The 115343-nt window shown below is 69.1% G+C and carries 100 protein-coding genes, 1 tRNA gene and 8 pseudogenes (1 of these 109 running past the window's edge); 59 read left to right on the top strand and 50 right to left on the bottom strand.

The features are described from left to right. The 11 genes from QMK30_RS07825 to QMK30_RS07775 form a co-directional block, all read left to right on the top strand. Nucleotides 1–167: the 3' end of a hypothetical protein gene (locus QMK30_RS07825; protein ID WP_283516451.1), read on the top strand. It extends 355 nt beyond the left edge of the window; the window shows 167 of its 522 coding nt (coding positions 356–522); its start codon lies beyond the left edge, outside the window; the stop codon is at nucleotides 165–167. Nucleotides 168–175: 8 nt separating this feature from the next. Beyond that, the gene (locus tag QMK30_RS07820) at nucleotides 176–697 is read left to right on the top strand and encodes a hypothetical protein (RefSeq protein WP_283516450.1); all 522 of its coding nucleotides are present in this window, start codon (nucleotides 176–178) and stop codon (nucleotides 695–697) included. A 115-nt stretch (nucleotides 698–812) separates the two neighbouring features. Then, entirely contained in the window at nucleotides 813–4538 is a 3726-nt protein-coding gene (locus tag QMK30_RS07815) for a hypothetical protein (RefSeq protein ID WP_283516573.1), read from the top strand. A 4-nt stretch (nucleotides 4539–4542) separates the two neighbouring features. Beyond that, nucleotides 4543–6981: a LamG-like jellyroll fold domain-containing protein gene (locus QMK30_RS07810; protein ID WP_283516449.1), complete on the top strand. Its 2439-nt coding sequence runs from the start codon at nucleotides 4543–4545 to the stop codon at nucleotides 6979–6981. A gap of 9 nt (nucleotides 6982–6990) precedes the next feature. Beyond that, the gene (locus tag QMK30_RS07805) at nucleotides 6991–7401 is read left to right on the top strand and encodes a hypothetical protein (protein WP_283516448.1); all 411 of its coding nucleotides are present in this window, start codon (nucleotides 6991–6993) and stop codon (nucleotides 7399–7401) included. Next, nucleotides 7398–7910 (top strand): hypothetical protein, encoded by a 513-nt coding sequence (locus QMK30_RS07800; protein ID WP_283516447.1) that lies wholly within the window; start codon nucleotides 7398–7400, stop codon nucleotides 7908–7910. Before QMK30_RS07805 ends, QMK30_RS07800 begins: the two co-directional genes overlap by 4 nt. A gap of 60 nt (nucleotides 7911–7970) precedes the next feature. After that, a complete protein-coding gene (locus QMK30_RS07795; RefSeq protein ID WP_283516446.1) occupies nucleotides 7971–8180 on the top strand; it encodes a hypothetical protein in 210 nt (69 codons plus the stop codon). Nucleotides 8181–8183: 3 nt separating this feature from the next. Then, on the top strand, nucleotides 8184–9044 hold the full coding sequence (locus QMK30_RS07790) for a peptidoglycan recognition protein family protein (RefSeq protein WP_283516445.1): 861 nt from the start codon (nucleotides 8184–8186) through the stop codon (nucleotides 9042–9044). A 17-nt stretch (nucleotides 9045–9061) separates the two neighbouring features. After that, nucleotides 9062–9286 (top strand): holin, encoded by a 225-nt coding sequence (locus QMK30_RS07785; protein WP_283516444.1) that lies wholly within the window; start codon nucleotides 9062–9064, stop codon nucleotides 9284–9286. Nucleotides 9287–9302: 16 nt separating this feature from the next. Continuing rightward, nucleotides 9303–9602, top strand: a complete 300-nt coding sequence (locus tag QMK30_RS07780; protein ID WP_283516443.1) for a hypothetical protein — start codon at nucleotides 9303–9305, stop codon at nucleotides 9600–9602. Further along, complete coding sequence (locus QMK30_RS07775) at nucleotides 9599–10252, top strand: collagen-like domain-containing protein (protein ID WP_283516442.1); 654 nt, start codon at nucleotides 9599–9601, stop codon at nucleotides 10250–10252. The genes QMK30_RS07780 and QMK30_RS07775 overlap by 4 nt, the downstream gene beginning before the upstream one ends. 56 nt (nucleotides 10253–10308) lie before the next feature. Here the strand turns inward: QMK30_RS07775 and QMK30_RS07770 are convergent, their stop codons facing one another. Then, the gene (locus tag QMK30_RS07770; protein ID WP_283516441.1) at nucleotides 10309–11064 is read right to left on the bottom strand and encodes a GntR family transcriptional regulator; all 756 of its coding nucleotides are present in this window, start codon (nucleotides 11062–11064) and stop codon (nucleotides 10309–10311) included. Nucleotides 11065–11209: 145 nt separating this feature from the next. On the opposite strand from QMK30_RS07770, the gene QMK30_RS07765 reads away from it, so the two are divergent. From QMK30_RS07765 to QMK30_RS07750, 4 genes are all read left to right on the top strand, one after another. Further along, a complete protein-coding gene (locus QMK30_RS07765; RefSeq protein WP_283516440.1) occupies nucleotides 11210–11560 on the top strand; it encodes a hypothetical protein in 351 nt (116 codons plus the stop codon). Then, nucleotides 11553–11765, top strand: a complete 213-nt coding sequence (locus QMK30_RS07760; RefSeq protein WP_283516439.1) for a hypothetical protein — start codon at nucleotides 11553–11555, stop codon at nucleotides 11763–11765. Before QMK30_RS07765 ends, QMK30_RS07760 begins: the two co-directional genes overlap by 8 nt. Nucleotides 11766–11898: 133 nt before the next feature. Next, a complete protein-coding gene (locus tag QMK30_RS07755) occupies nucleotides 11899–12396 on the top strand; it encodes a glycine-rich domain-containing protein (protein WP_283516438.1) in 498 nt (165 codons plus the stop codon). Nucleotides 12397–12464: 68 nt separating this feature from the next. Further along, nucleotides 12465–12641, top strand: coding sequence for a hypothetical protein (locus QMK30_RS07750; RefSeq protein ID WP_283516437.1), 177 nt, complete (start codon nucleotides 12465–12467; stop codon nucleotides 12639–12641). Nucleotides 12642–12842: 201 nt separating this feature from the next. On the opposite strand, the pseudogene QMK30_RS07745 reads toward QMK30_RS07750, so the two are convergent. Together QMK30_RS07745 and ssd are read right to left on the bottom strand one after the other, a co-directional pair. Beyond that, a pseudogene (locus QMK30_RS07745) lies at nucleotides 12843–13421 on the bottom strand (ATPase, T2SS/T4P/T4SS family); the annotation flags it as partial. Further along, complete coding sequence (gene ssd, locus QMK30_RS07740; RefSeq protein ID WP_283516436.1) at nucleotides 13418–14539, bottom strand: septum site-determining protein Ssd; 1122 nt, start codon at nucleotides 14537–14539, stop codon at nucleotides 13418–13420. The pseudogene QMK30_RS07745 and the gene ssd, both read right to left, overlap by 4 nt. 431 nt (nucleotides 14540–14970) lie before the next feature. Between ssd and QMK30_RS07735 the strand changes: the two genes are divergently transcribed. After that, a complete protein-coding gene (locus tag QMK30_RS07735; RefSeq protein ID WP_283516435.1) occupies nucleotides 14971–15846 on the top strand; it encodes an HAD family hydrolase in 876 nt (291 codons plus the stop codon). A 372-nt stretch (nucleotides 15847–16218) separates the two neighbouring features. On the opposite strand, the gene QMK30_RS07730 is transcribed toward QMK30_RS07735, so the two are convergent. Beyond that, nucleotides 16219–17043: a Fic family protein gene (locus QMK30_RS07730; protein ID WP_283516434.1), complete on the bottom strand. Its 825-nt coding sequence runs from the start codon at nucleotides 17041–17043 to the stop codon at nucleotides 16219–16221. A 102-nt stretch (nucleotides 17044–17145) separates the two neighbouring features. On the opposite strand from QMK30_RS07730, the gene QMK30_RS07725 reads away from it, so the two are divergent. Beyond that, nucleotides 17146–18141: an ATP-binding protein gene (locus QMK30_RS07725; protein WP_283516433.1), complete on the top strand. Its 996-nt coding sequence runs from the start codon at nucleotides 17146–17148 to the stop codon at nucleotides 18139–18141. A 135-nt stretch (nucleotides 18142–18276) separates the two neighbouring features. On the opposite strand, the gene QMK30_RS07720 is transcribed toward QMK30_RS07725, so the two are convergent. Beyond that, nucleotides 18277–19593, bottom strand: coding sequence for a polysaccharide deacetylase family protein (locus tag QMK30_RS07720; protein ID WP_283516432.1), 1317 nt, complete (start codon nucleotides 19591–19593; stop codon nucleotides 18277–18279). A gap of 308 nt (nucleotides 19594–19901) precedes the next feature. Between QMK30_RS07720 and QMK30_RS07715 the strand changes: the two genes are divergently transcribed. From QMK30_RS07715 to QMK30_RS07690, 6 genes are all read left to right on the top strand, one after another. Beyond that, nucleotides 19902–22457, top strand: a complete 2556-nt coding sequence (locus QMK30_RS07715; protein WP_283516431.1) for a bifunctional SulP family inorganic anion transporter/carbonic anhydrase — start codon at nucleotides 19902–19904, stop codon at nucleotides 22455–22457. A gap of 383 nt (nucleotides 22458–22840) precedes the next feature. After that, nucleotides 22841–24796, top strand: a complete 1956-nt coding sequence (gene acs / locus QMK30_RS07710; protein ID WP_283516430.1) for an acetate--CoA ligase — start codon at nucleotides 22841–22843, stop codon at nucleotides 24794–24796. A 171-nt stretch (nucleotides 24797–24967) separates the two neighbouring features. After that, nucleotides 24968–26401, top strand: coding sequence for a Na+/H+ antiporter NhaA (gene nhaA, locus QMK30_RS07705; protein WP_283516572.1), 1434 nt, complete (start codon nucleotides 24968–24970; stop codon nucleotides 26399–26401). 97 nt (nucleotides 26402–26498) lie between these two features. Further along, entirely contained in the window at nucleotides 26499–26957 is a 459-nt protein-coding gene (locus QMK30_RS07700; protein WP_283516429.1) for a phage holin family protein, read from the top strand. Next, nucleotides 26954–27892, top strand: a complete 939-nt coding sequence (locus QMK30_RS07695; protein ID WP_283516428.1) for an alpha/beta fold hydrolase — start codon at nucleotides 26954–26956, stop codon at nucleotides 27890–27892. Before QMK30_RS07700 ends, QMK30_RS07695 begins: the two co-directional genes overlap by 4 nt. Nucleotides 27893–28068: 176 nt before the next feature. Then, nucleotides 28069–28254: a hypothetical protein gene (locus QMK30_RS07690; RefSeq protein ID WP_283516427.1), complete on the top strand. Its 186-nt coding sequence runs from the start codon at nucleotides 28069–28071 to the stop codon at nucleotides 28252–28254. Between the two features lie 39 nt (nucleotides 28255–28293). On the opposite strand, the gene QMK30_RS07685 is transcribed toward QMK30_RS07690, so the two are convergent. The 4 genes from QMK30_RS07685 to nth form a co-directional block, all read right to left on the bottom strand. Beyond that, nucleotides 28294–29643 (bottom strand): 6-phospho-beta-glucosidase, encoded by a 1350-nt coding sequence (locus QMK30_RS07685; RefSeq protein WP_283516426.1) that lies wholly within the window; start codon nucleotides 29641–29643, stop codon nucleotides 28294–28296. Nucleotides 29644–29659: 16 nt separating this feature from the next. Next, a complete protein-coding gene (locus tag QMK30_RS07680; protein ID WP_283516425.1) occupies nucleotides 29660–30865 on the bottom strand; it encodes a MarP family serine protease in 1206 nt (401 codons plus the stop codon). A 13-nt stretch (nucleotides 30866–30878) separates the two neighbouring features. Beyond that, the gene (locus QMK30_RS07675; RefSeq protein ID WP_283516424.1) at nucleotides 30879–31604 is read right to left on the bottom strand and encodes an NUDIX hydrolase; all 726 of its coding nucleotides are present in this window, start codon (nucleotides 31602–31604) and stop codon (nucleotides 30879–30881) included. A gap of 130 nt (nucleotides 31605–31734) precedes the next feature. Then, a complete protein-coding gene (nth, locus tag QMK30_RS07670; RefSeq protein ID WP_502963086.1) occupies nucleotides 31735–32649 on the bottom strand; it encodes an endonuclease III in 915 nt (304 codons plus the stop codon). A 182-nt stretch (nucleotides 32650–32831) separates the two neighbouring features. On the opposite strand from nth, the gene QMK30_RS07665 reads away from it, so the two are divergent. After that, on the top strand, nucleotides 32832–33506 hold the full coding sequence (locus tag QMK30_RS07665; protein ID WP_031090867.1) for a Crp/Fnr family transcriptional regulator: 675 nt from the start codon (nucleotides 32832–32834) through the stop codon (nucleotides 33504–33506). Between the two features lie 87 nt (nucleotides 33507–33593). On the opposite strand, the gene QMK30_RS07660 is transcribed toward QMK30_RS07665, so the two are convergent. From QMK30_RS07660 to sp36, 4 genes are all read right to left on the bottom strand, one after another. Continuing rightward, entirely contained in the window at nucleotides 33594–34424 is an 831-nt protein-coding gene (locus tag QMK30_RS07660; RefSeq protein WP_283516422.1) for an MBL fold metallo-hydrolase, read from the bottom strand. Then, the gene (locus tag QMK30_RS07655; RefSeq protein WP_283516421.1) at nucleotides 34421–35287 is read right to left on the bottom strand and encodes an NUDIX hydrolase; all 867 of its coding nucleotides are present in this window, start codon (nucleotides 35285–35287) and stop codon (nucleotides 34421–34423) included. The genes QMK30_RS07660 and QMK30_RS07655 overlap by 4 nt, the downstream gene beginning before the upstream one ends. A gap of 128 nt (nucleotides 35288–35415) precedes the next feature. Next, a complete protein-coding gene (locus QMK30_RS07650; protein WP_283516420.1) occupies nucleotides 35416–35898 on the bottom strand; it encodes a RidA family protein in 483 nt (160 codons plus the stop codon). Further along, the gene (gene sp36, locus QMK30_RS07645) at nucleotides 35895–36056 is read right to left on the bottom strand and encodes a Sp36 family protein (protein ID WP_283516419.1); all 162 of its coding nucleotides are present in this window, start codon (nucleotides 36054–36056) and stop codon (nucleotides 35895–35897) included. The genes QMK30_RS07650 and sp36 overlap by 4 nt, the downstream gene beginning before the upstream one ends. 71 nt (nucleotides 36057–36127) lie before the next feature. On the opposite strand from sp36, the gene bagA reads away from it, so the two are divergent. Beyond that, a complete protein-coding gene (bagA, locus tag QMK30_RS07640; RefSeq protein WP_283516418.1) occupies nucleotides 36128–37204 on the top strand; it encodes an ATPase BagA in 1077 nt (358 codons plus the stop codon). After that, nucleotides 37201–38655: an ATPase BagB gene (bagB, locus tag QMK30_RS07635; RefSeq protein WP_283516417.1), complete on the top strand. Its 1455-nt coding sequence runs from the start codon at nucleotides 37201–37203 to the stop codon at nucleotides 38653–38655. The genes bagA and bagB overlap by 4 nt, the downstream gene beginning before the upstream one ends. Before the next feature lie 58 nt (nucleotides 38656–38713). Here bagB and QMK30_RS07630 read toward each other — a convergent pair whose 3' ends face one another. Further along, entirely contained in the window at nucleotides 38714–39055 is a 342-nt protein-coding gene (locus QMK30_RS07630; protein WP_283516416.1) for a WhiB family transcriptional regulator, read from the bottom strand. Nucleotides 39056–39450: 395 nt separating this feature from the next. Between QMK30_RS07630 and QMK30_RS07625 the strand changes: the two genes are divergently transcribed. After that, a complete protein-coding gene (locus tag QMK30_RS07625) occupies nucleotides 39451–41733 on the top strand; it encodes a transglycosylase domain-containing protein (RefSeq protein ID WP_283516415.1) in 2283 nt (760 codons plus the stop codon). A 124-nt stretch (nucleotides 41734–41857) separates the two neighbouring features. Here QMK30_RS07625 and QMK30_RS07620 read toward each other — a convergent pair whose 3' ends face one another. Next, the gene (locus QMK30_RS07620; protein ID WP_283516414.1) at nucleotides 41858–42319 is read right to left on the bottom strand and encodes a GatB/YqeY domain-containing protein; all 462 of its coding nucleotides are present in this window, start codon (nucleotides 42317–42319) and stop codon (nucleotides 41858–41860) included. Between the two features lie 77 nt (nucleotides 42320–42396). Here QMK30_RS07620 and QMK30_RS07615 point away from each other — a divergent pair, with 77 nt between their 5' ends. The 3 genes from QMK30_RS07615 (at nucleotide 42397) to QMK30_RS07605 (ending at nucleotide 48242) form a co-directional block, all read left to right on the top strand. Beyond that, nucleotides 42397–43344 carry a metallophosphoesterase gene (locus QMK30_RS07615; protein WP_283516413.1) on the top strand — a complete coding sequence of 316 codons (948 nt, stop codon included), beginning with the start codon at nucleotides 42397–42399 and terminating at the stop codon, nucleotides 43342–43344. Between the two features lie 98 nt (nucleotides 43345–43442). Further along, nucleotides 43443–43516: transfer RNA gene (locus tag QMK30_RS07610), tRNA-Pro, on the top strand. A 709-nt stretch (nucleotides 43517–44225) separates the two neighbouring features. Then, nucleotides 44226–48242, top strand: a complete 4017-nt coding sequence (locus QMK30_RS07605) for an nSTAND1 domain-containing NTPase (RefSeq protein WP_283516412.1) — start codon at nucleotides 44226–44228, stop codon at nucleotides 48240–48242. A gap of 577 nt (nucleotides 48243–48819) precedes the next feature. Here QMK30_RS07605 and QMK30_RS07600 read toward each other — a convergent pair. Together QMK30_RS07600 and QMK30_RS07595 are read right to left on the bottom strand one after the other, a co-directional pair. Beyond that, nucleotides 48820–49218 (bottom strand): annotated as a pseudogene (locus QMK30_RS07600) (tyrosine-type recombinase/integrase); the annotation flags it as partial. A 54-nt stretch (nucleotides 49219–49272) separates the two neighbouring features. Next, nucleotides 49273–49389: pseudogene (locus QMK30_RS07595) on the bottom strand (bifunctional DNA primase/polymerase); the annotation flags it as partial. A gap of 116 nt (nucleotides 49390–49505) precedes the next feature. On the opposite strand from QMK30_RS07595, the gene QMK30_RS07590 reads away from it, so the two are divergent. After that, nucleotides 49506–49877, top strand: a complete 372-nt coding sequence (locus QMK30_RS07590) for a hypothetical protein (protein WP_283516411.1) — start codon at nucleotides 49506–49508, stop codon at nucleotides 49875–49877. A 2-nt stretch (nucleotides 49878–49879) separates the two neighbouring features. On the opposite strand, the gene QMK30_RS07585 is transcribed toward QMK30_RS07590, so the two are convergent. The 11 genes from QMK30_RS07585 to QMK30_RS07535 all read right to left on the bottom strand — a co-directional run bounded on the left by QMK30_RS07585 (nucleotide 49880) and on the right by QMK30_RS07535 (nucleotide 59229). Continuing rightward, nucleotides 49880–50305: a DUF6262 family protein gene (locus tag QMK30_RS07585; protein ID WP_283516410.1), complete on the bottom strand. Its 426-nt coding sequence runs from the start codon at nucleotides 50303–50305 to the stop codon at nucleotides 49880–49882. Beyond that, entirely contained in the window at nucleotides 50302–52446 is a 2145-nt protein-coding gene (locus QMK30_RS07580) for a tyrosine-type recombinase/integrase (RefSeq protein ID WP_283516409.1), read from the bottom strand. The genes QMK30_RS07585 and QMK30_RS07580 overlap by 4 nt, the downstream gene beginning before the upstream one ends. Then, a complete protein-coding gene (locus QMK30_RS07575) occupies nucleotides 52439–53575 on the bottom strand; it encodes a tyrosine-type recombinase/integrase (protein WP_283516408.1) in 1137 nt (378 codons plus the stop codon). Before QMK30_RS07575 ends, QMK30_RS07580 begins: the two co-directional genes overlap by 8 nt. Before the next feature lie 152 nt (nucleotides 53576–53727). Continuing rightward, nucleotides 53728–54546 carry a DUF6303 family protein gene (locus QMK30_RS38720; protein WP_502963093.1) on the bottom strand — a complete coding sequence of 273 codons (819 nt, stop codon included), beginning with the start codon at nucleotides 54544–54546 and terminating at the stop codon, nucleotides 53728–53730. Between the two features lie 40 nt (nucleotides 54547–54586). Beyond that, a complete protein-coding gene (locus tag QMK30_RS07565; protein ID WP_283516406.1) occupies nucleotides 54587–54781 on the bottom strand; it encodes a hypothetical protein in 195 nt (64 codons plus the stop codon). A gap of 43 nt (nucleotides 54782–54824) precedes the next feature. Next, on the bottom strand, nucleotides 54825–55076 hold the full coding sequence (locus QMK30_RS07560; RefSeq protein ID WP_283516405.1) for a hypothetical protein: 252 nt from the start codon (nucleotides 55074–55076) through the stop codon (nucleotides 54825–54827). A gap of 139 nt (nucleotides 55077–55215) precedes the next feature. Continuing rightward, nucleotides 55216–55947, bottom strand: coding sequence for a hypothetical protein (locus QMK30_RS07555; RefSeq protein WP_283516404.1), 732 nt, complete (start codon nucleotides 55945–55947; stop codon nucleotides 55216–55218). A 1-nt stretch (nucleotide 55948) separates the two neighbouring features. After that, entirely contained in the window at nucleotides 55949–57112 is a 1164-nt protein-coding gene (locus tag QMK30_RS07550; RefSeq protein ID WP_283516403.1) for a hypothetical protein, read from the bottom strand. Between the two features lie 92 nt (nucleotides 57113–57204). Then, nucleotides 57205–58455 (bottom strand): hypothetical protein, encoded by a 1251-nt coding sequence (locus QMK30_RS07545; protein ID WP_502963085.1) that lies wholly within the window; start codon nucleotides 58453–58455, stop codon nucleotides 57205–57207. Then, nucleotides 58452–58760, bottom strand: a complete 309-nt coding sequence (locus QMK30_RS07540; RefSeq protein WP_283516402.1) for a hypothetical protein — start codon at nucleotides 58758–58760, stop codon at nucleotides 58452–58454. Before QMK30_RS07540 ends, QMK30_RS07545 begins: the two co-directional genes overlap by 4 nt. Nucleotides 58761–58851: 91 nt before the next feature. Then, a complete protein-coding gene (locus QMK30_RS07535) occupies nucleotides 58852–59229 on the bottom strand; it encodes a hypothetical protein (protein WP_283516401.1) in 378 nt (125 codons plus the stop codon). 190 nt (nucleotides 59230–59419) lie between these two features. On the opposite strand from QMK30_RS07535, the gene QMK30_RS07530 reads away from it, so the two are divergent. Beyond that, nucleotides 59420–60208, top strand: coding sequence for a GntR family transcriptional regulator (locus QMK30_RS07530; protein ID WP_283516400.1), 789 nt, complete (start codon nucleotides 59420–59422; stop codon nucleotides 60206–60208). Between the two features lie 5 nt (nucleotides 60209–60213). After that, nucleotides 60214–60972: a glycosyltransferase family 2 protein gene (locus QMK30_RS07525; protein ID WP_283516399.1), complete on the top strand. Its 759-nt coding sequence runs from the start codon at nucleotides 60214–60216 to the stop codon at nucleotides 60970–60972. Here the strand turns inward: QMK30_RS07525 and QMK30_RS07520 are convergent. After that, entirely contained in the window at nucleotides 60962–61717 is a 756-nt protein-coding gene (locus QMK30_RS07520; protein ID WP_283516398.1) for a GntR family transcriptional regulator, read from the bottom strand. The two genes, QMK30_RS07525 and QMK30_RS07520, sit on opposite strands and share 11 nt — an antisense overlap. 48 nt (nucleotides 61718–61765) lie before the next feature. Here QMK30_RS07520 and QMK30_RS07515 point away from each other — a divergent pair, with 48 nt between their 5' ends. The 4 genes from QMK30_RS07515 (at nucleotide 61766) to QMK30_RS38715 (ending at nucleotide 63534) form a co-directional block, all read left to right on the top strand. Continuing rightward, nucleotides 61766–62080: a hypothetical protein gene (locus tag QMK30_RS07515; RefSeq protein WP_283516397.1), complete on the top strand. Its 315-nt coding sequence runs from the start codon at nucleotides 61766–61768 to the stop codon at nucleotides 62078–62080. A 91-nt stretch (nucleotides 62081–62171) separates the two neighbouring features. Beyond that, nucleotides 62172–62909 (top strand): GntR family transcriptional regulator, encoded by a 738-nt coding sequence (locus tag QMK30_RS07510; protein WP_283516396.1) that lies wholly within the window; start codon nucleotides 62172–62174, stop codon nucleotides 62907–62909. Between the two features lie 128 nt (nucleotides 62910–63037). Continuing rightward, nucleotides 63038–63301 (top strand): hypothetical protein, encoded by a 264-nt coding sequence (locus QMK30_RS07505; protein WP_283516395.1) that lies wholly within the window; start codon nucleotides 63038–63040, stop codon nucleotides 63299–63301. Continuing rightward, nucleotides 63298–63534 (top strand): DUF7848 domain-containing protein, encoded by a 237-nt coding sequence (locus tag QMK30_RS38715; protein WP_502963084.1) that lies wholly within the window; start codon nucleotides 63298–63300, stop codon nucleotides 63532–63534. The genes QMK30_RS07505 and QMK30_RS38715 overlap by 4 nt, the downstream gene beginning before the upstream one ends. Before the next feature lie 119 nt (nucleotides 63535–63653). Here QMK30_RS38715 and QMK30_RS07500 read toward each other — a convergent pair whose 3' ends face one another. Further along, nucleotides 63654–64577 (bottom strand): FkbM family methyltransferase, encoded by a 924-nt coding sequence (locus tag QMK30_RS07500; RefSeq protein WP_283516394.1) that lies wholly within the window; start codon nucleotides 64575–64577, stop codon nucleotides 63654–63656. Nucleotides 64578–64666: 89 nt separating this feature from the next. After that, nucleotides 64667–65905 (bottom strand): amidohydrolase family protein, encoded by a 1239-nt coding sequence (locus tag QMK30_RS07495; protein WP_283516393.1) that lies wholly within the window; start codon nucleotides 65903–65905, stop codon nucleotides 64667–64669. Nucleotides 65906–66086: 181 nt separating this feature from the next. On the opposite strand from QMK30_RS07495, the gene QMK30_RS07490 reads away from it, so the two are divergent. Further along, nucleotides 66087–66536 (top strand): DoxX family protein, encoded by a 450-nt coding sequence (locus QMK30_RS07490; RefSeq protein ID WP_283516392.1) that lies wholly within the window; start codon nucleotides 66087–66089, stop codon nucleotides 66534–66536. A gap of 289 nt (nucleotides 66537–66825) precedes the next feature. Continuing rightward, nucleotides 66826–67386 (top strand): hypothetical protein, encoded by a 561-nt coding sequence (locus QMK30_RS07485; protein ID WP_349362048.1) that lies wholly within the window; start codon nucleotides 66826–66828, stop codon nucleotides 67384–67386. A gap of 153 nt (nucleotides 67387–67539) precedes the next feature. On the opposite strand, the gene QMK30_RS07480 is transcribed toward QMK30_RS07485, so the two are convergent. After that, nucleotides 67540–68769 (bottom strand): amidohydrolase family protein, encoded by a 1230-nt coding sequence (locus QMK30_RS07480; protein ID WP_283516390.1) that lies wholly within the window; start codon nucleotides 68767–68769, stop codon nucleotides 67540–67542. Between the two features lie 232 nt (nucleotides 68770–69001). Here QMK30_RS07480 and QMK30_RS07475 point away from each other — a divergent pair, with 232 nt between their 5' ends. After that, nucleotides 69002–69631 carry a hypothetical protein gene (locus QMK30_RS07475; RefSeq protein ID WP_283516389.1) on the top strand — a complete coding sequence of 210 codons (630 nt, stop codon included), beginning with the start codon at nucleotides 69002–69004 and terminating at the stop codon, nucleotides 69629–69631. Between the two features lie 550 nt (nucleotides 69632–70181). On the opposite strand, the gene QMK30_RS07470 is transcribed toward QMK30_RS07475, so the two are convergent. Further along, nucleotides 70182–70643 (bottom strand): PIN domain-containing protein, encoded by a 462-nt coding sequence (locus QMK30_RS07470; protein WP_283516388.1) that lies wholly within the window; start codon nucleotides 70641–70643, stop codon nucleotides 70182–70184. Then, the gene (locus QMK30_RS07465) at nucleotides 70640–70888 is read right to left on the bottom strand and encodes a type II toxin-antitoxin system Phd/YefM family antitoxin (protein WP_283516387.1); all 249 of its coding nucleotides are present in this window, start codon (nucleotides 70886–70888) and stop codon (nucleotides 70640–70642) included. Before QMK30_RS07465 ends, QMK30_RS07470 begins: the two co-directional genes overlap by 4 nt. Before the next feature lie 1067 nt (nucleotides 70889–71955). On the opposite strand from QMK30_RS07465, the gene QMK30_RS07460 reads away from it, so the two are divergent. The 10 genes and pseudogenes from QMK30_RS07460 (at nucleotide 71956) to QMK30_RS07420 (ending at nucleotide 91304) form a co-directional block, all read left to right on the top strand. Continuing rightward, nucleotides 71956–73521, top strand: coding sequence for an MFS transporter (locus tag QMK30_RS07460; protein ID WP_283516386.1), 1566 nt, complete (start codon nucleotides 71956–71958; stop codon nucleotides 73519–73521). A 36-nt stretch (nucleotides 73522–73557) separates the two neighbouring features. Next, nucleotides 73558–73896, top strand: a pseudogene (locus tag QMK30_RS38710) (TauD/TfdA dioxygenase family protein); the annotation flags it as partial. A gap of 59 nt (nucleotides 73897–73955) precedes the next feature. Continuing rightward, nucleotides 73956–74195: pseudogene (locus QMK30_RS38705) on the top strand (TauD/TfdA dioxygenase family protein); the annotation flags it as partial. Continuing rightward, nucleotides 74192–74498: pseudogene (locus QMK30_RS07450) on the top strand (DUF6191 domain-containing protein). The pseudogenes QMK30_RS38705 and QMK30_RS07450, both read left to right, overlap by 4 nt. Before the next feature lie 43 nt (nucleotides 74499–74541). Next, nucleotides 74542–76356 (top strand): S9 family peptidase, encoded by a 1815-nt coding sequence (locus tag QMK30_RS07445; RefSeq protein WP_283516385.1) that lies wholly within the window; start codon nucleotides 74542–74544, stop codon nucleotides 76354–76356. Between the two features lie 1260 nt (nucleotides 76357–77616). Continuing rightward, on the top strand, nucleotides 77617–88071 hold the full coding sequence (locus tag QMK30_RS07440) for a non-ribosomal peptide synthetase (RefSeq protein WP_283516384.1): 10455 nt from the start codon (nucleotides 77617–77619) through the stop codon (nucleotides 88069–88071). After that, nucleotides 88068–88274, top strand: coding sequence for an MbtH family protein (locus tag QMK30_RS07435; protein WP_283516383.1), 207 nt, complete (start codon nucleotides 88068–88070; stop codon nucleotides 88272–88274). The genes QMK30_RS07440 and QMK30_RS07435 overlap by 4 nt, the downstream gene beginning before the upstream one ends. Continuing rightward, nucleotides 88271–89290: pseudogene (locus QMK30_RS07430) on the top strand (ATP-binding cassette domain-containing protein); the annotation flags it as partial. The gene QMK30_RS07435 and the pseudogene QMK30_RS07430, both read left to right, overlap by 4 nt. A gap of 281 nt (nucleotides 89291–89571) precedes the next feature. Next, a complete protein-coding gene (locus tag QMK30_RS07425; protein WP_283516382.1) occupies nucleotides 89572–90372 on the top strand; it encodes an ABC transporter permease in 801 nt (266 codons plus the stop codon). Between the two features lie 50 nt (nucleotides 90373–90422). Further along, nucleotides 90423–91304, top strand: coding sequence for an SURF1 family protein (locus QMK30_RS07420; RefSeq protein WP_283516381.1), 882 nt, complete (start codon nucleotides 90423–90425; stop codon nucleotides 91302–91304). Nucleotides 91305–91457: 153 nt separating this feature from the next. Here QMK30_RS07420 and QMK30_RS07415 read toward each other — a convergent pair whose 3' ends face one another. From QMK30_RS07415 to QMK30_RS07380, 8 genes are all read right to left on the bottom strand, one after another. Then, a complete protein-coding gene (locus QMK30_RS07415) occupies nucleotides 91458–92924 on the bottom strand; it encodes a hypothetical protein (protein ID WP_283516380.1) in 1467 nt (488 codons plus the stop codon). Then, complete coding sequence (locus QMK30_RS07410) at nucleotides 92921–93496, bottom strand: SigE family RNA polymerase sigma factor (RefSeq protein ID WP_283516379.1); 576 nt, start codon at nucleotides 93494–93496, stop codon at nucleotides 92921–92923. Before QMK30_RS07410 ends, QMK30_RS07415 begins: the two co-directional genes overlap by 4 nt. Nucleotides 93497–93869: 373 nt before the next feature. Then, entirely contained in the window at nucleotides 93870–94928 is a 1059-nt protein-coding gene (locus QMK30_RS07405) for an aspartate-semialdehyde dehydrogenase (protein WP_283516378.1), read from the bottom strand. Continuing rightward, the gene (locus QMK30_RS07400; protein WP_283516377.1) at nucleotides 94925–96196 is read right to left on the bottom strand and encodes an aspartate kinase; all 1272 of its coding nucleotides are present in this window, start codon (nucleotides 96194–96196) and stop codon (nucleotides 94925–94927) included. The genes QMK30_RS07405 and QMK30_RS07400 overlap by 4 nt, the downstream gene beginning before the upstream one ends. A gap of 201 nt (nucleotides 96197–96397) precedes the next feature. Further along, nucleotides 96398–96976, bottom strand: coding sequence for a Uma2 family endonuclease (locus tag QMK30_RS07395; protein WP_283516376.1), 579 nt, complete (start codon nucleotides 96974–96976; stop codon nucleotides 96398–96400). Nucleotides 96977–97026: 50 nt separating this feature from the next. After that, entirely contained in the window at nucleotides 97027–98088 is a 1062-nt protein-coding gene (locus tag QMK30_RS07390) for a hypothetical protein (RefSeq protein WP_283516375.1), read from the bottom strand. A gap of 274 nt (nucleotides 98089–98362) precedes the next feature. Further along, on the bottom strand, nucleotides 98363–98608 hold the full coding sequence (locus tag QMK30_RS07385) for a DUF397 domain-containing protein (protein ID WP_283516374.1): 246 nt from the start codon (nucleotides 98606–98608) through the stop codon (nucleotides 98363–98365). Beyond that, on the bottom strand, nucleotides 98605–99408 hold the full coding sequence (locus QMK30_RS07380; protein WP_283516373.1) for a helix-turn-helix domain-containing protein: 804 nt from the start codon (nucleotides 99406–99408) through the stop codon (nucleotides 98605–98607). Before QMK30_RS07380 ends, QMK30_RS07385 begins: the two co-directional genes overlap by 4 nt. 84 nt (nucleotides 99409–99492) lie before the next feature. Between QMK30_RS07380 and QMK30_RS07375 the strand changes: the two genes are divergently transcribed. From QMK30_RS07375 to QMK30_RS07365, 3 genes are read left to right on the top strand one after another with little or no spacing between them, the layout of a single operon-like run. Next, nucleotides 99493–99882 carry an ATP-binding protein gene (locus QMK30_RS07375; protein WP_283516372.1) on the top strand — a complete coding sequence of 130 codons (390 nt, stop codon included), beginning with the start codon at nucleotides 99493–99495 and terminating at the stop codon, nucleotides 99880–99882. Between the two features lie 32 nt (nucleotides 99883–99914). After that, nucleotides 99915–100196, top strand: coding sequence for a type II toxin-antitoxin system Phd/YefM family antitoxin (locus QMK30_RS07370; protein WP_283516371.1), 282 nt, complete (start codon nucleotides 99915–99917; stop codon nucleotides 100194–100196). Between the two features lie 5 nt (nucleotides 100197–100201). Next, the gene (locus tag QMK30_RS07365) at nucleotides 100202–100480 is read left to right on the top strand and encodes a type II toxin-antitoxin system RelE family toxin (RefSeq protein ID WP_283516370.1); all 279 of its coding nucleotides are present in this window, start codon (nucleotides 100202–100204) and stop codon (nucleotides 100478–100480) included. A gap of 77 nt (nucleotides 100481–100557) precedes the next feature. Here the strand turns inward: QMK30_RS07365 and QMK30_RS07360 are convergent, their stop codons facing one another. The 3 genes from QMK30_RS07360 to QMK30_RS07350 all read right to left on the bottom strand — a co-directional run bounded on the left by QMK30_RS07360 (nucleotide 100558) and on the right by QMK30_RS07350 (nucleotide 102226). Further along, complete coding sequence (locus QMK30_RS07360; protein WP_283516369.1) at nucleotides 100558–101226, bottom strand: DUF5063 domain-containing protein; 669 nt, start codon at nucleotides 101224–101226, stop codon at nucleotides 100558–100560. Continuing rightward, complete coding sequence (gene recR, locus QMK30_RS07355) at nucleotides 101219–101818, bottom strand: recombination mediator RecR (protein WP_283516368.1); 600 nt, start codon at nucleotides 101816–101818, stop codon at nucleotides 101219–101221. The genes QMK30_RS07360 and recR overlap by 8 nt, the downstream gene beginning before the upstream one ends. 72 nt (nucleotides 101819–101890) lie before the next feature. Further along, nucleotides 101891–102226, bottom strand: coding sequence for a YbaB/EbfC family nucleoid-associated protein (locus QMK30_RS07350; RefSeq protein WP_283516570.1), 336 nt, complete (start codon nucleotides 102224–102226; stop codon nucleotides 101891–101893). Between the two features lie 347 nt (nucleotides 102227–102573). On the opposite strand from QMK30_RS07350, the gene QMK30_RS07345 reads away from it, so the two are divergent. Continuing rightward, nucleotides 102574–103335, top strand: a complete 762-nt coding sequence (locus QMK30_RS07345) for an SLATT domain-containing protein (protein ID WP_283516367.1) — start codon at nucleotides 102574–102576, stop codon at nucleotides 103333–103335. Between the two features lie 278 nt (nucleotides 103336–103613). Here the strand turns inward: QMK30_RS07345 and QMK30_RS07340 are convergent, their stop codons facing one another. The 4 genes from QMK30_RS07340 to QMK30_RS07325 form a co-directional block, all read right to left on the bottom strand. Beyond that, a complete protein-coding gene (locus QMK30_RS07340; RefSeq protein WP_283516569.1) occupies nucleotides 103614–104264 on the bottom strand; it encodes a putative DNA-mimic protein in 651 nt (216 codons plus the stop codon). A gap of 79 nt (nucleotides 104265–104343) precedes the next feature. Further along, nucleotides 104344–106905, bottom strand: coding sequence for a glycosyltransferase (locus QMK30_RS07335; RefSeq protein ID WP_283516366.1), 2562 nt, complete (start codon nucleotides 106903–106905; stop codon nucleotides 104344–104346). Beyond that, nucleotides 106902–107627: a GntR family transcriptional regulator gene (locus QMK30_RS07330; protein ID WP_283516365.1), complete on the bottom strand. Its 726-nt coding sequence runs from the start codon at nucleotides 107625–107627 to the stop codon at nucleotides 106902–106904. The genes QMK30_RS07335 and QMK30_RS07330 overlap by 4 nt, the downstream gene beginning before the upstream one ends. Before the next feature lie 451 nt (nucleotides 107628–108078). Beyond that, the gene (locus QMK30_RS07325; protein WP_283516364.1) at nucleotides 108079–109473 is read right to left on the bottom strand and encodes an aspartate aminotransferase family protein; all 1395 of its coding nucleotides are present in this window, start codon (nucleotides 109471–109473) and stop codon (nucleotides 108079–108081) included. A gap of 187 nt (nucleotides 109474–109660) precedes the next feature. On the opposite strand from QMK30_RS07325, the gene QMK30_RS07320 reads away from it, so the two are divergent. From QMK30_RS07320 to QMK30_RS07310, 3 genes are all read left to right on the top strand, one after another. Beyond that, nucleotides 109661–110260 (top strand): DJ-1/PfpI family protein, encoded by a 600-nt coding sequence (locus QMK30_RS07320; RefSeq protein ID WP_283516363.1) that lies wholly within the window; start codon nucleotides 109661–109663, stop codon nucleotides 110258–110260. 32 nt (nucleotides 110261–110292) lie between these two features. Beyond that, nucleotides 110293–110793 carry a MarR family winged helix-turn-helix transcriptional regulator gene (locus tag QMK30_RS07315; protein ID WP_283516568.1) on the top strand — a complete coding sequence of 167 codons (501 nt, stop codon included), beginning with the start codon at nucleotides 110293–110295 and terminating at the stop codon, nucleotides 110791–110793. A 66-nt stretch (nucleotides 110794–110859) separates the two neighbouring features. After that, the gene (locus tag QMK30_RS07310) at nucleotides 110860–112650 is read left to right on the top strand and encodes a serine/threonine-protein kinase (RefSeq protein WP_283516362.1); all 1791 of its coding nucleotides are present in this window, start codon (nucleotides 110860–110862) and stop codon (nucleotides 112648–112650) included. Between the two features lie 106 nt (nucleotides 112651–112756). Here the strand turns inward: QMK30_RS07310 and QMK30_RS07305 are convergent, their stop codons facing one another. Then, nucleotides 112757–114040 carry an adenylosuccinate synthase gene (locus QMK30_RS07305; protein ID WP_283516361.1) on the bottom strand — a complete coding sequence of 428 codons (1284 nt, stop codon included), beginning with the start codon at nucleotides 114038–114040 and terminating at the stop codon, nucleotides 112757–112759. A gap of 165 nt (nucleotides 114041–114205) precedes the next feature. Here QMK30_RS07305 and QMK30_RS07300 point away from each other — a divergent pair, with 165 nt between their 5' ends. After that, nucleotides 114206–115042 carry a diacylglycerol kinase family protein gene (locus QMK30_RS07300; protein ID WP_283516360.1) on the top strand — a complete coding sequence of 279 codons (837 nt, stop codon included), beginning with the start codon at nucleotides 114206–114208 and terminating at the stop codon, nucleotides 115040–115042. A gap of 7 nt (nucleotides 115043–115049) precedes the next feature. Next, nucleotides 115050–115343, top strand: a pseudogene (locus tag QMK30_RS07295) (efflux permease Rv1217c-related protein); the annotation flags it as partial.

Here is a 115343-nt window from a genome sequence, read left to right as displayed (position 1 = left end):
ACCCCAGCGGCAGGGTCAGGCACCCCGTGTTCGGCAACCGGCGGCGGTGGGCGAACCAGACCGTGTCCCCGTCGATGTGGTGGGAGAAGACGGTCGGCAAGCACAAGCCGCGTATGCAGTCCGAGGTCGCTCGCATCGTCGATGACGTGCGCAGTCAACTGAACTAGGAGCAGCAGTGATCATCATCTATACGCCCGAGGGCTGTGAGCCGGAGCAGTACGACGCCGGGGCGCTGAAGGTGAGCGAGGTGTCGATCGTCCAGCGGACCATCGACCAGACGTGGACCCAGATCAAGGCCGGTCTGCCGGAAGAGGACCTCGATGCGATGCGCGGCATCGCATGGGTCCTCAAGAAGCGCACCCATCCCTCGCTGCGGTGGGGGGACTTCGACCCGGGCGTCGACGAGATGACCACTCGTTTCGACAACAAAGAGGTCCGGGCCTACATCGAGAACGCATTGGCGATCCGGGCGACGGACCCGACCATCACGAACGAGGCGATGGCCGAGGCGCTGTCCGGATTCCCGGACGCTGCTGTGGATCCGGCGATGGCTGAGGCGCTGATCAAGGAACTGATCGCGGCGTCCCCAAAAGACCTGCCGCCGGAAGCCCCGGTGGACGAGGAGGGGACTACGAGCCCGAGCCCGACGTCGACGTCGCCCGAACCCAGTGGCTCGGACTCTTCGGCTTCTTCCTGAAGATGCCTCCCACAGTCGTCGACGAGCAACTGGTCGGCGACTTTTTCACGCTCATTCGCTGGATGGAAACCCACCAGCAGGCGCAGATGTCCGGAGGTGAGTGCGCGTGACTCGGATGACGTTCGTGCTCGACGGGCGCGACCAGCTCTCTCGCGTCTTCAACCGCGTCGGCGACAACGCGAACCAGCTGCACCGCCGGATCAGCGCGTCGATGACCAACTCGTCTTCGGCCGTCAACCGGTTCACGCGGGACACGGCGAACGGGATGGCAGGCATGCGCCGGGACACCGGCGCCGGTGCCAAGGCGATCGAGGGCCTCAAGAGCTCCGTCATCTCGCTCGCGCCGGCGGCGATCCCGGCGGTGTCCGCGATGGCACCGCTCGCCGCTGGCACCGGGGCTGTGGCTGTCGCCGCGCTGGCGTTCACCGCAGCCCTGGTACCGCAGATCGGCGCACTGTCGGAGGCGGCGGAGGCTGAGAAGGCGTATGACGACGCGGTCAAGAAGTCCGGCCGCACGTCCGAGGCTGCGATCACGGCGCAGGTCGAGTACCAGCGGACGATGGCGGAGCTCCCGCCGGAGACACGGCGCGCGGCTGCATCGCTCGGGATCCTGAAGGACGAGTACAAGGACTGGTCGAACTCGCTGGCCGCCGACACGATGGCGCCGGTCACCAAGGGGATCAGTCTCTTCAACGGGCTGCTGCCCAAGACGAGCGGGTTGGTCAAGGGCACCAGCCAAGAGCTTGACCGGATGGTCACCATCGCCGGTGGGGCGATGTCCACTCCCGGGTTCGACCGGGTGAACAGCAAGTTCACGGCTTTCGCGACCGGGACGCTGCGCAAGGTCACCGATGGTTTGGTTCACCTGATGCGTACCGGCGACGGCGGCAAGGTGGGCGGTGGCGCCAGCGAGTTCATGGACTTCGCCCGGGAGCAGGGCCCGGTGGTCGCGGACACTCTGCGCAACGTGGCCTCGGCGGTGCTGAACATCCTCCAAGCCGGGGCCGATACCGGCGTCGGAATGCTGCAGCTCGTGAACGCACTGTCCAGCATTGTGGCGGCTGTGCCTCCGGCTGCGCTGTCCGCCCTGCTACAGCTGGCCATTGCGATCAAGCTGGTCAAGGTCGCCGCGCTCGGCCTCGCTGCGGGGCGTGCGGCGATGGCCGCGTTCGGGGTGTCACTGGTCGCGATGCAGGTTGCGGCGGCCGGGGCACCGGGGCGGCTGGCCGCTGTCACAGCTGCGATCGGCACGCTGTCACGCGGGGCGAAAATCGCGCTGGCGGGTACGGCCATCGGTCTTGTCGTCATGGCGATCGCACAGCTTTCATCCATGGGTGATACGGCACCGCCCGACGTCGACAAGCTCACCACGGCTCTCGGCAAGCTGGGCCAGTCCGGGCAGGTGACCGGCGAGGCCGCCACCCAATTCGGGTCAAAGTTCGAGAAGCTCAAAGACCAGATCAACGAGATGACCAGCCCCAGCGTCGCGGAGTCCATCAACAACTGGGGCGCGGACATCAGCGGCGGAATGCTGGACGCCGGCGATGCCACCGAGAAGGCGACCGCCTCGATCAACTCGGTGGACGAGTCGCTGGCGAACCTGGTCCGGGGCGGTAAGGCGGACCTGGCCAAAGCCGCTTTGCAGAACATGCTCAGTCACATGGACCCGACTCAGGTCCAGAAAATGAAGGAGGGTCTCGACGGCTACGACTCGGCTTTGGCTGACGCCAAATTCGAGGCTGACCACGCGGCCCAGAGCATGGGCTTGTTCGGTGCGCAGGCGCAGGCTGTGCAGGCAAAGCTCGATGGCCAGAAGGCCAGCACGGACGGCCTTCGCCAGTCGATCATGGCGCTGAACGAGGTCAACCGCGCGGCGCTCGACGGGCGCGCGGGCATGGAAGCGTCGATCGACGCGGCGGCCAAGGCGACCAAGGGCCACGGCGACGCCCTGCGCATGAGCAACGGCGAGTTGAACCTCAACACCGAGAAGGCCCGTACCGCGCAGGCGGCCCTGACAGATCTGGCACGCAAGACCGAGGAGAACGTCTCCTCGGCGCGCAACAGCGGCAAGAGCTGGGACTACGCCAAGGGCCAGTACGACCGGGGCCGCGCGGCCATCATCCGCTCCGCCGATGCGATGGGTCTCAGCCGCAACCAGGCGGTACGCCTGGCCGATCAGATCATGCGGACGCCGAACAAGACCGCGTACTTGAAGGGCAACCTCAGCGACCTGCAGGCGAAGCTCGCGGCCGCGAAGGACCGGCTGGGGAAGGTCCCTGACTCGCGGAAGGCGCAGGTCCGGGCGGAAATCAGGCAGTTGAATGCTGCGGTCGCTCAGGCCAAGGCGCGGCTCGCGGAGATGGACGGCCGTACGGCCACCGCCACGGTCCGTACGAATTATGTGCAGACCTATCAGGCCCAGAAGAAACCGTTCTGGATGCTCGCGTCCGGCGGCCCGGTCCGGTTTGCGAGTGGCGGCCCGGTCGGCTACCCCGGCGGCGGATCCGTGCGAGGTGAGGGCACCGGCACGTCGGACAGCATCCTGGCGCGGCTGTCGAACAACGAGTATGTGATCAAGGCCCGGTCCGTGGCGAAGTACGGCGTCTCGTTCCTCAACGCTCTCAACGAGGGCCGCCTGTCCATGGCGTCCGCCCTCGGCTCGGGCGGCGGTGGAGCGATGGGCGGTGCCGGCCGCGAGGTCGGGCGCGGCCTGTCCTCTGGAATGGCAGCGAGCACGGCCGGGGTCGAGGGGGCGGCCCGTCAGATGGCGGGCGCGGTCCTCACCGGGATCCGTGCCGAGCTGCAGATCGCGAGCCCGTCGAAGAAGACCAGGGCCCTCGCCGCGGATGCGGGCAAGGGCATGCTCATCGGTCTCACGGGCAGCAAGGCCAAGATCTCAGCTGTCGCGAAAGACCTGGTCAAGGACATTTGGGCCGCGTGGAAGGGCACACGCAGTACCAAGGACAGCTCGTTGGTACGGATGGTCAACCGCGACACGAAGAAGCTCCAGACCCTCGCGAGCAAGCGGGACGCGATCGAGTCGAAGGTCGCCGCCGGGAAAAAGTTCGCCGCGGATGTGACGTCGAGCGCGCGCGAGGGCGCGTCCCTCGGCAACCTCGGCTTGGACGCCGAGGAGGTGACCGCGGGAAGCATCAAGGGCGGGCTCGCCGCGAAGCTGCAGAAGATGAAGACGTTCACGTCGTACATCAACACGCTGGGCAAGCGCGGGCTGTCCAAGACGTTGCTGCGGCAGATCCTCAACATGGGTCCCGAGGCCGGGTACGCCTACGCGTCCGCGCTGGCGGGTGCCAGCAACGACGTGATCAAGTCCGTCAACAGCACTCAGGCCGGGATCGATAAGGCCAGCACGACGTTGGGACGTGACGGCGCCGACCGGCTGTACGACTCCGGGAAGAACGCGGGCAAGGGCTTCTTGAAGGGGCTCATCTCGCAGGAGAAGGCGATCGAGGCGCAGATGCTGAAGATCGCGAAAGGCATGCAGCGCGCGATCAAGAAGGCCCTCGGCATCAAGTCGCCGTCGACCGTGATGGCAAAGCTCGGCCGGTACACGACCGAGGGCTTGGCCGCCGGGCTGACGCAGCCGATGCCGGCGATCGACCAGGCGCTCGCCGCGGTCACCAGCCGGGTGGCCAGCGCGCGGCCCGTCATGGGCGCAGCCGTCGCCGCCGACGGGCGCGGTGGGCGCGGTGGGCAGCCGGTCAACGTACAGATCGATATCCACAGTGCGCTCGACCCGGTCGCGGTCGGCCGCGAAGTCCAGCGCGTTCTGCTCAGCCTGAAGCGGACCCACGGTCTCAACATCAACTTGGGAGTGGGGTGATCCTGTGGCGCTGCTCGTCGAGGCCGGATGGGGCGGGCTGATCCAGTACCCGCAGACCATCACGTGGACGGACATCAGCCAGTACGTCGACATGGCGCAGGGCGTGAGCATCAACCGCGGGGCAGCGGACGAACTCTCGGAGTCGCAGCCCGGCACGCTGTCGTTCAGGCTCGACAACCAGGACGGGAGGTTCACCGCAGGCAGCCCGGGCAGCCCGTACTCCCCGTTCGTGCGCCGCAACGCCCCCATCCGCTGCGCCGTGACAACAGCCCCGGTACGCACGGGCGCCGCCCCGTGGCCGGCCGCCATGCTGGCCGACGACTTCGACGACGGCCGGATGGATCCCGTGCTGTGGCCCGCCAGTTACGGCGGTGCGAGCGAGACCGGCGGCAAGGCCCGCATCCCGATGGTCCCGGGAGGCTTCGCGGCGTACCAGAGTGCTCGGCAGTGGCTGCTTGTCGGCTCCCAGTTCATGGTGAAGTTCGCGGCGCTGCCCGCCGCGGGCGGCAGCTCGGCCGCGTCGGTGTCCGTCGTCGCGAACTCGACCACGGCCGGTACCCGGGTGGGGTTCACCTACAGCCCGGTCGCCGGAACGCTGCGCTGCGTCTCCGACGTCGGGTACTTCGACGGCAGTGCGATCAGCCTCACCTACAGCGGTATCGATCATGTGTGGCTGCGTATCCGCGAGGCGGCCGGGACCCTGTACTGGGAGACCAGCGGCGACGGCCACAACTGGGTGATCCGCCGCATGCTGGGGACCCCGGCCTGGGTGACCGTGCAGACCCTCGCCATCGAGCTGGCCACCAGCCGCACCGGCGGCACGGCCGACTACGTCGAGTTCGACCTGGCCGGGCACCGCGTTCACTCCCGCTTCTGGGGGACGCTGAACGACTTGCCGGTGGCCTGGGCGGGGCTGGAGTCGACGGTCACCTCCTCTGCCACCGACCTGTTCAAGCCGGTCAACCGGCTCCCCCCGCTCAGGTCATGTCTGGTCGAGGAGGTGCTGCTGTACGGGCCGTCCGCGTACTACCCGCTGACCGAACCGGCCGGGGTCACCTCGGCCGGGGACCTGTCCGGTACTACCACCGGGGCCCTGGCCCGCGTCCAGGTCGGCGCCGGGGGCAGCGCCGACTTCGGCGCGGAGGAGGGGCCGCCCGCCACGGGCGAGACGTGCCTGTCCCTCGTGCCTGCCTCGGCCAGCGCGGGCAAGTACTTCAGCGCGGACCTGGGCCCCACCTTCCAGTCGGGCAGCAGCCTGTACTGGAAGCTGATCGAAGTGTTCTTCAAGACGAGCACGGTGAGCCGGGCTCTGCTCGGCGTGTACTCACCCGACCTCGATCACGAACTCGTCTTCACCCTCAACGGCTCCGGCGTCCTGGCGATCGAGCACATCGAGGACGGGCCCGGCACGCGGGCCGTCACTACCACCGCGTCCGGGAACCTCGCCAACGGGGCGTGGCATCACGTCGTCTACGACGAGGCCGACGGCAGTGTGTACGTCGACGGCGCCCTGATCGGCACCGGCCTGCCGATCGTGGGCATGGGCAACCTGCGCACCCTGCACGTCGGCGGCTACCGCGGCGCCCGCCTGTGGGCAGGGCAGATCGGACACGTCGCGGTCTACCTCAACCCCTCCGCCCTGGGCGCGTTCCGCGCCGAGCACTACGCCGCGGGTATGACCGCCTTCGCGGGCGAGGCGGCGGACGCGCGGATCGCCCGCCTCGCCCGGTACGCGAAGATCGACAGCGTCACCGTGACCGGGTCGACCCATGACCCGGTCGCCGGGCAGGGAGAGGCCGGCACGTCAGCCATGGCCCGCATGCGCGAGGTCGAGACGACCGAGGCCGCGAAGCTCTTCGCCGAACGCGACTGGTTCGGGCTCGCCTACCAGTCCCGCGACGTGCGCTACAACCCGGACTCCTCGCTGGAAGTCTTCACGATCGCCTACGCGGATCTGGAGCCCGGCATCGAGCTGGTCGACGACGACCAGAAGCTGGTCAACTCCGTCGACGCGTCCCGGCCGGGCGGCGCCACCCAACGGGTGTCCGCAGGGGCGAGTGTGTTCGCCTTCGGCCTGTACGAGCAGTCGCTGAACCTGCTGAAGATGACCGACAACTCGGTCCTGGACGCGGCGTACTGGCTGGTGTCGCGGTATGCCGACCCCACCCCCGAGCTGCGCGAAGTCCCCATCGAGGCGTACACGATGGCCAACTACACCGACATCCTCGACGCCGACATCAGCTCGTACTTCTCCGTGACCGGCCTGCCCCCGCAGATCTCCGCCGCCTCGATGCGCGTCACCGTCGAGGGCTACACCGAGACCATCCGCAACGGATCCCACCTGATCCAGTTCCACACCAGCCGCAGCGCAACGGACTCCGTGTGGGTCCTCGACGACCCCGTCTACTCCGTGCTCGGCACCACCACCCGACTCGCCTACTGAGGAGCACGCATGCCGATCGCCGTCGTCAGAGCCGAGAAGTTCTACATGCCGCCTCCGCGCGAGCCGGCCAACTCCTGGGACCAGGTCCCGGCCGCCGAGCGGGTGTTCAAGTGGATCGAGTACCGGATGGAACGCCGCGTCCTGCCGCCAGCCGGATCCGTGGATCAGACGTACTTCGCGCGCATCAACCAGAACCGGTGGATCGCCGACTGCATCTGTGGATCTGCACAGGTCGTCTCACCGAGCGATCCGCGCTACGGCTGCACCGAATGCGGGTGGGGCTGGTGCGCGCTGATCTTCCCTGCCGACGCGGCAGCCGTCGAGGCGCCGCTGATGAGCCTGCCCCCGTACCTGCGGAACTGGTGGCACGCCGACGACCCGCGTAACCCTAACGCCCCGATTGTGGGGATCGTCAGGTGACGTTCAGCCCACGCACCTGGGTGGTCGGCGAGACCGTAAGCGCCGCGATCATGAACCAGGAGATCCGCGACCAGTTCAACAGCATGTTCGACGCGTGGACCGCGTACACACCGGTCTGGTCAGCCGTCACCACGGACCCCGTCCTGGGCAACGGGACCCTGGCCGGCCGCTACCTGAAGGTCGGCAAGACATGCAAGGTCAACCTGATCCTCACTCTCGGATCGACCAGCACCTTCGGCGCCGGTGACCTCCGCCTGTCCCTGCCGTTCACCGGCGCGAGCATCGCAGGCGGCTGCGGCGTCCTCACCTACCAGTACTCCCGCACCCCGTCGCCCAACTACGTCATGGGCTCCGGCCCGTTGTCGTCGTCGGCCACCACCACCGGCACGGTCTGGCTCGCCAACCCCGGGACCATCGGCGACTGGAACGCGTGGGCAAGCGGTAGCCCCTGGACCGGCGCGGCCGGCGACATTCTCCGCGCCTACGGCGAGTACCAGACCGCAGCCTGACCGCATCATCCCGAGCCCCGAGCCAGACGGCCGGGGCTTTCGTCATGCCTGGAGGCGACGATGGAACACGCACAGACCCCGCCGATCCTGCGGTACTTCGAGTTCGGCCACCTGCCCGAGCACCTCGCGAAGGTGTCCGCGCAGTTCGCCGCCTTGGCCAAGCAGGTCGTCGACCTCACCGCGCCCGGGCCCGAGCAGTCCGTCGCGCTGCGCAAGCTCCTCGAGTCCAAGGACGCCGCTGTCCGCGCTGCCCTCACCCGGGAGAGCTGACCTATGGCCTGGTACTCGGGCGCCGAGAAGATGGAGCTGCAACCGGAGTCGGACAGTCAACCGGCGATACGGCCCACGCAGCTCATAGTTCACTCGATCATCGCCCCGTGGACCGCGCGCCGCATGTATGAGTACTGGCGCGATAGCACGAATTTGGACAGCCATTTCGGCCTCGGGTACGACGGCGACCTGGGCCAGTACATCGGGACCGAGACCCGCGCCGACGCCAACTACCTGGCGAATCGACGCCCCGATGGCACGGGCGCGATCAGCATCGAGACCGCGTCGAACCTCCAGGGCACCGACCCGTGGACCGAGCCGCAGATTGAGGAGCTCATCGCCCTCGGCGTGTGGCTCCACAAGACGCACGACCTCCCGCTGCGCATCTGCCGCACCGCCGATGACCCGGGCTACGGCTACCACCGGCTCCACGCCGAGTGGGCGGTGTCCGGCACGGCGTGTCCTGGTGACGCGCGGGTGAAGCAGTTCAAGGAGCGCGTGTTCCCCGGGATTGTCGCGCGCGCCAACGGCCAGACAACCCCACCTCCGGAGGACGACGTGACGCCCGAGCAGGACAAGCGACTCAAGACCATCGAGCAGGAGCTCAAGGCCGTCAAGGCAGGCCAGGAGGCTGCGGCGTGGCGGTACAAGGGCTCCGCCGAACCGCGTGACGCGTACGACTACCTGCGCACCACCGCTCGACAGGTCGCCGCCCTGGCCAAGGCGGTCGACGCGCTGGAGCCGGTCGACCTGACTGATGCACAGCTGGCCGCGCTCGCCTCGAAGCTGGCCGCCCACCCCACCCTCGCCGAGCAGATCGCGGAGAAGGTCGCCGCGAAGCTCGCCGTCCGCCTCGCCGACTGATCACCAAGGAGAACACCATGGCTGCACCCGTAGAGAAGAAGGTCACGTTCGCGACCGTCGCGGCGTACCTCGGCAGCACCGGCCTGCTGGCCATCCTGACCGCGGTTCAGGGCGACGCCGGTCTCGTGGCCCCGCTGCCGGACCCGGCCGAGCCGTTCGTGCTCGCCCTCATCCCGGCCTCGATCACGTTCGTCGCCGGTTGGGCAGCGAAACACACCCACCGCGGGCCCGCCAGCATCTGACTGATCGGAGCGCGACATGGCTGATGAGCCGTCGATGTCGAACGGGGAGCTCGGGCGGCTCATCCAGTCCCTTCGTGAGGACATGCGTGAGGACCTGGGGCACCTCAACCTGCGCCTCGACAAGGTCGTCACTCAGGACGTCTACACGATCGAGAAGACGACGATCACCGAGCGCGTCACCGCGCTGGAGACGCAGCGCGAGAAGGACGCCGACCGCATCGTCGCCACCCGCAGATGGATGGTCGGCGTCGTCATCACCGTTGTCGTGGCCCTTCTCCCCTACCTGGTGGCGATCGTGACGGGGGCGAGAGCGTGAAACGGCACAAGGCGCCGGACGCCCACCGCTCACGCCGAGGCAACGTCCTGGCGATCCTCGGCGCACTGCTCGCCGGCGCGGCACTGTTCACCGTGCAGGACCTGGCCACGGACCTGCGGGACGCGAACCAGGCCAGGGATCAACTCGCCCTCCAGGTACAGCGCCTCGGGGGAAAGCCCGTCGCAGGGCCGCCCGGTAGCCGGGGCGAGCCCGGCCGTGGCCAGCCAGGGCCATCCGGCCCGCCGGGGCTGGACGGCGAGCCGGGGCCGGTGGGTCTGACCGGCCCGGTCGGACCCACCGGCCGGCCTGGAGACGATGGCAGCGACGGCAGTGACGGCGTCGGCGTGCCGGGTATCTCGGGCACTTCGGGTACGGACGGCGCTTCGGTGGTCGGCCCTCCCGGACCGGTCGGACCCCAGGGCGAGCCGGGCCCCGCGGGTGCAGCTGGCGAGCAGGGGCCGCCTGGTGAGCCGGGCCGTGACGGATCAGATGGCACGGACGGCCAGTCCTGCCCGGACGGCTACAGCCTTCAGCCGCCCGCCGATGATCCCGATGCCCTGGTCTGCCGCCGCGACGCCGCCCCTGACCCTGAGCCCCCGCAGGGTGGCCAGCCTCAGGGGCTCGATCCATCCCGCCGCCAGTACCCGTGAACGAACGCGCCCCCTCTCACCTTCGGGTGGGAGGGGGCGCGTTCGTGCGTCCGGGATCAGTCGTCCAGATCGATGACGAAGTCCACGATCGTCGTGTCACCGCGGCGGACGATCGGGTGAGCGACCTCGACGATGCGCCCGGTGGCCGCGATGTGCCGCCGGGTGTACCGCAGCACGGGGACACCGGCCCCGATGCGGAGCGTCGCCGCTTCCACCTCGGTCGGCATGGCCGAGGTGAACGACTCTGTGATCCGGGTGACCGTGATGCCCAGGCTGGCCATCTGTGCCCGAGTACCGCCCGGCCACGGCTCGTTGATCGGGTCGGCCACCGGCGTACCGGCCACGTCAGTCCACCGAACATAGCTGGTCGACATCTGTGTGGGCTGGTCGTTGTCGTAGAAAACGAAGTGGCGGGCGAGGAGTCGCTCGGCCACCTCGCACTCGAAGAGCGACGCCAGCGCAGCATCCGCTCGGACCTTCTCGAATCGCTTGTCGAGCCGGTACTCAGACCAGCCGATCCCCTGATCGCGGGTGTACGGCGTGGACTTCGCGCCCGGCGCGGTGCGATACCGGTCTGCGGCCATGCGGTGAACGGGCGGCTGGGGGCGCACGAGAGTGCCCGCGCGTGCACGGGTCTCAAGCAAGCCTTCGTTGCGGAGCAGAGTGACGGCGTTCCGGATCGTCGTCTCGGAGACCCGGTAGTGCTCGCACAGGGCCGGGAGGGTGGGGATCCTGTCGCCGGGCCCGAACTCGCCGGAGGAGATACGGCGTCGCAGGTCAGCGGCGATCCGCAGGTATTCGGGCTGCGCCACTCCCACACCACCGTTCCGAATGATCGCGTCAATCTGTGTACACATAATGTCCCCCGCTCACTTGACCAGTGCCAACTCCAGCGACAATCTGAGTACAGATAAAAACTATCCGTACTCAGATAACTACGGGATCCGGGGGACAGTCGTGTCCGAATCTGGGCATACCTGGCGCAAGGTCTTCATGGCCCTGCCGGTGGAAGCTGACCGAGTCCGCTCCTGGACGGCAGGCCACGTAGCTCACGAGGATGCCCCGCTCGTCGCGAACGAACTGTTCGTCGCCGTCCTCGGCAACCGCCCCGAATCCATCGAGATGACCATCTCCACGGCCGGCCCGCGGATGCGAATCACCGCCACCGGCCAAGCCCCCCTCCCCATCCTCCAAGTCCACGGCCCCGGCGCGCTCGTCATCAAAGGTCTCTCAAGGTCCTCCGGCATCACGACCTGCGTCTGCGGCCTATGGGCACAGCTCACCGCCCCGGAAGCCACCCATGAGTGAAATCTGTGCCGTGTGCGGCATCGACGCCGCAGAGACGGTCGCCGTCGGTCTGGAGCACGCCAACTCCGGGCCCGGCCGCATCCTCTACGCCTGCCTGGGCTGCCGTCAGAGCCGCAGGATCTTGCCGCTCGACCAGCACCCGGCAGACAGCTACGGGTTCCCGCGCTTCGACTACGCGATGACACCCCAGCCGCACCCCCACTGACCCCCGCCGTCCCCAGCACCCCATGCCCACGGGGGCGGCGGGCTGCAAGACCCGCCTCGGCCGATGCATCCGGCCAGGAAACCCCGGCCGAGGCGGACGGTCCATCCCATCCACAGAACGGGAGAACACCCTCATGAGTATGACCACCCAGGCATCCGTGACACGGGACGTCCGCGACCTGATCCACCCCGAGGACCTCGACGCCGTGACCGCCACCGTCCAGCGGAACAACCTCGGCATGGACAGCGCGCTCGCCGAACTGATCGTGCTGGAGGCCCTGAAGTTCGAAGCGGCCTGCGCCGCGCATCCTGATGCCCGCCTCAAGCCCTCCCGCGTGGTGGACGAGGGGTGGCACGCGCTGATCCTGCACACGCGCGTCAAAGCGAGCCTCGCCGGTCGGCTCGGCCTATTCGTGCACCACGTCCCTGAGGCCCCGGACACCGGACGCCACGACCCGGATGCACTGGCCCGCAGCCAGGCCGCAATCACGGCCGCCGGGTACGCCCCCGAGCCCACGATGTGGGTCGGGCCATCCGACACCAGCATCCCCGTGGCAGCGTCGTGTGAGCACTCCCCGCCTGGCCCGGAGGGGTCGTGTAGCGGTGACTGCTCCAATACGGGTGGGAACTGACCGAAGCTCTCGTCTCCGATCCGCAGCGGCCGTAGCGTCGGTGGGAAGCGAAGCCGAAGGAGGCCCATATGCGTGAGTGGATTGATCCGCGTTACGCCGAGGTGGTGGACAGGTACCGGGCGTCGAAGGTGACGGCAGGGCCGCCGTCGCAGAGGAATCGAGGCTGGGTCAGGACGTCCTATGGCGATCCGTTCGTGGTGTTCGTGCACCCGGCGAACCGAACCTCGTACACGCTCGGCCGCTGAAGCCGCCCCGGTCGTCCGCTTCCCCCGAGGCGGACGGCCGGGGCTTTTTCGTCCAACCTTCGATTCCAAGGAACCGGGGACGCGCTCCGGAATGGAGCCCAGGGTAGCCATAAAGCAGCAGGTCAGAGCCTCGCTCCGTCGTTTTCGCGGAGCCGCGAAAGTGATCACTCCTTAGAGGTGTCACAAAGCGCGATTCGGGTTCCCCGAGCCCGTGCCCCCGCTGATCAGATACGAGACGCGGGCATCGATCAGCGCCCGCAGCACCCGGTCACCGCCGGGCGGCACCGTGCCCGCCGCGACCAGCTCATCCAGCGAGAACGCCTTGAGCCTCACCACCCGAAGCGACAGGCACGTCGAGCCGACCGCCACCGGCGGCAGCACCGCATGCATCCGTGTCCCGTCCGGCAGTCGCGCGTCCACCCAGGGCCGCGCGTCGTCCAGCCGCCGCCCCGCCACCGCCGCGAGCCGCTGCGCCAGCCTGCGCACCGCCGCCGCGTCGGTGAAACGAACCCCGGTGAGCTCAAGACCGCCGCCCCGGTCCACCCACACCCGGTCCGGAGCGGACACCAGCACATCGGTCACCGACGGGTCGGCCAACAGCGGCTCCAGCACCCCCGTGCCCACCAGCTCGCAGCGCAACTCCTCAGCCGCACCCAGCACTTCCGCGTCGCCGAGCAGCCGCCCCTGCGCCCGGAGCGCGGCGGCCACCCTGGCGGGCGTCGGCTCGGCCCCGCTCTCCGCCAGCCGCTGCCGCACGGCGTCCAGCAGCTCGGCGCTCATGAGACACCGCCCCCGGCGAGGGCGCGGCCCCAGAACGCCGTACAAAACCGGGCCAGCGGCCCACGCGCGCTGGCGCCCGGCGGTGTCCCGCCCGTCTGCGCCTCCAGCAGCCCCGCCTCCACCGGCAGTTCACCGGCGAGCGGAAGCCCCAGCAGCCGTGCCACCTGCTCCTCGTCGAGTCCCGAGGCGTACGGCCCGCGCACCACTGCCCTGAGGTCCCGCAGCACCATGCCCACGGTCGACGCCACCCGGCTCGCCGCCGCCACGGCCCGCAGGTCCGCCGGCACCACCAGCAGCCCGAGGTCCAGCTGCGCCAGCGCCTCGGCGACGGCCTCGTCGACCCGGCGCGGCAGATCCACGACCACCACCCCGCCGCGCCGACGGGCCGCGGCCAGCACCGCCCGCATCGCCTCCGGAGGGATCACCACCCGGTCGCCCCGGTCCCAGCTCAGCACCCGCAGCGCATGCAGTTCGGGCAGCGAATCCTCCAGCGCCCCACTGCCGACCCGCCCCCGGGACTCGGCGAAATCCGGCCATCGCATGCCCTCCGCGGCCTCCCCGCCGAGCAGCACGTCGAGGCCGCCGCCGAGCGGGTCCCCGTCGATGAGCATCGTGCGCTGTCCGGTGCGGGCGGCGGCCACCGCCAGCGCGCACGCCAGCGTCGACGCCCCGGCCCCGCCCCGCCCGCCGATGACCCCCACGGTCAGCGCCTGGCGCCCCACGCCCTCGGCCACATCGGCGATCCGCTCGACGAGCCAGGATTCCGCGTCGGGCAGTCGCAGCACATGGTCGGCGCCGATCTCCACGGCCAGCCGCCAGACACTCGGATCGTCCTGATCCTTGCCCACGAGCATCACGCCGCGTCTGCGCGCGGTCCCGCTTCCGAGCACCGCGGCACGCACCCGCTCGGCCGCGTCGTCACCGACCAGGATCAGCGGCGCGCTCTCCCAGCTGCCGGTGCGCGCGGGCACCGCGTAGTGGACTTCCGGCTCGGCGCCGGCCGCGGCGCACAGCCGCAGCAAGTCGTCGAGCAGATCCACGTCCTCGGTGACGATCAACGGCCTGCCCTGCCGCCCTTCGGCAGTCGGCAACCGGTCGGATGTGATGGATCCAGCCACGATCTCCGCCCCCTCTCACAGCGATTCCTTGCGTCCAGGAACTTCGTGGACGGAATCACCGTGGAGGGATCTGGAAAATCGTGTGGATCTTGCTGAAAAACTGTGGACAACCGGCGCCTTGTGAATATCCCACTCACCTATTCCGGCGACTCCCGGAGAGCAGCGGAACCACTACGGAGCGTGACGAGTCTCAAGAGTGGAGGGCGGCGCCGTCGAGACCCTCGAAGAGGAGGAGCGATCAGAACCGGAGGACGAAAATACATCCGGACATGCGACGACCCCCGTCGGGGGGGAGAACGGGGGTCGTCTCCTCGGCCGACTCGGGGGGGGGAGGAGTCGGACCGGGGTAGCACGGTCGCGAACGATCCGTGACTTCCATGGTGTACCCGAGAGCCTTCTCAGGCAAACCCACGCGCCACAGCGTACGCCGAATGGTGGGCGCCTATGCTCGCCTCGTGGAAAACCACTCCTTGCCTCGAACAGCCGCCTTCTTCGACCTCGACAAGACGGTGATTGCGAAGTCGAGCACGCTGACCTTCAGCAAGTCCTTCTATCAAGGCGGACTGATCAACCGCCGGGATGTTCTGCGCACCGCCTACGTGCAGTTCGTCTTCCTGGCCGGCGGCGCCGACCACGACCAGATGGAGCGGATGCGCGAATATCTCTCCGCGCTCTGCAAGGGCTGGAACGTCCAGCAGGTCCGGGAGCTGGTCGCCGAGACCCTGCATGACCTGATCGACCCGATCATCTACGACGAGGCCGCCTCCCTCATCGAGGAACACCACACCGCGGGACGCGATGTGGTCATCGTCTCCACCTCGGGTGCGGAGGTCGTCGAGCCCATCGGCGAGCTCCTCGGCGCCGACCGCGTGGTGGCGACCCGGATGATCGTCGGCAGCGACGGCTGCTTCACGGGCGAGGTGGAGTACTACGCGTACGGCCCCACCAAGGCCGAGGCGATCAAGGAGCTGGCCAAGTCCGAGGGGTACGACCTGACGCGCTGTTTCGCCTACAGCGATTCGGCCACCGATATCCCGATGCTGGAGTCGGTCGGCCACCCCTACGCGGTCAATCCGGACCGGTCTCTGCGCCGTGAGGCGGTCGCCCGCGAATGGCCGATTCTCGTCTTCAACCGGCCGGTTCCCCTCAAGAAGCGGCTGCCCGCCTTCCCCATGCCGCCCCGCCCGGCGCTCCTCGCGGCAGCCGCCGTGGGTGCGGCCGCGGCCACGGCGGGCCTGGTCTGGTACGCCGGTCGGCGCGCCCGACGACAGCCCGGATCACCGTCCGGAGCTTTTGCCCGTATTTGAACCTAAAAGTAAAGAAGTGCAGCCAGGGGTTCCACTTGCCCCGCGACAGGAGTACAAAGGACTCAACGGCCCGCGAGACCAAGGATATCCGAGAGGATCACCTTTCACGCAGTTCGGCCCCACGGACCGCGCACAGAAGTTGAGCACCCACGCGACGTCGACCCGTCGATTACGGGCCAGCCGCACCAGGTAACGGGCCAAGTTCCCGACCTGATGGGCAAAAATACGAGGACGCTTGGTAACTCGACGGACGTGCCAGCGGCGGTACCAGGACTGGTACCGCCGCACCCCATGCGGCAAGCCTTCGCAGCGCGCCTGCACCTCGCCAGACCCAGTCAGCACGCCTGCGCCACTCCGCACCGCGGAACGCGCCTACGCCGCTCCGCGCTGAAGCGCCTCGCAGACGGCCGTCGATTCCCTGGCCCCCAGCTCCACGGCGCGCCCGCAGTGCGCGATCCACGCCGCCATTCCCGCGGGCGTCCCCGACACATAGCCGTCCAGCGCCGCGACATACGCCGCACGCCCCAGCTCCGCGTGGCCCACCTCCAGCGGGCAGACCGACTTCGGGTCGAGGCCGCTGCCGATCAGCACGATGCGTCCGGCGGTCCGCGCCACCAGCCCGTTGTGCGAGCCGAACGGGCGCAGCGCCAGCAGTTCGCCCTGCACCACGGCCGCCGTCACCAGAGCAGGCGCGGAGCCGCCCGCGACGACCAGCCCGGACAAGCCCTCGAGCCGTCCCGCCACCTCGTCCGCACCGGGCACCGCGAGCTCGACCAGCGGCTCATCGACCGGCTCACCCGCGAGCCGCGGACGGCCCACCAGTTCGTCGGACACGTCCGCACCACCGGCCGCGACCAGATGCAGCCTGGCCAGCACCCGCAGCGGCGACTGCCGCCAGACGGACAGCAGCTGACCGGCCTCGGCCGTCAGTCGAAGCGCCCCGCCGACCGTGCGCGACTCGGCATCCTGACTGAAGTCGGTGCGTCTGCGCACCTCCTCGAGCGCCCAGTCCGCGCCCGAGAGGGCCGCCGAGCCACGCGCCCCGCGCAGCGCCGCCTCCGCGGTGATCTCGTTGCTGCGGCGCCTCATGACCCGGTGCCCGTAGACCTGGTCCACGGCCTTGCGCACGGAGTCGACGGCCTCGGGCACACCGGGCAGCGAGCCCAGCGCCTCCAACGGATCAGCTTTCGTACTCATAAGTAAGGAGCCTACGCACACCCGGCACTCACCCCACCTTGGAGTGGTCTTCTTCACTCACAGTGCACACCAGGAGCAATCATGCGATTACCCTTGGTGAACATGAAGATCGCTTTCGTAGGGAAGGGTGGCAGCGGGAAGACCACGCTGTCCTCGCTGTTCATCCGTCACCTCACCGCCAATGAGGCCACGGTCGTCGCCGTGGATGCCGACATCAACCAGCACCTGGGCGCCGCGCTGGGGCTCGACGAGGCCCAGGCCGCCGCACTGCCCGCCATGGGGGCGCACCTCCCCCTCATCAAGGACTATCTGCGCGGCACCAACCCCCGCATCGCCTCCGCCGAGACGATGATCAAGACGACCCCGCCCGGCGAGGGTTCGAGGCTGCTTCGGGTGGCCGAGGACAATCCGGTGTACGACGCCTGCGCCCGCCCCGTCCAGCTGGACGACGGCGAGATCCGGCTGATGGCGACCGGGCCCTTCACCGAGTCCGACCTGGGCGTCGCCTGCTACCACTCCAAGGTCGGCGCGGTCGAGCTGTGCCTCAACCACCTCGTCGACGGTCCGGAGGAGTACGTCGTCGTGGACATGACGGCCGGCTCCGACTCCTTCGCGTCCGGCATGTTCACCCGCTTCGACATGACCTTCCTGGTGGCCGAGCCGACCCGCAAGGGTGTCTCCGTCTACCGGCAGTACAAGGAGTACGCCAGGGACTACGGCGTGGCCCTCAACGTCGTGGGCAACAAGGTGCAGGGCCAGGACGACATCGACTTCCTGCGTGAGGAGGTCGGCGACGACCTCCTGGTCACCGTCGGCGCCTCCGACTGGGTCCGCAGGATGGAGAAGGGCCGCCCGGCCGCCTTCGAGCTCCTGGAGGCGGACAACCGCCTCGCCCTCCAGGCCCTGCAGAACGCCGCGGAGGACTCGTACGCACAACGCGACTGGGAGCGCTACACGCGGCAGATGGTGCAGTTCCATCTGAAGAACGCGGAGAGCTGGGGAAACGCGAAGACGGGCGCCGACCTGGCTGCCCAGGTCGACCCCGCCTTCGTACTCGACGAGAGCTTCCCGGAGGTCGGTGCTCCTCAGCCGGCCTGAGCCGGCCTGACCGTGTCCCTCAGACGGACTGGCGGAGGGCCCGGGCTCCTCAGCCCGCAGCCTGACCGAGAAGCCCGTGGCTCTCGGCCGACTCGACCGAGACGTCAGCGCTTCTCCGCCGGCTTGACCGAGAAGTCAGCGGCCGTCCGCCGGCTTGGCCGGAGCTGCCGGCCTCGCCGGTGCGGCTGCCCCGGTGGGCGGGGCGGCCGCGGGCCGGGGGGCGAGGAAGGCGGGCCAGCCCTCCTTCGGCGCCTGGCCCACGTCGAGGGTGCCCATCTTTTCCAGCACCTTCGGGTCCTGCACGTCCAGCCAATCGGCCACCTGCTTAAAGGACACGCAGCGCACATCGCGCTGCACACAGACCGTCTTGATCGTCTCCTCGATGGCGCGCATGTACGTGCCGCCGTTCCAGGATTCGAAGTGGTTGCCGATGATCAGCGGGGCGCGGTTTCCGGTGTACGAGCGGCCGAAGGCCTTGAGCAGGCCGTCGCGCATCTGGTCACCCCAGTAGGCGTGCTGCGAGGGATCCCCCTTGACCGTTCCCGACTGGTTGACCATGAAGTTGTAGTCCATCGAGAGCGTTTCGAAGGCCCGTCCCGGCACCGGGACGAGCTGGAGCGGCATGTCCCACAGCCCCTCGGTCTTCTTCGGCCAGACCTGCTTGCCGACGCCGCTGGAGTCGTAGCGGAAGCCCAGCGCCTTTCCGGCCTTCATCATGTTCTTCTGCCCTTCCAGGCAGGGCGTGCGGGCGCCGACGAGCTCCTTGTCGTAGTCGAAGGGCAGCGGCTTGGCCTTCGACAGGCCCGAGTTGGTCTTCCAGCGCTTCACGAAGGCCTTGGCCTGCGAGATCTCGCTCTTCCACTCCTCGGTGGACCAGGTGCCGACGCCACCGTCCTTGCCGCAGAAGTGGCCGTTGAAGTGCGTGCCGATCTCGTTGCCGTCCAGCCAGGCGCCGCGGAGGTGTTCCACGGTGTCCTTGATGCCTTCGGCGTCGTTGAAGCCGATGTCGGACCGGCCCGCGGAGTGCTTCGGCGGATCGTAGAGGTGTCTCTTCTCCTCCGGGAGGAGATAGACGCCGCTGAGGAAGTACGTCATCGTCGCGTCGTACTTCTTGGCGACCTTGCGGAAGTGGGAGAAGAGCTGCTGGCTGTCCTCGCCCGCGCCGTCCCACGAGAAGACCACGAACTGCGGGGGCTTCTGCCCCGCCTTCAGCCGCTTCGGCTTGAGCAGATGGGGCTGGGCTCCGGTGAACGCGGTCGAGCCGTCCCCGATCAGACGCACCGCGCTCTTGGGCGCCGCCGCCGGAACGTTCTTCTTCGCTCCGTGGGCCCCCTCCTTGGCAGCGGGAGCACCGGACCCGGAACCGAAAACGGATCCCGAGCAGCCGGCCAGTGCCGCGGCCATGGTCATGGCGACGACGCCGACAGCGATCCTCTTCGTGGCGGCCATCATCCGCCCACCCTCTTCCTCAGGTCTCCTGCGTTGATGCGTTGATTTGCCGACACGGCGCGGAATTGCCGAGATGGCGCGGCAAACCTCGCATGCCTCAGCAAAGGGGAAGATGTGACAAGCCGCACAAAATGCCTATTCACTGGAACGGGTGAATGATTGACCTATTTGACCGGTAAATCACCCTTGGTCCTTTACCCTGCATTACGATTCGTTTACCGAGAGTTGAAAGATCCCGCCGCTGCACGCCGTGCCCCACGGCCGCGACCCCACGTCCCGCGACCGCGCCGCCCCGGAGAAGACGGGAACCTATGTCTGCCTGCGTCCCCACTCGCAACGACCACACATCTCGCGCCACGCGCACATCCCTCGTGTCCCGATTCCAGCGCCCGCACGGCCCGCCGTCCGCCGGCCGCCCGCCCGGTGGCCGCCGCTTCCGTATCGCCGGAGCGGATCTGTCCGCATCGGTCGCCGTCTTCCTGATCGCGCTGCCGCTCTCCCTGGGCATCGCCCTCGCCACCGGCGCACCGCTCCAGGCGGGCCTGGTCGCAGCCGCCGTCGGCGGCATCGTCGCCGGTCGGCTCGGCGGCTCCGCACTCCAGGTCAGCGGGCCCGCGGCCGGGCTCACGGTGGTCACAGCCGAGCTGATCCAGCGGTACGGATGGCGTACCACCTGCGCCATCACCGTGCTCGCCGGCGTCGCCCAACTCGCCCTGGCCACAGTGCGCGTGGCCCGATCCGCCCTCGCCGTCAGCCCGGCGATCGTGCACGGCATGCTGGCCGGCATCGGCGTCACCATCGCCCTCGCCCAGCTGCACATCGTCCTGGGCGGCACCCCGCAGAGCTCCGCGGTGGCCAATGTGCGCGGCCTGCCCGCCCAGTTGGCCGACCTGCATCCGGTCGCCCTGTCCGTGAGTGCCCTCACCGTCACGGTGCTGCTGCTCTGGCCGCGCATTCCAGGCCATACGGGCCGGATCGTGCGGAAGATCCCGGCCGCCCTCGCCGCGGTAGCCGCGGCCACCGCAGTCGCGGCGTTCGCCGGGCTGAGCCTGCCGCGCGTCGACCTGCCGTCCTGGCGCAGCCACGCCCTGCCCGAGCTGCCCGAGGGCCCGGTCCTCGGCATCCTGGCCGCCGTCCTCACCGTCACCCTGGTGGGCAGCGTCGAGTCGCTGCTGTCCGCCGTCGCCGTCGACAAGCTGGTTGCCGCCCGCAAGGAGCCGCGGATCAGGATCCCGCGGGCCAATCTCGACCGGGAGCTGGTCGGGCAGGGCGCGGCGAACATCGTCTCCGGTGCGCTCGGCGGACTGCCCATCACCGGAGTCGCCGTCCGCAGCGCCGCGAATGTGTCGGCGGGCGGGATCACCCGCAACTCGACGATGCTGCACGGCCTGTGGATCGTGCTCGCGGCCCTGCTCCTGGTACCCGTCCTCGATCTGATTCCGCTGGCCGCGCTCGCCGCACTGGTGATGTTCGTCGGCATCCAGATGGTGAACATCACCCACCTGCGCAGCGTGACGCGCCACCGGGAGATGCTCGTCTACGCGGTCACGATGGTCGCCGTGGTGCTCGACGGGGTGCTCGAAGGTGTGGTGATCGGCGTCGCGGTGGCGGTCGCCGTGGCACTGCACCGGCTGGCCAAGACCCGCATCACCGCCGAGATCTCGGCGGACGGCGTCCACCATGTGCGGGCGCGCGGGCAGTTGACGTTCCTCGCCGTGCCCAGGCTGAGCCGCACACTGAACCAGGTGCCCCAGGGGGCGCACGCGGTTGTCGAGCTGGACGGGGCGTTCATGGACCACGCGGCGTTCGAGGCCCTCCAGGACTGGCAGGACGCGCATGTCGCCCAGGGCGGCCGGGTCGAGGTCGCCGGGCGTTCGGACAACCGTTTCGCGGGCCCGGTCTCCGCCGCGCACACCTGCTGCCGGCCCTGGACGCCCTGGCGCAACCACCACTGCGACGACCACGGCACCGCGCCGGCCGACGGCTCCGGTAGGCCCGTGATCCAGTCACCCGCCGATTCCGCCCCCGATGCGGACCGGCACGACAGCCCCTCCCGGACCACTCAGGCCACTCGGGCCACCCAGTCCGACCACCCCATCCGCTCCGTCGCACCGAGACGGGCGAGCGGCGGTCAACTGGCCAGCGGGCTCAGCGCCTTCCAGCGCAATACGGCGCCGCTGGTTCGCGAGGAGCTGGCCCGGCTGGCGCGCGAGGGGCAGCGGCCCTCGCAGCTCTTCATCACCTGCGCCGACTCCCGCCTGGTCACCAGCATGATCACGTCCAGCGGCCCCGGCGACCTCTTCACCGTACGCAATGTGGGAAATCTGGTGCCCCCGCCGGGCGCGGTGGGTGCGGACGACTCGGTGGCCGCGGCCATCGAGTACGCCGTGGACGTGCTGAAGGTGGGGTCCATCACCATCTGCGGGCACTCCGGCTGCGGAGCGATGCAGGCCCTGATGAATACGCCGTCGGACGGCGCGCAGTCACCCCTGCGCCGCTGGCTGCGGCACGGGCTGCCCAGCCTGGAGCGGATGAAGAGCCGTCACCACTCCTGGGCGCGGATCTCCGGGAGGCTGCCGACCGACGCGATCGAGCAGCTCTGTCTGACCAATGTGGTCCAGCAGTTGGAGCATCTGCGCAGCCACGAGGCAGTGCAGCGGGGGCTCGCCGAAGGCGCGCTCGAACTGCACGGCATGTACTTCCATGTCGGCGAGGCCCAGGCGTATCTCCTGGAGGACGGCGCGCTGGTCGGCGAGAGCGCGGAGGTCTTCGACCGGATCGGCCCCTCGGCGTACGACGACGAAGGCATGCACCCGGGGAAACTCGAAGGGCCGCCCGACGGCTCACGCGAAGAGTCACGCGTCTGACGGCCGAGGTCCGGAAGGTCCCGGGGCTCCGGAGGCCCAGGACCTCGAAGGAGAGTCGCGCGTCCGAACCGCACCACCCTCCCGCCCGTAAGACCGGCCTGAACCGCACCACACTCGCGCCCCTGAGACCGGCCTGAACCGCACCACCCTCCCGTCCGTAAGACCGGGTCTGAACCGGACCGCCCTCCCGTCCGTGAGACCGTACGGCGCCTCCCCGCGCGACCCGCCGGGAGGCGCCGTACGCACTTCGTGAATCAGCCGCCGCACCGGCCCACCGCAGCTCACAGGTCTAAACCAATTCCGGGAAGCCTCTTGTCACCCGGGCACGGGACTGATGAGCTAGGGGACGGGACACATCGGACGCCCTGGGAAAGGGAGATGTCGTGAGCAACGAAAGCCTGGCCAACCTTCTGAAGGAGGAGCGCCGCTTCGCTCCGCCTGCTGAGCTGGCCGCGAACGCCAATGTGACGGCGGAGGCGTACGAACAGGCCGAGGCGGACAGGCTGGGCTTCTGGGCCGAGCAGGCCCGGCGGCTCACTTGGGCCACCGAGCCGACCGAGACCCTCGACTGGTCGAATCCGCCGTTCGCGAAGTGGTTCGCAGACGGCAAGCTCAACGTCGCGTACAACTGCGTGGACCGCCACGTCGAGGCGGGCAACGGCGACCGCGTCGCCATCCACTTCGAGGGCGAGCCCGGCGACAGCCGCGCGATCACCTACGCCGAGCTCAAGGACGAGGTATCGCGCGCCGCGAACGCCCTCTCCGAGCTGGGCGTGCGCAAGGGCGACCGCGTCGCCGTCTATCTGCCGATGATCCCCGAGGCAGCCGTGGCCATGCTGGCCTGCGCCCGGATCGGCGCCGCGCACTCGGTCGTCTTCGGCGGCTTCTCGGCCGAAGCCGTCGCGTCCCGCATCCAGGACGCCGACGCCAAGCTGGTCATCACCGCGGACGGCGGCTACCGGCGCGGCAAGCCCACCGCCCTCAAGCCCGCCATCGACGAGGCCGTCGCCAAGTGTCCGCAGGTCGAGCATGTGCTCGTCGTGCGGCGTACGGGCCAGGACACCGCGTGGGACACCGGCCGGGACGTGTGGTGGGACGAGATCGTCGCCCGCCAGTCCGCGGAGCACACCCCCGAGGCGTTCGACGCGGAGCACCCGCTCTTCATCCTCTACACCTCGGGGACGACGGGCAAGCCCAAGGGCATCCTGCACACCTCGGGTGGTTACCTCACCCAGGCCGCGTACACCCACAACGCCGTCTTCGACCTCAAGCCGGAGACCGACGTCTACTGGTGCACGGCCGACATCGGCTGGGTGACCGGGCATTCGTACATCGTGTACGGACCGCTGGCCAACGGCGCGACGCAGGTCATGTACGAGGGCACGCCCGACACCCCCCACCAGGGGCGCTTCTGGGAGATCATCCAGAAGTACGGCGTCACGATCCTCTACACGGCGCCGACCGCGATCCGCACGTTCATGAAGTGGGGAGACGACATCCCCGCCAAGTTCGACCTGTCCTCGCTGCGGGTGCTCGGCTCGGTGGGTGAGCCGATCAACCCCGAGGCGTGGATCTGGTACCGGGGGAACATCGGCGCCGGGACGTGCCCGGTCGTCGACACCTGGTGGCAGACGGAGACCGGCGCGATGATGATCTCGCCGCTGCCCGGTGTCACCTCGACCAAGCCAGGATCGGCGCAGCGCGGCCTGCCCGGCATCTCGGCCACCGTCGTCGACGACGACGGCAACGAGGTCCCGAACGGCGGCGGCGGATATCTGGTCCTGACCGAGCCGTGGCCCGCCATGCTCCGTACGATCTGGGGCGACGACCAGCGGTTCATCGACACGTACTGGTCGCGCTTCCAGGGCAAGTACTTCGCGGGCGACGGCGCCAAGAAGGACGACGACGGCGACATCTGGCTGCTCGGCCGGGTCGACGACGTGATGCTGGTGTCCGGCCACAACATCTCGACCACCGAGGTCGAGTCGGCGCTGGTCGCCCACCCGAAGGTCGCCGAGGCGGCCGTCGTGGGCGCGGCGGACGCGACCACCGGTCAGGCGATCGTCGCGTTCGTGATCCTGCGCGGTACGGCCAGCGTGGACGACGGTCTGGTCGCGGAGCTGCGCAATCACGTCGGCACCACGCTCGGCCCGATCGCCAAACCCAAGCGCGTCCTCCCGGTGGCCGAGCTGCCCAAGACCCGCTCCGGCAAGATCATGCGCAGGCTGCTCCGCGATGTCGCGGAGAACCGCCAGCTGGGCGACGTCACCACGCTCACCGACGCCTCGGTCATGGACCTGATCCAGACCCAGCTGCCGAGCGCCTCCAGCGAGGACTGACCCCGCAGGCACCTGAAGCAGTATGGAAAGGGCACCCGCCTCCGCGCGCCGGGTGCCCTTTCCACTCGTAAGGTGAAGATCACCGGATCCGCCCTCGCGCACCACGGTAGGGTGATGACCGCGTCACGGACGCGTCAAACTCCATAGGTGCGCCGGGAAGTCTGGTCGGCAATGTGCTTCATGCTGCCCACCGACCGGAGGTCTCCACTCGTGGCCGCGCCCAGCCCCACCCGCAAGTTCCTCGGACATCTCTCGCTCCCCGAGCGCACCTACGTCGCGAACGCGCTGCGCGCCGAGACCGTCGGCGGCGTCCTCCTGCTGATCGCCGCCATCACCGCTCTGATCTGGGCCAATACGCCGCTGAGCAGCAGTTACGAGTCCGTACGCGCCTTCCACATCGGCCCTTCGTCGCTGGGCCTGGACCTGTCCGTCCAGCACTGGGCCGCCGACGGCCTGCTCGCCGTCTTCTTCTTCGTCGCCGGCATCGAGCTCAAGCGCGAGCTCGTCGCGGGTGAACTGCGCGATCCGAAGGCCGCCGCGCTCCCCGTGATCGCCGCGCTCTGCGGCATGGCCGTGCCCGCCCTGGTCTACGTCGCGGTGAACACCATCGGCGGCGGCTCAATGAGCGGCTGGGCCGTCCCGACGGCCACCGACATCGCGTTCGCGCTCGCCGTCCTCGCGGTCATCGGCACCTCACTGCCGTCCGCGCTGCGCGCCTTCCTGCTCACCCTGGCCGTCGTCGACGATCTCTTCGCCATCCTGATCATCGCGGCCTTCTTCACCAGCGACATCGACTTCGCGGCGCTCGGCGGCGCGGTCGTCGGCCTCGCCGTCTTCTGGGTGCTGCTGCGCAAGAACGTGCACGGCTGGTACCTCTACGTCCCACTCGCCCTGGTGATCTGGGGGCTGATGTACAACAGCGGCGTGCACGCCACGATCGCCGGAGTCGCGATGGGTCTGATGCTCCGCTGCTCGCGCCGCGAGGATGAGGAGCACTCCCCCGGCGAGCACATCGAGCACCTCGTACGTCCCCTCTCCGCCGGTCTCGCCGTGCCGCTGTTCGCGCTCTTCTCCGCCGGGGTCACCCTTTCCGGCGGTGCGCTCGGCGATGTGTTCACCCGGCCCGAGACCCTCGGTGTGGTCCTGGGCCTGGTGGTGGGCAAGGCCGTCGGCATCTTCGGCGGCACCTGGCTGGCGGCCCGCTTCACCAGGGCCGAGCTCAACGACGACCTGGCCTGGCCCGATGTGTTCGCCGTCGCCACACTCGCCGGCATCGGCTTCACCGTCTCGCTGCTCATCGGCGAGCTCGCGTTCGGCGGGGACGCCGAGCTGACCGGGCAGGTCAAGGCGGCCGTACTCATCGGCTCGCTGATCGCCGCCGTTTTTTCCGCGATTCTGCTCAAGCTGCGGGTACGCAGGTACCGTGCGCTGTTCGACGAGGAGGAGCGCGACGACGACCAGGACGGCATTCCGGACATCTACGAGCAGGACCAGCCGGAGTACCACCTGCGGATGGCCGCGATCTACGAACGGAAGGCCGCAGCCCACCGCAAGCTCGCCGAAGACCCCGGGGCAGCGAGCAACGACAGCGGCAGTCCGGCATGATCTGAGGGGCTGAGGTCTGAGGGGCTGAGGTCCGACATCAGACGCGTAGACGTTGACGTGAAAAAGTCGAATAAGAAGAAGGAAGAGTGAGTGAGCGATGAGCGACCCCGTCCGCACCGCTGACAGCGCCGACCGGAGCCTCGGTCAACTGGTCGCCACGGCGACCGCCGAGATGTCCGCTCTGATGCACGACGAGATCGCGCTGGCCAAGGCCGAGCTGCGGCAGGATGCCAAGCGTGTCGGCATCGGTGGCGGCGCCATCGGCATCGCCGGGGTGTTCGCACTCTTTTCGCTGCCGGTGCTCAGCTTGGCGGCGGCGTACGGCATCCACAACCTGGGGCTGGGGCTCGCCTGGTCCTTCCTGATCGTGGGCGGAGCGTTTCTGCTGCTCGCGGGGTTGCTGGCGCTGCTGGCCGTCCGCAAGTTCAAGAAGGTCAAGCCGCCGGAGAAGACCATCGCCTCGGCCAAGCAGACGGCGGCCGTACTCCAGAGCGTCAAGCCTCACCCCCGCCAGGTCGGTGACAAGGCCGCGGTTGTGGCACGCTCGTCCACATGACGGCCCCTGAATCCGGATCCGCACCATCCCCCTCCGCCGTACGCATCGATGGCCCGTGGACCCACCGCGACGTGGCGGCCAATGGTGCGCGCTTCCACATCGCGGAGGTCGGCGACGGGCCGCTGGTGCTGCTGGTTCACGGCTTCCCACAGTTCTGGTGGACGTGGCGGCACCAGCTGACCGCGCTCGCCGACGCGGGCTTCCGGGCCGTCGCCATGGACCTGCGGGGCGTGGGCGGCAGCGACCGTACGCCGCGCGGGTACGACCCGGCGAACCTCGCGCTGGACATCACCGGTGTGGTGCGGTCGCTGGGCGAGCCGGACGCGGCGCTGGTCGGGCACGACCTGGGCGGCTATCTGGCGTGGACCGCAGCCGTGATGCGGCCCAAGCTGGTGCGCCGGCTCGTGGTCTCCTCGATGCCGCACCCGCGCCGCTGGCGCTCGGCGATGCTCTCCGACGTCTCGCAGTCGCGGGCCGGATCGTACGTATGGGGATCCCAGCGGCCGTGGGTGCCGGAGCGTCAGCTCATGGCGGACGACGCGGCGCTGGTGGGCCGGCTGATCCGCGACTGGTCGGGGCCGCGGCTGCCGGACGACGAGGACATCGACGTCTACCGGCGGGCCATGTCCATCCCGTCGACGGCGCACTGTGCGATCGAGCCGTACCGGTGGATGGTGCGGTCGATGGCGCGGCCCGACGGCATCCTCTTCAACCGCAGGATGAAGCGGCCTGTGCAGGTGCCGACGCTGCATCTGCACGGCTCACTGGACCCGGTGATGCGCACCCGCAGCGCGGCGGGCTCCGGGCAGTACGTCGAAGCTCCTTACCGCTGGCGGCTGTTCGACGGTCTGGGGCACTTCCCGCACGAGGAGGACCCGACGGCCTTCTCGGCGGAGCTGGTGAACTGGCTCAAGGACCCCGAGCCCGACCGGTGATCGTTCCCTGGTCGACTGCCGACCGGCCGTCGACCAGGGAACGATCACCGTGCGCGACTCCCGCTGCTGCACATATTTGAACACTTGCCCTACGAACAGCCAATTGCCCGGCGCATAGGCCAAATTGGTGCCCCTGAGGCGATTACCGACCTTGGGGCACGGGCAGACGTCGGGGTATGGGCTCGACGCACGACTACGGTGACGCAGCACGCAACCGCCGCTCGGCAATGACGCTGGGCGCCCACGGAAGGGGCGGTTCTCCGGATCAGAGCCATGATCTCCGTCTCGGAATTCCGCGCATCCTCCGCCGCCGGGCCCGCTGGGTCTCGGCGCGACTGCGCCATCCGCATCCCCGCGATTGACCTCCGCGGCGGAAGCCGTTCACGGCGGACCTACGGGCGTCACTTGAGGTAGTCAAGTCCGGGGTGCGCGCTCCGGTAGCCGTCGAGGAGCCTGCGCGCCACCCCGACCGAGTCGACGAGCGGGTGCAGGGCGAACGCCTTCACCGCCGCCCGCGCCGACCCGCTGCCGCCCGCCTCAAGCACGCACCGCTCCACCGCCTTGACGGCGGCCACCAGGCCCGCCTCGTGGCCGGTCAGCGGCGCGACGGGGAGGGGACGGGCGCCGGACGCGCCGACCAGGCACGGGACCTCGATGACGGCTGCCTCATCGAGCACGGCGAGCGTGGAGCCGTTGCGGACGTTCAGGATGAGCGTGGCGGCCTCGTCGCGGGCGATGGCCCGCATCAGGGCCAGCGCGACGTACTCGTACCCGCCGGACTCCAGGTCGTCGGCGGCCCGTTCGCCCGCGCCCGCCGCCTCCCTGTTCTCCGCCATGTACGTGGCTTCGCGCTCGGCGCGCGTACGGTCCCAGGCGGACCAGGCCGCCGGCGCGCCGCCCGCCATCTCGTCGTAGAAGCGCGCCTGCTGGTCGCGGAGGAACGCGCCGCGGGTCTGCTTCGCGTCGCGGTAGGCGGTGACCGCCTCGCGGTTGAAGTAGTAGTAGTGCAGATACTCGTTGGGTACGGACCCGAGCGAGCGGAGCCAGTCGGCGCCGAAGAGCCTGCCCTCCTCGAAGGAGGTCAGGACGGCGTCGTCGGCGAACAGCCGCGGCAGCAGGTTCACCTCGGGGGCGTCCTCCGCGTACACGCCGCGCAGCCAGCCCAGGTGGTTGAGCCCCACGTAGTCCAGCCGGGCCCGCGTCGGGTCGGCGCCGAGCACCCTGGCGACGCGGCGGCCCAGGCCCACGGGTGAGTCGCAGATCCCGATGACGCGCTCGCCGAGGTGGGCGGACATGGCCTCGGTGACCAGGCCCGCCGGGTTGGTGAAGTTGATGACCCAGGCGTCCGGGGCGAGCCGGGCGACCCGCCGCGCGATGTCGACGGCCACGGGGACGGTACGCAGTCCGTACGCGATCCCGCCCGCGCCCACCGTCTCCTGGCCCAGGACGCCCTCGGCCAGGGCGATGCGCTCGTCGGCCGCGCGGCCCTCCAGGCCGCCGACGCGGATCGCGGAGAAGACGAAGTCGGCGCCGCGCAGGGCCTCGTCGATGTCGGTGGTGACGGTCACGGCCGGCGCGTCGGCCACGCCGTCCGCCTGGTCGCGCAGGACCCGGGCGATGGCGGTCAGCCTGGCGGTGTCCAGGTCGTGGAGGGTGACGTGGGTGACGCGGCCCTCGGCGCGGTCGCGCAGGAGCGCCCCGTACACCAGTGGAACGCGGAATCCCCCGCCGCCCAGAATCGTCAGACGCATGTCGTTGTCCGGCCTCTCAGAGCGCGCATCCCTGGCTGTCGACCTGCTGGTTGGCGCCGAGGCCGGCGCGGACGTCCTCGCGGACCTCGTCGGCCGTCAGGGCGTAACCGGTTTCGGCGTCGTCGAGCGACTTGGCGAAGATCACGCCGGACACCTTGCCCTCGGGGGTGAGCAGCGGGCCGCCCGAGTTGCCCTGGCGGACCGTCGCGAAGAGCGAGTAGACGTCTCGGCGGACCGTGCCGCGGTGGTAGATGTCCGGCCCGTTGGCGTTGATCCGGCCGCGGACGCGGGCGGAGCGCACGTCGTATCCGCCGTTCTCCGGGAAGCCCGCAACGATCGCGCTGTCCCCACTGCGGGCGTCCGCCCCGGTGTCGGCGAATTCGAGCGCGGGGGCCTTGAGGTTCGGTACGTCAAGGACGGCGATGTCGCGCTCCCAGTCGTAGAGCACCACCTTCGCGTCGTACAACCGGCCCTCGCCGCCTATCTGGACGGTGGGCTCGTCCACCCCGCCGACCACATGGGCGTTGGTCATCACACGGCGGTTGGAGAAGACGAATCCGGTGCCTTCGAGGACCTTGCCGCAGCTCTGCGCGGTACCGACGACCTTGACGATGGACCGCTTGGCGCGGGCCGCGACCGGGCTGCCCGCGAGCGCCGGGTCCGGGGCCTCGACCTCGGTGATCGGCTCATTGGAGAAGGGGCTGAAGACCTGCGGGAAGCCGTTCTGCGCGAGAATGGAGCTGAAGTCCGTGAACCAGGTGCTCGCCTGGTCGGGCATCACCCGCGAGACCCCCAGGAGCACCTTGGAGCTGCGCACCTCCTTGCCGACCGTGGGCAGCGAGGTGCCCGCCAGCGCGGAGCCGATCAGCCAGGCGACCAGCAGCATCGCGACGACGTTGACCAGCGCGCCGCCGGTGGCGTCCAGGGCGCGCGCCGGTGACCAGGTGATGTGTCTGCGGAGCTTGTTGCCCAGGTGGGTCGTGAACGCCTGGCCCACCGAGGCGAACACGATCACGATCACGACCGCGACGACGGCGGCCGTGGAGCTGACCTCTGATCCGTCGGTCAACTGGTCCCACAGGAAGGGCAGCAGGTAGACCGCGACGACGCCGCCGCCGAGGAAGCCGATCACCGACAGAATGCCGACGACGAATCCCTGGCGGTAGCCGACGATCGCGAACCACACCGCGGCGACCAGCAGCAAGATGTCCATGACATTCACGTGGGCCACCCTGTCATGCGTGCCAGTCGAGCGGGACTTGCCTGGAGCGGTCCCAAGGACGCTCCCAGCCCGCGAAGTGAAGGATCTTGTCGATGACCCCCGCCGTGAATCCCCAGACCAGCGCGGATCCGACCGCGAAAGCGGGCCCAGTGTGTCCACGCGGGTGCACGCTCGTCACGCGGTTGCGCGGATCAGTGAGATGCGCCACGGGGACGGTGAAGACGCTGGCGGTCTCGGCGAGGTCGACGGCGCCGACCGGGCTCGGCTCGCGCCACCAGCCGAGGACGGGCGTCACGACGAAGCTGCTGACCGGGATGTAGAGCCGGGGCAGCACGCCGAAGATCTGGACGCCGGACGGATCGAGCCCGGTCTCCTCCTCGGCCTCGCGCAGCGCGGCCCGCAGCGGTCCCGTCGTCTCCGGGGCGCCGTCGGCCGGGTCGAGCGCGCCGCCCGGGAAGGACGGCTGCCCCGCGTGCGAACGCAGAGTGCCCGCACGCTCCATGAGCAGCAGCTCGGGCTCCCCGTCCGCGCCCTCGCCGAAGAGGACCAGCACGGCCGACTGGCGGCCACTGCCGCTCTCCGGCGGCAGGAACCGGCTGAGCTGCTCGGGCCGCACGTCCCTGGCGACCCGCGCCACCGGCTCCAGCCACTCGGGCAGCCCTCGGCTCGTCACCGTGATGTCGGGCAGTCCGGCACCTTCGGCCGGCCTGCCGTCGCAGGTCTCACTCGCACGCGTCATAGGCACCCCCGTCTCTCCCAACGCCCACCCGGGGCCCGATGGTTCCGCCCGGTCATGTGGTTCTGCCAGGTCACACCGTCCACCGGGGCACGCCCGGTGACGCCGTCACCCGCCGCACTGCCCGCTGCCGTCACCCGGCGGCGCCCAGCGCGGGCGCCGGCTTGCCGGGATAGTCCGGCGGGGGCCTCAGGCGCTGACCCGGGTGGCCCCCCATCTCGTACTTGAGGAGCTTCCGCGCCTTCTCGGGGTCCGTCTCACCCTCGCCGTACGAAGGGCACAGCGGCGCGATCGGGCAGGCGCCGCAGGCGGGCCTGCGGGAGTGGCAGATCCGGCGGCCGTGGAAGACGACGCGATGCGAGAGCATCGTCCACTCGCTCTTCGGGAAGATCGCGGCGACGTCGGCCTCGACCTTCTCCGGGTCCTCCTGATCGGTCCACTTCCAGCGGCGCACGAGTCGGCCGAAGTGGGTGTCGACGGTGATCCCGGGGATGCCGAAGGCATTGCCGAGCACCACGTTGGCCGTCTTGCGGCCGACGCCGGGGAGCGTGACCAGGTCCGCGAGGCGGCCGGGCACCTCGCCGCCGAAGTTGTCCCTCAGGGCGGCGGACAGGCCGAGCAGGGAGCGGGCCTTGGCGCGGAAGAAACCCGCCGGCCTGATGATCGCCTCCAGCTCCTCCGGAGCCGCTGCGGCCAGGTCCTCCGGCGTCGGATACCTGGCGAAGAGCGCGGGCGTGGTCTGGTTGACCCTCAGGTCGGTCGTCTGGGCGGAGAGGACCGTGGCGACGAGCAGCTCGAAGGAATTCTCGAAGTCGAGCTCGGGGTGCGCGTACGGATAGATCTCGGCCAGCTCGCGATTGATCCGGCGGGCCCGGCGGACCATGGCGAGACGCGACTCGGGCTTGGTAGTCTTGACACCCTTGGGCGATTTGGGGGTTTTAGAAGGATTTTTGGGCGAGGCCGGAGGCTGTTCGCCCACAGCGGAATTATTGCTTGCGGTCACCTGTCCAGCCCCCTTGGCCTGCGCTCTCACCGGCGTTTTGGACACCCGGCCAGCCTAAAGCCCCACACTGACATCCGACCCGGTCACCGCCAATTGCCAACCCAATCGGCCCCCTGCCGCACGGTCACGGACGCATGTACGTCAAGCTTGTGACTGATCGCACTGTTTTACCGTCCGGCATCATGGAGACCACCGGTCCCCTGAGCAGGTCGACAAGGAGAGAACTCGTGGACGACGTTCTGCGGCGCGCCCCGCTCTTCGCGGCGCTCGATGACGAGCAGGCCGCGGAGCTCCGCGCCTCAATGAGTGAGGTGACGCTCGCTCGCGGCGACGCCCTCTTTCACGAGGGCGACCCCGGCGACCGCCTGTACGTGGTGACCGAAGGAAAGGTGAAGCTCCACCGCACCTCCCCGGACGGCCGCGAGAACATGCTGGCCGTCCTCGGACCCGGCGAGTTGATCGGCGAGCTGTCGCTCTTCGACCCGGGCCCGCGCACCGCCACCGCCAGCGCACTGACCGAGGTCAAGCTCCTCGGCCTCGGCCACGGCGACCTCCAGCCCTGGCTGAACGCCCGCCCCGAGGTGGCCACGGCGCTGCTCCGCGCGGTCGCCCGTCGGCTGCGCAAGACCAACGACCAGATGTCCGACCTGGTCTTCTCCGACGTGCCCGGCCGCGTGGCCCGTGCGCTCCTCGACCTGTCGCGCCGCTTCGGCGTCCAGTCGGAGGAGGGCATCCACGTGGTGCACGACTTGACGCAGGAGGAGCTCGCCCAGTTGGTCGGCGCCTCCCGCGAGACGGTCAACAAGGCGCTCGCGGACTTCGCGGGCCGCGGCTGGCTGCGCCTGGAGGCGCGCGCCGTGATCCTGCTGGACGTCGAGCGACTGGCCAAGCGCTCGCGCTGAAGCCTGCCCTACGCGGCTGTGTGAGGGGGCCCCGCCGAGCGGGGCCCCCTCCGCGTCCGTCCCGGCGGGCCTTCTCCCACCCCGGCCTCAGATCAGGCCGTGTTCCCGCAGGTATTCCAGCTGCGCCCGCGTCGAGAGCTCGGCCGCGGGCCACAGCGAGCGGTCCACGTCCGCGTACACGTGCGCCACCACGTCGGGCGCGCTGACGTACCCGTTCTCGACGGCGGTCTCGACCTGCGCGAGGCGGCTCGCGCGGTGCGCCAGGTAGAACTCGACCGCCCCCTGCGCGTCTTCGAGCACCGGCCCATGCCCTGGCAGCACGATGTGCACCCCGTCGTCGACCGCCAGCGAGCGCAGCCGCCGCAGCGAGTCGAGGTAGTCTCCGAGCCGCCCGTCCGGGTGCGCCACCAGCGTCGTACCGCGCCCGAGGATCGTGTCGCCCGTCAGCACCGCCCGGTCGGCCGGCAGGTGGAAGCAGAGCGAGTCGGCGGTATGGCCCGGCGTCGGTACGACGCGCAGCTCCAGGCCGCCGGTGGTGATGACGTCGCCCGCCCCGAGCCCCTCGTCGCCGAGCCGCAGCGCGGGATCCAGGGCCCGTACGGACGAGCCCGTCAGCTCGGCGAAGCGGGCCGCGCCCTCCGCGTGGTCCGGGTGCCCGTGCGTGAGGAGGGTCAGCGCGACGCGCTTGCCCGCCCGCTCCGCCATGGCGACCACGGCCCGCAGGTGTACGTCGTCCAGCGGGCCCGGGTCGACGACGACCGCCAGGTCGGAGCCCGGCTCCGAGACGATCCAGGTGTTGGTGCCGTCCAGCGTCATCGCGGAGGGGTTGGGGGCCAGGACGTTGACCGCCCGGTCGGTGGCGGGCCCGGAGAGCACCACGCCGCGCGGCTGACCGGGCAGGGCCGCTGCTTCCGTCATGAGTCACCGCCCGCCGGGATGAACTTGGTGAACTCGTCGTGGCCGGGCCAGCTGAGAACCACCTGGTGGCCCTCCAGGCGCGCCCGCGCGAGCACCGGCGTCATGTCCTGGTCCGAGGCGCCCGCGAGCGCCTCGGCGGCCGTACGGTACGGCTGGAGCCGCCGCAGCGTCGCGACCGTCGGCGGCATCATCAGCAAATCGCCCCGGTCGTAGCCCGCAGCGGCGTCGGCCGGAAGGGTCCACACCGTGCGGTCGGCCTCCGTCGAGGCGTTACGGGTCCGCTGCCCGGCCGGCAGCGCGGCCACGAAGAACCACGTGTCGTACCGCTTCGGCTCGAACTCCGGGGTGATCCAGCGCGCCCACGCACCCAGCAGGTCCGAGCGCAGCACCAGCGAGCGGCGCTGCAGGAAGTCGGCGAAGGACAGCTCGCGGGCCACCAGGGCCCGGCGGTCCGCCTCCCACTCCTCACCCGTGGTGTCGTCGACGACCGTGTCCGCCGTCGGGCCGGCGAGCAGCACGCCCGCCTCCTCGTACGTCTCCCGCACCGCCGCGCACACGATGGCCTGCGCGGACGCGGAATCCACCCCGAGCCGCAGCGCCCAGTCCTCCAGCGAAGGACCGGCCCAGCCCACCTGGTGATCGTCGTCGCGCGGGTCCACACCGCCCCCCGGATACGCGTACGCGCCTCCGGCGAAAGCCATGGAGGCGCGTCTGCGCAGCATGTGTACGGCGGGTCCCGACGCGCCGTCCCGCAGCAGGATCACGGTCGCGGCCCGCCTGGGGGTCGCAGCCGTGAGCTCACCGTTCGCCAGGGCGCGGATACGGTCGGGCCATTCGGGTGGATACCACTGACCATTGGACATGGCCGGATGCTACGACCAACCCCGACGATGTTCGAGAGTCACCCGGGCGGAACGGACGACGATGTTCGAGAGCCCCCGGGCGGACCAACGCGGCAGCGGGACCAGTCCTGAACGGGCTCGCCCCGGGATCAGTCCTGAACGAGCTCGACCTGGATCTCGACCTCGACCGGAGCGTCCAGCGGAAGCACGGCCACGCCGACCGCGCTGCGCGCGTGGACGCCCTTGACGCCGAGCACCTCGCCCAGCAGCTCACTCGCGCCATTGAGGACGGCGGGCTGGCCGGTGAAGTCCGCGGCCGACGCGATGAAGCCCACGACCTTCACGACGCGCGCGATGCGGTCCAGGTCACCGACGACCGACTTGACGGCCGCCAGTGCGTTCAGCGCGCAGATCCGCGCCAGGTCCTTGGCCTCCTCGGGGGTCACTTCCGCGCCGACCTTGCCGGTGCACGGGAGCTTGCCCCCCACCATCGGGAGCTGGCCCGAGGTGTAGACGTACACGCCGGAGCGCACCGCCGGCTGGTACGTGGCCAGCGGCGGCACGACCTCGGGAAGCGTCAGGCCGAGCTCGGCGAGCCTCGCCTCGACCGTTCCGGCGGCGGCGCCGCTCATGCGTGCTTCTCCCGCTTCAGGTAGGCCACCAGCTGCTCGGGGTTGTTGGGCCCGGGAACGACCTGGACGAGCTCCCAGCCGTCCTCGCCCCAGGTGTCCAGAATCTGCTTCGTCGCATGCACGAGAAGAGGCACAGTCGCGTATTCCCACTTGGTCATATGCCGACTGTAGTACCTGCCACAGGCAGTCCCCTGCGTAGCCCGCGCCCCGACTGGTTAGGCTCAAAGACGTGAGCAGGCTCCAGGTCGTCAGCGGCAAGGGCGGTACCGGAAAGACCACGGTGGCCGCCGCACTCGCGCTCGCCCTCGCGACGGAGGGCAAACGCACTCTTCTGGTGGAGGTCGAAGGCAGACAGGGCATCGCGCAGCTCTTCGAGACGGAAGCGCTCCCCTACGAGGAGCGGAAGATCGCGGTCGCACCGGGCGGCGGGGAGGTGTACGCCCTGGCGATAGACGCCGAACGCGCGCTCCTCGACTACCTCCAGATGTTCTACAAGCTGGGCGGAGCGGGCCGGGCACTCAAGAAGCTCGGCGCGATCGACTTCGCGACCACCATCGCCCCGGGTGTCAGGGACGTCCTGCTGACCGGCAAGGCGTGCGAGGCGGTCCGGCGCCGGGACAAGAAGAACCAGTACGCGTACGACCACGTCGTGATGGACGCGCCGCCGACGGGCCGCATCACGCGCTTCCTGAACGTGAACGACGAGGTGGCCGGCCTCGCCAAGTTCGGCCCGATACACAATCAGGCGCAGGCGGTGATGCGCGTCCTGAAGTCACCGGAGACACAGGTCCACCTGGTGACCCTCCTGGAGGAGATGCCGGTCCAGGAGACCGTGGACGGCATCAGGGAGCTGCGCGCCGCCGAGCTGCCCCTGGGCAACGTCATCGTGAACATGGTCCGCCCGCACCTCCTCGACGAGGAGGCCCTGCGTTCGGCGGCGGGCGAGCAGCGCACCGCGGTCGCCAGGGCGCTCTCGGAGGCCGGTTTGGGCAGCGCGCGCCGCGGCGGCCTCGCCGAGCGCCTGGTCGACCCGCTCCTCGAACAGGCCGCGGAGCACGCACAGCGCGTCGAGCTGGAGCGCGAGCAGCGCGCGGTACTGGCCGGGCTGGATCTGACGACGTACGAACTGCCGCTCATCGGGGCGGGTTTGGACCTCGCCGGGATCTACCGGCTGTCGAAGGAACTGCGCGCCCACCTGGCTGGGACGCATCCGTCCGGGAGCGATCCGTCGGCTACGGATCCGTCCGCGACCCGCCTGTCCGCGACCGACCTGTCCGGGATCCATCAGTCTGGGGGGACTTCATGACCGTGGACACCACCATGGACCCGGCGCCCGTGCTGGGCGTCGACGCACTGCTCGACGACCCGACGACCCGCATCATCGTGTGCTGCGGCTCCGGTGGCGTCGGCAAGACCACGACCGCGGCGGCCCTGGGGGTACGGGCTGCCGAGCGCGGCCGGAAAGTCGTGGTCCTCACCATCGACCCGGCCCGCCGCCTCGCCCAGTCCATGGGCATCGACGCGCTCGACAACACCCCGCGCCGGGTGAAGGGCGTGGACGAGTCGGCCGGGGGTGAACTCTGCGCCATGATGCTCGACATGAAGCGGACCTTCGACGAGATCGTCGAGGCGCACGCGGACGGCGACCGGGCCCGCGCGATCCTGGAGAACCCCTTCTACCAGTCCCTGTCGGCCGGATTCACGGGCACGCAGGAGTACATGGCGATGGAGAAGCTGGGTCAGCTGCGCGCCCGCGACGAGTGGGACCTGATCATCGTCGACACCCCGCCGAGCCGCTCCGCGCTGGACTTCCTGGACGCGCCCAAGCGGCTCGGGTCGTTCCTGGACGGCAAGTTCATCCGGATCCTGATGGCGCCCGCGAAGGTGGGCGGCCGGGCCGGGATGAAGTTCCTCAATGTCGGCATGTCGATGATGACCGGGACGCTCAGCAAGGTGATGGGGGGTCAACTACTGCGCGACGTACAGACTTTCGTGGCCGCCATGGACACCATGTTCGGCGGCTTCCGCACCCGTGCGGACGCGACGTACCAGCTGCTCCAGGCGCCCGGCACGGCCTTCCTCGTGGTCGCCGCCCCGGAACGGGACGCGCTGCGCGAGGCGGCCTACTTCGTCGAGCGGCTGTCGGCGGACAAGATGCCGTTCGCCGGGCTCGTACTCAACCGGGTCCACGGCAGCGGCGCCCCTCAGCTCTCGGCCGAGCGGGCACTTGCCGCCGCGGAAAATCTTGACGAGGGCCGCATTGTGGATCAGAGGGCCGGGAATGCTGGAGTTCGTGACTCCTCGGCCGCCTCTCCCACGGCCGGGGCCGCATCGGGCGCACCGACTCCGGATCCCTCACCGGAGAGCCCCCAGCAAGGCAGCCACACCCCGCAGGACGCCACCGCGCAGGATCACGACGTCGACAACACGCAGGCCGACGCCCAGGTCGGCACTCAGTCGGCCACGGGGGCCACTCAGCCGGCCGTTGAGACCCTTGAAGGCACTCGCCCGGCCGTCGAGGCTCAGCGGGTCCACAGCATTGAGCAGTTGACCGCGGGCCTGCTGCATCTGCATGCCGAGCGGATGCAGGTGCTCGCGCGCGAACAGCGGATGCGCGACCGCTTCACCGCGCTCCACCCCGAGGTGGCGGTGGCCGAAGTGCCCGCGCTGCCGGGCGATGTGCACGACCTCGCGGGATTGCGGGACATCGGCGACCGGCTCGCCGCCGGCCCCGATCGTCCTGCCTCTACGGCCTAGCGCTCCCAGGCCGGGTTCCACTTGGTGCGATCCACTTGGTGCAATCCGTCCAGTCCGCCTATCCCACCGCTGCGTACGCCATGTACGCCCCGTCCACATCGTCCTCGGGCAAAATGCCCGTGCTTCGCTCGTACTCGGTACGCGCCGTCTCCAGCAATCGGCGCCAGGAGGTGACTGTGGGACGCCTGCGCAGCAATGCGCGGCGCTCCCGCTCGGTCATTCCCCCCCACACGCCGAACTCGACGCGGTTGTCCAGCGCGTCGGCCAGGCACTCGGTCCGCACCGGACATCCGGTGCACACCGCCTTGGCCCTGTTCTGCGCTGCACCTTGTACGAACAGTTCATCCGGATCGGTAGTGCGGCAGGCTGCCTGCGCACTCCAGTCGGTTACCCAGCCCATCCCGGCGCCGTCCTCTCCCGAATCGAGGCTCCCCCACGGCGGCAGCGGCATATTCACCGCTGCCAGTTGAGGACGTTACGGAAGGTGGGCACAGCGCAACACCCCCTTCGGGCCCAATCTTGAATGGCCCGAACGGACTATGCGTAAGCGGCAGATCACCCGACGGAGTGAGTGAAGGGCATACGCGACCTACCCGGCAAACCGGGGTGGATAGGCTGGACCACAACGGGCGCCCGGTGACGCATGAGGCGGATTCGGACAGAGATCCGGCAGATTCGGGGCTGACGGATTCGCTGTCCGGGGCTTGATGCCAAACCGCACTGTTGTGACAGTTGAGAGCAGCTTAGGGCAGAGCCTTCATGTGTGTCCGGCGAATGAGAACGTAGGCTGCGCTCATGCCAATGAAGCGCTCGGGCGGAGGTCTCACCGGGACCCAGCAGGCCGCCAAATTCCTCGGTGTCGCCGTGCTCTCCGGAGCTGTGCTGGCGGGCATCGCCCTGCCGGCGGCCGGTGCGCTGGGCCTGGCGGCCAAGGGCACGGTCGAGGGATTCGACGAGATCCCCGCCAATCTCAAGACACCGCCGCTCAGCCAGCGCACCAGCATCCTCGATGTGCGGGGCGATCCGATCGCGACGGTCTACTCGCGCGACCGCACCGTGGTCGACCTCAAGGACATCTCCCCGTACATGCAGAAGGCCGTCGTCGCGATCGAGGACGCACGGTTCTACGAGCACGGGGCGATCGACCTGAAGGGTGTGCTGCGCGCGGCCAACCGCAACGCGCAGTCGGGCGGCGTCTCGCAGGGTGCGTCGACCCTCACGCAGCAGTATGTGAAGAACGTCTTCGTCGAGGAGGCCGGTGACGACCCCAACAAGGTCGCCGAGGCCACCCAGCAGACGCTCGGCCGCAAGGTCCGCGAGCTCAAGTACGCGATCCAGGTCGAGGAAGAGCTGGGCAAGAAGAAGATCCTTGAGAACTACCTCAACATCACTTTCTTCGGGCAGCAGGCGTACGGCGTCGAGTCGGCGTCCAAGCGCTACTTCAGCAAGTCCGCCAAGGACCTCAAGCTGGAGGAGGCCGCGCTGCTGGCCGGCATCGTCCAGTCGCCGAGCCGCTACGACCCGGTCAATGACACCGAGGAAGCGACGAAGCGGCGTAACACCGTGCTCCAGCGCATGGCCGACGTCCGCGACGTACCGCAGGCCGAGGCCGACCGCGCGAAGTCGGCCCCGCTGAAGCTGAAGGTCAGCAAGCCCAAGAACGGCTGCATCACGGCCGTCAGCGGCGCGGGCTTCTTCTGTGACTACGTGCGCGAGGTCTTCCACTCCGACCCGGCCTTCGGAAAGACGAAGGAGGAGCGGGCCAAGATCTGGAACAAGGGCGGCCTGAAGATCCGCACGACGCTCGACCCGCAGGCGCAGCAGTCGGTGCAGGCCTCGATAAAGGATCACGTCTACCAGTCGGACAAGGTCGCGACGGCGGTCACGCTGGTCGAGCCGGGCAGCGGCAAGGTCCTCGGGATGGGGCAGTCCAGGCCGTACGGCTTCGGCAGCACCGAGACCACGATCAACTTCTCCGCGAACAAGAACATGGGCGGGTCGGCCTACGGCTTCCCGACCGGTTCGACGTTCAAGCCGTTCGTGGCCGCGGCGGCCATAGAGCAGGGCATCCCGGCGAACAAGTCGTACTCGGCGCCGTACGAGATGGACTATCCGACGGTGAAGACCTGCAGCAACAAGCCCTGGGTGAACCTCGGCGGCGAGCGGGTGCCCAACGAGTCCGAGTCCGAGGTGGGCCCGTACCCCCTGAAGGAGGCAATGGCCCTCTCGGTCAACACCTACTTCATCCAGATGATCGAGGACATCGGCATCTGCCCGGTCACGAAGATGGCCGCCAAGCTCGGCGTGGTCCAGGCCGACGGCAAGAACCTCAAGGAGGTGCCCGCGATCTCGCTGGGCACCGAGGGCATGTCGCCGCTGACCATGGCCGGCGCGTACGCGACCTTCGCCAACCGGGGCACGTACTGCACGCCGATCTTCATCGAGGAGATCAACACGGCGGACGGCAAGAAGCTGCCGGTGCCGAAGACGAAGTGCAGCCGGGCGATGTCCGAGAAGACCGCGGACACCATCAACACCCTGCTCAAGGGCGTGGTCGACTCCGGTACGGGCCAGCAGGCCGGGCTCACCAACCGTGACAACGCGGGCAAGACGGGTACGACCGACGGCCGACACAACGCCTGGTTCGTCGGCTACACGCCGAACCTGGCCGGCGCGGTCTGGGTCGGCGCGGCCGGCGCCAGTCAGGTCCCGATGGAGAACATCACCATCGGCGGCGTTTACCACGACAAGGTGTACGGCGGTCAGGTCCCGGGACCGATCTGGAAGGACACCATGAGCGGCGCCCTGGACGGCAAGCCCGCCCCCGGCTTCAACTCGGTCAGCATCCCCAGGCCCGAGGGCGACCAGAGGGACAAGAGTGATGACGACAGTGACGACGGCGGCGATCAGGACGACGGCAAGCCCGGCGACAACGGCGGGGGCGGCGACGGCGGCGACGCGGGCGGCGACAACCCCTGGCCGGACATCTCCCTCCCGCCGGGCCTGATCGGCGGCGGCGACGGGGGTCGCGGGGGCGGCGGGAATGGCGGGAATGGCGGCGGCGGGAACTGGCCGTAGGGACGGCCATCGGTCGACGTAGAGCTGTGTAAATGGGGACGCACCCACCGATCCGGTGGGTGCGTCCCCATTTACAGCTTCCGGTTCCTCAGCTTGCTCAGCTTGCTCAGCTTGCTCAGCTTGCTCAGCTTGCGAGGAGCTTCTTCACGACGACAGCTACTCGACCACCCTCGGCGCGGCCTGCCACCTTCGGGTTCACGATCTTCATGACCGCGCCCATCGCGCGCGGGCCCTCGGCGCCGGCCGCCTTCGCCTCTTCGACGGCCTGTCCGACGATCGTGGTCAGCTCGTCGTCGCTCAGTTGCTGCGGCAGATAGGCATCAAGGAACTGGCCCTCGGCCTTCTCCCGCTCGGCCGACTCGGTCCGGCCGCCCTGGGCGAAGGCTTCGGCCGCCTCGCGGCGCTTCTTCGCCTCCCTGGCGATGACCTTCTGCACCTCGTCGTCGGAGAGCTCGCGCGATGTCTTGCCGCTGACCTCTTCCTTGGTGATCGCGGTGAGGGTCAACCGGAGCGTCGACGAGGCCAGCTCGTCACGCGCCTTCATGGCGGTGATGAGGTCTTCATGCAGCTTGGACTTGAGCGTCATGGGGGCCAGTGTGGCAGGTACGTACACGTGCACGCCCGCCGATTTCCTGTTACCGGCCGGTCTGCGACGATGGGCGCATGCGCGCTCGTTACGGAGTTCCCCTAAAGGTCACCGCAGGAATCACGGCCGTTGGCGCGGTGGGTCTCGCCTACGCCGCCGGCTTCGAGGCCCGTTCGTTCCGGCTCCGCCGGGTCAGTATTCCCGTACTGCCACCGGGGGCCCGGCCGCTGCGCGTGCTCCAGGTCTCCGACATCCACATGGTGAGCGGCCAGCGCAAGAAGCAGCGCTGGCTCCAGTCGCTGGCCGGGCTGCGCCCCGACTTCGTCGTGAACACCGGCGACAACCTGTCCGACCCGCAGGGCGTGCCCGAGGTCATGGACGCGCTGGGCCCGCTGATGGAGTACCCGGGCGTCTACGTCTTCGGCTCGAACGACTACTACGGGCCCAAGCCCCGCAACCCCGCGCGCTACCTCGTCGAGAAGACCCGCGGCCGGCACGGCCTGAACGGCAACCCGCCCGCAGTCGGCGTGGCGCACAACCCGTGGGAGGACCTGCGCGACGGCTTCGACGCGGCGGGCTGGCTGAACCTCACGAACACCCGGGGCCGGCTCAAGCTCGACGGCATGGAGATCGCCTTCACAGGCGTCGACGACCCGCACATCAAGCGGGACCGCTACGCGAAGGTGGCGGGCGGCCCGGAGGCCGGGGCGGACGTATCGATCGGCGTCGTGCACGCCCCGTACCTGCGCAGCCTGGACGCGTTCACGGCCGACGGCTACCCCCTGATCCTGGCGGGCCACACCCACGGCGGCCAGCTGTGCATCCCTTTCTACGGGGCGCTGGTCACCAACTGCGACCTGGACACGGACCGGGTCAAGGGCCTGTCCGCACACGAGGCGGACGGCAGGCGCTCGTACCTCCACGTCTCAGCGGGCTGCGGCACTAACCGCTACACCCCGGTCCGCTTCGCCTGCCCGCCTGAGGCGACGCTGCTGACCTTGACTGCGCGGGACGAGCACGCTTGAGGGGAGGAGGGGCGTCTGCCCAGCCCCCGGAAACCGGATTTCGCCTCCGGCGTCGCGTCCGCTAAAGTAATCGATGTCGCCGCGACGCGCGCGACAATCGGGGTGTAGCGCAGCTTGGCAGCGCGCTTCGTTCGGGACGAAGAGGTCGTGGGTTCAAATCCCGCCACCCCGACAGCTAAAACACCAGGTCAGGCCCGGTACTGAGAAATCAGTACCGGGCCTGACTTGTTTTTCCCAGGGCCTGGGGAGTGGCTGGGGAGTGGATCAAGGAAATCTCAATCCCAGAGCGTGTCGGAGGAATCCCGATGTGGGCAGCACAGACGCGCCCGTAGCCACCGTGCCCGGTCCCATCTACACGCCCCACACAGAACTGCAGCAGTGAGCGGCACGCGCCGGACAGTCTCGGGGCACGTCCCCTGCACGTGTCCGGCAGTCGCGTACAGGCCCACATGCACGCGCCGCGCCGTTCGGCGCCGGTCCCTCCCCTGTGAGGACCGGCGCCGAACGGCGCGGACGGTGTCGATCCGTGCTGTGTCGGCGTATCAGCGCGGATCGAGGTAATACCGGATCCGCGTCGAGACACAGAACGGTCCGGATGTGATCGGCTCCACCGGGCTGCTGGAGTTCAGGCGCCGAGACCGTCACCAGCGTTTCGCAACTGCAGCGGAAACCAGCCGAGTAAGTGCAGCGTCGTAGAGGCACTCCTCCGAGCGTCGAGCTGATGGCCTGACGCTGCGCGGTTGGTTTACCGCTACAACCTGATCCTGCCAGTTGCAGCTCCCGCCGAGGAGGTCCCGTCATCGTCCGGACGACTTAACCGCAGGTCAGACATATAAAGTGAGTTTTCCGGTCCGGATATCCATGTGCGTCGGAAGTAAGGGGTGGAGGCCTTGAGTTCCGACTCAGAGGCACGCACAGCGTTCGCGGAACGTCTCGCGCTGCTGTACAAGGAAGCCGGTAATCCCCCTCTCCAGCGCGTGGCCGAGGCGGTCGTCCGACTTCAGCGGGTCGACGAACGAGGTCGTCCTGTACGGGTGTCCGCCCAGCGGATCAGCGACTGGCGACGGGCCAGGAACGTACCTGCCCAGTTCGGCGCCCTCGCAGCAGTGCTGCACGTCCTGATCCCCGAAGCACGGCGCGACCAGCCCGCGCCGGTGTCCACGGGCCTGTACGACATGGCCCAGTGGCACCTTCTGTGGGAGCGCGCGGTGGCCGACCCGGTCGGTAGCCGCGCCGCAGCGGCATCCGCGGAAGACGAGGAACGGCATCAGGCTGAAGCCCCGAACGTCGCCGGTGTGTGCCCGTACCGGGGGCTGGCTTCCTATCGAGAGGTAGATGCCCGGTGGTTCTTCGGCCGGGAGCGGAGCACGGATGCCCTCGTTGCTCAGCTCCGCGCAGCGGAGAAGACGGGTGGCTTGGTCATGCTCGTGGGCGCCTCGGGAGCCGGGAAATCCTCCCTTCTGAATGCCGGCCTGGTGCCCACCCTGCAGAACGGCGCACTGAGCGACGAGAACAGCCAGTCGGGCCTGGTACTGCAGCTAATGCCGGGAGGCGATCCTCTCGCGGCGCTGACCCGCCACATACCTGAGCTCGGGCACGCCGTTTCTGCCGCGGAGGAACCGGCGGAGGAGGAGCCTCGTAATGCGCAATTCGCGCACGCGGTGAGGGAAGCCGTCACAGCATGGGCGAAACACGCGACGCCCTCCGTCGCCCGTCCGGTCGTCATCGTGGACCAGTTCGAAGAGGCGTTCACCCTCTGCTCCGACGAGACGGCCAGGCGCACGTTCATCCAGCTCCTCCACGCCGCGTGCTCGCCCACCGACGCCGCCGGCACCGCTCCCGCGCTCGTAGTCCTCGGCGTACGCGCCGACTTCTACGAGCAGTGCCTCCGGCACCCCGAACTGGCCGATGCGCTGCAACACCGGCACATGGTGCTCGGGCCGCTGACCAACTCGGAGTTGCGCGACGCGGTGACCGGCCCGGCCAAGGCCGTGGGGCTGGAACTCGAACCGGGTCTTGTGGAGCTGATCGTCCAAGAAGTGAGCACGGACAGTCCCCACGGGGCACACGACGCGGGAGTGTTGCCGCTCCTCTCCCACGCCCTGCTGGCCACCTGGCAGCGGCGGAAAACGGGACGGCTGACGCTGTCCGGCTACCGCGCGGCGGGAGGAATCCAGGGAGCGGTGGCGGCGACCGCCGAGCGCGCCTGGTCCGGCCTCGACGTGGCAGCACGCACGGCCGCGAGACTGCTCCTCCTCAGGCTGGTCCGGCTGGGCGAAGACACTCAAGCCACCCGTAGGCGGGGGACGCGGCGCCAACTGACGGAGGAGTCGACGGACCCGGACAAGACAGAGGAATCGCTCGAAGCACTGGTCCGTGCCCGCCTGGTGACACTCGACGCAGAGACCGTGGAGATCACGCACGAAGCGCTGCTCCACGCCTGGCCACGTCTCCGCGACTGGATCGACGAGGACAGGAACGACCACCTGCTGCGCCAGCGTCTTGAGGAAGACGGCAAGGCGTGGGAGGAGTCCGACCGCGATACGGCACTGCTCTACCGAGGTTCCCGTCTTGAGCAAGCCCATGCGTGGGCAAAGTCTGCTGGTGACACCCTTCTGACCCGGGGCGCGGTGACGTTCCTGGCTGCTTCGGCCAGGCTGCGCAGGCGTACGGTCTGGATCGCCCGCGGTGCGGTGGCGATTCTGGTCGTCCTGGCGGTGGTGGCTGTCGTCTCGGCGGGGGTCGCGTGGAAGCAGCGAGACGATGCGGTGTTCCAGCAGGTGGTCGCCGAGGCCGACCGCGCACAGTACACAGATCCGTCGCTGTCCGCTCAACTCGACCTAGTGGCGCACCGCTTGCGGCCGGACGACGAAGCGGCGAAGAACCGGTTGATCTCCATCGTGAACGCGCCGCTGGCCACACCGCTTCTTGGCCACACCGGTGCCGTCTACCTCACCTCCTTCAGCCCGAGCGGACGGCTCCTGGCCACAGCCAGCTACGACCGGACCGTGCGGCTGTGGGACGTGGCAGGTCCGTCTCACCCCAAACAGCTGGGCAAACCCCTGACCGGTCACAAGAGTTGGGTGAGCAGCGCGGTCTTTAGTCCGGACGGCAGCACCCTCGCCAGTGCTTCGGACGACGGCACGATCAGGCTGTGGAACGTTCGGGATCCGCGCCACCCTCGCCCGCTGGGTGGACCTCTGACCGGCCGCGGCGGCACGATCTATCTGGTCGCCTTCAGCCCGGACGGACGCACCCTGGCCACGGCCAACGACGACCACAAGGTCCGCCTGTGGAACGTGGAGGACCCGGGCCGGCCGAAGGCGCTCAGCGCGTTGCCCGGACACACTGCCGCTGTGCGCTCCGTGGCCTTCAGCCCCGACGGGCTGACACTGGCGGCCGGTGGTGACGACGGCACGATCAGACTGTGGGACATGGCCGACCGACGGCGCCCGAAACCGCTGGACAAGGTACTGACCGGCCATACCGCCACCGTGCACTCCGTGGCTTTCAACCCCGATGGCCGGACTCTCGCCAGTGGCAGCGCGGACGACACCATCCGGCTCTGGAACGTGACCGACACCCGTCACGCGGAACCGCTCGGCGCGCCGCTCACCAGCCATACCGGCCCCCTCTGGTCCGTGGCCTTCAGCCCCGACGGGACCACGCTCGCGGCCGCCAGCGCGGACAGCACCGCAAGTCTGTGGAACGTCAGCGACCCGGCCCACCCGTCACAGGTCGGCGAGTCCCTCGCGGGCAGCAGCGGGGAGATCTACGCCCTCGGCTTCAGCCCCGACGGGAAGACACTCGCCACCGGGAGTGGTGACAACAAGATCCGCCTGTGGTCGATACCGACGTCGGACATGCTCGGCCGTATCGGAGCGTTCCGCCCTGACGGGAAGGTGCTCGCCACGGCCGCGCGCGACGACAAGGTCCGGCTGTGGAACGTGGAGAGCCCGAACCGGCCCGCGTCACTGAGCAAACCCTTCAGGCCTGCGGAGGGGGATGTACGTTCGCTGGTGTTCTCCCCCGACGGCCACACGCTCGCAGTGCTGACGGGAAGCCGCGCATTGCAGCTGTGGAACGTCACCGACCCGGCTCGGCCTGTCCCATACGGGCCGCCCGTCGCACTGGAGACAAGATTCGCGGGCTCCCACACCCTGGCCTTCAGCCCGGACGGGCGCACGCTGGCAACCGCTCGCGACGACCGCACCATCCAGCTGTGGAACGTCGCCGACCCGGCCCACCTCCGTCCGCTCGGCCCGCCGCTCACCGGTCACACGGGCTACGTCAACTCCCTCGTCTTCAGCAGGGACGGACGGGCTCTCGCCAGTGGCAGCGCGGACGGCACCATCCAGCTGTGGAACGTGACCGACCCCCGTCGTGCCGCCCGAATCGGCACTCCTCTCGCGGGGCACCTGGGCCCCATCAACACCCTCGCCTACAGCCCGGACAGCCGTGCCCTGGCCAGCGGCAGCGATGACGGCACGGTCCAGCTCTGGAACATCACCGACCCCCTCAAGACCGACGGGCCGGACTCCTCCCTCACAGGCCACACCGACGCCATTGTGTCGCTGACCTTCAGTCAGGACGGTCGCACCCTGGCGAGTGGCGGCAACGACAACAACGTGCGCCTCTGGGATGTCACCCGCCCCTCCAATGCCTCTCCCATCGGTCAGTCGATGAGCCCCAACGCCAAGACGGGCGGTTTCTTGTCGTTCAGCCCGCAAGGCCGCATGCTCGGCGTTTCGAGCGGCACCGATACCGTCCGGCTGTGGAACTTGGACACCGACGAGGCGATTCGCCGTATCTGCTCCACCACTCGGAGCGTTCTGACACGGGAAAAATGGCAAGATTATCTGCCTCGTCTTTCTTACGCGCCGCCCTGCGACGAGTAACGGTTCACTGCCGCTGAACTGCGGATCACGTTACGTGATCTTGCTCACAACTCCTCATTCCAGCAGGTTCGTTGCCTATCCCTACACAAGCAGCCTTGTTACGGTTGGATACAGCCCGGTCGCTGGTGCATCCCCCGTCTCCAGCGACCGGGCACTCTCATGAGCTCACCCTGCGGTCGCTACCGCGAGCTCATCATGTACAGGGCATCAGGTTGCGCGATGCTCTTTGGTACAGCGGGGTAGGAAGCTCCAATTAAGGCAAGAGCTCTTCCTTCTCCCCGGCAGTCAGCCAACTATCTCCGACTCATCTCAGTGGCGGGGCCACGCTTCGTGACGGTGAGCCTCGTATATCGCAGATCAGGCCCCACTCGCTTGTTACCAAACCGGGCCTGATTGCTGCTCACGACGACCTTTCTGTTGAGCAGCCGTAGATCCCGCCAACCCGACAGATAAGTAGCAGGCCAGGGCCGGCACTCCGCGAAGAGTGCCGGCCCTGATTCGTTCACGGCGCCTTTTGGCGAGTGGCTTGAAAGTGGTTCACGGGAATGGACTCCCCGATGCCCTTACTGACGCGCCTTCAGCAGCTCGTCGAGACGGCCACGGGTGACCCGGGTGACATCGCCAAGCGTGCGTCCAGGGATTTTTCCCATGTCTCGGTCAGGGCCTGCAGGAGCCTCCTCCGCATCTCCGTTGTGATGTGGGAGTAGCGGGCCTGTACTGAGCCGTCCTCGTGGCCCAGGCGCTCGTCCATCAGCTTTGACGGTGTGCCCCGCTCATCCATGAACGTCTTGTGAGTGTGCCGCAGCCCGTGGGGAGTGAGACCCCGGGCAATCGGCAGCCAGCACGCCTCAGCCCTCCCGGAGGCGTTCCAGCCGCGTGCTGGCACGCCCGGCCAAGGGTGAGCCAGCACGGGCACCGGGTGCGCTTCGTTCGGGGCCCGTTTCGGATACCAACCCGTCGTGGCCGGCTGGAACAGGGTTGGCGGCGTTCTCGCTCATGCGGCCCTCCGGGCAACGGTGCGGGGGCGCTTGGCGCCGACGACGTAGCCACCGCCCGCTCGGCTATCGATCTTCCAGCCCAGTTTGCCCGCGGTGTTGCGAAGCTCTACGTCGTTCGGGGCGACGAAGTACAGGTGCCTGCCACCGGACGTTATCGATGGTTCGTCTCGCTAGCCTGGCATTCGTCCCAGTTCAGGCTGCTGATGCGATCGATGGAACGTTGTTGTCGGTGCGGGATGTCGGCATCGGGTGATAGGTATTCGCCGTGGCGAAGTTCATGGTGGCTGTCGACAGTGGCGCGAGCGGATGGCGGGTCGACCTGGAGGCGCTGACGGCAGCGATTCGGGCGAGATGGGCAGGCGTCGAGATCGACTCGATGCATCACAGCGAGGCACGAAGCTTCTGCTGGGCCTTCGAGACCGAGAATGGTCCGGGCGAGGCGTATCTGCATGAGGACGGCACCTGCCTTTATCTGGATCTTTGGCAGGATGACGCCGCGTGGTTGGCGGTCGTGTTCCGCTGGCTCGCTCCTGCGGGCCTTGACCTCGTCTTTTGCGACGAGGGATACAACTTCGATGTCCGGCTCCGGTCCGGTGTCAGCGACGACGAGCTGATAGAGCTGATGACCGAGGCCTGATTTCAGCAGGGTCCGCTGGATCGACCGCCGCGGTCCAGTTCGCGGCGGAGGTCGAGGTTCTCGCCGTGGGCCTGCTCCAGCGCATCTCGCAGGGCCTGTACTTCTTCTCGGTGCTGCTTCTTCAGGCGGGTGATCTGACTGGTCAGCGCGAGGACGAGGGTGCTCTGCTCGTCGGCCGGAGGCGTTGGCGCGGGAACCTGCTGGGCTTGGGCACGGAGTCGTTCGATGCGTCCTCGCAGGTCGGGGTGGTTATAGAGGAACGCGTGAGAGACGGCGGCCTCGCGCTGGACGGCCTGGAAGGTGATCGGCTCACCGCGTTTGACCAGGGTGCGGATCGCCTTCTCGGCCGCGGCGGTCTTGGCCTGGGACTTGGCCTTCGCGGCGGTGGCAAGTGTCTGGGTGCGCTTGGTGCGAGCGTCGTCGGTCATGGCCGAGTCCTTCGGTGACGGTCGAGGTCGAGGGTGAGGGGGACAGGGCCGGTGGGGGCAGCGCTGCAGCCAGCGCCCTGGACGGCGCGTCCGGGCTTGGAACGGAGGGTGTCCAGGAGCTTGGTGAGGGCCGCGTGTTCGGCCCGCCGTTGCAACATCCAGACGTTGTCCTCGGGCATCGGGCGGCCATGCCGTTCCTGGAACGCGGTGGTGCTGCGGTTGATCAGGGCCTCGGTCTCGGCCAACTGTCGTTCCAGAGAGCTTTGATGAGAAGCGTCGGTGACGAAGACCGAGCAGGTCAGGCAGGCGTTTCCCTTGTCGCACTTCTGCAGGGGCGGCAGCATGCACCAGCCGTGGGGCAGGAACCGGTCAGCGCGGTTGAACAGGTGGAGGCTGTCGTGATCGTTGTGGGAGAAGACGACGTGGGTGCCATCCGCCTTCAGTTTGGCTGTGGCCAGGAACGCCTGCTCAGCGTGCTCCTGGCGAGCGGCGATGTAGTGCATCGACATCGACGGAGTGGCATGCCCGGCATAGCGCATCAGGACGTGAACGGGCAGGCCGAGCTCGGCGAGCCGGGTCAGCTTGGTGTGCCGGAACCGGTGCGTGTGACTGAGTTTCACCGGCCTGCCCTTGCCGTCCCGGATCTGGACGATGTCGCTGAAGTTGCGCAGGGCCCGGCCGTAGGTGCCCGACGAGTAGGGCTTGGTGCCGGCGAGGTTGCTGATGCGCTGGGTGAACAGGAACCGGGGCTCGATGTTCGGGAACTGCTCGCGTACCCACTGTTGCTGTTCCTCGATGACCGCGGCGACTTCGTGGTCGATGAGGATGGTGTCGGGCGCGATATCGATCTTGCTTTGGGCATAGCGGAAGCGGACGACCTCGCCGTCAGCGTCAGCTGGCTTGTCGGCTGGCGAGAGGCAGCCGAACTCGCAGATACGGACTTCGCTGGCCCGTCGGCCGGTGAGAATCTGGAGAAGGATCATGCGCATGGCCTGCGGATCGCCGAACCCCTCGGCGGGGACTTGGGTGCCGTCGTTGCGGGTGACGGTCATGTGCTGCCCGCGTGGCAGTCCGATCAGGGGCAGCGCGGCTGTGATCTGCGCGAGGGCGTGATCATCGACGTAGTGCTCGTCGTTGAGATCGTGCTGCCGTGGCGTGCGCAGGGATGCCTGGTGAAACCAGCTGGCCGCGTGTGCTTCGGTGACATGCCGCCAAGGCGAGGGCCCGAGAATCGAGCGGGCTTCAGCGGAATTCTCTGCCATGAACGCGAACAGTTCGCCGACTGCTTGCAGGTCATTGTTGATGAGGCGGGGGTGCACCACGCCCTTCTGTGACCGGTCTCGGGGACGCTGCCAGCGGTTGGCCGGGTCCGCGATCCATTGTCGGAACGCGGCCGCGTGGGCGGGCGCCGACGCCGGGTCACCGAGGACGTCCGTGGCGTCGTCGAAGGTGACGGCAAGCCACCGGTCGAATCGCACCAGGAGCCGGGCTTGGCTGATGGTGGACCAGCGCAGGGTGCCGGCCTCCAGGCTGGTGCCCAGGTGCCACTTGACGGCGGCGCGAAGCCAGCTGTGGCTGATTCTGCCGGGGGTGACACGGTTGCTGTTCGGTTCACGTGGGGAGATGGGAATCCTCGGATCGCAGCGGGGATGCCATACGTCCAGCTCCCACCAGTGCCCGTCGTGACTGCGGGCGATCATGGCCAGTCGGGCGAGCCGGAACAGGGCCCGCAGGCGGCTGCGGCAGCTTTCTGGAGGCAGCCGCTTCCAGCGGGTCGCGTAGAACCAGCCGAGCAGTGCCTCTGCCGTCTCCCAGCTCATCTCCCGGACCGAGGCCGGGAAGGGTTTGTTCTCCTTCATCGCCCGAAGCAGGGCGAGCGCGAACTGGTTGATCGGCTGGACCGAGGCTGGTGTGCCGTCCACGTTTTCCTGCCAGTGCGCCATCCAGGCCAGCTCGACTTGGAAGGTCTCGGGCAGCCCGGTCAGTCTGATGTTGTCCTTGTGGGCGCCGGGGGCAGTGTGCCAGCCAGGGACGTCGGGGCCGATGACCGGGCCTCGCCAGGCGTCGGGCAGATCAAGGCGGAGGCGCTCGACCGGGTCGACCTGACCGGCCACGCGCAGTCGACGAAGATCTTTACTCACTGCCGGCCACCTGCCATCCGCTTGTGTACGACTTCCAGTTCGCTGCGGCCCGCAGTGCCTCGTCCTCCCGGACCCAGCCGTATAGGTCGAGCGTGGTCTGCACGTGTGCGTGCCCGAGGCGCCGGGAGACCACCCACTCGGGCGTGCCGGCCAGCAGAAGCGCGGTGGCGTGGCTGTGGCGGAACCAGTGCGGTGTCCACAATGTCGGCCCGATCTTCTTCTTGCGCAGGGCGGCGGTCTTGTCCCGCACTGTCCCTTCCTGCAGGGCGGCCAGCAGCGGGGGCCTGTCCAGGTTCACCAGCAGTGGCGAGTCCGTACCGATCTCCATACCGAACTCCCCTGCCCGGCAGGCGAGATGGGAAAGGTAGTCGGCGAACAGCCGCTCCAGATCAGTGCCGACGTAGACCCGTCTCGGGCGCATCATTTTCACCCTCGCCCCGTTCGGGTTGCCCTCGCGCGGGACGATCTCGACGTAGGGCGTGCCGCCGCGGCCCATGATGAAGTCGCAGATCCGCAGGCCGAGAGCTTCACCCAGGCGCATCCCGGTCTCTGCCAGCAGGGCGAACAGCAGCCGATCGCGCAGGTTCCCGGCCCACTCGCCGCCGAACGCGTCCGGTCTCGCGCAGCCGTCCAGGATCGCCTGGATCTCGGGCGGCAGCAGAAGCGGCGGGCGCCCGTGATGACGCTGGCGCCGGACGCGGACCAGCGAGGACGGGCCCGGCGCGGTTCGGGCGTCCAGGTGCGCGAGCAGTCCGCGGGCCGGAGTCCGGCGCGGTGTTCCGCGCATCAGCCGGCCCGCGACCGGCACCGCGAAGACCGCTTCCTGCCAGCGGTAGAAGGAGATCAGCGCGGCCAGTCTCGCCTCCAGCGTCTCCAGCGACGGGGCGTCCTCGGGCTCGACCAGGACGTGCTCGACCGTGCGGCCGTTGCGTAGCCAGGACAGGAACCCGGCGACCGCTGGAACTCCGAGATCGCGCCACTTCGCGGTCTCGTCTCGTTGTTCGAGGAACGTCCACCACTGGGCCAGCGAGGTGGCATAGCCGCGGACAGTGTTGGGAGACCAGAGGTGTCGGTGTGCCTCCAGCCACGCCTCGACCGGGGCGACCGTCCGGTATTTCTCATCGATCACGGTCCACGTCCGCTGACCGCCGGATGGGCGGACCGCCAAGCTGTGTGCCACTGGTGCTGTTCCGTCTCGTTGAAGAACTCCCGTTGATAGCAATGCTTCAACGACGCAGAACCCTCACAGTGACGCTCGTAGCAGACATAGAAGAGAGGGGCTCAGCCCCCGGTGATAACGCTCGCAGTCCGGACAGTGAAGGTCTCGCCGGGGCAGGACTGACCATGCTGTTCGGCGAGCATCGCGAGCATGTCCGCACCATCGGTCACGCCCGAGGGCGTGCACATGGGCGGGAAGTCCTGATCGTGCTTGGGCACGTCCAGGTCGATGACCACGAGCCGGGAGGGTCCGGTTGCGATGCCCAAGTTATACGTCCCTGCTCTCCAGCAGCGGGCGACGACCTCAGCATCGGTCGTAGCGCGCGGCTCCCAGGAACGGACGGCCGGGCTCTTGGCGCCGGGGACGAGAGGGGCGACGTGCCAGCCACGCTCAGCCGCTTCGCGAGCGGCGTCGGCCAGCGGGAGAGGGGTGTTGTGGTGCATCCTGGTAGCACCTCCTGTTGCTTGGATGGGATGGGAGTACCGGGGCAGCGGGTGTTCGTTGACCCGTCGGCCGCTGCCCCGGGTACAAGTCAGGAGCCCTGTGTGAGGCTCTCTGGTGACACCGTCAAGACGGCGATGAGTTGAAGGTTCGTTGGCGTCCTCCTCGGTCCCCGGGGCTTCGGCCCAGTCCCAGAGTTCGCCGAGGTGACCCCTGGACGGGGTGTAGCCGAGTGAGCTGAGGGCACCGATGCGAGCCGTGACGGTGGGGATGCCCTTACCTGCGGGAAGCAGAGCCTCAGGCCACCGGATCGCGCCGTAGATGACGACGTAAACCCTCCAGTGAGCACCGTCCCGCGTACGGGACATCTGCGCGGTGAACTCGCTGCGCTCCGTGCTCACTGAGACCTCCGGGCTATCACGCAGGTGATCTGCGGCCATGAACTTGAGGCCTGTGTGCGTTGGACCCATGGCCAGCTCCTCAGGTGCGAAGGTCGGCGATGGTCTGGGCGATTGACGTGGTGATGTCGGTGATGGGGCCGGCAGCGCCGGTCCCGGCGACGAAGAAACCGAAGAAGAACAGCACGAGGGCTCCGCCTGCTCCGACGGACTTGGACTTGAGGAGGAAGAACGTGATGGCGCCGAGTAGCACGACGGCGGAGATAGTCACGGCCATAGCAGGGAACTCCGATCGCAGGGCAGACAAGGGCGGAGCGCGGTCAGCGGGTGCCGTTGCGGTAGGTGCGGGCCCACAGGTTCCACAGGTGGCGCCCACGCCGTATGCGAATGCCGTGGCCGTCGCAGCGGCGGCAATGCTTGCCGCGCCTGGGTTTGCCACTGCGGGTGTGCTTGAGCTTGAAGCCGAGGCCGTCGCACTTGTAGCAGCGGCCGAACGGATTCGCGGCACAGACAGCGGCATAACAGATTGTGAAGAGCAGCAGGAGGGCGCTAGCGAGCAACGGAAGGGTCACGAGGGGCCTCCAGGGCTGGTTTCCGGGGTATGAGCACATCAATCGATAGACGCTAGTGACCAGTTCAGGCACGGTTCTGGTTGCTAGCGAGGTTGCTAGGTCTAGCGAGGAGAGTCGCTAGACCCAGCAACGTTTCGGGCTACTTGGCCGCCCGCTTCTTGTCACGTTGACTGATTGCTTCGATGATGTGCTGGCGGTCGATACCGCGCCGGTTGGCGCCCTTGCCCGCGTCGGTCTTGCCCCAGACCTGTTCGGTCTTGATGCCGTAGGACTTCAACGCGGCGGCCAACTGGTCAGCCTTGGCTCGGCCTTCCAGCTCGGCCCATGCGCCGTAGGCATCGGGGTTGAGCTGGGCTAGGCGGTCCACAACGGTCTCGGACCACACCTTGTCTTCCTTGCGTCCGAGCACCGCGCCGATGTCGTCCAGGATCGCGTCGGCGCCGCGGGAGGAGATGACCTGGCCGGCCGCGTCACCCGACAGCGTGCCTTCGTCCTCCCGCAGGGCGCGAGCGCGGACGAGGATCGCGTCCGCGTCGCGTCCGTCGGCGAGGTAGGTGCGCACGATGCCGGACTCGTCCGTCATCCCCTTGAGCAGACCCACGCCCTTGTGGGACTTCAGCAGCCGGGAGGCATCCAGGCCTTCGCTGTAGGATCCGGCGCCCAGGACCACGTCCGAGACCTGCCAGGATCCGGCGCGCAACGAGAACCGGGCCTGGTGCTGGTCACGCAGCACCGACGGGCAGGCGGTGTCGTCCGGCTTCTGCGTGCTGTTCATGACCGACACCCCCACTGCGGGAGCGACCCGAGCGAGGTAGACCAGCAGTTCCAGAATGGTCTTGCCGTGGATGGGGTGGGTCAGGTACTCCTGCACCTCATCGGCGGGGCACCGCACCGACCAGCAGCGACAGCCATAGCAAGGTGGCCATGACCGGGTTGCCACGCTCGTCCACGCCCCAGGGGAAGGGCTTCCAGAAATCTACCCGGGTGGCACCGAGCAGCGGGGTACGACCGGCTGGAACGGCGAGCGGGTCGCGGTCAGCGATCCACAGCGACACCCGGCGCTCCGACGACAGGTCCGGATCCAGGAAGATCTGCGTCGGGGCGATGTCGATACCCGAAGCCAGCGCCCGGCGCTTGGCCAGCGCATCGTTGAAGCCCTTGCCGTACGGGAGATCGACCACGACGCGCCAACCGTCCCCGTCCCGGCCGATCGGCCGAGGAAACGCGATTCCCTGGTCCTTGGTCGTCAGCCCGGCCGCAGTGAAGGCACGAGTGATGACATCCGACGACAGCTTGCGCTTGCGGAAGGCCACCCTCGCCCGGTCAATCAGCGGCCGGTCAGCCGGCGTCCCCGCCACACCAAGAGCGGTGGTCATGGTGGCAATCGCGAGCGTGAGCAGCCAAGAGGCCGCCATCACGTACACGGTCAGCGCAGCCGCCAGTCCGACGAAGCCGGAAAGCGTGGCGATGATGCTGCGCAACTTCACCCGCGCGTCCCGCTGCCGCGACAGCTTCAGGTACTCGCGCGCATCCTCCGAAGCCACCGCAGCCAACCGCAGCGCCTTGCCCTCGGCGTCAGACACCCATCGGCCGACCGCGGCCGACCAGCGCCACGCGCCGCGCGGGGAGTAGACCAGCAGCTTGGGTACGTAGACGCACGGCAGGCGAACCGCGTGGTAGCCGACCATGGTGGAGTAGTGCCGCATGGCCCACTTCCGCACGGCTTTGCGCTGGTCGGGCAGCTTCACCCAGTCCGGCAACACCGGCTGGCGTGCCTTGTCGTGGGCCGCCATCCACTCAGCAACCGATGGCGGGTAGACCGCGCGCGGCGCGTCGACCGGTGCCCCTTCCTCGAGGTCCGCCGTTTCCGGGTTGTCGGCGTCCGGGAGCTCTGCTTCCCACTCCCCGGGCTTGACCTCCTCTTCCTTCTTTGCCGGGAACTGCAGGACCGACGCCGACACGGTGTTCTCAGCACCGCCCACCATCGCGTCGTCCGGCTCTTCTTCAGGCTCGTCAAAGACGTGGATCTCAGACACGGTAGGTCTGCTCCTTGTGTGGAGTGGAAGGGACTCGGACGGCGCTTTGGTCGGCCGATCGTCCGGGCCTCGCTTGGCGAATCTGAATGCCGTCAGAGCTGGTCGAGGTCGCTTTCTCCCCGGCCGTTCACCAAAGTGAGTTGGCCGGAGACCGGCCGAGGGCCGCGGTCGACGTCGAGCTTCACGAACACGCTGTGCACGTAGCTGGGAGCACGCGTGGCGCGTCTCGCGGTCTCCCGGACGCTGATCCCTTGGGACCAGCCCTCCTCGATGACGGCCTGGGCCTCCGTGGTGCCCAGCTTCTGCGGCTGCGCGTCTTCCTTCGGTGCCACCTCATGGGGCGAGGGATGTTCAGAGGGGTGTTCAGGTGAACGCGCTTCCGCGTTCACCTCGTGAACTGGTCGGACATCGGGAAAAAGCACCTGCGGGTAGCTGCGACGAATGCCGTCGGTGGCCTGCCTCATCTGGTCACGTACCTGGGCAGACAGCGCGGACGCCGCAGGGTCTACGAGGCGCACCTCCCATGGGGAGGGCAGTTCAACAGTCGCCAGGGCCACTGCATGCCGTCGCACCGCGAGCTGATCAAGGAGCGTGCGGCGTTGTTCAGGGTCCGTACCTACCGAGGCACGAGCCACTGCAACCGATAGCCGCCGAACAGTCCGGCGCTCACGCCATCCGCCGCGCTTCCTCGGCGGCCTCTCCGCGAGCCGCGCGGCCAGGGCCACCGCTTGTACGGTGGCGCGGTCCTTGGTGATCTGAGCTGCGCTTCTGTCGCGCTCGGCGATCCCGAGCCGGGAGAGGAATCGCTCCCGCAATTCCCGGCTCAACAGCGCGGCGAGACCATTTGATTCAGCATCCGGCTTCCGGTGCCGAAGCTCGATGCCCATGGCGAGATGCCACAGCATCGCGGCCATGACCGGTCCGACGAATGCCCGAACCGTTCCACCGACGAGCCCCGACTCGGAGTACGCCGGAATGATCTGAACTCCAGTGATCACCCACACCAGAACGCCCGGCGCGCCTGGCGCGGCGTTGGGGCCGTTGAGGTTCTGCCGAGCCATGAGCGCGGTGGCAAACAGAGCCAACTCGGCCGCTCCGAACATGGCCGCGCGTTCAATCGAGCTACCCATGTCCAAGTAATGAGCGGCGAACCGCCAGGACGTATCAGCGCTGTAGGCGGTACACCCTGCCGCAGCAACAGCCGCGACCCGAACTGCGGGTGTTCCCCTGCGCTCATTTCCACGCATCCTGCGCAGGATGCGCCACGTCAACCACAAGACCACAAGAGCAGCAGCGGCATAGAGGGCGACGGCGCTCCAGGGGCGGAAGGTAGGCACTGTCATGCCGCTTCCTTCGCCCAATCCGCCGGCTTCGAACTGGTCTTGTTCCTCAGCAACACCGTGCTGCTGAGCTGCTTCGCGTAGAGGGCGTTCAGCCAGGCAATCTCATCGGTCTCGCCCAGCTCCTGCAGCTCGATCAGCACCTCACGGGCCACCTCCAGTCGAGCCGCACGCTGCTCGGCGGATTCTCCGGCCTGGCCGAGGAACAGCTCCCGGAAGTCCTGCGGTTCCCAGTCCTCGAAGCCGTAAGCCAGCTCCTCGACCTCGAAGGCATTCAGGGCCTCCTGGTCGCCTACGTACGTACGCATTAGGTCTCTCCTAAGTCCTGGATGGGATGGGAGAGCCGGTGACAGCGGGCTTTCTTGACCCGTCGGCCGCTGTCACCAGCCGAGGGAGTACTCAGACGTGAAAAGCCCGGGGGCCGGTCAGGCGCAGGCACCACTGATAGGCGGTCATGACCGCCGAATAGGAGCCGAGGCCCGCCAGGAACATCAGCAGCCAGCCACCGCCCAGCTCCTGCGCGGCCCGGAAGCCGCAGATCGCGGCGAGAACGGCGAGGGCGAGTACACAGCGAGTCGCGAGGAGTCGGTCAGTCGCCATCAGCCTGGAGCACCGAGCCACAACATCCAGGAACTCGGGCTCCGCGAGGTGAACCGCCCCTCCCGAGAGCCGAAGCGCCACCAGGATCTCGCCGTCGTCCTGGGCTGCGTGCCCGGCCACGGTGCCGATCGCCATAGTGCTGCGATCGCGGACTACATCACCAATTGCGATCTTCATTGGGAATCCCCCCTGGGATTTGGAGTAGCGGCAGGACGCTGGAGACGGGCACAATCCCAACTCCTAAGGACCTCCTGTCCTCAAGATCTCTTTAGGACTTGCGATGACTATGGCGTAGCTCCCCCACTCGTCAAGACCTCTTGAGGACTTGTATGCTGCGAGTCGCAGAAGATCAGGACGGTGAGCACCAATGGCAAAGGCATACGAGCGAATCGCGGATGACCTCCGCCAGCTCATCCGCACAGGTCAGCTCAATCCTGGCGACCGTCTCCCCTCGGAAACGACGCTGGTCGAGCAGTACGGGAAGAGCCTCCCGACCCTCCGGCAGGCGCTCAGCCTCCTGCAGGCCGAAGGGCTGGTCGAGAAGAAACACGGCCGCGGCAACTTCGTGCGCCGCCCTCGCACGATGGTGGAGCGCACCAACGGCCGGCACCAGTGGGAGAAGGACCGCGCCCGTGCACCGGAACTCGCACGCGCGCAGACGGGCGCCACCGAGCACGACACCGGCCTAGAGCTGAACGACTTGGTTTTCCACGCGGCATACCGCGAGATCAAGGCGGATAAGCAGCTCGCGGACTCCTTCGGCGTTCCCGAAGGGACTGCCCTCATCGAGCGCATGTACCGGACGCGTTACCGCGCCGAGGGCGCACCATTCAACCTGGTGTGCTCCCACCTCGTCCGCGACCTCGTTGCGGAGAACCCCGATCTCCTGGACGCGACGAAGGAACCTTGGCCGGGAGGCACCCAGAACCAGCTCTACACCGTGGGTATCGAGCTGGACCGCATCGAGGAGCGCATCACCGCTCGCCCCCCGACGGCGGAAGAGGCGGAGGAACTCGACCTGCCCCCGGGGACTGCAGTCCTGGTTCTGCGAAAGACGTCGATCGACACCGACGATCGCGCCGTGGAGATCTCCGACGTCATCTTGCCCGGCGACCGTACGGAAATGCTGTTCACCACCCAACTGGAAAGGTGGTGACCGCCGTGCGTCGGCGCATCATCATCATCACTGCCGTTCATGAGCCCTCAGCCAAGTTCCTGCCGGACGCGTACAAGTCCCTGCTTGGACAGGAACTCCCTGAGGGGTGGGACTGGCATTGGGTCATCCAAGAGGACGGCCAGGGCAACGCTGTCGCACCTCACGTGCCCGACGACTCGCGAGTGACCTTCCGGCAAGGCCGGCCAGGCGGCCCGGGAGTCACCCGCATGATGGCCATGGCCCACGCCGATGGCGAGTACGTCAAGGTTCTGGACGCCGACGACCAGTTGACGCCCGGTTCCCTGGCTCGCGACCTGGCCGTGCTCGAAGGCGACCCCAGCATCGGATGGGCGACCTCGCGCGTCCTGGACTTCCTGCCCGACGGCTCCACCCTCGGGTTCGACCAGGACCCGGACGACGGCCCCATCGAGCGGGAAGCGGTACTGGATCATTGGAAGGCGAACGGCTTTCGCGCGCAGGTCCACCCGGCGACACTCTTCATTCGCCGCGACCTGATGCTTGCCCTCGGTGGATGGATGGCTCTGCCGGCATCCGAGGACACTGGGCTGCTGCTCGCACTGAACGCCGTCGCCCGCGGCTGGTTCACTCGCGAGGCCGGACTGCTCTACCGCAAGTGGGAGGGACAGGCGACCAACCAGGCCTCCCACACTGATACCGCCGAGCGCGATGCGCGCATGGCGGTTGTGGAGGCGAGGGCCCGATCCCTGGCGTACTTGCAGTGGCGCTACCCCGTCAAGGGCTAGTCGCTGCCTCGTAGACGATCTCGCACAGGGCTGCGGGGACGACGATGTCCGCCGTCTCTACCGCTCGGCCATCGTCGCTGTAGTAGGTCCGCCGAATATGCGTGACCAGTACGGCCTGCGGTACGCCGAGGAGGCCTGCCTCCTCGGCGGTCGCCTTTCGCGGCTCCGGCTGTTCCACCACACGGTCAACGGTGATCCCGATCTCCGCCATGCGGCGAACCACACCGATTCCGGCATGAGGACCGCCCTCCGGCAGCACCACGAACGTTCCGGCCGTGATGCTGTACGGCTCCCAACTCGTCGACAGATAGACGGGCTTGTTGTCCGTCAGGAACTCGTACGCCGTCCGCACGCAGAGGTCCCCCTCGGTGATTCCGAGGCGCCTGGCAATGTCTGCGGGAGCCGGAATCTTGGCCTCGGTGCGTGTCTCCCACGATCCCCACTTGCCGAGCGCGGACATGTCCGCACGGAACGGCGGTCCTCCGGTCAGCTCCCGATGCAGTGCCCGGACCATCCGCGCACGCGTCCGCGGCTCGGCGACGTAGGTCCCTGACCCCGTACGACCTTCGAGAACTCCTTGCGAGATCAGCAGTTCTTGCGCGCGGCGAACGACGTTGTCACCCACACCGCATTCCTGGGCAAGTTGGGCACGGGACGGTAGCCGGTCTCCTGGCACCCATTCCTGACTCGCGATGCGCTCAGCGAGCTCTTCAGCGATCCGAAGGTAGGGCGGTTGCTCACGCATATAGAAAAATCTAGTCCACTACCTGTAAGGTAGTTAACCACCTTAACCATGAGTGATCTCACGGCTATGGAGGAACGCCTTGTGCCCTCACCTGAAGTTCGTGCCGACACGATCTTCGAACGACTGGCCGCCGCTGGACTCATCCCGCAGGTGACGGACTACTCCGATCACACACACATCGAGGCGGAAGTACCCGAATCACTCTCCGCCGAGTCGTGGCGAGAGGTATTGGCGCTGCTGGCGACAGCCGACTGGTCCGGCCAAGTCGACAGCAGCGCGAGCGGCCTCTCCGTATGGGCCGCTGTTCGCAAGGACACCACCGCGACAGTCGGCATTTTCCGAGGGCGAAGCCATCAGCCATAGGGAGCTGACCAGCATGTTCGCCCAAATCCGCCGATCTGCAGCACCGGTCATGCAGCACCTCACCGCCAAACGGAAATGGTGATCCACAGCTATGGCTGTCCGCTACCAGCACATCGCAGACGATCTCCGGAACCTCATCACGACCGGCGCACTTGCAGCGGGGCAGCAACTACCCCCGGAGGAGGAACTCGCCTCCCGGTACAAGGTCAGCAAGCCGACTCTGCGGTACGCATTGGAGCTGCTCCAGGGCGAGGGCCTGGTGGAGAAGTTCCACGGCCGCGGAAACTTCGTCCGTCGGCCGACCCAACGCATCACGTACGTCAACGACCGCCGCGCGGCAGATCAACAGGTTGCAGCCCCGACCGAGCTTCATGTCAGCGTCAGCACAAACGAACTGGACGCACCCGCCGACCTGTCCGCGCTCCTGCAGGTGCCACTGGGCTCCCAGTTGACCGAGTACATCTACCTGAGTCATCAGGGAGTTTCAGCGCTCAGCCTGGCCCGCGTCTACGTCCCCCGCTCTGTGGCGACCTTCAACATGCCCGAGACGAGCCGGTCACCTTGGGGCTGCGACGTCCGGGACCACCTTGCCGCAGCTGGCATCCAGTTCGCAGCGGTGGTCGAACGGGTGACCGCCCGGCCGCCGACCCTGGCAGAGGCCCAGACGCTAGGCATCACCACGAGGGCCGCCGTGCTCGCAGTCGAGCGCACGTGGACGGATACCACCGGGCGCGTCGTCGAAGTGGCGTTCCTCGTCCTCCTTGGCGACCGCACCGAGGCCGTCTTCATTACGTCAGAACACGACCAGGAGCTGGAGACATCCCAGTGACGTACAACCCGAACAAAGAACTGCCCCCGTCTCCTGAGCAACAGACCGATTCTCGTCTCCGACTACTTCCATGGGCCAGCCCTGAGGGGAATCCGTGCTACTTAAGCTCGGACGGCTCCGAAAGCCTCGTGTCGCGGATCGCCGATGAAGTAGAAGCGGAACAACTGACGTACGGGTATACGGCGTTGACATCTGTCCAAGGCGTTGTGGCGGCCCGGGATGCGGACCCACAGGACCTTCGTCTCGCTCTTACCTTCGTGACCGATGCTCTCGGCGCCGCGCTGCGGATCGCGACGAGCAGAGGTGCGCGCCTGCCCGCAGCGAACTACGACGAGCCCGCCGACAGCAACGATGGCGATGAGCCTGACTTCGAGTCCGAGGCGTTTCGGTGAGCCGCGCTGCGGTCCGCTACGTGCGACACACGCTCCGACATGCGCCCGAGGGCGGTATCACCGCCGAAGCGTTCTGCGTCAACGACCGGTGCAGGGCTACCTCCGGACCGATGAACGACGCGGACAGCGCCCAGATGTGGTGCCTGACTCACACGGGCCGGACTGGACATGAGCTGTTTCGGCGGGTGTTCACTGACCTTGCCCGGGTATCCCGAGAGGAGGACGAGTCATGACGCTTGCCGATTGCGACGCTTGCGCATGGTGACACCGGGAAGACAAAGCCTCAGCGGCACTTCCGTTCTTCCCGTCCGGCTGTGGCCCGGCTTCCCTTTCCAAGGGGAGCCGGGCAGTTTTATGGAAGCGTCTCGGCCTCGACCCGCGAAAAGATCAAATCACTCTCGTCCACGACAGGCCCCCGCCATCGAACCGGCACGGAGGAGGCGCCACGTATCGCCGCTGGATAGGTCTCCGGGGCGTACTCGTTGGCGAGGCGGTAGGCGTGGAAACCATGGTCACGCATCGTCTCCATCAGCTCTGCGACAGAGTCCCCGAGCTGAGCCATCCGCTCAGGCGTGACCTCGACAGTGATCTCGGCATCCGGGCGGAGCTGGTCGAGCAGGGAAGCCATGCCTTGCACTACGCCCCCCTCTGCGCCCTCTACATCAATCTTGATCACTCGGGCACTTGCGATCTCTGCCGCGCTGAGCATCGCCGTCAGCGGGTGCGCCTCGATCTCGAACGTAGATTCCGCGGGGCCGTCGTAAGGAACGATGCTGTTCGCGCCCATGTTGTGCGAGCTGGCGAGCGTGAAAGTCAGCAGCCGCTTGCTGTCGGAGGCAGCAGCGTTGACCGCGCGAATGTTACGACAGGCGTTGAGTTGAGCATTCCGCAGAACGGCATCATGAAAGGCCGGTGATGCCTCGATCGCCACTACCTGGCCCTCATCCCCGACCAGGCGCGAGGCAAGGAGGCTGAAATAGCCGATGTTGGCCCCGACATCCACGAACGTATCGCCGGGCCGAAGCCGGTGCTTGAGCCACTGCGTCATGCGCGGCTCCCACACCCCGAACAGGTACATGTAGCGCTGGATGAGGTCCTGGGTATCGACAGCGAATTCGGCGCCGAACTCAGTACGGGTGAGGCGCCGGCGCGGGTACTCCCGCAACCGTGGATTCAGGTATGTCGCGGCCATCGGCGCCTTGCCGATCGAGCCTGGAGCATGGCGCACGTACCAGCGACCCAAGGTGACCAGGGCCTCTGACGTCTGCTTGCTCATTCGATTGCCTCTCCGCAGAGTGCCACCCCAACCGTAGTGCTGAGGGAAAGTGCGCCCTCAGCACCCACCGTCGTGGCCGGCGCCCCAGCTCAGGCAGTTACAGCAGCCGCCCGGTCCCGATCGAAGGACAGGTCCAGCATACGGATGGCGTTGCCTCGCAGCAGCTTGTACACCACGTCCTCCGGAAGGCCTGCCATATGGTCAGCAGCCACCTGCTTCGTGTGCGGCCAGGTGGAGTCGACGTGCGGGTAGTCGGTCTCGAAGGTGGCGTTGTTGACGCCGACGGCGTCGATTGCGGCGATGCCGTGCTTGTCGCGGAAGAAGCAGCAGAAGATCTGCCGGTAGTAGTACGTGGACGGCGGCTCGGGGATTAGATCTTTGACCCCACCCCAGGCACGGTGCTCCTCCCACACTGTGTCGGCACGCTCCAGTGCGTAGGGAATCCAGCCCATCTGCCCCTCGCTGTAGGCCAGCTTGAGGCGTGGGAACTTCACCAGGACACCGCTGAAGAGGAAGTCCATCATGGACGCCATGGCGTTGTTGAAGCTCAAGGCCGCCTGGACGGCGGGCGGTGCGTCCGGCGAAGCAGCCGGCATCTGTGACGAAGATCCGATGTGCATGTTCACGACGGTGCCGGTCTCCTCGCACACTGCGAAGAATGGATCCCAGTAACCCGAGTGAATCGACGGCAGCCCGAGGTACGTCGGGATTTCGCTGAAGGTCACCGCACGGACGCCGCGCGCGGCGTTCCTCCTGATCTCGGCTACCGCAAGGTCGATGTCCCACAGCGGGATGAGACACAGCGGGATCAGCCGGCCGCCGCTGTCACCGCACCACTCCTCCACCATCCAGTCGTTGTACGCGCGCACGCAGGCGAGACCCACCTCCTTGTCCTGCGCCTCGGCAAACGTTTGCCCACAGAAACGCGGGAAGGTGGGGAAGCAGAGCGATGCCTCCACGTGGTTGACGTCCATGTCCGCCAGGCGGGCCTTCGGGTCCCAGCAGCCTCGCCTCATCTGCTCCCGTGTGATGCCGTCAAGCGTCATCTCGTCCCGGGAGAAGCCAACCGCAGCAATGATCCTCTTGTACGGGAAGACCAGCCCCTCGTACCTCCACCAGTCGGTGAGCTGGCCGGCCGGATCCGTGGTGAATCGGTACTTCCCACCGATGTACTGCAGCTCGCCGATACCCGCAGTGAAGGGCTGCGGCCCCTTGTCGCGGTACTTGGCCGGAAGCCAGGTATCGAAGAGGTGAGCGGGCTCAATCACATGGTCGTCCACGCTGATGATCCTGGGCAGATCCGTGGCGTCACTCGCATCGCTGGTCACGTCGGTTGCCTCCTGCTGCTCGCCGGTTCCGCCCGGCCCATATCTGACTACTCGTCAGATTTAGGTTATGGGCTCACCTGATCAACAGCAAGCAGATGGAAAGAACTTCACCCCTTGCGAGATCGATCCGCATCAGCTGAACTGACGCATCGTCAGTTCAGCGCGCAGAGAGGGGTACACGATGCAGTCGATCTGGTTCAGCGGGGCCGAGTGGCTGGCCGTACTTCGAATCGGTCTCGGCCTGTGGTGGTTGGAGAGCTGGCGCCACAAGGACAAGTCAACATGGTTCGGCGGCGGGGGCATTACCTGGGCCGCGGGCATCGCCGACAAACATCGCTGGCCCTTCGTGCGCTATGGTTTCAACCGGTTTGCGAAGCCGTACCCGCGCCTGATGGCGTACATCGTCGCCTACGCGGAGTTGGCTCTCGGCCTCGGCCTCATCGCAGGCTTCCTGACGCCCATCGCGCTCGTCTGCGGGCTCGTGCTCAACCTGATCTATTTCATTCTGATGATTCACGACTGGGGCGAGCAGGGGCAGAACCTGATGATGGCGCTGATCTCCGTCGTCGCGCTGTTCGCCATGAGCTGGCAGAACTGGTCAATCGACAACGTTCTTGGCTTGTTCCTGTAGTTGAGCGCTCTCAACTCGGCATGGCCTGCCGGAGCAAGCAGCTGAAACAGGGGGAGTGTCACAGCTGTCACAGCGTCACTCCAAGTGGCTCGACCTGCCCGGATGACCAAAACCGGGGCAGGGACACCTCCTGTTTCAGTGCCTTGTAGCTTCTCGTAGCTCCGACGAGCGGCGGATGGTCAGCCGCAGGGCCTGGGCACAGCGGCATGGCTCTTGGGGGGACGCGTCTCGCGTCTCACTCCTAAGATCCTCTAGACATCTTTAAGTCTCATGTCTGGGGGACCAGTTGGTGGCCGTTGAGCAGCTCGTAACGATTGCAGCCGTGCTGCTGGGCGCGCTCACGACGCACCTGGCGACTTACGCCATGGAGCGGAGCCGCAACCGGTATGTGCTGCTAACGCGGTGGGACGACAGGAAGATCGACGCGTACGGAGGTTACGTCGACAGGGTGCGAGCGAGCATCTTCCTGGCTGTACAGCTCTACGAGCACAAGGAAGGTATCCGTCCGAGCGGGAAGCCCGAGGCCGATTTGCTTGAGGAGCTGAGGGAAGCTTCTCGCATGCGAGGGCGGGTATTCGAGCAAGTCATGCTGCTCGGCGGTGATGCCGTCGTAGAGGCCGGCCACCAGCTGAACGCCGCAGCTCTGCAGCTCGATTGGCAGGCCGAAGGCAAGATCACCGGAACTTTGGACGACTGGCGTGCACGGAGCCGTGCGGCATTCCGAGAGATCAACGAGTTTCACGAAGCTGCGCGAATAGACCTCGGCGTCCAGGGCCGCGTCACCGGCGAGCAGCACCCCGAACGGGATCTCCTCCTACCCCCAGCCCGCCGAAACGACGACACAAGCTGATTGCATCAGAGCAGGGCCGGGGGCGGACTCGGTGGCTGACGCTCCGTTTCCAGTTCCGACCCTGCCCAGAGCGGCGCCAGGAATCGTAGGTCCGCACTCACGTACGGCACCCAGTCACCCCCCAGCCCAGCGGTTGAGGACAAGCCTGAACCATCAGCCGGACGCCGAACTGGACCATAAGCCGTCCGGGGTCAAGCCGAGGAGGTCGATCGCGTTGCCGCGGACGATGCGCTCCACCACCGCAGGCGCCAGGTGGCCCATCTGAGACTCGCCTACCTCCTTGGACTTCGGCCACGTCGAGTCGCTGTGCGGGTAGTCCGTCTCGTACAAGACGTTCGGGACACCGATCGAGTCGAGGTTCTTCAGGCCGAACGCATCGTCGAAAAAGCATCCGTAGACGTGCTCACGGAATAGCTCCGACGGCGGACGAAATACCTTGTCGGCCACGCCACCCCAGCCGCGGTTCTCCTCCCAGACCACGTCCGCGCGCTCCAGTACGTACGGGATCCACCCGATCTGACTCTCGGCATACATGATCTTGAGGTTCGGGAAGCGGTCGAACTTGCCGCTCATCAGCCAGTCGACCATCGAGAAACAGCAGTTGGCGAACGTGATCGTGGACCCGACGGCCGCCGGTGCATCCGCAGACGTGGACGGCATGCGCGAGGACGAACCGATGTGCATGGCAACTACCGTGCCGGTCTCGTCGCAGGCCTGCAGGAAGGGGTCCCAGTAGTCCGTGTGGATGGACGGCAGCCCCAGGTGCGGAGGGATCTCCGAGAAGCAGACGGCCCGGACGCCACGCGCAGCATTCCTGCGTACCTCGGCGGCAGCCAGCTCCGCGTCCCAAAGCGGCACCAGCGTGAGCGGTATCAGCCGGCCCTGCGCCAGCGGACCGCACCACTCCTCGACCATCCAGTCGTTGTACGCCCGCACCCCGAGCAGGCCCAGCTCACGGTCCTTCGCCTCGGTGAAAGTCTGGCCGCAGAAACGCGGGAACGTCGGGAAGCAGAGGGCCGACTGGACGTGGTTGATGTCCATGTCGGCGAGGCGTTCGGGGACGGAGAACGACCCCGGGCGCATCTGCTCGTAGGTGATGCCTTCGAGCTTGATCTCGTCGCGGCTGTAGCCGACGGACGTGTCCAGGCGAGTGAGGGGGCGATGCAGGTCCTCGTAGATCCACCAGTCTGCGACGGGGCCGTCGTCACCGGGTGCGCCCATGAGGGGGGCGAACTTGCCGCCGATGAAGGTCAGCTGCTTCACCGGCCCGCGGACGATGCGAGGACCGATGTCGCGGTACTTGGACGGGAGTCGGTCCCGCCAGACGTTGGGAGGCTCGACGGTGTGGTCATCCACCGAGATGATCTTGGGGAATGTCTCCATGGGCGCAACGGTAGCGTCGATCTGACGATCCGTCAGCTATCAAGCCTGTCGCGGACGTGACGGGAATGGTGACCGCGAAGAAGGCTTGGACCTCAAGAAGTCCGTGCACTTGAGCACCGCTCTGGTCTATTCATGCCCGATGTGCCACCCTGCTGGACGCCTGTTGCCTGCCCCTGTCCGGTGCAGCGTCCGAGGCCGACGGCGGGCGCTTGATTCAAACAGCACCATCGCCGTGGCAGACGAGGAGATGGCAATGAGCGAACACAACGATGATGAGCGACTGGTCACCTCGAAGGACCAAGTCCCCGAGCATCCGGAGGCGGCGGAGGCCACCCCCGAGGAGGCGTTCAGGGAGAGTCACGCTGCGCGTGCTCAGAGCGCCGCTTCCCGGGCCGCGGCCACCTGCCACTACATCGAGCAACGCGGCCTCGGGGAGAACCATGAAGACGGGCCGGCGGAAAAAGAGATCGTGTGGAAGGCCACCCGTGGCGCCCGCGTGTCCGCCCAGGCCGTCGCCCTGATCTCCGAGAGCGCCCTTGACCCTGCGGCTGACTCCCGCTGCGCGAGGAACGCCTCCGCCTCCGCCTGCCAAACCGCAGAGATGGGCCAACTCCACGACGGCAAAAGTGACCTCGCTGTCGCTGCCTATCGCGCTGCGCTCAAGGCATCAATGGCTGCTGCGGAAGCAGCGTTGGCGGGAAATCTGGGCAGGGACATGGCCTTGAATGCCGCAGCGGATGCGGCTGAGACGACCGCCGTCGCCGCCGCGGAAGAGGCTGGGTGGATGGAACCAGGTCAGCACGTTCCCCAGGTATCTCTCGGCGTGCGGAGCCCTGAGATGATGGCGATGATGCATCTGTGACATGCCCACCCGGTTCCACCGTCGGGAGTGCCGGGAGTGGACGGGGAGTGGATCATGGAAGGCATGCCTTCCGGCACCTTGCGAGACCAACGCGGACCACGCCTCTGACCTGCATCGACACCAAGAGATACAGGTCAGAGATCTCCCTGTTCCTCATCCGGGACGAAGAGGTCGTGGGTTCAAATCCCGCCACCCCGACAGCTGAAATACCTGGTCAGGGCCCTCTCGGGAGCGAGCGGGGAGTGGATCAATGAATCTTGGCGCACCGCGCCCCCGAGGGTGACGGCGCTGCACGGGCCGCGCCGCCGACGTCGCCTGCGGAACTCCGAACTTCTTCACCGGCCCGGCCAACGCCCACACCTGGGTTGAGCGGCAGCCGCAACTCGGCAGCCGCAACGGATCTTGGACTGGGCCAGGCCGGCACGCTCGGCGACCTGGGCCTACGTCTGGCCGAGCGCGATGGCGTAGCCGGCCTCGATGTACTCGGACGACGGCTCGACCTGCTCGCCGGTGAGTTGCCGCGTACGCGTCGTTCCCCACCGAACGTCGGTCATGAGGACTCCAAATCGTCGGGCAGCAACCGGAACGCGGCGTGACCGGTCAGCGGTTGGATCATCCGGAAGTCCTTGTCGGACGTGAACAGCGCATTCGTCTCGTATGCCTTGGCGAGCGCGACGTTCATAGCGTCCGTGATGCCGATGCCCTCGCCGCTGCGCGCGTCCTTGTACGCTTCGGCAACCGCAACGGCTGTGCCCAGGTGAGGGCCCACGTCAGGAATGACGAATCGGTTCAGTGCGTGCTGGTTGGTCAGGAACGCCATCGCTTGAAGCGCGTACTTGGATGACTTGGCGCGAGCGGTGATCAGGTAGTCCAGCTCGGCGAGAACCATCGGCGAGACGATGAACTGCCGGACGAACGGAAGCGCGGCCTTATGACGCGCGTGTTCCGACTGCTTGGGGCGCAGCAGGTTGTACAACGCGTTCGTGTCAGCGATGGCGATGGGAACGCTCACGCGCCGCCCATTCCGCGCAGGGTGTCGTTCATGTCCTCGACCCTGAGGTCGTCGTCGTCAAAGTCGAGGTCGGGCAGCTCGATGTCACCGATAGGTGTCGCAGGGTAGGCGGGGACGTAGCTGCGCACAGGCACGATGCGAGCGACGGCCTGACCGTTGCGCGTTACGGTGACTTCCTCGCCGCGCGCCACTTCGTCGAGCAGCCTTGACGAGTGCTGGTTGAGTTCGCGTGCGGTAGCTTCCATGTAGTACAGCGTACTACCCCTGTAGGGCTGGGCCAGTACGCACCGGTGTGACGGCTAGAAGGAGCAGGCCCGGCGGGGCGCAGACCCCTCCAAAAGAGCCACACCCCGTCTGTGACTGCACTCGCGGTGCCCCACAGCTTTGTCCCCCTGGGAGTCACCTGGGAGCCGACTGTCTCCCGAAGCCCCCGCGACACCACCCAAGACCAACTCAACCCAACACCTTGACCAGCACAAACACCCTCGGCCGCAGGTAGAGATCTTGACCGAGCCTCATTCGGCACGAAGAGGTCGTGGGTTCAAATCCCGCCACCCCGACAGCTGTAAGACCAGGTCAGGGGCCTGATCCGCATCGCGGGTCGGGCCCTTCCCGCTTCCCTGGTGATCGTTTGGGAAAAATCTGGGAGAAGATCCTGGTCGTGGTCTCCCAGCGGCAGACCACGACGTAGGAACCGACCAAGTGGACCCGCTCGACGTCTCGAACGCGGCCAATGGGTCTGCCCGTTGTGCCGTCACGCGATGAACCCTGCCGTCGAGTGGCCAGACCTCTGGTCCTTCACCCTTGACGCGCTTGCGCGTGCCAGCAGTGACGTGGGGGCGTAGCGCGCTGAGGCCGAGCCGTCGATGTGGCCCGTGCGCTCGTCCATGAGCACTTCGCCGTGCCCGACCGCACGCGACGTGAAAGAAGCCCCCTGGAATTCACCGACGCCCGGGGGCTCAAGCACACACCTCTCAACCGCCGTCCCTGGCGATCAACCCCTAAGAAATTGACAGGGTGGTTGGCGATATGCCCCTGCGACTCGCTGAAAGCAGCAGTTATTCACGGGCCCTAGAAATTGACAGGGGAGGCGGCAATATGCCCCTGCGACTCGCTACCACCAGCGGTTTACACGGGCTCTCGGCAATTGACAGGGGGGTGGCGACATGCCCCCGGCTTTTCGCTGAAAGCAGCAATTTTTTTGGGCAATTGAGAATTGACAGAGGCGTGGCGATTGCCTACGGTCCCATCGTCAGGCTTTTACCGGTCGCACCCAAGGGTATTTATGAACACGCCCCCAACGATGCCGAATTTGAAGCAGCAGTTGATTCTTGCCGTTCTCATGTTGTGCTCGCTGCTGATCTGGCTGGACAACACGATCCTGAGTACCACCTTGGAGACTCTCGCAGATCCGGTCCGTGGACTGGATGCCAGTCCGGCCGAGCTCCAATGGGCCACAGGCTCGTACACGCTGGCCTTCGCCACCTTGATGTTCACCGCAGGAGCACTGGGTGATCGCTTCGGTCACCGGACTGTGCTCGTAACCGGCTTGGTGGTCTTCGCAGGGTCCTCGGTGTGGGCGGCGTACGCAGGTGACGCAGGCCAGCTGATTGCCGCTCGAGCCGCAATGGGCGTAGGCAGCGCGCTGATCATGCCCGCCAACCTGGCCATCCTTATGTGGACCTTCACCGGCCCCGCGCGGACAACCGCGATCAGCGTTTCGTCGACGTCCGCCGGTGTCGGAATGGCCGCAGGCCCGATGTTGGCAGGGTTGCTTCTCGACCATTTCTGGTGGGGCTCGGTCTTTCTGGTCAATGTCCCGGTCGTGGCGCTGGCGCTGATCGGGATCGTCGTGCTGGTCCCGAATTTCCGCAGCCCCACCCCGCGTCCACTGGACCCGGCTGGGATGTTGCTGTCGATCACCGGGCTCGCGGCATTGGCCTACGGGCTGATCCGGGCGGGGCAGGTGGCCGAATGGAGCCGCACGGATGTCTGGGCGCCGATCGCCATCGGACTGGTCCTGCTGGCCGCTTTCGCACTCGTCGAACTGCGGATCAAGATGCCCAGCTTCGATCCCCGACTGCTCGCGGAACGTGCATTCGGTGGCGGCAACGCGGCGCTCGGATTGCTCCTCTTCGCCGTGACCGCCGTCACCTTCTATAACGCGTTCTACATGCAGGGCGCACGCGGCTATTCGCCGATGGAAGCGGGCTTGGCCGGCCTCCCGACCGCGCTCGGTGCGATCCTGGGGGCGCCCCTTGGCGCGCGTCTGGTTCGCCGCCGGCCGCTACGTCTTGTCACCCCGCCGGCGCTCACCGTGGCGGCGCTGACCATGGGCGCGTACGGGTTCTTCGGACTGCACACCTCACTCGTCTGGATCGAGATCCTGCTGTTGGTCCAGGGCCTCACCATCGGCATGGTGATCGGCCCAGTGACGGCAGCTTTGATCAGCTCCCTGCCGTTGGAACGGGCCGGTGCCGGGTCGGCCGTCACCAACACCGTGCGACAGACCGGCAGCGTGATCGGGATCGCGGTTGGCGGCACGATCATGTCGATCGTGTACCGGCGCGCGCTCGAACCCTCGCTGAGCGCTGTACCCGGGTCGGTGCAGGACCGGGCGCGGCTTTCCGCCGAACAGGCCCGGCATGTCGCCACCGAGATCCAACGGCCCGCTCTTGCGCACGCTGCCGATGATGCGTTCATTCACGCTATGCACGTCGGCGCGGTCTGGATCATGCTCATCGCACTCTTCGGAGCAGCTGTGCTGGCATTTTCCTTGCGCCCTGTCGGAAAGCGCACGGAACTGGTGCAGGAGCCGGACCACGATCGAGGAGGCAGCCCCTCCGTGACCGGGGCGCCCCCGTTCCGGGGCCGATAACCAACCCGCATATAGGGGCGACGACGTGGGCAGTTACTGATTGATGGCCTGGAGACGTCGTACCTGGTCGTCATCCGGCAGACTCCGCCGAGCCTCGAGCAGCAGATCGAGTTCGCCGGGGAGATCGGGCAGTCGGTCCCGTTCAACATCAGCAGGTATCGCCACCCGGACTACCCGGATCTGATGATCTCGTCGAACGTGGTCAAGGACGGCAAGCCCATCGGCGTCGCGCGCGTCGGAAACTTCTGGCACCAGGACTCGACCTACCTTCCCGATCCGCCGGAGTACACCCTCCTGCAGGGAGTCCAGGTGCCCGACGGCCACGGCGACACCCTGTTCGCCAGCGCGATCAAGGTGCTGGAAGCACTGCCGGCAGACCTGCGCGAGAAGGCCGGGGCGGCTACCGCGACGCACCTCCACAGCGTCGTTTCCGGATGCGCCCCGGGCATGTCGGGCTGTCCCTGCCGGAGTTCCGCGCCGCCGTCGACAAGGAGTATCCGCCCGCGGTTCATCCGCTCACGCCGGTCGACGAGCCGACCGGGAAGCCTTACGCGTACGGGTCGTACGGCTACACCGAGGCGGTCGACCAGTTCGACGCGAACGACGACAGGCTCTGGTTCGATGCGATTGAGGAGTTCGTGAGCAATCCCGAGAACATCTATCGCCACAAGTGGACGGAGGGCGACCTTGTGATGTGGAAGACCAGGGTCGCGTTCCACTCCGCTACCGAACTGAGCTGCTGCCGTGGCCGAATCGGGCGTGGCAGGGGCAGGTTTCGTCGACCGGGTTCGAGCAGCTGCGCCAGCTTCTCGCCCGGCAAGCAGAACGAGCTCAAGGAGCGGCAGAGCTCGCTGCTCATGAAGGACGACACGGAGGGCGGCGCCCCGCCGAACCGGACCGTCGTCGACCTCGTGGGCGGAACTGCAAGGGTGCGACTTCCTTCGGATGGGCATTCCGAGTCTGCACCCGGGCACTGACAATCCGCCCGAGCTTGTCAGTGGGACGGCGCAGAATGGGGGCATGACTGAGAACACTGGGCCTGCGCAGGCCGCCGCCGCATCCGTGCCCGACTGGGAGCAGCGGTTCCGGGCCCCTCGCGTTTCGCTGCCCGACTGGGCCGAAGACGCGCCCGACCGTGCGCTGTTCGTTTCCAATGCGACCGGGACGTACGAGCTGTACGCGTGGGATCGCGCCACCGGCGCGCAACGCCAGGTCACCGACCGGCCGAACGGAACCACCGACGGGGTGCTGACGCCCGACGGGGAAGCGATCTGGTGGTTCAGCGATACCGACGGGGACGAGTTCGGGGTGTGGATGCGCCAGCCCTTCGGTGGTGGCGCCGACGAGCCCGCGACCGCGGGGCTCGAAGCGTCGTACTCCGGTGGGCTCGCGCTCGGGCGGGACGGGACCTCTGTCGTGGGGCGGTCCACCGATGAGGACGGGTCGACCATCTACGTCGTGCCGGCCGGAGCCGGGGCCGCGCCCGTCGAGATCTATCGGCATCGGGAGTCCGCCGGTGTCGGGGATCTGTCGCACGACGGGACGCTGATCGCCATCGAGCACACCGAGCACGGGGACGCCATGCACTCCGCGCTACGGGTCGTGCGGACGGACGGGACCGCGGTGTCCGAGCTGGACGACACCAAGGGCGGCGAGGTCGAACTCGGCCTCGAAGTGCTCGGGTTCGCGCCCGTCGACGGCGACACCCGGCTCCTCGTGGGGCACCAGCGGCGCGGTCGCTGGGAGCCCATGGTGTGGGACATCGCCACGGGCGAGCAGAGCGAGCTGGGGATCGAGCTGCCCGGCGACGTATCGGCCGAGTGGTATCCGGACGGGTCGGCGCTGCTCATCGCGCACAGCTTCGAGGCCCGTAGTGAGCTGCGGCGCTACGACCTCTCCACGCGTCAGCTCGTGGAGGTCGACACCCCTGCCGGGACCGTGTCGGGTGCCACTGCCCGGCCCGACGGGTCCGTTGAATACCTGTGGTCCTCCGCGGCGCTGCCGCCTGTCGTGCGGTCGACCTCCGGGGGCGTCGTGCTCGATCCGCCGGGGACGAAGGCGCCGGCGTCCGTGCCGGTCGAGGATGCCTGGGTGGAGGGGCCCGGCGGGCGGATTCATGCGCTCGTGCAGAAGCCTGCCACCGGCTCCGGGCCGTTCCCGACCGTCTTCGAGATCCACGGCGGGCCGACCTGGCACGACAGCGACGCGTTCGCGAGTGGGCCCGCGGCCTGGGTCGACCACGGGTACGCGGTCGTACGGGTCAACTACCGGGGTTCGACCGGGTACGGGCGCGACTGGACCGACGCGCTCAAGCACCGGGTCGGCCTGATCGAGCTTGAGGACATCGACGCCGTGCGTGAATGGGCCGTGTCGTCCGGGCTGGCGGACCCGGAGAAGCTGGTGCTGGCCGGTGGCTCGTGGGGCGGGTATCTGACCCTGCTCGGGCTGGGCACGCAGCCGGACGCCTGGGCGGTGGGGCTGGCCGCGGTGCCGGTCGCCGACTACGTCACTGCGTACCACGACGAGATGGAAGCCCTGAAGTCGATGGACCGCACGCTGCTCGGCGGGACACCGGAAGAGGTGCCCGAGCGGTTCGAGGCGTCGTCCCCGCTGACGTACGTCGATGCGGTGCGGGCGCCGGTCTACATCTCGGCGGGCGTCAACGATCCGCGCTGCCCCATCCAGCAGGTCGAGAACTACGTCGACCGGCTCGCGGAGCGGGGCGCGACACACGAGGTGTACCGGTACGACGCCGGGCACGGGTCGCTCGTGGTCGAGGAGCGGATCAAGCAGGTCCGGCTGGAGCTGGACTTCGCGAAGCGCCACCTGGGGTGAGGGTGCGATGAGCAAGTGAGTGGGTGAGCGGTCAGGTGCGGTGAATGGGTGAGCTGCGGGTCCTGCGCGGCTCACCTCTACCCGCCCCTTCCCGAAACCGGGGCTCCGCCCCAGACCCAGGTCCTCAAACGCCGGACGGGCTGAGGGGGTGGGGTGGGAACGCGTACCGGTACGAGAGTCACCGCAGCCCGTGCGCAGGGCCCCAGACCCGGTGCGAAGGGCCCCGCCCCGTCTCCACCCGGAGGGGCAGGACGGGCCCAGACCCGTACCCGCCAAGCGGGCTCAGCCCCGGCCCTGCGCCGTGATCAGCGTCCTTCCCACGCGCCTCTCAACTCCGTATCACCGATGCCCATCAGGGCCGTATCGAGCAGACCGCCAGTAGGCAGAAATTCACTCCCTGCGTATTGCTCGGGCCCGATGAATCCGGTGCTCCGCCCACCGTGCAGCGGGCCAGCAGGCAGAAATTCATGCCCTGTGTGTCGCGCAGCGACCCCATCCTGTTCGTGCCTGCGGGCACCTCGCTCGCTCGAGCCGAATTCGTCGCCTCACCTGCACGGGAAGCCGAACTGTGGGTCGGCGTACCGGACGCCGTGGCCGTCGGTACGGCCGATATGAACAGGGTTCCGACTATTGCGGCGGCGGTACCCCAGCGTGTAACAGATACAGGAATTTTCACGCGTTCTCCAAGTCTTGTGGAAACGTTCACGGAAAGCACTGCGGAATGATGTTGAGAAAGCTGGCGAGCGGCTGGTGGAAGGCTTACGGAAAGCCTCGTCGCGCTGGTCGTGACATTGGTCGTGACATTGATCGTGCCCCTGCCACCAGTCGCAGGGCATTCGGCGCCGGAGACGGGGCGGCTTGGCCTGGGGGCGGGTTGTGTCCTGTGTCACATGGGCAATCCGCTGCCCATGTGACTCCGAACCCCTTGTGGACAGCGCAGGAAGCGATGTCGACATCGGAGGCTTGACGGTGGATCAGTACGCCAGCGGAAGTTCGGCGAGGTGCGGCGAGGTTCACGGACACGCATGGAATTGGCCTTCCGATGGGGTCTGGAATCGGCCCCGCCGGGCGCTGACCGTGATCTGACGCCGTAATTCCAGACCGATCCGGTTCGACAGTTTCGGACGGGCGCGCCGATCGCGTACTCGCCAGTTACTCGCCGAATACTCGTCGGCATTTTCTTTCCGGCACGCGGCCGTTCGACCCCCATCCCGACGCGAGGCCGCCGACGCCGCGCCCCGGCGCAGAGGTGAAATACACGTGACCGACGCCCAGCCCCACTCCGGCACTCCGCACACCTATCCTCTGACGGCCGCTCAGCGGGGAATCTGGTTCGCCCAGAAAATCGATCCCGCCGATCCTTCGTTCAACATTGCCGAATACGCGGATGTGCACGGCGAGTTGGAGCATTCCGTGCTTCTCGAAGCCGTTGAGCACGTCGGTGCGGAGATGGAAGCGCTGCGCGTCACATTCGGTGAGCGGGACGGAATTCCGTTCCAGCGGGTCCATGACCAGGCGCGCATCGGTCTGCCGCTCGTCGATCTGTCCGGGCACGCTGATCCCCACGGCGAGGCGCTGCGGCGGATGGACGCCCGGTTGGCGCGGCCCGCCGATACCGCCGCCGGGCCGCTCGTCGCGATGACGCTGTACCGGCTGGCCGCCGACCGGCATCTCTTCCACCAGCAGGTGCACCACCTCGCCATCGACGGGTACGGCGCGGTGCTCGCGCTCGCCCGGATAGCCGACGTCTATGCGCAGTTGGTCACCGACCCGGCGGGCGACGTCGTACGCCGCCCCGCTCCCCTCGCGCCACTGCTCGACGAAGAGCGCGCTTATCAGGCGTCCAAGCAGTACGCCTCCGACCAGGCCTTCTGGTCCGACCACCTCGGCGCCTCACCCCCCGTTACCCCGTTGAGCGACGCCGCGACGCAGGCTCCCGGGTACGGATTCCATTCGGCCCGCCGGGAGTTCGACGCGGCGCAGACCGCGCGGCTGCGTGGCGCGGCCAAGGCCGCCGGGGTTGCCTGGCCCACCTTCTTCATGGCCGCCATGGCCGTCTATCTGCATCGCAGCCGTGGCGTCGGCGAGGTCGTGCTGGGGCTACCGGTCACCGGCCGCCGCACCCCGCTCGCCCGTTCCACGCCCGGGATGCTGTCCAACATCCTGCCGATGCGGCTGGAGCTTTCGCCGTCCGATCGGGTCGCCGATGTAGCGAAGCGCGCGTCGGCGCAGGCCCGGAAGGTGCTGCGGCACCAGCGTTACCCGTCGGAGAGCCTGCGCCGCGACCGTGGGCTCTCCGGGGTGCGCGACGCGCTGGCCGGGCCGTCCGTCAATGTGCTGGCCTTCGACGACTCACTGAGCTTCGGGCCGCACGCCGCGACGCTGCACAATCTGTCGGTCGGGCCGGTCGACGACCTCGCCGTCGCCGTGCACGCGTCGTACGCGGACGGCGGGCTGAGCATCGATCTGCTCGGCAATCCCGCCCGGTACACCCCTGACGAACTGGCCGCCCACCACGAGCGGTTCTGCCGCCTGGTCGAGGCCTTCGCCGCCGATCCGACCGGTCGCATCGGTTCCCTGCGGCTCGTCCCCGACGAGGAGCACCGGCGGCTCATCGGGCTCGGCTCCGGGGATCCCGCCCACGCGGACCCCGCCGCGGCACCGGGCAGCACGCTGCCCGAGCAGCTGACCCTGCAGGCCCGCCGCACGCCGGACGAGGCCGCCGTGGTGTCCGGGGACACCCGGCTGACGTTCGCGCGGCTCGACGAGCGGGTCACCGCGCTCGCCGCCGAACTGGCCCTGCACGGCGCCCGGCCCGGCGCCCGTGTCGCCGTCGGCCTGCCGCGCTCCACCGATCTCGTGGTCGCGATGCTCGCGGTCATGCGGACCGGCGCCGCGTATGTGCCGGTCGACCCGTCGTACCCCGTCGACCGCATCGCGTACATGATCGAGGACTCCCGGCCCGCCGTCCTCGTCGCGACCGCCGACACCGCCGCGCGCATGTCCGCCGGGACGGAACTACCGCTGGTGGACCCGTCTGCCGTACGGACCACGGACGTGACGGACCCCTCTGCCGTACGGACCACGGACGTGACGGACCCCTCTGCCGTACGCACGACGGAAACCTCCCCCGCCCCCCACGACGCCGCCTATGTCATCTACACCTCGGGCTCCACCGGCCGGCCCAAGGGCGTCGTCGTCGAGCACCGGTCGCTCAGCAACCTCCTTGAGCACCACCGCCGCGAGACCCACGCACAGGCCGAGAAGTCGCTGGGGCGCAGGCTGCGCGTCGCGCTCACCGCCGCGACCTCCTTCGACGCCTCCTGGGACCCGGTGCTGTGGATGGTCGCCGGGCACGAGCTGCACGTCGTCGGCGACGACACCCGCCGTGACCCGCAGGCGCTCGTCGAGTACCTGGTGGACGCGCGCATCGACGCGATCGAGACCACGCCCACCTATCTGCGGCAGATGCTGACCGCCGGGCTGCTCAGCGCCCCCGGTCACCGGCCGCGCGTGATCGCGCTCGGCGGGGAGCCGGTCGATGAGGCGCTGTGGAACGAACTCGCGGCGTTCCCGAACCTGTTGGTGTTCAACTTCTACGGGCCCACCGAGACCACCGTCGACGCGGTGACCACCCGGATCAGCGGCTCGACGCCCGTCATCGGGCGTCCCGTCGCCGGTGCGCAGGCGTACGTACTCGATCCCGCTCTGCACCCGTTGCCGCAGGGTGCGACGGGTGAGCTCTACCTCTCCGGTGAGGGCGTCGCCCGTGGGTACGCGGGGCGGGCGGGGCTCACGGCCGAGCGGTTCCTGCCGGACCCGTTCGGGCCGCCCGGCACCCGGATGTACCGCACCGGGGACCTGGCGCGGTGGAGCGCCGCCGGGTCGCTGGAGTTCTTCGGCCGCAGCGACCGGCAGATCAAGGTGCGCGGTTTCCGCGTGGAGACCGCCGAGATCGAGTCCGCGTTGCGCGCCCTGCCGGGCATCGACGGGGCGGCCGTCGCCCTGTCGCCCGCGCACGACGGGGTGGAGCGGCTCGCCGCCTACCTGGTGGCCGACCCGGCGGGCGCGGCGCCCGACCCGGCGCGGGTGCGCGACGCGCTGGCCGAGTCGCTGCCCGAGCACATGGTGCCGGCGGCGTACGCGACCGTGCGGAGCTTGCCGCTGACCCCGAACGGCAAGCTGGACACCGACCGGCTGCCGCGTGCCGAGCCGCTCGCCGCTTCGGTCGGGGCCGAGCCGCGTACGCCCGAAGAGGCCCTGATGTGCACGGTGTTCGCCGAGTGCCTCGGCCTGCCGCGTGTCGGCCGTGACGACAGCTTCTTCGCGCTCGGCGGGCATTCGCTGCTCGCGACCCGGCTGGTCAGCCGGATCCGCGACCGCTTCGGCGCCGAAATCCCGATCCGGGCGCTGTTCGAGACGCCGACCCCGGCCGCGCTGGCCGGGCTGCTCGACGCGGCGGCTCCTGCCAGGGCCGGAGTCACCGCTGTTGTTCCGCGTCCTGGGCGCGTGCCGCTGTCGTTCGCGCAGCAACGGCTGTGGCTGCTCGACAAGATGGGGGACGCGGGTGCTTCGTACCAGTTGCCGATCGCCCTGCGGCTGTCCGGGGCGCTCGACCGGGTCGCCCTCGCGCACGCGCTGCGTGACCTCGTGGGGCGGCACGAGAGCCTGCGGACCGTGTTCGCCGAGGACGAGGACGGGCCGTATCAGCGGGTCGTCCCGGCCGTAGCCGCCGAGCCCGTGCTGGTCGTGAAGGAGCCGGGTGCCGCCGTGCGTCCGGACGTCACGGGCTTCGCCCTGGATCGCGATCTTCCGCTGCGGGCCGCGCTGTTCCCTGTCGACCCCGATACCCACGTCCTTCTGCTGACGTTGCATCACATCGCGGCCGACGGTTGGTCGATGGGTCCGCTCATGCGCGACCTGTCCGACGCGTACGCTGCCCGCCGTCACGGTGGCGCGCCTGCCTGGGAGCCGCTGCCGGTGCAGTACGCCGACTACGCGCTGTGGCAGCGCGCCCTGCTGGGCGACCCGCGCGAGGAGGGCAGCCTCGCCCGGGGGCAGCTCGCCCACTGGTCCGCCACCCTCGACGGGCTCCCGCCCGAGTCGGCGTTCCCCGCCGACCGACCGCGCCCCGCCCGCCCGTCCGGCCGGGGAGGGACCGTACCGCTGCACATCGACGCACCCGCTCACCGGGCACTCGTACGGCTGGCCGCCGCGTCCGGCGCGAGCAGCTTCATGGTGCTGCACGCGGCGCTGACCGCCCTGATGGCGCGGCTCGGCGCGGGTGACGACATCGCGGTCGGCACCCCGGTCGCGGGCCGCACCGACGAGAAGCTCGCCGACATGGTCGGGTTCTTCGTGAACACGCTCGTGCTGCGCGTGGACGCGTCCGGCGCCCCCACCTTCAGCGAGCTGGTGCGCCGGGCCCGGCGTGCGGATCTCGCGGCGTACGCGCACCAGGAGGTGCCCTTCGACCGGATCGTGGAGGAGCTCGGCCCGTCCCGCTCGATGTCCAGGCACCCACTTTTCCAGGTGATGCTGAGCCTGAACAACAACAGCGTGCCGCACGCCTCGCTCGACGGACTCAGCGTCCGCCACGACCCCTCCGTGGGCCGCACCGGCGCCAAGTTCGACCTGACCTGGGACCTCGTGGAGCACCACGACGGCGCGGGCGCGCCCACCGGCATCGGCGGGGAGCTGGAGTTCAGTGAGGACCTGTTCGACCGCAGGACCGCCGGGCGCTTCGCCGAACACTTCGGCCGGCTGCTGACCGCCCTCCTGGAACAGCCCGAACTGCCCTTCGCCGACGCCGGGTTCCTCAGCGCCGAGCAGCGCCGTGCCGCACTCGACGAGCTCCCCCGGGCGTCGCTCGTGCCGTCGTCGGAGGCCGGGCTCGTCCCCGCGACCGCCGACGGGCCCGACTGGACCCTCACCGATGTCTTCACCACCCGCGCCGTCGTCACCCCGGGCCGCACCGCCGTGGTGGCCTCCGACGGCCGTCTGACCTTCGGGGATCTGCTGGAGCGCAGCGAGCAACTGGCCTCCCTGCTGGCCGAGTCCGGCGTCTCACGCGGCGACCGGGTCGCGGTCGCGCTGCCCAGGACCTCGCTGCACATCGTCGCGGTGCTCGGGGTGCTGCGCGCCGGAGCGGTGTACGTGCCGCTCGACCCGTCCCACCCCCGTGGCCGCAACCAGCTGATCCTGGACAGCGCGGCCCCGCGACTCGTGCTGACCACCGAGGCGGCGCGGGACGCGCTGCCGCCCCTGAACGACGTACTGCCGCTGGACGTCGACGGGCGGCTCCCGTCGGCCGTCGACGCACCGCGCGCGCCCCTGCCGGGGCCGCGTCCCCGTGACGCCGCGTATGTGCTCTACACCTCCGGGTCCACCGGCCGCCCGAAGGGCGTTGTCGTTGAACACCGGTCGCTGGCCAATCTGTTCAGCAGCCATCAGGAGCGGCTGATGGCGCCCGCCGAGGCGGAGAACAACGGGCTGCCGCTGCGCGTGGCCCTCACCGCAGCCGCGACCTTCGACGCCTCGTGGGACCCGCTGCTGTGGATGATCGCGGGCCACGAGCTGCACCTGGTCGACCACGAGACGCGCCGCGACCCGGAGGCGCTGACCGCGTTCCTGCACCGGCGCGCGATCGACGTCGTCGAGACCACCCCGTCCTTCGTCGAACAGCTCAGGGCCTGCGGCCTGTTCGCACCCGGCCGCCCGCGCCCGCGGGTCCTCGCCCTCGGCGGTGAAGCCGTCAACGAGTCACTGTGGAACGAGCTGGGCGCGCTGCGCGACGTCGCAGTGTGGAATCTGTACGGGCCCACCGAGGCCACCGTCGACAGCGTCATGGGCCGGATCACCTCGGGCACCCGCCCGCACCTGGGCCACCCCGTGTCGCACACCCGCGCCCGCGTCCTCGACGCGCGCCTGGGCCCCGTCGCCCCCGGCACCACCGGTGAGCTCTACCTCTCGGGCGCCGGTCTGGCCCGTGGCTACGAGGGCAGCGCGCCCGGCACCGCCGCGCGCTTCCTACCCGACCCGTACGGCCCGACGGGCTCCCGGATGTACCGCACGGGTGACCTCGTCCGGCTGCGCGAGGGGCGGCTCGAATACGTGGGGCGCGCCGACGGGCAGATCAAGGTCCGGGGCTTCCGGGTGGAGACCGGCGAGGTCGAGGCCGAGCTGATCCGGCACGCCGATGTGGCGCAGGCTGCCGTGGCCGTACGGCCCGACGCGTCCGGCGCCGGAAGGCTCGTCGCGTGGGCCGTGGCCTGCGACGGGCAGGAGCTGTCGGCCCGTGCCCTTCGCGCCTTCGCCGCCGACCGGCTGCCCGAGTACATGGTGCCGTCCGTAGTCGTCCCGGTGGCGGAGCTGCCGCTGACCGTGCACGGCAAGGTGGACTTCGACGCGCTGCCGCTGACCACCGGACCCGAGCGGGTCGTCGTCGATCCCCCGCACTCCGCACAGGAGGAGATCCTGTGCGCGCTGTTCGCGGAGAGCCTCGGGCACGAACACGTGGCCAGGAGCGACGACTTCTTCGAGCTCGGCGGGCACTCGCTGCTCGCCACCCGGCTGATCGGCCGCGTCAGGGCGGCGTTCGGGGTGGAGCTGCCGGTCCGCGCCCTGTTCGAGTCGACGACGCCCGCGGCCCTCGCCGAGCGCCTCGGCGAGGCGGGCGCGGCCAGGCCCGCGCTGCGGCGCACCACCCGCCCGGAGCGCCCGCCGCTGTCGGCCGCCCAGCGCCGGCTGTGGTTTCTGCACCGCATGGACCCGGACGACGCGGCGTACCACATCCCCATCGCCGTCGAACTGACCGGCGGCCTGGACCGCGACGCGCTGCACTGCGCGCTCGCCGATGTGGTGGCCAGGCACGAGAGCCTGCGCACCCTGATCCAGGAGAGCGGCGAGGAGCCGTACCAGGCGGTGCTCGACCCGGGGGACGCACGCCCCGGGCTGCCGCTCACCCGGGTCTCCGACGCCTCACTGCCCGAGGCGCTGCGCGAGGCGGCGACGCGACCCTTCGACCTGGCGGGTGAAATACCCCTGCGTGCCGAGCTGTTCGCGCTCGCCGACGACCGGCACGTGCTGCTCCTCACCGTGCATCACATCGCTGCGGACGGGTGGTCCATGGGGCCGCTGGCGCAGGATCTGGCCGGGGCGTACTCCGCACGGACCGCGGGCCGGGCGCCCAACTGGGCTCCGCTGCCCGTCCAGTACGCCGACTACGCGCTGTGGCAACGCGCGCTGCTGAGCCACCCCGACGACACCGGTCATGTCGACGGCCGCGACTCGCTGGCCGACCGCCAACTCGCCTACTGGGCGACACAGATGGCGGGCGCACCCGCAGAGGCGCCGCTGCCTGCCGACCGGCCCAGGCCCACCAAGGCCACCGCGTCCACCGGCCGGGGCGGCACGGTCCCCCTGACCCTCCCCACGGACGTCACCGAGGCCGTGTCCCGGCTGGCCAAGGAGTCCGCGACCAGCACCTTCATGGTGCTGCACGCCGCCCTGGCCGTGCTCCTGGAGCGGGTCGGGGCCGGGGACGACATCACCATCGGCACGCCGGTCGCCGGGCGCACCGATGAAGCGCTCGACGGGCTCGTCGGGTTCTTCGTCAACACCCTCGCCCTGCGCGTCAGTACAGCGGGTGGGCCGACATTCCGGGAGCTGCTGGCCCGGGTGCGGGAGACCGACCTCGCCGCCTACGCCCACCAGGAGCTGCCCTTCGAGCGGCTCGTGGAGGAGCTCCAGCCCGCCCGCTCCCTCACCCGCCACCCCCTCTTCCAGGTCATGCTCACCCTGAACAACACGCAGGCTCCGCGCCTCGATCTGCCGGGGCTGCACGCGCGGCTCGACGGGGTGGACACCGGGGGCGCGAAGTTCGACCTGTCCTTCAGCTTCACCGAGCGCACCGGCGGCGCGGGCGCGGGCCGGGTCCTGGAAGGGACCCTGGAGTTCAGCCGCGACCTGTTCGACACGGGCACCGCGCAGCGCATCGCGGACTGGTTCGGCCGCCTCGCCGGACAGGCCGTCACCGACCCGGACGCCCCGGTGCGCGCCCTGGCCCTGCTCGACGAGGGCGAGGAGGCCGCCCTGGTGGCGCTCGGCGACGGCGGTCCCGGCTCCGGCGCCCCGGCGACCGTCCTCGACCGGTTCAGCGAGACGGTCGCCGAGGCCCGCAGCGGTGACATCGCGGTCACCGCCCCGGACGGCCGGCTGTCCTTCCCCGACCTGGACGTACGGTCCGACCGCATCGCCGCTCTCCTCGCGGCCTCGGCCGTCGGCCGCGGCGACCGGGTCGCGGTCCTGCTGCCCCGCTCCACCGACTCGATCGCGGCCCTGCTCGGCGTACTCAAGGCGGGTGCGGTCTACGCCCCGGTGGACGCGAGCCTCCCGGCGGGCCGGATCGGGGCCGTCCTCGACGACGCCCGCCCCACGCTGGTCCTGGCCACCCGCGCGACCGCGCCCGACGGGCATCCCCAACTCCTGCTGGACGAAGCCGAAACCGCGCGCTCCCTCGACCTCCCGGCCGTCGCGCCGCCGCGCCCGGCGCCCGGGGACGCCGCGTACCTCATCCACACCTCGGGCTCCACGGGCCGCCCCAAGGGCGTCCTGGTCGGCCACGGTTCGCTGGCCCGGCTGCTCGCGCACCACCGCCGCCATGTCTTCGCACACGCCGTCCGCGACACCGGCAGGGCGCGGCTCTCGGTCGCGCTGACCGCGGCGCTCTCCTTCGACGCGGCCTGGGACCCCGTGCTGTGGATGATCGACGGCCACCAGCTGCACCTCGTGGACGACCTGACCCGGCGCGATCCCGAGGCCCTGGTCGAGAGCGTGCGCACCCGGCGACTCGATGTTGTGGAGACAACGCCGACCCACGCCGGGCAGCTGCTCGCCACCGGTCTGCTCGCCACCGGCTCGCACCGCCCGGCCGTCCTGATCCTCGGCGGCGAGGCCGTACCGCCTGCCCTGTGGACGGAGCTGAACTCCACGCCCGGCGTGCGCTGCTGGAACTTCTACGGGCCCACCGAGGCCACCGTCGACACCCTGACGGCGCCCCTCGCCGCCACCACCGGCCCGGTCATCGGCGACCCGGTGTTGGGCACCCGCACGTACCTCCTCGACGGGCGGCTGCGGCCCACCCCGCCCGGCGTCACCGGCGACCTGTACCTGGCCGGCGACAGCCTCGCCTTCGGCTACCTGGGCAGACCGGGCGAGACGGCCGACGTCTTCCTGCCCGACCCCCACGGACCCGCGGGCTCGCGGATGTACCGGACCGGCGACCGCGCCCGCCGCACGGCCGACGGCGCCCTGCACTTCGCGGGCCGCTCCGACGGCCAGCTCAAGATCCGCGGCTTCCGCGTCGAACCCGACGAGATCGCCGCGGTGCTCCGGACCCACCCCCTGATCGCCGAGGCCGCCGTGACAGCGCACGAGGGCGCCATGGGCCCCGAGCTCGCCGCCTACGTCGTACCCGCCGAGGGATTTCCGCCGGACGGGCTCGACTCCGTACGCGAGCACACCGCGCGCCAACTGCCCGCCTACATGGTCCCGTCGGGCTGGGTGACGCTGGAGCGGATCCCGCTGACACCCAGCGGCAAGCTCGACCGGGCCGCGCTGCCCGCACCGGCGCCGCGCTCGGCGGGGGATGCGACGGGGCGCGCCCCGCGCAATCCGCGCGAGGACGTCCTGTGCACGCTCTTCGCCGAGATCCTGGGCCTGGAGCGGGTCTCCGTCGACGGCGACTTCTTCGCACTCGGCGGACACTCCATGCTCGCGACCCGGCTCATCGGCCGGGTACGCGCCGCCCTGGGCGTGGAGGTCAGCATCCGGGCCCTCTTCGAGGCGCCGACCGTCGCCGCCCTCGCGGAGCGCCTCGCCAACGGCGGCGAGGACAACGCCCTCGCCACACTCCTGCCGCTGCGCACGGCCGGCGCCAACCCGCCGCTGTTCTGCATCCACCCGGCGGGCGGGCTCGCCTGGTCGTACGCCGGTCTGCTGCCGCACCTCGGCGAGAACCAGCCGCTGTACGGCCTCCAGACCCCGAACCTGGACGGCACGGCGGACTTCCCCGACCGCATCGAGTCGATGGCCGCGATCTACGTGACCGAGCTGCGCACGGTCCAACCGCACGGCCCGTACCACCTGTTCGGCTGGTCCTTCGGCGGCAACCTCGTCCAGGAGATGGCCGTGCAGCTCCAGGAGGCCGGCGAGGAGGTCGCGCTGCTCACCATTGTCGACGCGTTCCCGCTGGCCCCCCTCGACGACCTGGACAGCGCCCCGCGCGACACGGTCTTCCGGGCCCTGCTGTCCAACCTGGGTGTCGACGGGGCAGCCCTGGACGGCGACGCGAGCGTCGACGCGGCCTCCGTGCGCGACGAGTTCCGTCGGATCGGCTCGCCGCTCGGCTCGCTCGAACCGGCCACGATCGACGCGATGGTGGACAACTTCGCCGGTCAGGCCCGGCTCATGCGGGCTTACACCCCACGGACGTTCCACGGACCGGTGCTCTTCTTCACCGCCACCGAGGGCCGTCCCGACGACACCTTCGGACTCGGCCTGTGGGCGCCGTACATCTCGGGGCCCATCGAGAACCACGACGTGGCGTGCACGCACGCCCAGATGATGCAGCCGACCGCGCGCGAGCAGATCGGCACCACCGTGGCCGCGTCCCTGCTCGCCATCCACCGCACCGCACGAGGAGAACTGTCATGACGAACCCCTTCGACGACCCGCGCACCGAGCACCGCGTCGTCGTCAACTCCGAGGAACAGCACGCCCTTTGGCCCTCGTTCGCCGACATACCCGCGGGCTGGGACCAGGTCTTCGGGCCGGCCGATCAGAGTGCCTGCCTGGAATACGTGGAACGCAACTGGACGGACATCACGCCCAGGAGCGCGCGCGTGCACGTCGGATGAGCGGGCGAAGGCGTGCGTCCGACCGGCGCGAGACGGGGACGACGGCCCGACCGGGCTCCCCCGCCATCCGCGCCGAAGGGCTCACCAAGAGGTTCGGCGACAAACAGGCCCTGGACGGGGTGGACCTGGAGGCACCGCCCGGCACCGTGCTGGGCGTCCTGGGGCCCAACGGGGCCGGCAAGACGACCACCGTGCGCATCCTGTCGACCCTGCTGCGACCGGACGCCGGCCAGGCCTGGGTGGCCGGGTTCGACGTCCTGCGCGACCCCGAGGGGGTACGCGGCAGGCTCGGTCTGTCCGGGCAGTACGCGGCGGTCGACGAAAAACTCACCGGGCGGGAGAACCTCTACCTCGTCGCCCGCCTGTACGGCATGGGGCGCTCGGCCGCCCGGCGCAGGGCCGACGAACTCCTCGCCAGGTTCAGCCTGGAGGAGGCCGCCCACCGACCCAGCGGTACGTTCTCGGGCGGCATGCGGCGCCGGCTCGACCTGGCCGGGGCCCTGGTCGCCCGTCCCGCGGTCGTCGTACTGGACGAGCCCACCACGGGCCTCGACCCGCGGGGCAGAGCCGACACCTGGAGCTGCATCCAGGAACTGGTGGCGGAGGGCACGACCGTCCTGCTCACCACGCAATACCTCGAGGAAGCCGACCAGTTGGCGGACAGCATCAGCGTCATCGACCGGGGCAGGGTCATCGCCCACGGCACCTCCGCGCAGCTGAAGGCGCGGGTGGGCGGCGAGCGGCTCAGCCTCACCGTGCCCGACCCGGCCGCCCGGACGACGGCGTACGAGATCATGGGCGCGCTCGGCCCGCACACCCCCGAGCTGGACCCGCGCACCGGACGCCTCTCGGTCACCACGGAGCACGGCGCGCGGACCCTCGAATACGCGCTGGGCTTCCTGCGTCAGGCCGAGATCGCGGTGCACGACGTGGAGCTGGCACCGCCCACCCTCGACGACGCGTTCCTCGCGCTGACGGGGCAGGTCGCGAAGGGGGAGGTCGCGAAGGGGGAGGTGACGCCCGAGACTGCGGTGCCGGAACGGGCCGTGTCCGGCCAGACTGTGCCGGAACGGGCCGCGCCGCCCGCGCCGACTGTGCCCGGCCCGGCGGCGGGACACCCGGCGGCGGGACAGTCCGTGGCAGGACCACCCGTGACGGGACAGTCCGTGGCAGGACAGCCCGTGGCGGACGTTGAAGCCACCGCGCAGTTGCGGATCACCGCACCCGCACCGCCCGCACCGCCACCTTCCGCACCCGCGACGCCCGCACCGTCCGCGCCTTCCCCCGTGGAGGCGTCGTGACGTCCGTGAAGCGGGTCGCGCGGGACTCCACGATCATCGCGTGGCGCAATCTGCTGAATCTGCGCCGCACCCCCGGGTCGGTGATCGCCGCGCTCGTCCAGCCCGTGATGTTCGTCCTGCTGCTCGCCTATGTCTTCGGCGGCAGCCTGGGCGGCGCCGACTACCGCACGTTCCTGATGGGCGGCATCTTCGCGCAGGCCGTCACCTTCAACGCCGCCTTCACGGCGCTGGGGCTCGCCCACGACATGGACAAGGGCATCGTGGACCGGTTCCGTTCGCTGCCCATGCCGCGCATGGCGGTGATCCTCGGGCGGACCCTGTCGGACCTGATGATGAGCGTGGTCACCCTGACCGTGACGTCCCTGTGCGGACTCCTCGTCGGGTGGCGCATCGGTACGTCCTTCGGCGAGGCGGCGGCCGGCTATCTGCTCATCCTGCTCTTCGCGTTCGCCATGTCGTGGGTCGGAGCCACCATCGGCCTGATGGCCCGCAGCGTCGAGGTGGCCCAGAGCGCCGGGCTGATCTGGCTCTTCCCGGTCACGTTCATCTCGTCCGCGTTCGTCTCGACCGCCTCCATGCCGGGCCCGCTGCGTACCGTCGCCGAGTGGAACCCGGTCTCGGCCACGGCGTCGGCGGTGCGCCAACTGTTCGGCAACCCGCCGCCCGGCGGCATCGCGGTCGGTGACGCGTGGCCCGTCGTGCACGCCATCCCGTACGCGCTGCTGTGCGCGTGCGTGATCATCGGCGGGTTCATGCTGCTGGCCCTGCGGAGGTTCCGGCAGATCACCCTCGGATGAGCACGACCCCGGCGGGCCGGTGGCAGAGGCGGGGACCGTACCTTGGAGGGGTGTACCGGTTCCTGCTGACGCCCCGCTGGTGGGGGCTCCACCTCTTCGTCGTGCTGGCCATCCCCTTCTGTGTCCTGATGGGGTCCTGGCAGCTCGGCCGGTTCGAAGACCGCGTCGAGTCCCACCAGGCCGAGGAGGCGAAGCCGGATCCGGGCAAGCAGAGCGCCGTACCGCTCGACGATCTGCTGCCCGTCGACACCGAGACCTCAGGGCGGCACGCGACGGCGACCGGGCGGTACGCGGAGCAGTTCGTCGTGCCCGGCCGGAAGCTGGACGACAAGCTCGGCTCCTACGTACTGACGCTGCTGCGCACCGACGACGGCAAGGCACTGCCCGTCGTACGCGGCTGGCTGCCCCCCGGCGCCAAGGCCCCCGCCGCGCCCCCGGGCGAAGTCTCCGTGACCGGCGCGCTCCAGGCCTCCGAGAACGCGAGCACCGACGGGGTCAACGCGGAGGGCGGCCTGCCCAAGGGCCAGTTGGGGATGATCAGCGCGGCATCGCTGGTGAACCTCGTGCCGTACGACATGTACGACGCCTGGGTCACCCTCAGCGAGGGCGACGCAGGTCTGCGGCCCGTCCCCGCGGTGGCCCCACAGGGCAGCGGCCTGGACCTCAAGGCCTTCCAGAACCTGGGCTACACCGGCGAGTGGTTCGTCTTCGCGGGCTTCGTGGTCTTCATGTGGTTCCGGCTGGTCCGCCGCGAGGCGGAAGCCGTACGGGACCTCGCACTCGGCGTCCTGCCCGAGGAGCCGCTCGGACCGGCGGGCGCGGACGAGGCCCCCGAGGCCGGCACGGAATACGCGAAGCCGGCCGACGGGGAAGCCAAGAAGGCAGCCAGGAAGGAAATCGCCGGTAGCGGCAGCGGCGGCAAGAGCGCCTGAGGCTCGGGCACCTCCAGGTACCTCCGGGCACCCGGTCCTTCCGAGAACCAGGGGTCTCCGAGCCCCCCGGCCCGTCCCTCAGGGAACGGCGAGCGGGGCGGGCGCCGTCTCCGGCCGCACCCGCCCCGGCGCCCCCTCCGGGTCCGTGTCCCGCTACAACGCTTCCAGCACGCCCGTGCGATAGATCGTGCCCGCGCACGCGTTCGGGATGTTCGCCGCGGCTCCCGGCGCACCCGACTCCGGCGTGTGGGTCACCGCGATACTGCCGTCCTCCGTGGTCCCTTCGCCCTCGCCGAGCTGCGTCTCCGTGCCCGTCTGCCCCGAGTCGCCACTGCCGCCGCCGGCACCGCCGTTGCCCGTGCCTTCGGTCGTTCCGGCGCTGTTTTCCGTGGGTGAGGGGTCGGGCGAGGGGTTGGTCGTCGGACAGCTGCCCGTCGGAACCCAGGCGAACTTCACCTCGTACGCCATGTCCGGCGCGAGCACCAGGCCCGTCGCCTCCTGCGAGGGGTCGGGCAGCCCTGCCGCCGCGTCGCCCGAGGTGTGCTCGACCACGTCGATCCGGCCGGAGTCGGCCGCGCCCAGCGCCTGGAAGTTCACTGACCCGGTGCCCGCGACCGTGCAGTCCTGGCCCGACACATTGGCGATCCGGAAGGTCCCGTAGACCTTGCCGTCGGCGTCCGGGGCGCCCGTGCCCGCGGAGACGCCCAACTGGCTCGGCTCGCAGGTCGGCGACGACACGGGCACCGCCCCGGAGGCGCCGACGTCACCCGCGCCACCGGCGCTCGTGTCGCCGCCGGGTGGGTTCCTGTCCGGGTCCTTGCCCTTGTCGGGCTTCTGCGACTTGTCCTTGGAGGTCGGCTTGTCCGAGGGCTTGCTCTCCCCCTTCTTGCTGTCCGGCGTGCGTGTCTCGCCGCCCGTGCCGCCCTGGATGTCCTGCCCGCGGCCCGCCACGGCGGGGCGCTCGTCGGCCGCTCCGTCGGACTTCGCCACATGGACGAAGGCCGGGATCGCCGTGCCGACGAAGAGGGCCGCTGCGGCCATCCCGACGATGGCCTGGCGCCGCCGGACGCGCCGGGCCGGAACGGCCTTGCGCAGGTGCTCCAGGGCGCGTTCGGAGGGCTCCAGCTCCTGCAACTCCTGTACGGCGCGGCGCATCATCCGGCGCAGGGCGAGCTCGTCCGCGCCGTGCGTGTCGGCATCGGCTTCCGCGCCGCGTACGGGAGTGCCGGCGCCATGTGCGTGGTCGTCCGTGCCGGGGGTGCCCGGCCCGTTGTTCAGCATCGCGTTCCCAGTCAGGTCTCTCAGCAGCCTGTCCGGCCAGTCAGTCTCATCCGGGCCCGCGGACTCCGAACCGGTCGCTTCCCGGTCGGCCGCATCGGCGCCGGTCGGCTCAGCGGCCGTCGCATCGGGGCCGGCCGCCTCAGCAGCCACCGACTCAGCGCTCGCCGACTCCGCGCCCACCGGCTCCGCGCACGCAGGCTCCGCGTCCGTCAACTCCCGGTCCGCCGAATCCACGTGGGCAGGTCCATCAGGTCCGTCCGGGCCGTCGGGTCCGTCGGGTCCGTCGGGTCCGTGCGGGCCGTCCGGTCCACGCTGCCCGGATCGTTTCTGCTCGCTCATGCCATGGCCTCCATGACGACGCGCAACGCCGCGATACCCCGCGAGCCGTACGCCTTCACCGAGCCCAGCGATATGCCCAGCGTCTCGGCGACCTGAGCCTCGGTCATGTCCGCGAAGTACCGCAGCGACAGCACTTCCCGCTGGCGGCGCTGGAGGCCGCGCATCGCCTTGATCAGCGCGTCGCGCTCCAGCTGGTCGTACGCCCCCTCCTCCGCGCTCGCCATGTCCGGCATCGGCTTGGAGAGCAGCTTCAGGCCGAGTATGCGGCGGCGCAGTGCGGAGCGGGACAGGTTGACCACGGTCTGGCGCAGGTAGGCCAGGGTCTTCTCGGGGTCACGCACCCGGTTGCGCGCCGAGTGCACGCGGATGAACGCCTCCTGGACGACGTCCTCGCAGGACGCGATGTCGTCGAGGAGCAGGGCCGCGAGGCCCAGCAGGGACCGGTAGTGCGCGCGGTAGGTCTCGGTGAGGTGATCGACTGTTGTGCCCGCTGCCATGACGTCTTCAGCGCCCTCGCGCGTGGACGCGATGGGCAACGGGCGAGTGACCGGCATGGGTGCGATCACCGGCATGCCGCCGGGCGCACGGAGCCTCCGGAGCGGCAGCACTGTTGCGCCACGTCCCGGGACTGCTGTGATGTCGAGTACCTCTGCCACGCCTGTTGGACACGCTTCCCCCCGACAGGGTTGTACGCGAGAGACACCGCATTTGATGGTGAGGCAAATGCCCGCATGCGTACCAACCCTTCCTGAATGCCCCATTTATTGCGCCGTTCCGCGGGGCGATCACGAAGACGCTCTCCTCTCAACTGCCGGTTGCAGTAAGGCGGAGAGCGAATAATCGAACAGAACAACATCCCAGTTCAAGTGGTACAGACCTGCGACTTGATCACAAAGCATTCACAGGTCGCACAACTCCCTCCGCTTACGCCGCGGCTCAGGCCACCTACGAAGCGGGAAACTCGGCGGCGACCAGCTCGGCGATCTGGGCCGTGTTCAGCGCGGCACCCTTGCGCAGATTGTCCCCGCACACAAAGAGTTCGAGTGCCATGGGGTCGTCCAGCGACCGCCGCACGCGCCCCACCCAGGTCGGGTCCGTGCCCACGACATCGGCCGGTGTGGGGAACTCCCCCGCCGCCGGATTGTCGAACAGGACCACGCCCGGCGCCGCCGCCAGGATCTCGTGCGCCCGCTCGACGGTGACCTCGCGCTCGAAGCGCGCGTGCACCGCAAGCGAGTGCGTCGTGATCACCGGCACCCGCACGCAGGTGACGGACACCCGCAGACCGGGCCGGTCCAGGATCTTGCGCGACTCGGCGCGGACCTTGAGCTCCTCCGAGGACCAGCCGTCCTCCGCCAGCACCCCGGCCCACGGCACCACGTTGAGTGCCATCGGCGCCGGGAAGGGCCCGGTGTCGTCGCCCACCGCCCGGCGTACGTCGCCGGGCCTGGTGCCCAGCTCTGTGCCCGCGACGAGCGAAAGCTGCGTACGCAACGCGTCGACGCCTCCGCGGCCGGCGCCGCTCACCGCCTGGTACGACGACACGACCAGCTCGGTCAGCGCGAACTCGGCGTGCAGCGCGCCCATCGCCACGATCATCGACAGCGTCGTGCAGTTGGGGCTCGCGATGATGCCGCGCGAGCGGGCCCGTACGGCGTGCGGATTGACTTCGGGGACGACCAGCGGCACTTCCGGGTCCATCCGGAACGCGGCGGAGTTGTCCACCACGACGGCGCCCTTCGCGGCGGCGATCGGCGCCCACCGCAGGGCCACTTCGTCGGGTACGTCGAACATCGCGACGTCGACGCCCTCCAGGGCTTCCTCGGAGAGCGCCATGACCTCGGCCTGCACCCCGCGCACGACCAGCTTGCGGCCGGCCGAGCGGGGGGAGGCGAAGAGTCTGATCTCGCCCCAGACATCCGCGTGCTGGGACAGGATTTCGAGCATGACGGCGCCGACGGCCCCGGTCGCTCCGACGACCGCGAGTGTCGGCTTACCGGTCACCTGCCGGAGCCCCCGTAGACGACTGCCTCGTCGGACTCGCTGTCCAGGCCGAAGGCGGTGTGCACGGCGCGCACGGCCTCATTCACGTCCTCACCACGGGTGACCACCGAGATGCGGATCTCGGAGGTCGAGATCAGCTCGATGTTCACACCGGCTGCGGAGAGCGCCTCGAAGAAGCCCGCCGTGACGCCCGGGTTGGTCTTCATACCCGCGCCGACCAGCGAGATCTTGCCGATCTGGTCGTCGTAACGCAGCGACTCGAACCCGATGACCGTCTTCGCCTTCTCCAGGGCGTCGATGGCCTTGCGGCCCTCGGTCTTGGGGAGGGTGAAGGAAATGTCGGTCAGCCCGGTCGTCGCGGCGGACACGTTCTGCACGACCATGTCGATGTTGATCTCGGCGTTCGCGATGGCGCGGAAGATCGCCGCGGCCTCGCCCGGCTTGTCCGGGACCCCGACGACCGTGACCTTGGCCTCGGAGACATCGTGGGCGACTCCGGAGATGATGGCCTGCTCCACCTGCTGGTCCCCTTGCGGCTCGTTGCTTACCCAGGTCCCGCGCAGCCCCGAGAAGGACGACCGCACGTGAATCGGGATGTTGTATCGGCGTGCGTACTCGACGCATCGGTGCAGCAGCACCTTGGAGCCGGAGGCGGCAAGCTCCAGCATGTCCTCGGAGGAGATCCACTCGATCTTCCGGGCCTTCTTCACGACCCGGGGGTCGGCGGTGAAGACGCCGTCGACGTCGGTGTAGATCTCACAGACCTCGGCGTTGAGCGCAGCGGCCAGTGCCACGGCGGTCGTGTCCGAGCCGCCCCGGCCGAGGGTCGTGATGTCCTTCTTGTCCTGGGATACACCCTGGAACCCGGCGACGATGGCGATGTTGCCCTCGTCGAGGGCGGTGCGGATACGGCCCGGCGTGACATCGATGATGCGCGCTTTGTTGTGGACCGAGTCGGTGATGACACCCGCCTGGCTGCCGGTGAACGACTGGGCCTCGTGGCCCAGGCTCCGGATCGCCATCGCCAGCAGCGACATCGAAATCCGCTCACCCGCGGTCAGCAACATGTCGAATTCACGCCCGGCAGGGATCGGAGATACCTGCTCGGCGAGATCGATCAACTCGTCCGTCGTGTCGCCCATCGCCGAAACCACGACAACGACCTGGTGGCCGTTCTTCTTGGCATCGACGATTCGCTTGGCGACGCGCTTGATGCCTTCGGCATCGGCAACGGAGGAGCCTCCGTACTTCTGCACGACAAGGCCCACGTGCGCTCCTCGTTAGTCATTACTGCGGTCGGGTCAGTTTACCGAGCGGACCGGGACCGCCCCTGCCATATCGCATCCTGAGACATACCGCTCACCATGCGACCGGGGGGACCACCCGTGCCCGCTCGGTGGGGATGCCTGCCCCGGAGCACGCGGGGTACGCGGAACGTGTGATGGGTCACAGGGTGGGCGCGGTCCGCCTCAGCCCGCGTAGTCCTTTAGCTTCTCGGTCTCCAGCGTGATCCCGACCGGGTCCGGGAGCTCGACGACCGCGCCGAAGGGCCGGGTCGTCGTACTGCGGTACGCGCCCTTCTCGGGCTCCGCGTGGACGGTGACCGAGCAGGCTTCGCGGTCGATGAGGAGGTAGACGGGGATGCCTGCTTCCGCGTAGCCCACGGGCTTCTCGACCCGGTCGCGGCGGTTGGTGTCCATGTCGTTCGAGGTGACCTCGACCACCATCAGGATGCCCTCGGGCTCGGCCCACTCCCCCTGCCCGACGAAATGCTCGTCGGGGGCGAGCGCACCGTCCGGACGTGCCCTTCCCTTCCGGTACGTCTGGACCTTCAGCCCCTGCTCGGGGTAGAGAAACAGCTCCGGGCGATGTTGCATGCACTGCTTGAGCAGCCAAGCGACGATCGCGCCGTGATTGCCATCGGGCACCGGCTTGACCTGGACCTTCCCATTCACGAACTCCAGCCGCACCGTCTCCGGCGCTCGACCGGCAAGTTCCTCGAAATCCTTGATCGACATCTGGGGCCGGTCACTGGTCATGGGGGTCATGGCGTCGCCTCCTCCCCTCCATGGTGCCCCGGCCCTGGTCTCCCGCACGCTCATTCCGCCTCCCTGAGCAGCTTCGCCTCACCGACGTCCGCCGCCAGCCAGTGAGCCAGCTCGCCGTGCGTGGGGCGCGGGATGATGCGCGGCTTGAGGCCCCCCGCCGCACGCGCTTCGGCCGCTCGCCGGGCCACGTCGACCTGCGCGGGGGCGGCGCGGAAGGTGTCCGGGACGGCCTCGACGACCACCCGCGCCTCCTCCGCCGCGTCGTACGCGATCATCTCCTCGCGGCACTCGGCGCAGATTCCCCCGGTCAGCGTCACCACCGTCTCGGGCTCGTCGCAGCCCATGCAGACGATCACGGCGCGGGCGATGCGGGCCGGTGCGGCGCTCTCACCGGTGGAACCGGTGGATTCCTCGGACGGCATCTTCTTCTCCAATCGGCTACGAGCGATCGCGCCCGGGCTGTGCATGGGGTTCGGCAGTCCGTCGGTCAGGGCGTGCGTGAGCTGGTCCGTCGTCACACCCCGCGCCAGCCAGCCCGCCGCGAGGCCTTCCAGCGCGGCGCACTCGGCGGCGGCCAGGGTCATACGCGGGTTGGTGCGGCCGAGATGGGCGAGCGTGCGGTACGCGACGGACCTTTCCGCCGGGGCGGGTTGCGGGGCGGGCTGCCCGGCACCCTCCTGGCCGCCGGCCCGCCTCTCCAGCTCCGTCAGGTCAATCCCGCGCAGGCCGCCCACGAACGACTTCCACCAGTCGTCGTCCCTCGCCGTCCGCGAGAAGTACGTCCGCGTCACCCAGCGGAAGCTGCTGTCCTCCAGCTCCAGGTGTTCCTTCACCCGGCGCAGATGCCCGGCGTCGGAAAGGAAGTTCAGCGCCTTGCCGCAGGCCTGCTGGCCGAAGTCGGCGATGTTCGCGGCGAGGGGCTTGTACCCGATCGCGGCGCCGTCGGGCAGCCGGTCGATGTACGCCGCGACCGCCGCCTCTCGCGGGCGCAGGTGTACGAAGTCCGCCTCGCCGCGCGGTTTCTGGTCGTGAGCGCTCCGCTTTCCGTAGCCGGTCTTGGCCAGGGGGTGTGCGGGCGCGGGCAGGGCAGCACTAAAGTTGGCAGCAGCCACGATCGAGGCCTCATTCGATCCGTAGGTCAGGCCCCGGTTCGGTGTTGGTGCACCGGCCGGGGCTGTTTATTGCTGCGAACCTAGACCGCCGCCACGCTGCGGCGCAACCCGATCACGGAAAGTCATCTCGGCTTGTCAGCGCGAGACTTGAGGGGTGGGGGGAGGGTGGGTGGTTTCCACTGGACCGCCCATTCCTTTGGGAAGGGCTCGGACCCCGAGGCCCGGAACCCGAAGCCCGGAACCCGAGGCTTGAGCTCCGGGCCGACCTGCGGCTTCAGCCGCGCACGGCGTACGTGACGAACGCGGCCCAGGACGCGGCGGGGAGCGTCAACTCCGGGCCGGCGGTCAGCTTGGAGTCGCGGACGTGGATGGCGGCGGGGCAGGAAGTGGACACCTCTACGCAGGCGCCGCCCTCGTCATCGCTGTACGTGGACTTACGCCATTCCAGCGCGACTTCGATGCAGTTGGCGCCCTCGTCGTCGCTGTAGCTGGATTTGAACCACTGAAGTTGTCCGGTCATAGCTCATCCACCATTTTCTCGATGAAGCTGGCCGAGTCGGCGGGGCCGAGGGCCACTGCGCGAATCATGCTAAGTCGTTCCGTGTGCGCGCTGACCACTTCCGGATCGGAAGTCAACTGACTCACCGACTGGCCGTCGGACAGGGCGTAGCGCTCATGGTCGCGCGTTTCGAGGAGCAGCATCGGCCCATTGAGGGCGCTAGTAATGGCACGAGCGAAGGGCAGCACTTGGATCGAGATATTGGCCCGGTCCCCCATCTCCAAGAGGTGCAAAGCCTGCCCCTTGTCCACTCCCGGGCCACGCAGAGCCGCTTCGTACACCACATAGCTGAGCGGAACCGTCGGTCTACCGTCAAAGAACGACTGACGGTCCAACCTGGCCGCGATCCGGCCCTCGGCCGTCTCCTTGTCATACGGAGGGTGGCGATTGCCGATCAGCCGCCGCACATACCTCTCGGTCTGCAACAGCCCTGGGATCAACGCGACTTCGTACGACCACACACTGATCGCCTCAAGCTCGTGCAGCATGAAGCTCTGCGCCCGCACCGGGAACTTCTCCCGTTTCAGGTACTCCTTCGCCGCACTCAACTTGCCGTTCGCGCTGAACAGCGCGTCCGCCGTGTCGAGCAGCCGGGGTGTGGGCATGCGTACGCCCTGCTCCATGGACTTCACCGTCGCCGACGAGTAATTCGCCGCCGCGCCCAGTTCCTCGCGGGTCACGCCCGACTGCGTACGCCAGCGCAGCACTTGGTTTCCGCAGTAGCGCCACGTGCCCGGCGGCTGGGAGTCCTGGAGAGACACAGCTCGTACCTCCTACCGATACACCACACCATGTATCCACTCGGTCACTCCCGAGCGTAACCACCTGACCACCACGCTGTAACCATGAACGACACAATGCCCACCACCGGGAAGCGGTTCGCCCGTGCCACCGTCTCCGTGCCCGCCGCCCGCGCCTTCGCGCGCGAGGTTCTCGGCGAGGCGTGCGGCCGGGGCCTGGACGACGTACTTCTGTGCGTCTCGGAGCTCGCGACCAACGCCGTCCGGCACGGGGTTCCCGTGGGCGGGGCGTTCCTGCTCGAGGTCGGTGCGGACGAGCGGTGCGTGCGCGTCGAATGCCACGATGCGGGCCGCCGGCTCCCCCGCGTCCGGCATCCCGACCACGACGAGCAGGGCGGACGCGGGCTGCTGCTGGTCGACGCGGTCGCGTCGCGGTGGGGCGTCGGGGAGCGGCCGTTCGGCAAGTTCGTGTGGTTCGAGCTGGACAACGAATAAGGCGCTTCATGTACACCTGCTACATTCATTACATGAGTGAGCCTGTAGTCGAATCCATGGCCGAGGTCCGGAGCCACCTCGCGGACGCCATCGACCGCGCGCGACGCGACGCCACCCCTACCGTCATCACCCGTCGAGGCAAAGAGGAAGCCGTACTGGTCGACATCGACGAGTACCGGCGACTGCGGCACCTCGCGGAGCTGAGCGAAGACGCCTGGCTCAACCAGCTGGCCGACGAGGCCGAGGCCGAGGGGACGGACGACTCGGTCTCCCTTGAGCAGATGGCCGCGCAACTGCGTTCGCACCACGGCTGATTCTCATGGGATTCGTCACGAGGTTCACCCCGCACGCCCAGCGGGACATGCTCAAGATCCCGCGCCCCGACGCCCTGCGCATCCTCCACCGCCTCGCTGAACTCCAGGCGGCAATGGATCAGGGAGACACCGCGGCTTTCGATATCAAAGCCCTCCAGGGCCACAGCGCCCGTTGGCGTCTGCGAGTGGGCGACTATCGCGCCGTGTACACCGTCGAGGACGGCGAACTCATCCTGTGGGTACTGACAGTCGCGAATCGCCGCGACGTCTACCGCGCCATGTGAACCAGCCGTGCCAGACCGGCCCGGCATCCGGTGGGCGCCGCCCGTGGAGGGCGGCGCCTGCCGTAGACCATGGCTGCTCAGGTCGCCGTGCTGCTCGTGCGCAGGCCCAGCGGGCCCGCGATCTCCTCCAGCATGACCTTGCCCGCTTCCTCCGCGAGGTCGCTCTCCGCGATGGCCTCGTCCGTGTCCAGGCCGTCCAGCTCCTGGAGCGGCTGGTCGAGGCGGACGTGGGCGAGCAGGGACTGGAGGGCGCGCAGGGTCGCCGAGGCGGTGGATCCCCAGTTGGAGAAGTACGAGAACTGCCACCACCACAGGGCCTCGCTCGTGCGGCCCGCCCGGTAGTGCGCGAGGCCGTGGCGGAGGTCGGTGACGATGTCCGCGAGGTCGTCGGAGATGCGGCAGGCCACGGGGGGCTTGCGCGGCTCGTACGGGTCGAAGACCTCGTTGTAGACGTCGATCGGGTCGAGCATGACGGCGAACCGCTCGCGCAGGTCGTCCACGTCCGGCTCCGGGCCGAGGTCCGGCTCGTACCGCTCGTCGGGGACGATGTCTTCGTGCGCGCCCAACCGGCCGCCCGCGAGGAGGAGTTGGGATACCTCCAGCAGGAGGAACGGGACAGCGCTGTTCGGCTCGTCGCCCTTTGCCACTTCCGTGACAACGACGATGAAGCTCTCGATCTGGTCGGCGATCTGGACGGCGAAATTGTCCGGATCCTGTGTGACCGCGTGCAGCGTGGCGTCAGACATCGAGCAATCGTCTCCCCTCGAAGGCACGGCCCAGCGTGACCTCGTCGGCGTACTCAAGATCTCCCCCGACGGGGAGTCCACTGGCGAGCCGGGTCACGCGCAGACCCATCGGCTTGATCATCCGTGCCAGGTAGGTGGCCGTGGCCTCCCCCTCCAGGTTCGGATCGGTGGCCAGGATCAGTTCGGTGACCGCACCGTCCGCGAGGCGCGTCAGCAGCTCGCGGATCCGCAGGTCGTCGGGGCCCACGCCCTCGATGGGGCTGATGGCGCCGCCGAGCACGTGGTACTTCCCGCGGAATTCCCGTGTCCGCTCGACCGCGACCACGTCCTTGGGCTCCTCGACGACACAGATGACCGACGGGTCACGGCGCGGGTCGCGACAGATGCCGCACCGCTCCTCCTGTGCCACGTTCCCGCACACCGCGCAGAAGCGGACCTTGTCCTTGACCTCAAGGAGGGCATGGGCAAGGCGGCGGACATCGGTCGGCTCGGCCTGCAGGATGTGGAAGGCGATCCGCTGCGCGCTCTTGGGACCGACGCCGGGCAGCCTGCCCAACTCGTCGATGAGGTCCTGGACCACGCCTTCGTACAACGGATTGCCTTCCTAGTCCTGCTGGTCGCGCACGTCCTGCTTGCTTCGTACGGTAGTTGCCGCGGGGCCGTCTCAGAAGGGCAGGCCCGGCATGCCGTCCAGCCCCTGGGCCAGCGGGCCGAGCTTCTGCTGCTGGAGGTCCTGCGCGTTCTCGTTCGCGGCCTGGACCGCGGCGACGATCAGATCCGCGAGCGTTTCGGTGTCATCGGGGTCGACCGCCTTCGGGTCGATCAGCAGGCCACGCAGCTCACCGGAGCCGTTGACGGTGGCCTTGACGAGTCCACCGCCCGCCTGTCCTTCGACCTCGGTGCGCGCGAGCTCCTCCTGCGCCACCGCGAGGTCCTGCTGCATCTTCTGGGCCTGCTGGAGGAGCTGCTGCATATCGGGCTGGCCACCACCGGGAATCAAGGTCACTCCTGGCATTTCGACGACGACATTTCGGTAGGGCGAGCCTACGTGTTCGACGGGCACCGTGCCCCATGCCGTACGAGGCGACTCTTTCGGGTGAGACGCGAAAACCGGCATCGAGCTCCTCTACCTGATCACGCCGTGTTTCCCGGCGGACATCCCTGGATCCCGTCCCTACCGCCCACCATTCGGCGGTAGGAAGTGGAGGAGCATGCGCATCAGTGCGCATCAGTGCGCCCAGCGCGCCTTGCGCGTCCAGTGCGCCCCGTGTGCCTTCGGTACACACGCGAGCACCGCACGTCACGTAACGCAGTGTCGGGAACAGCCAGAGCGCAGAGGAGTACCCGGTGAGCCAGCCGGAGATGCAGCCCGAGGGGCCGGCCCGGAAGGAGGCCTGGGAAGCCGAGCGGCCGTACGACGAGGACGATCTGACCGGGAGGCCCTTCCCCCTCGGCGACTGGGGTGAGCCGGCGGAACGACTCGACGAGCTCTACCGGTGGGTCGAGCAGGGCGCGCTGCGCACCGCCGACTGGTACCTGGCCGACCGCGCGTGGAAGCGGCGCGGGGCCAGGGTGCTGCGGGCCGGGACGGCCATCGGCGTGATCACCGGCGCGGCGCTGCCGCTGCTCGACGTGACCGGGGCGCTGAACGGGGTCGCCGGGTGGGGCTATGTGTCGCTGCTCCTCGGAGCGGCCTGCACGGCCTGCGACCGGTACTTCGGGCTGACGTCGGGATGGATGCGGGACGTGGCCACGGCGCAGGCCGTGCAGCGGCGCCTTCAGGCGCTCCAGTTCGACTGGGCCTCGGAGAGTGTGCGCGAGGTGCTCGGGCCCACGGACGGGACGGCGAGCGAGGCGGCGGAGCGGTGCCTCGCGGTGCTGCGGCTGTTCTCCGACGACGTGACGGAGCTGGTGCGCTCGGAGACGGCGGACTGGATGGTGGAGTTCCGGTCCGGGCCCTCGCCGCTGGCGGTGCAGTCGCTGGGCGCGGCCGGCGGTACGGGGGGCGGCGGGCGCCCGGAGGGGCCGGTGCTGCCGGGCCGCTACGCGCTGCCGCCCGGGACCCGGCCGAACATGCCGCGCCAGCGGCCACCGGAGACGCCGCGCTGAGTCCCCTCGGGGGGCGCGGTACGGACGCCCCCGGCCCCCCGGGGGCGTGCGGGCGCAGTGCGGAGACTCCCGGCCCCCCCGGGGGGGCGTGCGGGCGGGAGTCCCCTCGGGGGGCGGTGTGGACCTCCCCGGCCCTCGCAGGGCGTGGGGGCGTGCGCGAGGGCGGGCGTGGGGCGTGCGAGGCGCCACGCGCCCCCGTGCGGCGATCTGCGCGCCGGGGGCGGCTGGGTGGTGGAGTGAGCCGGTCCGGGATCGCGCGGCCCCCGGCCGGCGTCGGCTCAGCTGAAGATGATCATTGACCCCTGGCCGAGGCTTCTGGTGGCCGCCGCGTGCAGGCCCAGCCAAACATGACGCTCCCGGGCGAAGGGGTTGTCGTCGGGCGGCTGCGGGCCCGCCGGCTCCTCCAGCGTGGTGGGGCGCTCGGGCGGGCGCGGTGGCGACGGCGGGTTCGCCGGGTCTATGCCGATCGACCTGGCCACCACCTCCAGCTCGCGCAGCAGACCCTGGGTGGAGCCCAGGGGGCCGCCGCCCGCCAGCAGCTCCTCGTTGGACAGCGGCGCGGTGTAGTCCACCGGGACATAGGCGCCCGCGTGGTCGTAGTGCCAGACCAGGTGCGACTGCTGGGCCGTCGACTCGAACATCTCCAGGAGCTGCTCGTAGTCACCGCCCAGCGCGTCGACCGGGCTCACCTCCAGGCCGCAGAGCTGCAGGAGGTACGCGCGGCGCAGGAAGTGCAGGGCGTCGTAGTCGAAGCCCGCCACCGGGGCGACATCGCCCGAGAGGCCCGGCATGTAGGCGAAGACGGGAACGGTCGGCAGGCCCACTTCGGTGAGGGCCTTGTCGTACGTAGCGATCTCTTCGGCGAAAGGATTGTCGGGGCTGTGGCACAGCACATCGACGAGGGGGACCAGCCACAGGTCACAGGCCACGTACGGCTCGCTCTCCACTGGATTCGTGCGACGGTCAGGGCAGCGTAGTGCTCCGCACACGCTGCGCACAGTTCGCGGGTCAACTGCGCCCGCGCACCTCCCATACCCAGACGCCGCCCACGGGCTTCCCGTCGCGCCCCAGCAACTTCGTCACGGCGGTGTACAGCGCCTCCGCGTTGTCCTGCGGGGCGAGCACCACGATGCCCGCCCGCCAGTACTCCAGGTCGGCCCGCGCCTGCGCCTGCCAATTGGGGCCGATGGGCGGGATCTTGGCACCGTAACGGATGTCGCGCAGCAGGCGTGAGGTGTGGCGCGGGGGCGCGCCGTATATGCCGATGCGCTCCTCGCCCCACGGCCCGTTGAAGTAACCGCCGGGCACCGGGAAATCGCGGCCGGTCGTCGCGGACTGCCAGCGCAGGGCCTCCGCGTTGCCGGGGTCAGGGAGCGGAACGGGGACCAGGGATTCACCCTCGCCCAGGTACGACTTCCACCTGCCGTCGGCGATGAACGGCGGTATCTCGGGCCGGTCCCGCGTCGGCATCGTCGTCGGCACGATGGGCAGCAGCGCGAGCGCCACCGCGACCAGACCGAGGGTGCGGCTCAGGTCGGGCACTCGGTCGCCCGCGGCGCCCACGTTCCGCGCACGGCCGGCACCAACTCCCGTTCTCCGCACACGGTCCGGCGCGTCCCGGTCAACGTCAACGTCTACATCTATATCCACATCGCCATCGACGGCCCGGGTCGCCCACAGCTGATCCACCGCGAGGGCGATCAGGATGCCCAGCGCCGGGGCACAGATCATCGCGACCCGCGACTCGATCACCGACTCGAAGAGAGGCTGATGGGCCAGCACCCGCCACGGCCCCGGCAGCACCACATCGGTGTACGGGATACGGAACTTGGGGCCGAGGGAGAGCAGCGCCGCCGCGAGCGCGGTGAAGGTGAGCGCCTTGACCAGGGCCAGGCGCCACAGGCTCAGCACGATCGCGAGGACCAGACCGGCCAGCGGCCAGCCGTAGAACGCGTTCTGCTCGGTGCGGTTCATGGCGAGCGGGTCGGCCCGCGCCTCGTCACCGGCCAGCGCGCGCCCGGAGAACTCCAGGAAGGCGAGCGGGCTGTTGCCGGCGTTGTCGCCGTGCAGCACGCTGTGATAGCTCTGCGGGCCGAAGAACTGCCAGTACAGCGGCACCGCGACCAACGGCAGACACACCGCGGCTGCGATCCCGAGCCCCTTCAGCAAAGGCCGCCGGGCCGCCCGCGCGACGTCGGGGCGTGCGAGCCCGTACGACAGCGCGAAGAGCAGCATCCCCATCGCGGCGAGCAGCAGCGGCTCCTCGCCGAGGAAGATCTGGTACGTCGCGAAGAGGCCGAGGAGGACCCCGTCGCGTACGACCCTCTTGCCCTCGCAGAGCCGCAACGCGCGGTCCACGATCACCGGGATCATGAACAGCACGGCGAAGTTGGGGTGGGCGTTGGCGTGCGAGATCATCGGCGGCGCGAAGGCGCACAGCCCGGCGCCGACCGCCGCCGCCCACCGGTTGCGGACGAGCCGCTTCGCGATCAGCCAGTACCAGGCGACCGCGGTCCCGGCCAGCCCCAGGCTCAGTACGAGCGCCCAGGTCACGGTCGGCCCGAAGAGCAGGGTCACGGGGGCGAGCGGGACGGACAGGCCGAGCATGACGGTGTTGGCCATCAGGTTCACACCGTCGGGGAAGTTCTGCACGGTCGTGAAGAGCGGGTTGCGCAGATGCGCGACATTGTCGGCGGTGACCGCGAAGAACCACTCCCACTGGTTCTGGTCCTGCCCCGAGTCGGCGAGATAGCGGTGGTCGAGGTCGGCCCACAACCCCTTGTAGAGGAGGACGGACCCGAGTAGGAAGAGACCGGCGACGGCAAGATCAACTCGCCTCACCCGTACCCTCCGTGCGGCGCGTGCCTTGAGCCGTACGAGCTCGAACAGCACCTTGCCGTAGTCACCGGGCCGGACCTTGGACCCCTCCTGATGCGACCACCGCACCGGAACCTCGGCCACCGGCCACCCCTCCCGCCGGAAGAACTGCAGGATCTCCACGTCGATGCCCCATCCGTCGAGGCGGGCATCGGCGAACGCGGTCCGCGCCTTGTCCCCGTCGAACAGCTTGAAGCCGCACTGCGTGTCCTTGATGCCGGGCACGGCGACGGCCCGTATGAGCCGGTTGCCGAGACGCCCGAGCCGCTCCCGTACGCGCCGCTGATGCACCTCTATGGCCGAGTCGGGGTGCGCGCGCGAACCGATCGCGGCGGTCAGCGACTCGTCCGCCAGCTGCTTGTCGAGCCGGTCCAGTTCCTCGATGGGGGTCGCCAGGTCGGCATCGGTGACGAGCACCCGGGCGCCGCACGAGGCGAGGACACCGAGCCGCAGGGCGTGCCCCTTGCCGCGGTTGGCGTCACCCGCGACGAGGTGGATGCGCGGCTCGTCGGCCGCGGCGGCGAGGACGGCGTCGGCGGTGCCGTCGGCCGAGCCGTCGTCGACGACGATCAGCTCCCAGGTGCCCCAACGGCCCGGATCCGCGCCCAGATGCGCGCAGATCGCGTCCAGTGTGGGGCCCAGCCGCTGTTCCTCGTTGTACGCGGGGACGACGACGGTCAGATCAACACTCACCGCGACGGACGCTCCAGGTCTGCGGGGCTCCCGGGCCGCGCCGGGTCTCCCAGGCACTCCAGGTGTTCCGCCCAGGCCAGGGCGGAAGCGTGGTACGCGCCGATCACACCGAGCACCTCGTCGGAGTCCCCCCGGGTGACCGCTTCCACGACCTCCGGGTAGCCGCTCCACAGCCGCTCCCCTGCCTTCGGGTCGACGCGCAGATACGGCACGGAGAAGACCCAGCAGCGGACGCGCAGTTGGTGCAGGAACTCCGAGATGAAGGGGTTGCCGATGAGCGTCCCCAGCTCCCGCCAGAACCGCAGGTCGTACCCGATGAGGATGTCCAGATCGCCGGCCCGCGCCGCCCGCGCGGCCTCGTCGGCCCGCCGCCGGACCGACATCAGCACCTCGACGCGCGCCCGGCCGAGGGCGCTCGCGGCGAGCTTGCGGAAGATGCCGTCGATGATCAGGGAGCGCGCCTCGACCATGCCGCGGAAGTCGTCGACGGAGATCTCACAGACGCGGAAACCGCGGTGCTGATCGGAGTCGAGCAGACTCTGCGCGGCGAGATCGACCAGCGCCTCTCTGACGGGCGTCGCGGAGACGCCGTACTGCTCGGCGATCTGCTTGACGGTGAATTCCTGCCCCGGCCGCAAGCGCCCCGCAAGCACCTCGTCACGCAGCGCGTCGGCTATCTGCTGCCGCAGGGTGTTGCGGGTCACAGGTCCGCTCGCGGGCATGGCGTATTTCCCCTTCGTCTGACTTCGGACACCTTAGGCGCTGTCCGAACCGACCCGGAGAGCCTACGGCGCGCGAGGGGCGCACGTGGGGCGCAAAAGGGGGCGCGGGGTGAGGGTGGGGGTTAGCAGGCGCCGGGGCCGCCCCGCCTGCTCGCCGGTCCGCTCGCCGGCGCGACGAGGGTGACAGCGCACGCGCGGCGGCGCCCCCTCCACACGGAAGTGTGTGACAGGGGGCGCCCCGGCGTCTGTGTCCGCTGTGGCGTCGGCGTCGGCGTCGGCCAGGGCATCCGCGTCGGCGGGGGCCCTGGCGTCGCGGGTGGCCGGTGGTAAAGGGCCTGGCCTTAAGCGGGGTACGGTGGCTACGCACCAGAGGTTCTCTCTCCGGTGTCACGCCCCCGGGTCGTCGCACACCGCGGGGGCATTTTCATGCCCTGACGCCGGCCGGTGCGCGCTACACCGTGTGCTCGTCCGCCACCGAGAGCGCCGCGTCCAGGGCCGACAGGCCCTCCTTCGCCTCCGCCTCCGTGACGTTGCAGGGCGGGACCACGTGGGTGCGGTTCATGTTGATGAAGGGCCACAGGCCGTTCTTCTTGCAGGCCGCGCCGAAGGCCGCCATCGGGGCGTTCGCCGCGCCCGTCGCGTTGTACGGGACCAGCGGCTCTCGGGTCTCCCTGTCGCGTACGAGCTCCAGCGCCCAGAACATGCCCGTGCCGCGGATCTCGCCGATGCTCGGGTGGCGCTCCGCGAGGTCGCGCAGGCCCGGGGCGATCACCGTGTCACCGATGTGCGCGGCGTTCTCGACGATGCGCTCCTCGTCCATCGCCCGGATCGTCGCGACGGCCGCCGCGCAGGCCAGCGGGTGGCCCGAGTAGGTGAGCCCGCCGGGGTAGGGGCGGGTCGAGAAGGTCTCGGCGATCTCGGCCGAGATCGCCACGCCGCCCAGCGGCACGTAACCCGAGTTCACGCCCTTCGCGAAGGTCATCAGGTCGGGCACGACGTCGTAGTGCTCGGCGGCGAACCACTTGCCCGTGCGGCCGAAGCCCGCCATGACCTCGTCGAGGACGAAGACGATGCCGTGCCGGTCGCAGAGCTCGCGGACACCCGCGAGGTAGCCGGGCGGCGGGGTCATGATGCCGGCCGTGCCGGGGATCGTTTCGAGCACGATCGCCGCGACGGACTGCGGGCCCTCGAAGGCGATGGTGTCTTCCAGGTGCTGGAGCGCGCGGGCGCACTCCTCGGCCTCGGTCTGCGCGTAGAACGACGAGCGGTAGAGGTACGGCGCCCAGAAGTGGACGGTGCCCGACGTGCCGTTGTCGGACGGCCAGCGGCGCGGGTCGCCGGTGAGGTTGATCGCGGTGGAGGTGCCGCCGTGGTACGAGCGGTACGCGGCCAGCACCTTGTTGCGGCCCGTGTGCAGACGGGCCATGCGGACGGCGTTCTCGATGGCCTCGGCGCCGCCGTTGGTGAAGAAGATCTTGTCGAGGTCGCCGGGGGTCCGCTCGGCGATGAGGCGTGCGGCCTCGGAGCGGGACTCGACGGCGAAGGCGGGCGCGAAGGTGGTGAGCTTCCCCGCCTGCTCCTGGATCGCGGCGACGACCTTCGGGTGCTGGTAGCCGATGTTGGTGAAGACCAGGCCACTGGTGAAGTCGAGGTACCGGTTGCCCTCGTAGTCCCAGAAGTACGAACCCTCGGCGCCGGCGACGGCGAGCGGATCGATCAGGCCCTGGGCGGACCAGGAGTGGAACACGTGCGCGCGGTCCGCGGCCTTCACGGCCGCGCCGGCAGTGGGGCCTCCCCTGCTCGAACGGATTTGAGAGCTTGGGGAAGGGTCGACATGAGGGGTCATGGGCCAAGGGTAGATACGGCCCGGCGGGAGGCGACATGGCCACCTTGTATGGACTGCGCCACTTTCGTCGGCAGGGTGTCGAGGAGAGGCGGGCGCATTCATTGACAGAGTGCTGTCGATTTGACAGTATGTTGTCAACGAACTTCGGAACGCACTTGCGAACGCACTTCGAAACGAGGAGCTCCCCATGGCCGGCAAGACCGTGTACCTCGCCGTGTACAACACCTTCGCCGACTGGGAGACGGGCCACACCACGGCCCATCTCACCCAGCACGGCTACACCGTCAAGACCGTCGGCGCGACCACCGAGCCCGTCACCACCATGGGCGGCCTGCGCATCCAGCCCGACCTCGCGCTCCACGACGTACGGGCCGGGGACGACGACACCGCCCTGCTGATCCTCACCGGCGCCCAGCTCTGGGACACCGGCGACGAGCTCGCCCCCTTCGCCCGCGCCGCGCGCACCTTCCTCGACGCGGGGGTGCCGGTCGCCGCGATCTGCGGGGCGACGGCCGGGCTGGCGCGCGAGGGGCTGCTGGACAACCGGACGCACACCAGCGCCGTCTCCTTCTATCTCGACGCCACCGGCTACAAGGGCGGCGAGCACTACCGCGAGTCCGACGCCGTCACCGACCACGACCTGATCACGGCGGGGCCGACCGAGCCCGTGGCGTTCGCCCGCGAGGTCTTCGCGCGGCTCGGGGTGTACGAGGGCGAGAAGCTCGACGCGTGGTACCGGCTGTTCCACGACTCGGACGCCTCCGCCTACGAAGTGCTGGAGTCGTGAGCGACGAGCAGGAGGAGCGGGTGGAGCAGGACATGCTCACCCGTACCGCGCTCGGCGTCTTCCGGCTCAATGGCCAATTCCTCGGCGTGTCCGAGCAGTTGGCCAAGCCGGGCGGTCTCACAGCCGCCCGCTGGCAGGTCCTCGGCGCCGTACTGCGCGAGCCGATGCCCGTCGCCGGGATCGCCCGCGCCATGGGCATCACCCGCCAGAGCGTGCAGCGGATCGCCGATCTGCTGGTCGCCACCGGGCTCGCCGAGTACGCACCCAACCCGGCCCACCGCCGCGCCAAACTGCTGCGCCCCACCGAGGCCGGAGCGGACGCGGTGCGGAAGATCGGTCCCGGCCATGCGGAGCTGGCGGCGCGGCTCGGCGCGGAGCTGGGCGCGGAGGCGTTCGCGGAAACGGTGCGGGTGCTGGAGCGGCTGTCCAAAGCACTGGACGCGGTCGCGGAACTGCCGGAGCCCACGCAGGCGTCGGACAGTACAGAAGCACAGGACCTTGGTCACCGTCCGGAGTTTCCGTCCGGACCGTGAAATGTCCTACCAGCGCACTATCCTTCGGTCCGTTGGGGGACTCGTCGGGGGAGGGACAGCGCTGCCATGGAAATACTGGGGCCGGAAGATCCACAACAGATCGGTGCCTACCGGCTGCTGGCGCGGCTCGGCGCGGGCGGTATGGGCCAGGTCTTCCTGGCCCGCTCCGGCCGGGGCCGTACCGTCGCCGTCAAGCTGGTGCGCCAGGAGCTCGCCGAGCAGGAGGAGTTCCGCAGCCGCTTCCGCCAAGAGGTGGCCGCGGCCAGGCGCGTCGGCGGCCGATGGACCGCGCCGGTCCTCGACGCCGACACCGAGGCCACGATCCCGTGGGTCGCCACGGGTTACGTCGCCGGGCCCAGCCTCCAGTCGGTCGTGTCGGCCGGATCCGGCTCGGCGGCCGGAGGCGGGGCCGCCGCGGGGCACGGGCCGCTGCCCGAGCGCTCCGTCCACATCCTGGGGGCCGGTCTCGCGCACGCGCTCAAGGACATCCACGGCGCCGGCCTCATCCACCGCGACCTCAAGCCGTCCAACGTCCTGATCACCATCGACGGGCCCCGCGTCATCGACTTCGGCATCGCGCGGGCACTGGAGACGGTCACGGACGCCGGGCTGACCAGAGCCGGCGCCCTGGTCGGCTCCCCCGGCTTCATGGCCCCCGAGCAGGTGCGCGGCGAGCCGATCACGCCCGCGTGCGACATCTTCTGCCTGGGCTCGGTGCTGGCGTACGCGTCGACGGGCCGGCTGCCGTTCGGCACGGCCGACAGCGGTGTGCACGCGCTGATGTTCCGGATCGCGACCCAGCCCCCGGAGCTCGGCGACGTACCGGAGGGGCTGCGGGACCTGATCGGGGACTGCCTGCTCCAGGACCCGACGGCGCGCCCCACCCCGGAGCAGATCCTGGAGCGCACCCGCGGAGCGGACGGTGAGCCCTGGCTGCCGGGCGCGCTGGTGGCCCAGCTCGGCAACCACGCGATCCAGTTGCTGGAGCTGGAGTCGGAGGGCCCGGCCCCGGGCAGCGAGAACGGCGCGGCGCCGGCCGCCCCGCCCGGTGGCGGTGTGCACGCCCTGCCGACGATCATCACGGCGCCGACCCCGCCCCCGACAGCGGGCCCGAACGCGAGCGGCCCTCCGGCGCCTCCGGCCCTGGCCCCGACACCGCCGTACGCCTCGTACAGCTACCCACAGCCCCAGCAGCCCCACCCGCACCACACCCCGCCCAGCGGGTACGGCCCCCACGGGCCGCTGTACGCCTACCAGCCGACCACGCCCGAGCCCGCGCCCCGCACCGGCCGCTCCACCGCCGCGCTGATCACGGTGGCGCTGCTGGTCGCGCTCGGCGCGGGCGGGTCCGTGTACGCCTTCATGAACACCGGTGAGGACGAGCAGCACTCCGGCCCGGTCAACACGCTGCCGACCGTGTCCGCGAACGGCCCCACGGACGACGGCAAGAACACGGCGCCGCCCCCGTCGCCCAACGGCTCGCCCACGCAGGCCACCAAGGGGGGCTCCATACCCGAGGAGTACCTCGGCGCCTGGAGCGGCACCATCGGCGACACGGGCCAGGACACCCGCCGTATCGTCCTCCAGCAGGGCGAGATCGGCGACACGGTTCTCTCGCTCACCGCCGACGGACCGCTCGCGGTCGGCACGTACCACTGCGTGTTCCAGGCGGAGTTGACCGCGCCCCCGAGCGGCGGCGCTCCCCTGAAGATCGGCCCGTCCCGGGTCACGGCCGGCGAGCCCATGGCATCCTGCGAGCCCGGCAAACCGACCGAGCTGACCCTGGAGCCGGACGGGACGCTGCGCCGGACGACCACCGCCACCGGGGAGTCGGTCACCTACACCAAGTCGGGCTGACCCGGCACGGCCGTGCGCGACCGGAACAAGCGAAGGGGCCACGGCGCGCATGCGCGCCGTGGCCCCTTCGCTTGTTCACTCGCTCAACTTGTTCACTTGCCCACTGCTAGATGAACGAGTTGATCTGGATCGTCTCGGTGCGGCCGGGGCCGACACCGATCGCCGAGATCGGCGCGCCGGACATGTCCTCCAGCGCCTTCACGTAGTCCTGCGCGTTCTTCGGCAGGTCGTCGAAGGTCTTCGCCTTGGTGATGTCCTCGGACCAGCCGGGCAGGTTCTCATAGATCGGCTTCGCGTGGTGGAAGTCGGTCTGGTTGTACGGGAGTTCCTCGACGCGCTTGCCGTCGATCTCGTACGCCACACACACCGGGATCTCGTCCCAGCCGGTCAGCACGTCCAGCTTCGTGAGGAAGAAGTCCGTGAGGCCGTTGACCCGCGTCGCGTAACGCGCGATCGGAGCGTCGAACCAGCCGCAGCGACGGTCGCGGCCGGTGGTCACGCCGCGCTCGCCACCGATGCGGCGCAGCGCCTCACCGTCCGCGTCGAAGAGCTCGGTCGGGAACGGACCGGCGCCCACACGCGTCGTATAGGCCTTGAGGATGCCGATGACGCGGCTGATCTTCGTCGGGCCCACGCCCGTACCCGTGCAGGCGCCGCCCGCGGTCGGGTTCGACGACGTCACGAAGGGGTACGTGCCGTGATCGACATCCAGCAGCGTGCCCTGGCCCCCCTCGAAGAGGACGACTTTGTCCTCGTCGAGCGCGTTGTTGAGGAGCAGCGTGGTGTCGGCGACGTAACCCTTGATCTGCTCGCCGTAGCCGAGAAGCTCCTCGACGATCTGGGCGGCGTCGATCGCACGACGGTTGTACAGCTTCGCCAGGATCTGGTTCTTGCCGTCGAGCGCGGCCTCCACCTTCTGCTGGAGGATCGACTCGTCGTAGAGGTCCTGGACGCGGATCCCGACGCGGTTGATCTTGTCGGCGTAGGCCGGACCGATTCCGCGGCCCGTCGTGCCGATCTTCCGCTTGCCGAGGAAGCGTTCCGTCACCTTGTCCACAGTCGTGTGGTACGACGTGATCAAATGCGCGTTTCCGCTGATCAGCAGCTTGGACGTGTCGACACCACGCGCGTTCAGGCCGCTCAGCTCGGAGAGCAGGACCGCCGGGTCGATGACGACACCGTTACCAATGACCGGCGTGCATTCCGGCGTGAGGATTCCGGAAGGGAGGAGATGCAGCGCATACTTCTGGTCGCCGACGACGACCGTGTGGCCGGCGTTGTTGCCGCCCTGATAGCGCACTACATAGTCCACGGATCCACCGAGCAGGTCGGTGGCCTTTCCCTTGCCTTCGTCACCCCACTGAGCACCGAGCAGCACAAGTGCGGGCACAGGCGTACACCCCTTCCGGGCGGGGCATGTCCAAGGTCAGGGGGCGTACGTACGGCGTACGCCTGATACTGAGCCGTTGGACCGGGTGCCCCGGAATAGACCAAGCCCCTGGCGCAATAGCGCAAGGGGCTCTTGCACAAAGATGCTACCCGAGGAAGGACCGAGGTGTCGGCTCCAGAGCCCACCGCGAACACCGCGCATCCGCTGCTGGTGCTCATCGACCCGGTCGCCCGGCGTACGGACGGCGAGTCCGTACGTATCGCCAAGGACGTGCTGAGCGCCGGAGCGTCCGCCAAAATCTGCCTCCCCGAGGGGCCTGAGGAGTTCGCGCGGGCCCTTGCCCGCCGGGGCAGTAGGCGGCCCGTGGTGGTCGGCGACGACCGGGCGCTGCTGCGTACGGTGGCCCTGCTGCACCGGGAGAGAGGGCTCGGCGCCCGGGAACTCTCGCTGGTGCCGGTGGGGGCGGGGCTCGATCTCGCCCGGTCGCTCGGCGTGCCGACGAGTGCGGTGGCGGCGGCCCGCGCGGTCCTGGAAGGGGCCGCGCACCGGCTCGATCTGCTGGTCGACGAGAGCGACGGGGTGGTCCTCGGCGATCTACGCATCCCCGCGCCGATGCCCGTGACGCCACCCGTGCCCTCGGTGTGGCACGCCTGCCGCTCGCTGGTGCGGACCCTGGTCGGGCCCGCGCCGCCCGCCCCGCTGTCCGTCATGCGGGCCTACCGTCTGCGGGTGGAGGCGGACGGGGTCCTGCTGAACGATCTGGACCGGCCGGTCGAAGGGATCTCGGTGTTCTCCCGCGCGGGCCGGGCGCAGGTGGTGATCCGGCCGCAGGGCGGTGAGCCGGTACGGGTGGACGCGCTGACGGTGACCGTGTCCGGCCCGGACTTCCGCTACCGGGCGGACGCGCTGGTGACGGGCCCGGTGCGGACCCGGACGTGGACGGTACGGCCGGGGGCGTGGTCGCTGACCCTGCCGTTGCCCTTGCCCCTGCCTGCGGTCTGAGCGGCACGGACACGGGAAGGAGCCCGGCCCGATCGTGGGTGCCTCGCTGGCCCAACTCCCCGCGATCTGGCTGCTCGGCGGCCTGGCGGTGCTGCTGTACGGAGTCGTCCCGAGGGCGGCGGTGGCGGCCTGGGCGGTGGCGGGGCCGACGCTCGCGCTGGGCTGGATCGGCCCGGCGCTGGAGATCCCGCAGTCGGTGCTGAACCTGTCCCCCTTCGGGCACCTGCCGAAGCTGCCGGGCACCGAGATGGCGTGGACGCCGGTGGTGGTGCTGACGCTGATCGCGGCGGGGCTGGTGGGG

This window comes from Streptomyces sp. H27-C3 (assembly GCF_030063415.1).
Classification (GTDB): Bacteria; Actinomycetota; Actinomycetes; order Streptomycetales; family Streptomycetaceae; genus Streptomyces.
The sequence above is the reverse complement of the archived record's forward strand: the minus strand, read 5'-3'. Positions and strand labels throughout refer to the sequence as shown.

Excerpts from the sequence above, each read along its gene's own strand:
- QMK30_RS07815 (WP_283516573.1), top strand. The coding sequence starts at position 813 with ATGACGTTCGTGCTCGACGGGCGCGACCAGCTCTCTCGCGTCTTCAAC.
- QMK30_RS07805 (WP_283516448.1), top strand. The coding sequence starts at position 6,991 with ATGCCGATCGCCGTCGTCAGAGCCGAGAAGTTCTACATGCCGCCTCCG.
- QMK30_RS07795 (WP_283516446.1), top strand. The coding sequence starts at position 7,971 with ATGGAACACGCACAGACCCCGCCGATCCTGCGGTACTTCGAGTTCGGC.
- QMK30_RS07790 (WP_283516445.1), top strand. The coding sequence starts at position 8,184 with ATGGCCTGGTACTCGGGCGCCGAGAAGATGGAGCTGCAACCGGAGTCG.
- QMK30_RS07785 (WP_283516444.1), top strand. The coding sequence starts at position 9,062 with ATGGCTGCACCCGTAGAGAAGAAGGTCACGTTCGCGACCGTCGCGGCG.
- QMK30_RS07780 (WP_283516443.1), top strand. The coding sequence starts at position 9,303 with ATGGCTGATGAGCCGTCGATGTCGAACGGGGAGCTCGGGCGGCTCATC.
- QMK30_RS07760 (WP_283516439.1), top strand. The coding sequence starts at position 11,553 with ATGAGTGAAATCTGTGCCGTGTGCGGCATCGACGCCGCAGAGACGGTC.
- QMK30_RS07755 (WP_283516438.1), top strand. The coding sequence starts at position 11,899 with ATGAGTATGACCACCCAGGCATCCGTGACACGGGACGTCCGCGACCTG.
- QMK30_RS07750 (WP_283516437.1), top strand. The coding sequence starts at position 12,465 with ATGCGTGAGTGGATTGATCCGCGTTACGCCGAGGTGGTGGACAGGTAC.
- QMK30_RS07735 (WP_283516435.1), top strand. The coding sequence starts at position 14,971 with ATGGTGGGCGCCTATGCTCGCCTCGTGGAAAACCACTCCTTGCCTCGA.
- QMK30_RS07730 (WP_283516434.1), bottom strand. The coding sequence starts at position 17,043 with ATGAGTACGAAAGCTGATCCGTTGGAGGCGCTGGGCTCGCTGCCCGGT.
- QMK30_RS07725 (WP_283516433.1), top strand. The coding sequence starts at position 17,146 with ATGAAGATCGCTTTCGTAGGGAAGGGTGGCAGCGGGAAGACCACGCTG.
- QMK30_RS07720 (WP_283516432.1), bottom strand. The coding sequence starts at position 19,593 with ATGATGGCCGCCACGAAGAGGATCGCTGTCGGCGTCGTCGCCATGACC.
- QMK30_RS07715 (WP_283516431.1), top strand. The coding sequence starts at position 19,902 with ATGTCTGCCTGCGTCCCCACTCGCAACGACCACACATCTCGCGCCACG.
- nhaA (WP_283516572.1), top strand. The coding sequence starts at position 24,968 with ATGTGCTTCATGCTGCCCACCGACCGGAGGTCTCCACTCGTGGCCGCG.
- QMK30_RS07700 (WP_283516429.1), top strand. The coding sequence starts at position 26,499 with ATGAGCGACCCCGTCCGCACCGCTGACAGCGCCGACCGGAGCCTCGGT.
- QMK30_RS07695 (WP_283516428.1), top strand. The coding sequence starts at position 26,954 with ATGACGGCCCCTGAATCCGGATCCGCACCATCCCCCTCCGCCGTACGC.
- QMK30_RS07690 (WP_283516427.1), top strand. The coding sequence starts at position 28,069 with ATGGGCTCGACGCACGACTACGGTGACGCAGCACGCAACCGCCGCTCG.
- QMK30_RS07685 (WP_283516426.1), bottom strand. The coding sequence starts at position 29,643 with ATGCGTCTGACGATTCTGGGCGGCGGGGGATTCCGCGTTCCACTGGTG.
- QMK30_RS07675 (WP_283516424.1), bottom strand. The coding sequence starts at position 31,604 with ATGACGCGTGCGAGTGAGACCTGCGACGGCAGGCCGGCCGAAGGTGCC.
- QMK30_RS07660 (WP_283516422.1), bottom strand. The coding sequence starts at position 34,424 with ATGACGGAAGCAGCGGCCCTGCCCGGTCAGCCGCGCGGCGTGGTGCTC.
- QMK30_RS07655 (WP_283516421.1), bottom strand. The coding sequence starts at position 35,287 with ATGTCCAATGGTCAGTGGTATCCACCCGAATGGCCCGACCGTATCCGC.
- QMK30_RS07650 (WP_283516420.1), bottom strand. The coding sequence starts at position 35,898 with ATGAGCGGCGCCGCCGCCGGAACGGTCGAGGCGAGGCTCGCCGAGCTC.
- sp36 (WP_283516419.1), bottom strand. The coding sequence starts at position 36,056 with ATGACCAAGTGGGAATACGCGACTGTGCCTCTTCTCGTGCATGCGACG.
- bagB (WP_283516417.1), top strand. The coding sequence starts at position 37,201 with ATGACCGTGGACACCACCATGGACCCGGCGCCCGTGCTGGGCGTCGAC.
- QMK30_RS07630 (WP_283516416.1), bottom strand. The coding sequence starts at position 39,055 with ATGGGCTGGGTAACCGACTGGAGTGCGCAGGCAGCCTGCCGCACTACC.
- QMK30_RS07625 (WP_283516415.1), top strand. The coding sequence starts at position 39,451 with ATGCCAATGAAGCGCTCGGGCGGAGGTCTCACCGGGACCCAGCAGGCC.
- QMK30_RS07620 (WP_283516414.1), bottom strand. The coding sequence starts at position 42,319 with ATGACGCTCAAGTCCAAGCTGCATGAAGACCTCATCACCGCCATGAAG.
- QMK30_RS07615 (WP_283516413.1), top strand. The coding sequence starts at position 42,397 with ATGCGCGCTCGTTACGGAGTTCCCCTAAAGGTCACCGCAGGAATCACG.
- QMK30_RS07585 (WP_283516410.1), bottom strand. The coding sequence starts at position 50,305 with ATGACCGACGACGCTCGCACCAAGCGCACCCAGACACTTGCCACCGCC.
- QMK30_RS38720 (WP_502963093.1), bottom strand. The coding sequence starts at position 54,546 with ATGGCCGCAGATCACCTGCGTGATAGCCCGGAGGTCTCAGTGAGCACG.
- QMK30_RS07565 (WP_283516406.1), bottom strand. The coding sequence starts at position 54,781 with ATGGCCGTGACTATCTCCGCCGTCGTGCTACTCGGCGCCATCACGTTC.
- QMK30_RS07545 (WP_502963085.1), bottom strand. The coding sequence starts at position 58,455 with ATGACAGTGCCTACCTTCCGCCCCTGGAGCGCCGTCGCCCTCTATGCC.
- QMK30_RS07540 (WP_283516402.1), bottom strand. The coding sequence starts at position 58,760 with ATGCGTACGTACGTAGGCGACCAGGAGGCCCTGAATGCCTTCGAGGTC.
- QMK30_RS07535 (WP_283516401.1), bottom strand. The coding sequence starts at position 59,229 with ATGAAGATCGCAATTGGTGATGTAGTCCGCGATCGCAGCACTATGGCG.
- QMK30_RS07530 (WP_283516400.1), top strand. The coding sequence starts at position 59,420 with ATGGCAAAGGCATACGAGCGAATCGCGGATGACCTCCGCCAGCTCATC.
- QMK30_RS07520 (WP_283516398.1), bottom strand. The coding sequence starts at position 61,717 with ATGCGTGAGCAACCGCCCTACCTTCGGATCGCTGAAGAGCTCGCTGAG.
- QMK30_RS07515 (WP_283516397.1), top strand. The coding sequence starts at position 61,766 with ATGAGTGATCTCACGGCTATGGAGGAACGCCTTGTGCCCTCACCTGAA.
- QMK30_RS07510 (WP_283516396.1), top strand. The coding sequence starts at position 62,172 with ATGGCTGTCCGCTACCAGCACATCGCAGACGATCTCCGGAACCTCATC.
- QMK30_RS07500 (WP_283516394.1), bottom strand. The coding sequence starts at position 64,577 with ATGAGCAAGCAGACGTCAGAGGCCCTGGTCACCTTGGGTCGCTGGTAC.
- QMK30_RS07490 (WP_283516392.1), top strand. The coding sequence starts at position 66,087 with ATGCAGTCGATCTGGTTCAGCGGGGCCGAGTGGCTGGCCGTACTTCGA.
- QMK30_RS07480 (WP_283516390.1), bottom strand. The coding sequence starts at position 68,769 with ATGGAGACATTCCCCAAGATCATCTCGGTGGATGACCACACCGTCGAG.
- QMK30_RS07465 (WP_283516387.1), bottom strand. The coding sequence starts at position 70,888 with ATGGAAGCTACCGCACGCGAACTCAACCAGCACTCGTCAAGGCTGCTC.
- QMK30_RS07445 (WP_283516385.1), top strand. The coding sequence starts at position 74,542 with ATGACTGAGAACACTGGGCCTGCGCAGGCCGCCGCCGCATCCGTGCCC.
- QMK30_RS07435 (WP_283516383.1), top strand. The coding sequence starts at position 88,068 with ATGACGAACCCCTTCGACGACCCGCGCACCGAGCACCGCGTCGTCGTC.
- QMK30_RS07415 (WP_283516380.1), bottom strand. The coding sequence starts at position 92,924 with ATGAGCGAGCAGAAACGATCCGGGCAGCGTGGACCGGACGGCCCGCAC.
- QMK30_RS07410 (WP_283516379.1), bottom strand. The coding sequence starts at position 93,496 with ATGCCGGTGATCGCACCCATGCCGGTCACTCGCCCGTTGCCCATCGCG.
- QMK30_RS07395 (WP_283516376.1), bottom strand. The coding sequence starts at position 96,976 with ATGACCCCCATGACCAGTGACCGGCCCCAGATGTCGATCAAGGATTTC.
- QMK30_RS07385 (WP_283516374.1), bottom strand. The coding sequence starts at position 98,608 with ATGACCGGACAACTTCAGTGGTTCAAATCCAGCTACAGCGACGACGAG.
- QMK30_RS07375 (WP_283516372.1), top strand. The coding sequence starts at position 99,493 with ATGAACGACACAATGCCCACCACCGGGAAGCGGTTCGCCCGTGCCACC.
- QMK30_RS07370 (WP_283516371.1), top strand. The coding sequence starts at position 99,915 with ATGAGTGAGCCTGTAGTCGAATCCATGGCCGAGGTCCGGAGCCACCTC.
- QMK30_RS07365 (WP_283516370.1), top strand. The coding sequence starts at position 100,202 with ATGGGATTCGTCACGAGGTTCACCCCGCACGCCCAGCGGGACATGCTC.
- QMK30_RS07360 (WP_283516369.1), bottom strand. The coding sequence starts at position 101,226 with ATGTCTGACGCCACGCTGCACGCGGTCACACAGGATCCGGACAATTTC.
- QMK30_RS07330 (WP_283516365.1), bottom strand. The coding sequence starts at position 107,627 with ATGCCCGCGAGCGGACCTGTGACCCGCAACACCCTGCGGCAGCAGATA.
- QMK30_RS07325 (WP_283516364.1), bottom strand. The coding sequence starts at position 109,473 with ATGACCCCTCATGTCGACCCTTCCCCAAGCTCTCAAATCCGTTCGAGC.
- QMK30_RS07320 (WP_283516363.1), top strand. The coding sequence starts at position 109,661 with ATGGCCGGCAAGACCGTGTACCTCGCCGTGTACAACACCTTCGCCGAC.
- QMK30_RS07315 (WP_283516568.1), top strand. The coding sequence starts at position 110,293 with ATGCTCACCCGTACCGCGCTCGGCGTCTTCCGGCTCAATGGCCAATTC.
- QMK30_RS07310 (WP_283516362.1), top strand. The coding sequence starts at position 110,860 with ATGGAAATACTGGGGCCGGAAGATCCACAACAGATCGGTGCCTACCGG.